General features: G+C 71.6%; 111 protein-coding genes and 1 tRNA gene (2 of these 112 cut by a window edge). 58 read left to right on the top strand and 54 right to left on the bottom strand.

The genetic code is table 11. The features are described 5' to 3' along the window. Window positions 1-898 carry the 3' portion of a helix-turn-helix transcriptional regulator gene (locus AC1MBW_RS06445; protein ID WP_480025865.1) on the top strand. The gene continues 152 nt to the left of window position 1, outside the view, so 898 of the gene's 1,050 nt are visible here — the last part of the coding sequence; its start codon lies off the left edge, out of view; the stop codon is at window positions 896-898. Between the two features lie 325 nt (window positions 899-1,223). Here AC1MBW_RS06445 and dcd read toward each other — a convergent pair whose 3' ends face one another. Further along, window positions 1,224-1,811: a dCTP deaminase gene (gene dcd / locus AC1MBW_RS06440; protein WP_043593858.1), complete on the bottom strand. Its 588-nt coding sequence runs from the start codon at window positions 1,809-1,811 to the stop codon at window positions 1,224-1,226. A gap of 49 nt (window positions 1,812-1,860) precedes the next feature. Here dcd and AC1MBW_RS06435 point away from each other — a divergent pair, with 49 nt between their 5' ends. Then, the gene (locus AC1MBW_RS06435; protein ID WP_043593860.1) at window positions 1,861-2,841 is read left to right on the top strand and encodes an NAD(P)H-quinone oxidoreductase; all 981 of its coding nucleotides are present in this window, start codon (window positions 1,861-1,863) and stop codon (window positions 2,839-2,841) included. 76 nt (window positions 2,842-2,917) lie between these two features. On the opposite strand, the gene AC1MBW_RS06430 is transcribed toward AC1MBW_RS06435, so the two are convergent. From AC1MBW_RS06430 to AC1MBW_RS06410, 5 genes are read right to left on the bottom strand one after another with little or no spacing between them, the layout of a single operon-like run. Then, window positions 2,918-3,523: a hypothetical protein gene (locus AC1MBW_RS06430; RefSeq protein WP_054145068.1), complete on the bottom strand. Its 606-nt coding sequence runs from the start codon at window positions 3,521-3,523 to the stop codon at window positions 2,918-2,920. Further along, window positions 3,520-4,110, bottom strand: a complete 591-nt coding sequence (locus tag AC1MBW_RS06425; RefSeq protein WP_480025864.1) for a hypothetical protein — start codon at window positions 4,108-4,110, stop codon at window positions 3,520-3,522. Before AC1MBW_RS06425 ends, AC1MBW_RS06430 begins: the two co-directional genes overlap by 4 nt. Further along, the gene (locus AC1MBW_RS06420) at window positions 4,107-4,514 is read right to left on the bottom strand and encodes a hypothetical protein (RefSeq protein WP_480025863.1); all 408 of its coding nucleotides are present in this window, start codon (window positions 4,512-4,514) and stop codon (window positions 4,107-4,109) included. Before AC1MBW_RS06420 ends, AC1MBW_RS06425 begins: the two co-directional genes overlap by 4 nt. Then, the gene (locus AC1MBW_RS06415; RefSeq protein ID WP_480025862.1) at window positions 4,511-4,702 is read right to left on the bottom strand and encodes a DUF2273 domain-containing protein; all 192 of its coding nucleotides are present in this window, start codon (window positions 4,700-4,702) and stop codon (window positions 4,511-4,513) included. Before AC1MBW_RS06415 ends, AC1MBW_RS06420 begins: the two co-directional genes overlap by 4 nt. Further along, on the bottom strand, window positions 4,699-5,229 hold the full coding sequence (locus AC1MBW_RS06410; RefSeq protein ID WP_480025861.1) for an Asp23/Gls24 family envelope stress response protein: 531 nt from the start codon (window positions 5,227-5,229) through the stop codon (window positions 4,699-4,701). The genes AC1MBW_RS06415 and AC1MBW_RS06410 overlap by 4 nt, the downstream gene beginning before the upstream one ends. 242 nt (window positions 5,230-5,471) lie before the next feature. On the opposite strand from AC1MBW_RS06410, the gene AC1MBW_RS06405 reads away from it, so the two are divergent. From AC1MBW_RS06405 to AC1MBW_RS06360, 10 genes are all read left to right on the top strand, one after another. Continuing rightward, a complete protein-coding gene (locus AC1MBW_RS06405) occupies window positions 5,472-6,026 on the top strand; it encodes an RNA polymerase sigma factor (protein ID WP_480025860.1) in 555 nt (184 codons plus the stop codon). Next, window positions 6,023-6,736 carry an Asp23/Gls24 family envelope stress response protein gene (locus AC1MBW_RS06400; protein ID WP_480025859.1) on the top strand — a complete coding sequence of 238 codons (714 nt, stop codon included), beginning with the start codon at window positions 6,023-6,025 and terminating at the stop codon, window positions 6,734-6,736. Before AC1MBW_RS06405 ends, AC1MBW_RS06400 begins: the two co-directional genes overlap by 4 nt. Beyond that, window positions 6,733-7,245, top strand: coding sequence for a hypothetical protein (locus AC1MBW_RS06395; protein ID WP_480025858.1), 513 nt, complete (start codon window positions 6,733-6,735; stop codon window positions 7,243-7,245). The genes AC1MBW_RS06400 and AC1MBW_RS06395 overlap by 4 nt, the downstream gene beginning before the upstream one ends. Before the next feature lie 201 nt (window positions 7,246-7,446). Further along, window positions 7,447-7,517 (top strand) — tRNA-Gly (locus AC1MBW_RS06390). Window positions 7,518-7,557: 40 nt separating this feature from the next. Next, entirely contained in the window at window positions 7,558-7,932 is a 375-nt protein-coding gene (locus AC1MBW_RS06385) for a PH domain-containing protein (RefSeq protein WP_054145075.1), read from the top strand. Window positions 7,933-8,144: 212 nt separating this feature from the next. Next, window positions 8,145-8,480, top strand: coding sequence for a hypothetical protein (locus AC1MBW_RS06380; RefSeq protein WP_480025857.1), 336 nt, complete (start codon window positions 8,145-8,147; stop codon window positions 8,478-8,480). 1 nt (window position 8,481) lies between these two features. Further along, the gene (locus tag AC1MBW_RS06375) at window positions 8,482-9,075 is read left to right on the top strand and encodes a hypothetical protein (RefSeq protein ID WP_480025856.1); all 594 of its coding nucleotides are present in this window, start codon (window positions 8,482-8,484) and stop codon (window positions 9,073-9,075) included. Beyond that, the gene (locus tag AC1MBW_RS06370) at window positions 9,072-9,233 is read left to right on the top strand and encodes a hypothetical protein (RefSeq protein WP_480025855.1); all 162 of its coding nucleotides are present in this window, start codon (window positions 9,072-9,074) and stop codon (window positions 9,231-9,233) included. Before AC1MBW_RS06375 ends, AC1MBW_RS06370 begins: the two co-directional genes overlap by 4 nt. A 126-nt stretch (window positions 9,234-9,359) precedes the next feature. Then, window positions 9,360-9,815 carry an Hsp20/alpha crystallin family protein gene (locus AC1MBW_RS06365; protein ID WP_071255858.1) on the top strand — a complete coding sequence of 152 codons (456 nt, stop codon included), beginning with the start codon at window positions 9,360-9,362 and terminating at the stop codon, window positions 9,813-9,815. 268 nt (window positions 9,816-10,083) lie between these two features. After that, window positions 10,084-10,539 (top strand): SRPBCC family protein, encoded by a 456-nt coding sequence (locus AC1MBW_RS06360; RefSeq protein ID WP_056044418.1) that lies wholly within the window; start codon window positions 10,084-10,086, stop codon window positions 10,537-10,539. A gap of 287 nt (window positions 10,540-10,826) precedes the next feature. Here the strand turns inward: AC1MBW_RS06360 and glsA are convergent, their stop codons facing one another. Beyond that, a complete protein-coding gene (gene glsA / locus AC1MBW_RS06355; protein WP_480025854.1) occupies window positions 10,827-11,810 on the bottom strand; it encodes a glutaminase A in 984 nt (327 codons plus the stop codon). Window positions 11,811-11,999: 189 nt separating this feature from the next. Here glsA and AC1MBW_RS06350 point away from each other — a divergent pair, with 189 nt between their 5' ends. Beyond that, window positions 12,000-12,284 (top strand): hypothetical protein, encoded by a 285-nt coding sequence (locus AC1MBW_RS06350; RefSeq protein WP_480025853.1) that lies wholly within the window; start codon window positions 12,000-12,002, stop codon window positions 12,282-12,284. A 117-nt stretch (window positions 12,285-12,401) separates the two neighbouring features. On the opposite strand, the gene AC1MBW_RS06345 is transcribed toward AC1MBW_RS06350, so the two are convergent. The 6 genes from AC1MBW_RS06345 to AC1MBW_RS06320 form a co-directional block, all read right to left on the bottom strand. Then, the gene (locus AC1MBW_RS06345; RefSeq protein WP_480025852.1) at window positions 12,402-13,421 is read right to left on the bottom strand and encodes a DUF418 domain-containing protein; all 1,020 of its coding nucleotides are present in this window, start codon (window positions 13,419-13,421) and stop codon (window positions 12,402-12,404) included. A gap of 80 nt (window positions 13,422-13,501) precedes the next feature. Further along, window positions 13,502-13,819 (bottom strand): hypothetical protein, encoded by a 318-nt coding sequence (locus AC1MBW_RS06340; RefSeq protein ID WP_480025851.1) that lies wholly within the window; start codon window positions 13,817-13,819, stop codon window positions 13,502-13,504. 56 nt (window positions 13,820-13,875) lie between these two features. Beyond that, window positions 13,876-14,961, bottom strand: a complete 1,086-nt coding sequence (locus AC1MBW_RS06335; RefSeq protein WP_480025850.1) for an ABC transporter ATP-binding protein — start codon at window positions 14,959-14,961, stop codon at window positions 13,876-13,878. Continuing rightward, window positions 14,958-15,827, bottom strand: coding sequence for an ABC transporter permease subunit (locus AC1MBW_RS06330; protein WP_480025849.1), 870 nt, complete (start codon window positions 15,825-15,827; stop codon window positions 14,958-14,960). The genes AC1MBW_RS06335 and AC1MBW_RS06330 overlap by 4 nt, the downstream gene beginning before the upstream one ends. Then, window positions 15,824-16,804, bottom strand: a complete 981-nt coding sequence (locus tag AC1MBW_RS06325) for an ABC transporter permease (protein WP_480025848.1) — start codon at window positions 16,802-16,804, stop codon at window positions 15,824-15,826. Before AC1MBW_RS06325 ends, AC1MBW_RS06330 begins: the two co-directional genes overlap by 4 nt. Continuing rightward, window positions 16,804-17,940: an ABC transporter substrate-binding protein gene (locus AC1MBW_RS06320; protein ID WP_480025847.1), complete on the bottom strand. Its 1,137-nt coding sequence runs from the start codon at window positions 17,938-17,940 to the stop codon at window positions 16,804-16,806. Before AC1MBW_RS06320 ends, AC1MBW_RS06325 begins: the two co-directional genes overlap by 1 nt. A 158-nt stretch (window positions 17,941-18,098) precedes the next feature. Between AC1MBW_RS06320 and AC1MBW_RS06315 the strand changes: the two genes are divergently transcribed. Continuing rightward, window positions 18,099-18,743, top strand: coding sequence for an NYN domain-containing protein (locus tag AC1MBW_RS06315; RefSeq protein ID WP_480025846.1), 645 nt, complete (start codon window positions 18,099-18,101; stop codon window positions 18,741-18,743). A gap of 203 nt (window positions 18,744-18,946) precedes the next feature. Here AC1MBW_RS06315 and bla read toward each other — a convergent pair whose 3' ends face one another. Both bla and AC1MBW_RS06305 read right to left on the bottom strand, forming a co-directional pair. Beyond that, complete coding sequence (bla, locus tag AC1MBW_RS06310; RefSeq protein WP_480025845.1) at window positions 18,947-19,900, bottom strand: class A beta-lactamase; 954 nt, start codon at window positions 19,898-19,900, stop codon at window positions 18,947-18,949. 71 nt (window positions 19,901-19,971) lie between these two features. After that, window positions 19,972-20,451, bottom strand: a complete 480-nt coding sequence (locus AC1MBW_RS06305) for a hypothetical protein (protein ID WP_480025844.1) — start codon at window positions 20,449-20,451, stop codon at window positions 19,972-19,974. Between the two features lie 128 nt (window positions 20,452-20,579). Here AC1MBW_RS06305 and AC1MBW_RS06300 point away from each other — a divergent pair, with 128 nt between their 5' ends. The 3 genes from AC1MBW_RS06300 (at window position 20,580) to AC1MBW_RS06290 (ending at window position 24,771) form a co-directional block, all read left to right on the top strand. Then, entirely contained in the window at window positions 20,580-21,545 is a 966-nt protein-coding gene (locus AC1MBW_RS06300; protein WP_480025843.1) for an ABC transporter ATP-binding protein, read from the top strand. 80 nt (window positions 21,546-21,625) lie between these two features. Further along, on the top strand, window positions 21,626-22,609 hold the full coding sequence (locus AC1MBW_RS06295; protein WP_480026082.1) for an ABC transporter substrate-binding protein: 984 nt from the start codon (window positions 21,626-21,628) through the stop codon (window positions 22,607-22,609). Between the two features lie 8 nt (window positions 22,610-22,617). Further along, a complete protein-coding gene (locus tag AC1MBW_RS06290; protein ID WP_480025842.1) occupies window positions 22,618-24,771 on the top strand; it encodes an iron ABC transporter permease in 2,154 nt (717 codons plus the stop codon). 126 nt (window positions 24,772-24,897) lie between these two features. On the opposite strand, the gene AC1MBW_RS06285 is transcribed toward AC1MBW_RS06290, so the two are convergent. From AC1MBW_RS06285 to AC1MBW_RS06270, 4 genes are all read right to left on the bottom strand, one after another. Further along, the gene (locus AC1MBW_RS06285) at window positions 24,898-25,332 is read right to left on the bottom strand and encodes a DUF2809 domain-containing protein (protein ID WP_480025841.1); all 435 of its coding nucleotides are present in this window, start codon (window positions 25,330-25,332) and stop codon (window positions 24,898-24,900) included. 38 nt (window positions 25,333-25,370) lie between these two features. Next, window positions 25,371-26,672, bottom strand: coding sequence for a hypothetical protein (locus AC1MBW_RS06280; protein WP_480025840.1), 1,302 nt, complete (start codon window positions 26,670-26,672; stop codon window positions 25,371-25,373). A gap of 162 nt (window positions 26,673-26,834) precedes the next feature. After that, window positions 26,835-28,448 carry a GMC family oxidoreductase gene (locus AC1MBW_RS06275; RefSeq protein WP_480025839.1) on the bottom strand — a complete coding sequence of 538 codons (1,614 nt, stop codon included), beginning with the start codon at window positions 28,446-28,448 and terminating at the stop codon, window positions 26,835-26,837. Beyond that, on the bottom strand, window positions 28,445-29,818 hold the full coding sequence (locus AC1MBW_RS06270) for an alpha/beta hydrolase (RefSeq protein WP_480025838.1): 1,374 nt from the start codon (window positions 29,816-29,818) through the stop codon (window positions 28,445-28,447). Before AC1MBW_RS06270 ends, AC1MBW_RS06275 begins: the two co-directional genes overlap by 4 nt. A 240-nt stretch (window positions 29,819-30,058) precedes the next feature. Here AC1MBW_RS06270 and AC1MBW_RS06265 point away from each other — a divergent pair, with 240 nt between their 5' ends. Both AC1MBW_RS06265 and AC1MBW_RS06260 read left to right on the top strand, forming a co-directional pair. After that, entirely contained in the window at window positions 30,059-30,211 is a 153-nt protein-coding gene (locus AC1MBW_RS06265; protein WP_156155479.1) for a hypothetical protein, read from the top strand. 68 nt (window positions 30,212-30,279) lie between these two features. Continuing rightward, complete coding sequence (locus AC1MBW_RS06260; RefSeq protein WP_480025837.1) at window positions 30,280-30,576, top strand: ribonuclease E inhibitor RraB; 297 nt, start codon at window positions 30,280-30,282, stop codon at window positions 30,574-30,576. Window positions 30,577-30,680: 104 nt separating this feature from the next. Here AC1MBW_RS06260 and AC1MBW_RS06255 read toward each other — a convergent pair whose 3' ends face one another. The 4 genes from AC1MBW_RS06255 to AC1MBW_RS06240 all read right to left on the bottom strand — a co-directional run bounded on the left by AC1MBW_RS06255 (window position 30,681) and on the right by AC1MBW_RS06240 (window position 34,620). After that, complete coding sequence (locus AC1MBW_RS06255; protein ID WP_480025836.1) at window positions 30,681-31,514, bottom strand: SDR family NAD(P)-dependent oxidoreductase; 834 nt, start codon at window positions 31,512-31,514, stop codon at window positions 30,681-30,683. 42 nt (window positions 31,515-31,556) lie between these two features. Next, on the bottom strand, window positions 31,557-32,387 hold the full coding sequence (locus tag AC1MBW_RS06250) for an ABC transporter ATP-binding protein (protein ID WP_054145949.1): 831 nt from the start codon (window positions 32,385-32,387) through the stop codon (window positions 31,557-31,559). Between the two features lie 77 nt (window positions 32,388-32,464). Beyond that, window positions 32,465-33,562, bottom strand: coding sequence for a FecCD family ABC transporter permease (locus AC1MBW_RS06245; RefSeq protein ID WP_480025835.1), 1,098 nt, complete (start codon window positions 33,560-33,562; stop codon window positions 32,465-32,467). Next, a complete protein-coding gene (locus AC1MBW_RS06240; protein ID WP_480025834.1) occupies window positions 33,559-34,620 on the bottom strand; it encodes a FecCD family ABC transporter permease in 1,062 nt (353 codons plus the stop codon). Before AC1MBW_RS06240 ends, AC1MBW_RS06245 begins: the two co-directional genes overlap by 4 nt. A gap of 122 nt (window positions 34,621-34,742) precedes the next feature. Here AC1MBW_RS06240 and AC1MBW_RS06235 point away from each other — a divergent pair, with 122 nt between their 5' ends. The 4 genes from AC1MBW_RS06235 (at window position 34,743) to AC1MBW_RS06220 (ending at window position 38,552) form a co-directional block, all read left to right on the top strand. Beyond that, the gene (locus AC1MBW_RS06235; protein WP_480025833.1) at window positions 34,743-35,738 is read left to right on the top strand and encodes an iron-siderophore ABC transporter substrate-binding protein; all 996 of its coding nucleotides are present in this window, start codon (window positions 34,743-34,745) and stop codon (window positions 35,736-35,738) included. A gap of 98 nt (window positions 35,739-35,836) precedes the next feature. Continuing rightward, a complete protein-coding gene (locus AC1MBW_RS06230; protein WP_054145935.1) occupies window positions 35,837-36,196 on the top strand; it encodes a hypothetical protein in 360 nt (119 codons plus the stop codon). A 70-nt stretch (window positions 36,197-36,266) separates the two neighbouring features. Then, entirely contained in the window at window positions 36,267-37,625 is a 1,359-nt protein-coding gene (locus AC1MBW_RS06225) for an alpha-amylase family glycosyl hydrolase (RefSeq protein WP_480025832.1), read from the top strand. A gap of 105 nt (window positions 37,626-37,730) precedes the next feature. Then, window positions 37,731-38,552, top strand: coding sequence for a hypothetical protein (locus AC1MBW_RS06220; protein ID WP_480025831.1), 822 nt, complete (start codon window positions 37,731-37,733; stop codon window positions 38,550-38,552). Between the two features lie 124 nt (window positions 38,553-38,676). Here the strand turns inward: AC1MBW_RS06220 and rlmC are convergent, their stop codons facing one another. Next, window positions 38,677-39,846, bottom strand: coding sequence for a 23S rRNA (uracil(747)-C(5))-methyltransferase RlmC (rlmC, locus tag AC1MBW_RS06215; RefSeq protein WP_480025830.1), 1,170 nt, complete (start codon window positions 39,844-39,846; stop codon window positions 38,677-38,679). 61 nt (window positions 39,847-39,907) lie between these two features. Continuing rightward, entirely contained in the window at window positions 39,908-40,633 is a 726-nt protein-coding gene (locus AC1MBW_RS06210; RefSeq protein ID WP_480025829.1) for a TSUP family transporter, read from the bottom strand. Window positions 40,634-40,779: 146 nt separating this feature from the next. Between AC1MBW_RS06210 and AC1MBW_RS06205 the strand changes: the two genes are divergently transcribed. After that, complete coding sequence (locus AC1MBW_RS06205) at window positions 40,780-41,091, top strand: hypothetical protein (RefSeq protein WP_480025828.1); 312 nt, start codon at window positions 40,780-40,782, stop codon at window positions 41,089-41,091. 128 nt (window positions 41,092-41,219) lie between these two features. Here AC1MBW_RS06205 and AC1MBW_RS06200 read toward each other — a convergent pair whose 3' ends face one another. From AC1MBW_RS06200 to AC1MBW_RS06185, 4 genes are all read right to left on the bottom strand, one after another. Next, window positions 41,220-41,918, bottom strand: a complete 699-nt coding sequence (locus AC1MBW_RS06200) for a hypothetical protein (protein ID WP_480025827.1) — start codon at window positions 41,916-41,918, stop codon at window positions 41,220-41,222. Window positions 41,919-42,119: 201 nt separating this feature from the next. After that, window positions 42,120-42,827, bottom strand: coding sequence for a response regulator (locus AC1MBW_RS06195; protein WP_480025826.1), 708 nt, complete (start codon window positions 42,825-42,827; stop codon window positions 42,120-42,122). After that, the gene (locus AC1MBW_RS06190; RefSeq protein WP_480025825.1) at window positions 42,824-44,230 is read right to left on the bottom strand and encodes a sensor histidine kinase; all 1,407 of its coding nucleotides are present in this window, start codon (window positions 44,228-44,230) and stop codon (window positions 42,824-42,826) included. Before AC1MBW_RS06190 ends, AC1MBW_RS06195 begins: the two co-directional genes overlap by 4 nt. A gap of 92 nt (window positions 44,231-44,322) precedes the next feature. Further along, complete coding sequence (locus tag AC1MBW_RS06185) at window positions 44,323-46,422, bottom strand: serine hydrolase domain-containing protein (RefSeq protein WP_480025824.1); 2,100 nt, start codon at window positions 46,420-46,422, stop codon at window positions 44,323-44,325. 135 nt (window positions 46,423-46,557) lie between these two features. Between AC1MBW_RS06185 and AC1MBW_RS06180 the strand changes: the two genes are divergently transcribed. Further along, entirely contained in the window at window positions 46,558-46,938 is a 381-nt protein-coding gene (locus AC1MBW_RS06180) for a hypothetical protein (protein ID WP_480025823.1), read from the top strand. Window positions 46,939-47,270: 332 nt separating this feature from the next. Here the strand turns inward: AC1MBW_RS06180 and AC1MBW_RS06175 are convergent, their stop codons facing one another. Both AC1MBW_RS06175 and AC1MBW_RS06170 read right to left on the bottom strand, forming a co-directional pair. Then, the gene (locus AC1MBW_RS06175; protein ID WP_054145927.1) at window positions 47,271-47,975 is read right to left on the bottom strand and encodes a hypothetical protein; all 705 of its coding nucleotides are present in this window, start codon (window positions 47,973-47,975) and stop codon (window positions 47,271-47,273) included. Between the two features lie 259 nt (window positions 47,976-48,234). Beyond that, on the bottom strand, window positions 48,235-49,071 hold the full coding sequence (locus AC1MBW_RS06170) for an alpha/beta fold hydrolase (protein ID WP_480025822.1): 837 nt from the start codon (window positions 49,069-49,071) through the stop codon (window positions 48,235-48,237). A gap of 174 nt (window positions 49,072-49,245) precedes the next feature. Between AC1MBW_RS06170 and AC1MBW_RS06165 the strand changes: the two genes are divergently transcribed. The 3 genes from AC1MBW_RS06165 to AC1MBW_RS06155 all read left to right on the top strand — a co-directional run bounded on the left by AC1MBW_RS06165 (window position 49,246) and on the right by AC1MBW_RS06155 (window position 52,525). Then, entirely contained in the window at window positions 49,246-49,473 is a 228-nt protein-coding gene (locus AC1MBW_RS06165; RefSeq protein ID WP_054145925.1) for a heavy-metal-associated domain-containing protein, read from the top strand. Then, window positions 49,470-51,959, top strand: a complete 2,490-nt coding sequence (locus AC1MBW_RS06160; protein WP_480025821.1) for a heavy metal translocating P-type ATPase — start codon at window positions 49,470-49,472, stop codon at window positions 51,957-51,959. Before AC1MBW_RS06165 ends, AC1MBW_RS06160 begins: the two co-directional genes overlap by 4 nt. A gap of 293 nt (window positions 51,960-52,252) precedes the next feature. Then, on the top strand, window positions 52,253-52,525 hold the full coding sequence (locus tag AC1MBW_RS06155; protein WP_480025820.1) for a zinc-ribbon domain-containing protein: 273 nt from the start codon (window positions 52,253-52,255) through the stop codon (window positions 52,523-52,525). Window positions 52,526-52,646: 121 nt separating this feature from the next. Here the strand turns inward: AC1MBW_RS06155 and AC1MBW_RS06150 are convergent, their stop codons facing one another. After that, window positions 52,647-52,883 carry a hypothetical protein gene (locus AC1MBW_RS06150; protein ID WP_480025819.1) on the bottom strand — a complete coding sequence of 79 codons (237 nt, stop codon included), beginning with the start codon at window positions 52,881-52,883 and terminating at the stop codon, window positions 52,647-52,649. Between the two features lie 209 nt (window positions 52,884-53,092). On the opposite strand from AC1MBW_RS06150, the gene AC1MBW_RS06145 reads away from it, so the two are divergent. Beyond that, window positions 53,093-54,331 carry an ROK family protein gene (locus AC1MBW_RS06145; RefSeq protein WP_480025818.1) on the top strand — a complete coding sequence of 413 codons (1,239 nt, stop codon included), beginning with the start codon at window positions 53,093-53,095 and terminating at the stop codon, window positions 54,329-54,331. Between the two features lie 151 nt (window positions 54,332-54,482). Here the strand turns inward: AC1MBW_RS06145 and AC1MBW_RS06140 are convergent, their stop codons facing one another. Continuing rightward, the gene (locus AC1MBW_RS06140) at window positions 54,483-56,795 is read right to left on the bottom strand and encodes an alpha-galactosidase (protein WP_480026081.1); all 2,313 of its coding nucleotides are present in this window, start codon (window positions 56,793-56,795) and stop codon (window positions 54,483-54,485) included. A 135-nt stretch (window positions 56,796-56,930) separates the two neighbouring features. Next, entirely contained in the window at window positions 56,931-57,413 is a 483-nt protein-coding gene (locus AC1MBW_RS06135) for a BLUF domain-containing protein (protein ID WP_054147572.1), read from the bottom strand. 920 nt (window positions 57,414-58,333) lie between these two features. On the opposite strand from AC1MBW_RS06135, the gene AC1MBW_RS06130 reads away from it, so the two are divergent. Then, entirely contained in the window at window positions 58,334-59,038 is a 705-nt protein-coding gene (locus AC1MBW_RS06130; protein ID WP_480026080.1) for an AzlC family ABC transporter permease, read from the top strand. Continuing rightward, window positions 59,035-59,346: an AzlD domain-containing protein gene (locus tag AC1MBW_RS06125; protein ID WP_054145123.1), complete on the top strand. Its 312-nt coding sequence runs from the start codon at window positions 59,035-59,037 to the stop codon at window positions 59,344-59,346. The genes AC1MBW_RS06130 and AC1MBW_RS06125 overlap by 4 nt, the downstream gene beginning before the upstream one ends. A gap of 149 nt (window positions 59,347-59,495) precedes the next feature. On the opposite strand, the gene AC1MBW_RS06120 is transcribed toward AC1MBW_RS06125, so the two are convergent. After that, window positions 59,496-60,890: an MFS transporter gene (locus AC1MBW_RS06120; RefSeq protein ID WP_480025817.1), complete on the bottom strand. Its 1,395-nt coding sequence runs from the start codon at window positions 60,888-60,890 to the stop codon at window positions 59,496-59,498. Between the two features lie 16 nt (window positions 60,891-60,906). Beyond that, window positions 60,907-62,124, bottom strand: coding sequence for an MFS transporter (locus AC1MBW_RS06115; protein ID WP_480025816.1), 1,218 nt, complete (start codon window positions 62,122-62,124; stop codon window positions 60,907-60,909). A gap of 46 nt (window positions 62,125-62,170) precedes the next feature. Here AC1MBW_RS06115 and AC1MBW_RS06110 point away from each other — a divergent pair, with 46 nt between their 5' ends. From AC1MBW_RS06110 to AC1MBW_RS06095, 4 genes are all read left to right on the top strand, one after another. Next, the gene (locus tag AC1MBW_RS06110; protein ID WP_480025815.1) at window positions 62,171-62,755 is read left to right on the top strand and encodes a sugar O-acetyltransferase; all 585 of its coding nucleotides are present in this window, start codon (window positions 62,171-62,173) and stop codon (window positions 62,753-62,755) included. A 2-nt stretch (window positions 62,756-62,757) separates the two neighbouring features. Beyond that, the gene (locus tag AC1MBW_RS06105; RefSeq protein WP_054145127.1) at window positions 62,758-63,312 is read left to right on the top strand and encodes a TetR/AcrR family transcriptional regulator; all 555 of its coding nucleotides are present in this window, start codon (window positions 62,758-62,760) and stop codon (window positions 63,310-63,312) included. A 207-nt stretch (window positions 63,313-63,519) separates the two neighbouring features. Beyond that, window positions 63,520-63,960, top strand: a complete 441-nt coding sequence (locus AC1MBW_RS06100; RefSeq protein WP_480025814.1) for a hypothetical protein — start codon at window positions 63,520-63,522, stop codon at window positions 63,958-63,960. Between the two features lie 97 nt (window positions 63,961-64,057). Further along, on the top strand, window positions 64,058-65,017 hold the full coding sequence (locus tag AC1MBW_RS06095; protein WP_054145129.1) for a helix-turn-helix transcriptional regulator: 960 nt from the start codon (window positions 64,058-64,060) through the stop codon (window positions 65,015-65,017). Between the two features lie 180 nt (window positions 65,018-65,197). Here the strand turns inward: AC1MBW_RS06095 and AC1MBW_RS06090 are convergent, their stop codons facing one another. Then, on the bottom strand, window positions 65,198-66,469 hold the full coding sequence (locus AC1MBW_RS06090; RefSeq protein WP_480025813.1) for a polysaccharide pyruvyl transferase family protein: 1,272 nt from the start codon (window positions 66,467-66,469) through the stop codon (window positions 65,198-65,200). Between the two features lie 208 nt (window positions 66,470-66,677). On the opposite strand from AC1MBW_RS06090, the gene AC1MBW_RS06085 reads away from it, so the two are divergent. Further along, on the top strand, window positions 66,678-68,945 hold the full coding sequence (locus tag AC1MBW_RS06085; RefSeq protein WP_480025812.1) for a glycosyltransferase: 2,268 nt from the start codon (window positions 66,678-66,680) through the stop codon (window positions 68,943-68,945). Next, the gene (locus tag AC1MBW_RS06080; RefSeq protein ID WP_480025811.1) at window positions 68,942-70,390 is read left to right on the top strand and encodes a nucleotide disphospho-sugar-binding domain-containing protein; all 1,449 of its coding nucleotides are present in this window, start codon (window positions 68,942-68,944) and stop codon (window positions 70,388-70,390) included. Before AC1MBW_RS06085 ends, AC1MBW_RS06080 begins: the two co-directional genes overlap by 4 nt. Window positions 70,391-70,401: 11 nt before the next feature. Here the strand turns inward: AC1MBW_RS06080 and AC1MBW_RS06075 are convergent, their stop codons facing one another. Both AC1MBW_RS06075 and AC1MBW_RS06070 read right to left on the bottom strand, forming a co-directional pair. Next, window positions 70,402-71,058, bottom strand: coding sequence for a hypothetical protein (locus tag AC1MBW_RS06075; protein WP_480025810.1), 657 nt, complete (start codon window positions 71,056-71,058; stop codon window positions 70,402-70,404). 215 nt (window positions 71,059-71,273) lie between these two features. Then, window positions 71,274-72,587 carry an ROK family protein gene (locus AC1MBW_RS06070; protein ID WP_480025809.1) on the bottom strand — a complete coding sequence of 438 codons (1,314 nt, stop codon included), beginning with the start codon at window positions 72,585-72,587 and terminating at the stop codon, window positions 71,274-71,276. 161 nt (window positions 72,588-72,748) lie between these two features. Here AC1MBW_RS06070 and AC1MBW_RS06065 point away from each other — a divergent pair, with 161 nt between their 5' ends. The 4 genes from AC1MBW_RS06065 to AC1MBW_RS06050 all read left to right on the top strand — a co-directional run bounded on the left by AC1MBW_RS06065 (window position 72,749) and on the right by AC1MBW_RS06050 (window position 77,775). After that, complete coding sequence (locus AC1MBW_RS06065; RefSeq protein WP_480025808.1) at window positions 72,749-74,035, top strand: ABC transporter substrate-binding protein; 1,287 nt, start codon at window positions 72,749-72,751, stop codon at window positions 74,033-74,035. 107 nt (window positions 74,036-74,142) lie between these two features. Further along, on the top strand, window positions 74,143-75,081 hold the full coding sequence (locus AC1MBW_RS06060; protein WP_480026079.1) for a carbohydrate ABC transporter permease: 939 nt from the start codon (window positions 74,143-74,145) through the stop codon (window positions 75,079-75,081). After that, on the top strand, window positions 75,081-76,007 hold the full coding sequence (locus AC1MBW_RS06055) for a carbohydrate ABC transporter permease (protein WP_054145132.1): 927 nt from the start codon (window positions 75,081-75,083) through the stop codon (window positions 76,005-76,007). Before AC1MBW_RS06060 ends, AC1MBW_RS06055 begins: the two co-directional genes overlap by 1 nt. Window positions 76,008-76,083: 76 nt before the next feature. After that, the gene (locus AC1MBW_RS06050) at window positions 76,084-77,775 is read left to right on the top strand and encodes a glycoside hydrolase family 13 protein (protein ID WP_480025807.1); all 1,692 of its coding nucleotides are present in this window, start codon (window positions 76,084-76,086) and stop codon (window positions 77,773-77,775) included. Window positions 77,776-77,800: 25 nt separating this feature from the next. Here AC1MBW_RS06050 and AC1MBW_RS06045 read toward each other — a convergent pair whose 3' ends face one another. Further along, window positions 77,801-78,187, bottom strand: a complete 387-nt coding sequence (locus AC1MBW_RS06045) for a PLD nuclease N-terminal domain-containing protein (RefSeq protein WP_043596920.1) — start codon at window positions 78,185-78,187, stop codon at window positions 77,801-77,803. A 295-nt stretch (window positions 78,188-78,482) separates the two neighbouring features. Here AC1MBW_RS06045 and AC1MBW_RS06040 point away from each other — a divergent pair, with 295 nt between their 5' ends. After that, entirely contained in the window at window positions 78,483-79,706 is a 1,224-nt protein-coding gene (locus AC1MBW_RS06040) for a M23 family metallopeptidase (protein ID WP_480025806.1), read from the top strand. A gap of 69 nt (window positions 79,707-79,775) precedes the next feature. On the opposite strand, the gene AC1MBW_RS06035 is transcribed toward AC1MBW_RS06040, so the two are convergent. Together AC1MBW_RS06035 and AC1MBW_RS06030 are read right to left on the bottom strand one after the other, a co-directional pair. Then, window positions 79,776-80,906 (bottom strand): adenosine deaminase, encoded by a 1,131-nt coding sequence (locus AC1MBW_RS06035; RefSeq protein ID WP_480025805.1) that lies wholly within the window; start codon window positions 80,904-80,906, stop codon window positions 79,776-79,778. 236 nt (window positions 80,907-81,142) lie between these two features. Beyond that, window positions 81,143-81,829, bottom strand: a complete 687-nt coding sequence (locus AC1MBW_RS06030; RefSeq protein ID WP_480025804.1) for a CG0192-related protein — start codon at window positions 81,827-81,829, stop codon at window positions 81,143-81,145. Window positions 81,830-81,963: 134 nt separating this feature from the next. Between AC1MBW_RS06030 and AC1MBW_RS06025 the strand changes: the two genes are divergently transcribed. After that, window positions 81,964-83,007, top strand: coding sequence for an NAD(P)-dependent alcohol dehydrogenase (locus AC1MBW_RS06025; RefSeq protein WP_480025803.1), 1,044 nt, complete (start codon window positions 81,964-81,966; stop codon window positions 83,005-83,007). A 144-nt stretch (window positions 83,008-83,151) separates the two neighbouring features. On the opposite strand, the gene AC1MBW_RS06020 is transcribed toward AC1MBW_RS06025, so the two are convergent. Next, window positions 83,152-83,442, bottom strand: coding sequence for a hypothetical protein (locus tag AC1MBW_RS06020; RefSeq protein ID WP_054145137.1), 291 nt, complete (start codon window positions 83,440-83,442; stop codon window positions 83,152-83,154). A 268-nt stretch (window positions 83,443-83,710) separates the two neighbouring features. On the opposite strand from AC1MBW_RS06020, the gene AC1MBW_RS06015 reads away from it, so the two are divergent. Together AC1MBW_RS06015 and AC1MBW_RS06010 are read left to right on the top strand one after the other, a co-directional pair. Then, window positions 83,711-84,346, top strand: coding sequence for a TetR/AcrR family transcriptional regulator (locus tag AC1MBW_RS06015; RefSeq protein WP_480025802.1), 636 nt, complete (start codon window positions 83,711-83,713; stop codon window positions 84,344-84,346). A 2-nt stretch (window positions 84,347-84,348) separates the two neighbouring features. Then, window positions 84,349-85,677: a PP2C family protein-serine/threonine phosphatase gene (locus tag AC1MBW_RS06010; RefSeq protein WP_480025801.1), complete on the top strand. Its 1,329-nt coding sequence runs from the start codon at window positions 84,349-84,351 to the stop codon at window positions 85,675-85,677. 267 nt (window positions 85,678-85,944) lie between these two features. Here AC1MBW_RS06010 and AC1MBW_RS06005 read toward each other — a convergent pair whose 3' ends face one another. Beyond that, the gene (locus tag AC1MBW_RS06005; RefSeq protein WP_480025800.1) at window positions 85,945-87,246 is read right to left on the bottom strand and encodes a hypothetical protein; all 1,302 of its coding nucleotides are present in this window, start codon (window positions 87,244-87,246) and stop codon (window positions 85,945-85,947) included. A 436-nt stretch (window positions 87,247-87,682) separates the two neighbouring features. Here AC1MBW_RS06005 and AC1MBW_RS06000 point away from each other — a divergent pair, with 436 nt between their 5' ends. Both AC1MBW_RS06000 and AC1MBW_RS05995 read left to right on the top strand, forming a co-directional pair. Continuing rightward, entirely contained in the window at window positions 87,683-90,079 is a 2,397-nt protein-coding gene (locus AC1MBW_RS06000; protein WP_152970202.1) for a hypothetical protein, read from the top strand. A gap of 629 nt (window positions 90,080-90,708) precedes the next feature. Continuing rightward, the gene (locus AC1MBW_RS05995; protein WP_480025799.1) at window positions 90,709-91,278 is read left to right on the top strand and encodes a recombinase family protein; all 570 of its coding nucleotides are present in this window, start codon (window positions 90,709-90,711) and stop codon (window positions 91,276-91,278) included. Between the two features lie 233 nt (window positions 91,279-91,511). Here the strand turns inward: AC1MBW_RS05995 and AC1MBW_RS05990 are convergent, their stop codons facing one another. From AC1MBW_RS05990 to AC1MBW_RS05980, 3 genes are read right to left on the bottom strand one after another with little or no spacing between them, the layout of a single operon-like run. Then, window positions 91,512-93,548: an ATP-binding protein gene (locus AC1MBW_RS05990; protein ID WP_480025798.1), complete on the bottom strand. Its 2,037-nt coding sequence runs from the start codon at window positions 93,546-93,548 to the stop codon at window positions 91,512-91,514. Further along, window positions 93,545-94,030 (bottom strand): hypothetical protein, encoded by a 486-nt coding sequence (locus AC1MBW_RS05985; protein ID WP_480025797.1) that lies wholly within the window; start codon window positions 94,028-94,030, stop codon window positions 93,545-93,547. Before AC1MBW_RS05985 ends, AC1MBW_RS05990 begins: the two co-directional genes overlap by 4 nt. Then, window positions 94,023-94,967, bottom strand: coding sequence for a hypothetical protein (locus AC1MBW_RS05980; protein ID WP_480025796.1), 945 nt, complete (start codon window positions 94,965-94,967; stop codon window positions 94,023-94,025). The genes AC1MBW_RS05985 and AC1MBW_RS05980 overlap by 8 nt, the downstream gene beginning before the upstream one ends. Before the next feature lie 181 nt (window positions 94,968-95,148). Between AC1MBW_RS05980 and AC1MBW_RS05975 the strand changes: the two genes are divergently transcribed. Then, entirely contained in the window at window positions 95,149-95,577 is a 429-nt protein-coding gene (locus AC1MBW_RS05975; protein WP_480025795.1) for a hypothetical protein, read from the top strand. Between the two features lie 258 nt (window positions 95,578-95,835). Here the strand turns inward: AC1MBW_RS05975 and AC1MBW_RS05970 are convergent, their stop codons facing one another. The 3 genes from AC1MBW_RS05970 to AC1MBW_RS05960 all read right to left on the bottom strand — a co-directional run bounded on the left by AC1MBW_RS05970 (window position 95,836) and on the right by AC1MBW_RS05960 (window position 97,779). Further along, complete coding sequence (locus AC1MBW_RS05970) at window positions 95,836-96,240, bottom strand: hypothetical protein (protein ID WP_054145850.1); 405 nt, start codon at window positions 96,238-96,240, stop codon at window positions 95,836-95,838. A gap of 119 nt (window positions 96,241-96,359) precedes the next feature. After that, window positions 96,360-97,319 (bottom strand): proline dehydrogenase family protein, encoded by a 960-nt coding sequence (locus AC1MBW_RS05965; RefSeq protein WP_054145851.1) that lies wholly within the window; start codon window positions 97,317-97,319, stop codon window positions 96,360-96,362. Between the two features lie 112 nt (window positions 97,320-97,431). Next, a complete protein-coding gene (locus tag AC1MBW_RS05960; RefSeq protein ID WP_480025794.1) occupies window positions 97,432-97,779 on the bottom strand; it encodes a DUF6578 domain-containing protein in 348 nt (115 codons plus the stop codon). 442 nt (window positions 97,780-98,221) lie between these two features. Between AC1MBW_RS05960 and AC1MBW_RS05955 the strand changes: the two genes are divergently transcribed. Continuing rightward, window positions 98,222-98,722 carry a GNAT family N-acetyltransferase gene (locus tag AC1MBW_RS05955; protein WP_480025793.1) on the top strand — a complete coding sequence of 167 codons (501 nt, stop codon included), beginning with the start codon at window positions 98,222-98,224 and terminating at the stop codon, window positions 98,720-98,722. Between the two features lie 96 nt (window positions 98,723-98,818). Here the strand turns inward: AC1MBW_RS05955 and AC1MBW_RS05950 are convergent, their stop codons facing one another. After that, the gene (locus AC1MBW_RS05950) at window positions 98,819-99,799 is read right to left on the bottom strand and encodes an alpha/beta hydrolase (protein ID WP_480025792.1); all 981 of its coding nucleotides are present in this window, start codon (window positions 99,797-99,799) and stop codon (window positions 98,819-98,821) included. Further along, complete coding sequence (locus tag AC1MBW_RS05945; RefSeq protein ID WP_480025791.1) at window positions 99,792-101,315, bottom strand: MFS transporter; 1,524 nt, start codon at window positions 101,313-101,315, stop codon at window positions 99,792-99,794. Before AC1MBW_RS05945 ends, AC1MBW_RS05950 begins: the two co-directional genes overlap by 8 nt. 390 nt (window positions 101,316-101,705) lie before the next feature. Here AC1MBW_RS05945 and AC1MBW_RS05940 point away from each other — a divergent pair, with 390 nt between their 5' ends. The 9 genes from AC1MBW_RS05940 (at window position 101,706) to AC1MBW_RS05900 (ending at window position 111,000) form a co-directional block, all read left to right on the top strand. Further along, on the top strand, window positions 101,706-102,401 hold the full coding sequence (locus AC1MBW_RS05940) for a hypothetical protein (protein ID WP_480025790.1): 696 nt from the start codon (window positions 101,706-101,708) through the stop codon (window positions 102,399-102,401). Window positions 102,402-102,481: 80 nt separating this feature from the next. Further along, entirely contained in the window at window positions 102,482-102,913 is a 432-nt protein-coding gene (locus AC1MBW_RS05935) for a hypothetical protein (RefSeq protein ID WP_480025789.1), read from the top strand. A gap of 196 nt (window positions 102,914-103,109) precedes the next feature. Further along, on the top strand, window positions 103,110-103,250 hold the full coding sequence (locus tag AC1MBW_RS05930) for a hypothetical protein (RefSeq protein ID WP_161805496.1): 141 nt from the start codon (window positions 103,110-103,112) through the stop codon (window positions 103,248-103,250). Then, complete coding sequence (gene kdpF, locus AC1MBW_RS05925; RefSeq protein ID WP_071257733.1) at window positions 103,247-103,336, top strand: K(+)-transporting ATPase subunit F; 90 nt, start codon at window positions 103,247-103,249, stop codon at window positions 103,334-103,336. The genes AC1MBW_RS05930 and kdpF overlap by 4 nt, the downstream gene beginning before the upstream one ends. Next, complete coding sequence (gene kdpA / locus AC1MBW_RS05920) at window positions 103,336-105,009, top strand: potassium-transporting ATPase subunit KdpA (protein ID WP_480025788.1); 1,674 nt, start codon at window positions 103,336-103,338, stop codon at window positions 105,007-105,009. Before kdpF ends, kdpA begins: the two co-directional genes overlap by 1 nt. Window positions 105,010-105,011: 2 nt before the next feature. Then, complete coding sequence (gene kdpB, locus AC1MBW_RS05915) at window positions 105,012-107,171, top strand: potassium-transporting ATPase subunit KdpB (protein ID WP_480025787.1); 2,160 nt, start codon at window positions 105,012-105,014, stop codon at window positions 107,169-107,171. Window positions 107,172-107,202: 31 nt separating this feature from the next. Next, window positions 107,203-107,808: a potassium-transporting ATPase subunit KdpC gene (gene kdpC / locus AC1MBW_RS05910; RefSeq protein WP_480025786.1), complete on the top strand. Its 606-nt coding sequence runs from the start codon at window positions 107,203-107,205 to the stop codon at window positions 107,806-107,808. 4 nt (window positions 107,809-107,812) lie between these two features. Next, entirely contained in the window at window positions 107,813-110,314 is a 2,502-nt protein-coding gene (locus AC1MBW_RS05905; RefSeq protein WP_480025785.1) for a DUF4118 domain-containing protein, read from the top strand. Next, entirely contained in the window at window positions 110,311-111,000 is a 690-nt protein-coding gene (locus AC1MBW_RS05900) for a response regulator transcription factor (RefSeq protein ID WP_480025784.1), read from the top strand. The genes AC1MBW_RS05905 and AC1MBW_RS05900 overlap by 4 nt, the downstream gene beginning before the upstream one ends. On the opposite strand, the gene AC1MBW_RS05895 is transcribed toward AC1MBW_RS05900, so the two are convergent. Together AC1MBW_RS05895 and AC1MBW_RS05890 are read right to left on the bottom strand one after the other, a co-directional pair. After that, window positions 110,967-111,125 (bottom strand): hypothetical protein, encoded by a 159-nt coding sequence (locus AC1MBW_RS05895; protein ID WP_480025783.1) that lies wholly within the window; start codon window positions 111,123-111,125, stop codon window positions 110,967-110,969. The two genes, AC1MBW_RS05900 and AC1MBW_RS05895, sit on opposite strands and share 34 nt — an antisense overlap. Further along, window positions 111,122-111,567, bottom strand: partial view of a DUF6611 family protein gene (locus AC1MBW_RS05890; RefSeq protein ID WP_480025782.1) — the 3' portion only. Its footprint extends 91 nt past the window's final position; only the last 446 of its 537 coding nucleotides appear in the window; the start codon falls outside the window, past its right edge; it ends in the stop codon at window positions 111,122-111,124. The genes AC1MBW_RS05895 and AC1MBW_RS05890 overlap by 4 nt, the downstream gene beginning before the upstream one ends.

The following is a 111,567-nucleotide window of genomic DNA, read 5'->3' as shown; positions in this document are numbered from 1 at the left end:
CCGCAAGAACTACAAGATCACCCGCCTCGAGGGCAGCGGCCCCGAGCCGTTCGTCTACAGCCGGGCCGTGTCGGGCGAGACACGGTTCGCGCTGTGCCGCTTCGAGTACCGACGCGGCCGACTGGTGACCGAGAGCGAGCCCGCGGGGTTCCTCGTCGCCGGCGGGGTGATGGCGGGCCGTTTGTCGCTGCGGACGCGGGACCACGAGATCCGGGTCGATCCCGGTGCTCCGTTCGCGTTCCCGTCGCACGAGGCGAAGACCATGGACTCGGTCGACCTCGTGCTCGGTCAGGTGCTGCTCGATCGCGTCGCCGTCGAACGTGAGCTGGGCGCCATGCGGCTGGCCGCCCCGGGGGGACTCCGCTCGACGGCCACCGAGGCGGTGTCGGCCTCGATGGCCCGCTACTGGTCCGAACTCGTGACCCACGTCCACGAGAACGTCATCCGCAACGACGCGGCCATGGCGAGCTCCCTCGTGCGGGGTTCGGCGTTCCGGTCGCTCGTCGCGGCCTTCCTCGAGACGTTCGAGACGAACGTCGTCGGTGCGGGCGGCGACGACGGCCACACGCCCTTGCCGTCGACCGTGCGGCGGGCACGGGAGTTCATCGAGCAGCACGCCCACGACGACATCGGCGTCGTCGAGATCGCCGAGGCGGCACGGGTGACGCCGCGGGCCCTGCAGCTGGCCTTCCGTCGCCACCTCGACTCGACGCCCATGGCCGAGCTGCGCCGGGCACGGCTGCGCGGGGCGCACGGCGACCTCGTCATGGCCGATCCGACCCTCGGGCACACGGTCGCGGGCGTGGCGCTCAGCTGGGGTTTCGCCCACGCGGGCCGCTTCGCGGCCCAGTACACGGCCGAGTTCGGACGGTCACCCCGGGACACCCTCGAGGGTTGACGGATGAGATTTTCACCTGCACTTCGCAAGCTGAGCATCCGTTTCGTTTTCCGGACAGGGCCGGGTTTGCCTGGCGCGCGCAGGGTCGCAGAATGACAAAGCCTCGCGGTGACAGGTTCAGGACCGCGAGTCACAGCGCACGAGATCGACGTCGGGTTTCTCTCGTGTCGCCGGGGTGCGGAGGGAGTCGGGTTCCTTCCGCACCCCCTTCTCGTCCCTGGGAGGCGTCGAGCGTCGAGGACGCGATCCGCGCCTCCTGAACTTCCCACGACCGCGGCACGAGCCCGCGGCTGCACGAGCCCGCGGGGGCACGAGCCCGCGGCGGTCAGTCGCGCGCGGAGACGTCCGTGTGCACGAAGCCCCGGAACGACCGGCTGGCGGTCGGGCCGCGCTGGCCCTGGTAGCGCGAGCCGTACTCGGACGACCCGTAGGGGTGCTCGGCCGGCGAGCTGAGCTTGAAGAAGCAGAGCTGGCCGATCTTCATGCCGGGCCAGAGCTTGATCGGCAGGGTCGCGACGTTCGACAGCTCGAGCGTCACGTGGCCGCCGAAGCCGGGATCGATGAAGCCGGCGGTCGAGTGCGTCAGCAGGCCGAGGCGCCCGAGCGAGCTCTTGCCCTCGAGGCGGGCCGCGACGTCGTCGGGCAGGGTGACGAACTCGTAGGTGCTGCCCAGCACGAACTCGCCCGGGTGCAGGATGAACGGCTCGTCGGCCTTCGCCTCGACCAGGCGGGTCAACTCGGGCTGCTCGTCGGCCGGGTCGATGAACGGGTACTTGTGGTTGTCGAAGAGGCGGAAGAACCGGTCGAGCCGCACGTCGATGCTCGACGGCTGGATCAGCGTCGGGTCGTAGGGGTCGAGGCCGATTCGCCCGGCGTCGAGTTCGAGCTTGATGTCGCGGTCGGAGAGCAGCACGCGACAAGCCTAGTCAGCGCGTGCCGGGCCGCGGGGGGAGGATGGACGCATGCGTGCCATCACCGTCCCCGTGCCCGGAGGGCCCTCCGCCCTCGTCGTCTCCGAGGTGGCCGAGCCGGTGCCCGGCCCCCGCGAGGTCGTCATCGACGTCGCCGCCGCGGGCGTCAACCGCGCCGACGTCAACCAGCGTGAGGGGCACTACCCGTCGCCCGCCGGGGCGCCGTCCTGGCCCGGGCTCGAGGTCAGCGGCACCGTCGTCGCGACCGGCGAGCACGTCACGGCGGCGGCCGTCGGCGACTACGTCGTGGCCCTGCTGCCGGGCGGTGGCTACGCCGACCGCGTGCAGGTCGACGAGGGACTCGTGCTGCCCCTGCCCCGGGGCGTCGACCTCGTCGAGGCGGCCGGCCTGCCCGAGGCCGTCGCCACCGTCTGGTCGAACGTGTTCATGAGCGCCGGGCTGAAGCCGGGTGAGACCCTGCTCGTGCACGGGGGCGCCAGCGGCGTCGGCTCGATCGCGATCCAGATGGCCGTGGCGCTCGGTTCGACCGTCTACGCCACCGCCGGGTCCGCCGACAAGACGTCGTTCTGCGAACAGCTCGGCGCCACCCGCGGCATCGACTACAAGACCGAGGACTTCGTCGCGGTCGTCGACGAGCTCACCGAGGGCCGCGGCGTCGACGTCGTGCTCGACCTGGTCGGCGGTGACTACATCGCCCGCGACGTCGAGGCGCTCGCCGTGAACGGCCGCGTCATGGTGATCGCGGTGCAGGGCGGCGCGTCGGCCACGATCGACCTGTCGCGCCTGATGGCGAAGCGCGGACGGGTCTGGGCGACCACGCTGCGTGCCCGCCCGCTCGACGAACGCCGCGCCATCATGGCCGAGGTGCGCGAGCACGTCTGGCCGCTGGTCGAGGCCGGTTCGGTGCGACCGGTGCTCGACAGCGTCTACCCGCTCGAGTTCGTCGCCACGGCACACAAGCGCATGGAGTCCGGCGGGCACAGCGGCAAGATCCTGCTCGCCGTCCGCTGAGGCCGAGCCGGATCGAGGAGGCGCGGGTCGCGGAGCTGAGGAGGCGCGGGTCGCCGCCCCGAGGAGGCGCGGGTCGTCAGGAGACGCGGCTGTCGGACCCCTTGCGCATCGCCGAGGCTCCGGTGATCTCGACGAGCACGGGCACGGTCTCGCCCAGCACGCGGTCGAGCCCGCGGGCGACGTCGGACGCCGCGGCGACCACGGGGGCCGGGGACGACCCCGCCGTCAGGCGCACGCGCACCTTGAGGGCCGGTCGGCCCGTGACCGTCCACGCCGAGACGCCGACCGCGGCCACGTCGCGTCGGCCGCGCAGTGCGTCGGTGATCGCGGTGTCGGCGAACGAGCTCGACACGGCGATCGAGCCGGCCGGGTCGTCGTGGACGACCACGCTGTCGGTGCGACCGTGCCCGTGGGCGGAGATCGCGACGACGAAGACGATCACCAGCAGCAGGCAGAGCAGGGCGAGGGCCAGCGGCAGCCAACTGCCGCCCGTCCCACCGGTCGGGTCGATCGGCGTCGTCGCCACCGCGTCGTCGACGGCCGACGACGCGGGCGACAGCAGGTCGCGCAGGGCGCCGCCGCCGGGCAGGGCGACGATCACGAGGAACACGCCGACGGCCAGGGTGACGAGCCCGACGACGAACAGGAAGAGGCGGTTCGCGAACCGGTTGCTGGAGGTCATGCGCCGAGCCGTCCCTGATCGGTGGTGCGGACCCGGGCCGACAGGGCCGGGCGGTAGGCGACGGACTCGAGCTCGGCACGGGCCGCGGCGTCGACCGCGGCGTCGTCGACGGCGAGGCCCGAGGACGGCGTGAGGTCGATCTGAGCCCGGCGTCTCGAGACCCAGGCCGAGACCTGCTGCTCGGACAGGCGACCCGACGTGCGGGCGGTCCGGGCGAGGGACGACGCGATGACGCGGTCGTCGACCACGACCGCCACGCGGGCGTCGTCGATGGTGTGGCGTCCGCGGCGGCCGGCCGTGACGGCGAGGGCGACGAGGACGAGCCCGACGAGCGCTGCGACGACACCGGCGCCGAGCACGAGGCCCGAGGTCCCGCCGCCGTCGACGGACGAGGTCAGCGTCGCGAGGACGTCGACCGGGGAGAAGAGCAGAGCCGGTCGCCCGAGCGCGGCGTAGACGGCCTCGACGCCGACGTACCCGACGACGAGTGTCAGCAGCACGAGCACGACGATGGTGCTGCCCGAGCGTGACGAGTGCAGCTCGCGCCGCAGGACGCGGCGGTACAGGCCGGGGTCGATCTCGCTCACGAGGTGTGCCCCGTCCGCTCGAGGCGGCTGCCGCTGACCGTCACGTCCACGCGGGACACGGTCCGCCCCGCGAGGTCGGAGACCCGGCGGGTCAGGGTGGACTGCAGGTCGCGCACGACGGCGACGACCCCGCCCTCGGGCATCGTCATGGCCTCGGAGAGCATGGGCACGCGCACCGGCGTCGAGACGCGCAGGGCGAGGTGCCCGGCATCGTCCGCCGCCTCGACGCGGACGTCGGCCCGACGGACGCGCAGGGTCTCGGCCACGACGGCCGTGGCCACCTTCTGCAGCACCTTGCCGGGGATGCTGACGTGCCCGGAGACGACGGGGCCCGAACCGCGGACGTCGTCGGAGGCGGCCGGCGTGCGCTCGACGGTGGAGGAGGCGCTGGCGGCGGCGGTCATGACGACGAGCGCCGTCCGCGCAGGGCGTCGAGCAGGCCCTTGACGTCGGTCTGGCCCGAGATCACGCGTCCGACGAGCGCCCCGACCGCGATGAAGACCGCGACGAGGACGAGACCCCAGAAGCCGAAGGCCAGGGCCGAGACGGCGAGCACGGCACCGACGGCCATGCCCGTGGTGGTGGCGGTCACGAGACGCGGCTCTCGCGGGTGGAGTCCGAGTCGGCGTCGTCGTCGCCGGGGATGTGGACGTCGTCGATCGCGACGTTCACCTCGGCGACCTCCATGCCCACGAGCTGCTCGATCGTCCGGGCCACGGCGGCGCGCACCTGCTCGGCGACCGTGTGCATGGGGGCCGGGTACTCGACGACGATCGTGACGTCGGCGGCGACCTGGGTCTCGCCCACCTCGACGCGCACGCCCTGACCGAGGTCGGTCGTGCCGATGACGTCGCGCAGGGCGCCGAACGCCCGGGCCGTGCCGCCACCGAGGGCGAAGACGCCGGGCACCTCGCGGGCGGCGATGCCGGCGACCTTGGCGACGACGCCGTCGGCGACGACCGTCGTGCCGGGCGTGACGGCAGACGAGGAGGCGCTGGTCGTCGGGGTCGTGCCGGGTGCCTTGTCGACGCGGCTGGGGGCGGTGCCGCCGGGGACGGTGCTGCCGGGGACGGTGCTGCCGGGGACGGTGCTCTTCGGGGTCTTGTCGGTGGGGGCCATCGGTGTCTCCTTCTGCTCGGACGATGCGTGACGGGTCGGCGTCACCCTTCGGTCTTACCCGACGAGCCACCCGACGAGTCCGGGAACGGGCATCCCGTTCGCGCTGATTCCGGTGTATCCAGGGATGAGACGCGTTCCGGGGTCCGAACGTCACGGAATCCGTCGTCATTCATCCACGGGTCGCGACCCGCGCCTCCTCGTCACGGGGAGCCCGGGCGGACGCAGCAGCAGAGGGGGCGGACATGGCGGCGGACCTGGCCGAGGCCTCCGACGCGGTGCTCGCGTCGCGCGCCGCCGAGGGCGACGAGCGGGCCTTCGAGGTGCTGCTCCGGCGGCATCTCGGGCTGATGACGGCGTACGCCACCCGGCTGACCGGCTCACGGGCCGACGCGACCGACGCCGTGCAAGAGGCGTCCATCACCATCTGGCGCGAGCTGCCCACCCTGCAGACGCCCGCCGCGGCCAAGGGCTGGATGATGCGCATCGTGTCGCGGAAGGCCTTCGACCTGATCCGGTCGCGACGCCTCACCGACGACGTCGACGACCTCGAGCTGGCCTCGGCGACGCCCACGACCGATCCGGAACGCCTGGCGTCGTCGAACGACGCCATGGAGGCGCTGCGTGCGGCGCTGGCTCGACTGCCTGCCTCCCAACGGCAGGTGTGGGCGCTCCGCGAGGTCGGCGGCGAGTCGTACACCGAGATCGCCGAACGGACCGGCAGCACCGTGACCGCGGTCCGGGGGCAGCTCGCCCGGGCCCGAGAGACCCTGACCCGCGAGATGGAGGCCTGGCGATGAGTGACCGTCCCCACGGCACCGACCACGCCCACGAAGACCCGACCCCGCCCGACGTTCCCGTCGACCTGGGCGAGGCCGTCGAGGGCGACCCGACGTCGGGCGAGCCCGTCGCGGCCGACCCGGTGCCCGGTGAGCCCGTCGAGGGGGCCGACGACGCCGTCTCGCCCGAACGCCTCGTCGACTACCTCGACGCCGGTCGGCAGCCCTACGACCCCGAGATCGAGGAGTCGCCCGAGGCCCGGGCCCAGCTCGCCGCCCTCGAGCGCCTCCGCGCGATGGGAGCCCGGCTGCTCGAGTCGGATGCCGCGGCGACGCCGGCACCGGACCCGAGCTGGATCTCGGGCGTCATGGACCGCGTGCGCCTCGAGTCGCGGGCCGGGCGGCAGATCCCGCTCGCCTCGATCGACGAGCGTTCCACCCTGCACATCACCGAGGGCGCCGTGCGGGCGCTCATCCGCGAGGCCGGTGACGGCGTCGACGGTGCCATGGTCATCTCGTGCACCATCCACGGCGACGTCAGCGTGCCCGGGGCACTCGTCCGGGTCGAGGTCGTCGTCAGCGGCCTGTTCGGCGAACCGCTGCCCGCGCTCGCCGAGGCGGTCCAGGCGGCGGTGTCGTCGAGTCTCTCCCGTCAGACCGAACTGACCCTCGAGAGCGTGGACGTCGTCGTCGACGACGTCCACCTGCAGAGCGAAGGAGGCGCGGCATGAGTGACGACGGCGGCCTGCGGGCCCGCATCAGCCCGGCCGACCTGTCCCTGCTCGCGGCCGAGCTCGGCGAGATCGCCGCGTCGGTCGACGGCGTCGTGCACGTCCGGGCCCGGCCCGGCTTCGGGAGCGTCGTGCGGTCGGCCCTGCAGGGGTTGAGCACCGTCGTCGGGGGCGGAGGGGTCGTGGGTTCCACCGTGCAGAGCGACGCCTCGGCCGCGGCCGAGGCGGGTGCGTCGGCCGCGTCCGACGTCTCGGACGCCGAGCGTGCCGACCCGGCCTCGGCCGAGGCCGCCGCGGCCGCCGCGCCCGGGCGGCCCGTGCCGCTCGTCGGCATCGCCGTGGCCGACCTCGAGACCCGCATCACCCTCGACATCGCGGTCGACGAGAGCGGCTCCGGACCGCTCGTGGCCCGTGCGGTCGCCCAGGCGCTGCTCGACCGGGTGAGCGGGGAGCCCGTTCCGCCGGCCTCGGTCGACCTGCGCATCGTCTCGGTCGCGACCGGGGCCTGAGCGCGCCTCCTGCTCTCGACTGCCGCCGTCGAACCACCGAAGCGCTGTCGAACCACCGGTTCGCGTGGTTCGACGGCACATGGATGGTGCGATCCGGCCGCCAGCCCGTGGCTGGAATCCGGTGAGACCCGACCAGACCCGACCCGACGGCACGGGAGGTGCGGGCCGCTATAGTGGTCTGACGCGCCTTCGAGGCGCCGCGCGAGTGTAGTTCAATGGTAGAACTTCAGCTTCCCAAGCTGATAGCGCGGGTTCGATTCCCGTCACTCGCTCCGACTGTGGCTGCGGCACCTGCTTCGGTAGGGTCGCCGCATGATTGACTTTTCCTCAAGCTCAGTTTTCAAACTGAGCCACATCGACCCCGCCGAGATCCAGCCGCAGATCGCGGGGCTGCTGCTCGAGGGCGAGGCCTTGCTCGTAGCCGCCAAGACGGTCCGAGATTTCGTCGTCTTCACGGACAAACGCATCATCGCGGTCAATGTCCAGGGCATCACCGGCAAGAAGCGGGACTTCAGCTCTCTTCCTTACTCCAAGGTGCAGGCCTTCTCTGTCGAGACGGCAGGAACGCTGGACCTCGACGCCGAACTCGAGTTGTGGTTCAGCGGTCTGGGCAAGGTCCGATTCGAATTCCGGGGGTCGTTCGACGTCACCTATCTCGGACGCCTCATCGCCAGCAAGATCCTCTGACGACGCGGACCCATTGCCACCGCTGTCGGTCAACCGGGGGGTGGGGTGCAGATCCTGCTTCCCACCAGCGTGCAGGAACTCTCGAACATCGGCCTTTCCGTCGAGGTCACAAGGAATGGGGCGTCCGTGAAGAGAAGGAACTCGCCTTCGAGGAGCGTCGGCGCAACGGTGACTCACCCCGTGCGGCGACGAGCCACCGAGGGGCCCAGGGCATGACGACGCTCGAGGCCACGCTCGCCACGATCGAGGCCGAGGGGCTCGACAGGTTCGCCTACGTGATCGGAGACGATCACGGGAGTTCGGCGGACGCCCTGGTCCTGACCCGACGAGACGGCGTCTGGACCTCGTTCTCGACCAACGAACGTGCCGGTGTCGAGGAGAGCAGCGTTCGCACGTACGAGGAACTCTCCGACGCTCTGGACGACTTCCTGCGTCTCATGAGGCTGAGGGCCGACGAGGACGTGCTCATGTCGCGCATCAGGGAGAAGAACAGGCTCGCCCACGGGACGTGGCGGGCGTCACGAGACGACCGACCGGAAAGGGCATGACATGGCGACGATCGAATCGGTGCACGCCGTCATGGCGGCAGAGGGACTCGACGACCTGGCTCACGTCATCGACGGTGACCACGCGAACAGCACGGACTGCCTCGTCGTCACCCGACGCGACGATGCCTGGGTGACCTTCTCCACCGACGAGCGCGCGGCGGTCGTCGACGGGAGCGTGCGGACCTACCCGAGCGAGTCCGAGGCCCTCGACGACTTCCTCGTCCTCCTCCGAACGAAAGGGCTCATCCGCGACCTGCAACGGGAGCGCGACCTCGAGCGCGTCGAACGCGCGCCGATGAGCCTCGAGTCGCTGCCTGCGCAGATGGAGGCGGAGGGCTTGGATCGCGTCCATGTCGCTCTCGGTGACGTGTACCTCAGGCGCCTGGACTGTCTCGCCGTGGCGCGACGCGACGGTGTGTGGAGCACCTTCTTCATCGACGAACGAGCGGCCGTGGAGGAAGCGAGCCTGCACACGTTCCCCGACGAGGACTCGGCCGTGGCCGACTTCCTCGACCGCCTGAGGTCGCAGCATCGCGAGCTCGAGATCCAGGACGAACTCCGAGACCGACGCCGACGAGCAGGAGAACCGTCATGACGATGGAGCGAGGCCTCGTCGAGGAGCAGAGCATCCGCACCCACGACGACGTCGAGCCAGCCGCAGTCGACTTCCTCCGGTTGCTGCGCAACCTGGCCCGCATCGAGGAGATCGACGCGCACATGGCGGCGCGCCGGCAGGTGCAGCGTCCTCAGTGATCTCTCGGCAGCGTTCAAGCTGGGTTTGAGGTACGAAACGCTGGTCAGAGGTACATTCGTCCCGTCAACGAGCCGGGGCCACGGGGTCCCGGGTCACACCGATCAACCGAAAGGGGACTCTTCATCATGGCCATGTCTTTCGATCCTTTCACCGAGCTCGACCGTCTCACCGGCGCCCTCACGGGCATGCGACAGGGGCCCAGGGTCATGCCGGTCGACCTCTACCGCGACGGCGACCGCTACGTGCTCAACGCCGACATGCCGGGCATCGACCCGGGGTCGGTCGACGTGGACGTGGACGGCCAGCTGCTGACCATCCGGGCCAACCGCACGCCCGACACCCGCGACGGCGTCAAGTGGCTCGCGCAAGAGCGACCGCACGGCTCGTACCTCCGCCAGTTCAGCGTGGGTGAGGGCATCGACTCGAGTCGCATCACGGCCCACTACGACAACGGCGTGCTGTCGCTCGTCATCCCGGTCAGCGAGAGGGCGAAGCCGCGCAAGATCGAGGTCGTCTCGGGCCAGGCGCACGAGACCGTCGACGCGATCGACGCGTCACCGGCTCGCGACACGGCGAGCTGATCCTCCCGGCGGTCACGCCGTCGACCCAGACCACCCCGTCACGATCCGTCGTGGCGGGGTGGTCCCGTTCCGGCGGCACCGGCGCTCGACCGCTGCGGGCGGGCACGCGAGTACTGTGCGGTGCCCGGGTCGGCGGTGTCACCCGTCACCTGACCGTTGCCTCCGCACGTGGGCGAAGCCGACCCGCGCCTCCTACCGTTCACCGCAGGGCACGACGCCGACTCGGCGCCGCCCATGAATTCTGAACACCGTCAGCAAGGAGTGCACCATGGCACAGGCCATCGAGACCATCGACGTCAACGTCCCCGTCAGCGTCGCCTACAACCAGTGGACCCAGTTCGAGTCGTTCCCGAAGTTCCTCGACGAGGTCGAGTCGATCACCCAGACCACCCCCACCCTCACGGTGTGGAAGGTCAAGGTCGGACCGGTCGAGAAGACCTTCGAGGCCGAGATCACCGAGCAGCACCCCGACGAGCGCGTCGCCTGGAACAGCACGGGCGGCGAGGTCGACCACGCCGGCGTCATCACGTTCCACAAGCTGAGCGACGACGTGACGCGCCTCACGGTGCAGATCGACTGGACCCCCGAGGGTTTCCTCGAGAAGGTCGGCAACACGCTCGGCGCGGACAACCACGCCATCAAGAAGGACCTCAAGAACTTCAAGGAGTTCATCGAGCGCGAGGGCAACGTCGACGGCGCCTGGCGCGGAGACGTCCAGGCCTGAGCCCAGGCTCGCCTCGCCCCTCCGGGGTGTGCAAATCGCGACAACTCGCCGGTCATCCGGGTACTACGCCACGATGTGGCGGCGTGTCGGACGGCAGTTGTCGCGATTTGCACGTCCGGGGGCGTGCGCGCGGTCGGGTTCGGCCCGGCAGGGCAGGAGGCGCAGGCCGGCAGGAGGCGCGCGCCGGCAGGGCAGGAGGCGCGGGCCGGCAGGAGGCGCGCGCCGGCAGGGCAGGAGGCGCGGGCCGGCAGGAGGCGCGGCTCGGCCGGGCAGGCCCGTCGCGCCGGTCAGCCGCCGAAGCCGAACGAGTGCAGGTCGTGTTCCTCGCTCAGCCGGCGGCTCACCTCGGCACCGCGGACGCTCGTCCCCTGCTCGTCGATCGGCGGGCTGAACACGGCCGCCCCGAGTCGGTTCGGCGCCGACAGGACGATCGCGCCCGAGACGCTCGACTTCGCCGGCACGCCGACGCCGCGCATCCAGCGGCCCGACCCGTCGTAGACGCCGCAGGTCGCCATGACCGACACCACGTCGCGGGCGACCCGCGCGTCGACCACCTGCTCGCCCGTCACCGGGTTGCGACCGCCGAACGCGAGCGTCGCGCCCATGACGGCCAAGGCCTCCGTGTCGACGAGCACCGAGCAGGACCGGGCGTAGAGCGCGACCGCGTCGTCCGCTGAGCTGTCGAGCGTACCCTCCGACCGCATCAGGTGCGCCAGCGCGTGGTTGCGGTCGCCGTGCAACTGCTCGGACTCGCTGACCTCGCGGTCGTAGTCGAGCTCGCGCCCCGCGAAGGCTCCGAGGCCCGCCAGGATGCGCGCCGTGCGCTGGTCGCAGGTGTCGCCGTCGACCAGGTCGGCCGTGAGCAGGGCTCCGGCGTTGACCATCGGGTTCGGCGGTCGCCCGGTGCCGCCCTCGAGCTTGATCGCGTCGAACGCCTCGCCGGTCGGCTCGATGCCGACCGCGTCGAGCGCCGCTCCGCCGGTGTCGGCGAGGGCGAGTGCGAAGAGGAACGGCTTGACCGCCGACTGGATCGAGAACGCGTGACCCGAGTCGCCGGCCGCGACCACCTCGCCGGTGGGCCGCACCACGGCGACCCCGAACAGCTCGGGGTCGGCCTCGGCGAGCTGGGGGATGCTGTCGTCCACCGCGCCTCCTCGGGTCGACAGGACGGAGGCGCGCAGGGCCTCGAGGGACGCGGCGTCGGACGACGGGGGGTCGGACGATGCGGTGGGCGACGACGCGGTGTGGGACGACGGGGTGGGGGACGGCATCGCTCCACCCTGACAGGCGGGGGCCCGTGCGTCCGGGCTCGTGCCGAGTCGCCCACGAACGGGACGGGGTACGCGCCGGGGGACGAGAAGCACGCGATGCCCCCGGCGTCAACCCCGCCCGTTGTCAGGTCGCGTGTCTACCGTGCACCTCGTCGGACCGCATCGGGGCGGGCCGCGAGAGAGGCGACGATGCTCATCGAGGGTGGCGGAGGCCGGTCGGGCACGGCCTGGCCGGGGCGTGGTCCCCTCGCGAGCGCGCTCGATCTGAGGCTCGACGTGGTCGGGCGCGGCCGGTGGCGGGTCGTCGACGTGCGCCGGTCGGAGCGGGGTGCCCTCGTGGTCCTCGGCGCGGTCGCCCAGACGGAGGCGGGCTACGAGCTCACCCTCGCCGCAGCCCCCGGGCGTCGCTGGTGGTGCACCGACCTCTCGAGTGCCCTCGACACCGTCGTGCGCGCTTCGTGGAGCCTCCGCTAGGCGTCTCGGGTCGAAGGGTCGACGGGTCGAGTGGTCCCGGATCGTGGTCCGGGGGTGCGTGGAGGACGATTCGCGACCACTCGACCACCGGACCCGGGGAGGCGCGGGTCGCGTCGGTCAGGACGCCCGGCGCACCAGCGCGGCCGGACGCCACCAGGTGACGGTCCGCCAGGCCCACTCGACCGGTCCGTAGACGAACCGCGTGAGCCAGAGGCGACTGAGCACGGACTGCACGGCGATGAGCCCGACGCTGAGGGCCACCCCCGGCACGACGCTCGCCATGTGCCCGAAGTCGACCACGAGGGCGAGGCCCGCCACGACGATCGCGGCGACGACGTAGTTGGTCAGCGCCATGCGGCCCAGCGGCTCGAACACGGCGGCGATGACACGGCGGGCGGGGGTCCGCCAGAGCAGGGCGAGAGCGGTGGCGTAGGCGACGGCCATGACCAGCCCGGCGATGCCGCCCGGCGTCGAGAAACGGGGGTCGCCCGGGGTCGTGGCCTGCCAGAGCAGGGCCGGCACCGTGAGCACGGCCGCCCCGGCGAAGACCAGCGCGACGCCGCGCCCGGCCGACTCGAGCACGCGGGGCAGTCCGTACGCCGCGGCGCCCGCACCGAGCAGCATCAGGCCGGGGGTCGAGACGAGGCCGCCACCGGTCAGGGCGTAGGCCGCCACGGTCAGCGCGGCACCGAGCGCCAGGGTCGCCCAGCGCGGGGCGAACAGGACGATCGGCAGCATGACGAGGCCGACGACGCCGTACTCGAGCAGCACGTTCCCGGGGTAGACGAGCATGAGCAGCCCGCCGATCGCGACGAGACCGACCAGGCGGCGCACCATGACGAGCCCGGCTCGGGGCGAGCGCGACCGGGCGCCGGCGAGCACGAACCACAGGCTCATGCCGAAGAGGAACACGAAGATGGGCACGAACCGGGTCTGGACCGTGAGGTACAGCAGGTCGCGCGTCGGGTCGTCGACCGGACCGGCGTTCTCGATCGCCAGGTCGATGCCGAGGCGGGTGATGTCGAGCGTGTTGACCAGCAGGATGCCGAACAGGGCGAAGCCGCGCAGCGAGTCGACGAACCTCCAGCGGGTGCCGGGGGTGGGCGGGGAGTCGACGGCGGGCGCAGCAGAGGTCATGTGCCCAGCCAAGCCGACCCGCGCCTCCTGGTCGTCCCTCGCGGGGATGGCCGGCCTCCGTCTGAAGTATCAGATATGAGCTAGATGAGCTTCCACTCGGCGCGGTACTCGTCGCAGGTGAGCCGGTCGAGATCCGCCTCGATGTCGACCTTCGACTCGTCGGCGCCGGTGAGGCCCTGAGGCGGGAGCCGATGGATCTCGCGACCGGTCGACCGCTCACGCACCACGACGTCGAAGCCCGGCCACTCACCCTCGAACGAGCCGAGGAAGAACGCGGTGACGACCGAGACGAGCCACCGCCCGGCGACGAGCAGCCGCGGTCGCCGGGTGGTGACGATCTCGACCTGCCACACCGAGGAGGCGCGGGGCGCGTCGTCGGGGCCGGTCACCGGGGGCATGCCCCGAGGCTAGCGGCGGGGTCGGACGTGCCGCCTCCGTCGCCCGGCTGACCGCGTCAGGAGGCGCGGGTCGTCACGGCCACGCGGGCGGGCGTGAACGAGACGCGCACCGGCGCCCCCGGCTCGCGTCGTTCGTCGGCCCGGTGGTCGAGCACCAGCAGGGTCTCGCGGTCCACGCGCACGCGGGTGCGGCACACGGCCCCCAGGAACGACACCGACTCGACGACGCCCGCGAGGCCGCCCTGCTCGACGAACGACACGTCCTCGGGCCGCACGTAGGCCCAGACCGGTCCCTCGGCCGGCGTGCCCACGACCGGCACCTCGGGACAGCCCGCCAGGCGGACGAGCGCGCCGATGACCTCGCCCGACACCCGGTTGCTCGTCCCGACGAACTCGGCGACGAACGCCGTCGCGGGAGCCGAGTAGAGCTCCTCCGGGGTGCCCACCTGCTCGATCGACCCGGCGCGCATGACGGCGACGCGGTCGGCCACGGCCAGGGCCTCCTCCTGGTCGTGCGTGACGAACAGGGTCGTGATCGACAGTTCGCGCTGGATGCGGCGGATCTCGTCGCGCAGCTGCACCCGCACCTTCGCGTCGAGGGCGCTGAGCGGCTCGTCGAGCAGCAGCACCCGCGGTCGCGTGACCAGGGCCCGGGCCAGGGCGACGCGCTGCTGCTGGCCGCCCGAGAGCTGGTGGGCGTACCGCTCGCCGAGGTCGCCGAGCCCGACCAGGTCGAGCATCTCGCCCGCGCGGGCGGCCCGGGCGGCCTTGTCGACGCGACGCATGCGCAGCCCGAACTCGACGTTCTGCCGCACGGTCAGGTGGGGGAACAACGAGTACGCCTGGAACACCATGCCGACGTCGCGGCGGTGCGTCGGGACGCCGACCACGTCGTGGCCGTCGATCGTGATGCGGCCGCCCGTGACGTCCTCGAGCCCGGCGAGGCTGCGCAGCGCGGTGGTCTTGCCGCAGCCCGACGGGCCCAGCACGGCGACGAGCTCGCCGGGCTGCAGCTCGAGGTCGAGCCCGGTCAGGGCCCGGTGCCCCGCGAACTGCTTCGTGACGTCGTGGAACGCCACGGCGGCACCCGCACTGGCGCGGGTCGGACTCGTGACGGAGGGGCGGGGGAGCGTGGCGGTCACGAGAGGGCCTTCCGGGTGGGGATCGGGCGGGCGGCCCCGAGGGCTCCGACCCGGCCGATCACGAGCAGCAGCACGAAGGCGAAGGCCAGCGAGATCAGGGCGAGGATCACGGCGGCGTAGGGGTCGGAACGCGACACCTGCACCAGGGCGGTCTGCAGGTTCACGCGGTTGAGCAGCGAGGCGATGGTGAACTCTCCGAGCACCACGGCCACGGTGATGAACGCCGCCGCGAGCAGGCCCCGGCGCAGGCTCGGCACGACGACGAGGGCCATCGTGCGCGGCCAGCTCGAGCCGAGCGTGCGCGCGGCCTCGGTCAGCGTGCGGAGGTCGGTGGCCGCCAGGTCGGACTGGACCGCGCGGTAGGCGTAAGGCAGCACCGTGACGCCGTAGGCGAGGGCCAGCGTCCAGGCGCCCGAGCCTGCCACCCGCGACACGACCGAGTAGACCGGTGCGAGGCCGACCACGAGCACGATCGCCGGCACCGTGATCGGCACGAGGCAGACGAACTCCAGCGGCCGCACGAGGCGCGGGTAGCGCAGGTGCACGAGCACCATCGCCGGCACCAGCAGCACGAGCACGAGCAGTGCCGCGACGACGGCGAGCAGCAGCGAGTTCGTGACTCCCTCGACGAGGTTGCGGTACATCCGCTCGTTCTCGGGGTCGACGATCGCCAGCCAGTGGTCCAGGTCGTGGCCCGTGCCGTCGGCGCTGCGCAGCGAGAACGCGACCATCGCCGCGATCGGCACCGCGAAGAGGGCTCCCACGACGACCAGGGCGGTGCGGCGCGCGACCGTGCCCGCGCCTCCTGCGCTCGTCGACCGCGGAGCGCTCGTCGACTGCGGCGCGCTCGTGGACCGCGCGCTCATCGCTGCCACCGCTCGGTGCGGCGCTGCAGCAGCGAGTAGCCGGTCATCAGCACGGCCATGACGACGACCATGCCGAGCGCGAGCGCGCCGGCGACGTTCTCGCGGCCGAGCACGGTCTCGCTGATGAGAGCGGCGCGGATCTGCAACGGCACGATCTGCGCGCCCTGGCTGATCAGGGCGGCGGCGGTCGCGTACGACGAGAAGGCGTTGGCGAAGAGCAGCAGCAGGCTGCCGACGAACGCCGGGGCGAGCACCGGGACGACCACGCGGACGAGGTGCTGCCACCGGGTGCCGCCGAGCGTGGCGACGGCCTCGCTCCACTGCGGGCGGAGGCCGCTGACGGCGGGCATGAAGGTGATCACCATCAGGGGTACCTGGAAGTAGAGGTAGGGCAGCAGCAGCCCGGGCACCTGGTAGAACCAGACCCCGTCGGCGTAGAGGTCGACGCCGGCGACGTCGATCAGCAGCCGCGTGACGACGCCCTGGATGCCGATCGTCGCGATGAAGGCGAACGCCAGCATGACGCCGCCGAACTGGGCGAGCACGCTCGACGCGGCGTCGATCGCGCTGCGGACGGCTCCGTCGGGGCGCAGCGAGGTGAGGCCCCAGCAGACGACGGCTCCGACGACGGCCCCGGCCACCGCGGTGACGGCCGAGACCGCGGCCGAGCTGGCGAAGGCCCGCGCGATCAGCGGGTCGCCGAGCGCCGCGAGGTTGTCGAGCGTGGGAGCGCCGTCGCCGTCGACGAAGCCCGTCCCGAGGGCGAGCAGGCACGGCACGATCAGGAAGAGGAGCACCCAGACGGCGAACGGGGTCAGCCCCCACCACGCCGCCGGACGGCGCCGACCCCGCGAGGGGTCGACGCCGTCGGAGGACGAGGACGAGGAGGCGCGGGTCGACAGGCCGCCGCCGCCCCCTTCGTGCGCCGACCGCACGTCGGCGGTCGTGTCCGCCGCGCGGGTCGACGTCGTCACCATCAGCCGATCGCCGTGGCCCAGGTGTCGGCCAGGACCTTCGAGGCGGCCTCGGTCTGCTCGGCCGTGAACTGCACGGTGTCGGCGGGCTGCTCGCCGACCTTCTCGAGGGCGTCCTGGTCGACGGTGCCGGCCTCGGTCATCGCCGCGAGGCGGACGGGGTAGGCGCCGGCCGCGAGGTACAGGTTCTGCGCGTCGTCGCTCATGACGTACTCCTGCCACAGGCGGGCTGCGGCGGGGTGCGGTGCGTCGACGTTGATCGCCTGGTTGTAGTAGCTGCCGAGCGCGGTGCCGGGCAGCACGGCCGTCTTCCAGTCGCGTCCGCCGGCGTCGGCCGCGGCGGCCAGGTTGTTGTAGCTCCAGTCGAAGACGACCGGGGTCTCGCCCGAGGCGATGGTCGCCGGGGTCGGGTCGGTGGGCAGGAAGTTGCCCGCGTCGGAGAGCTTCGAGAACCAGTCGACGCCCGTGCTGACGTCGTCGGCGCTGCCGCCGGACTGCAGCGCGGCCCACTCGACGGCCGCGGCGGCGGCACCGGCTTGGGTCGGGTCCCCGTTGATCGCGACCTTGCCCTCGTAGTCGCCACCGAGGAGGTCGTCGAGGCTCTCGGGGGCGGGCACGGCGTCGGCGTCGTAGCCGACCGACATCAGGCCCGTGTAGTCGTAGACCCACTTCCCGTCGGCGTCCTTGTGGTCGTCGGCGATGTCGTCCCAGGTCGACACCTTGTAGGGCGCGAACTGGTCGAGGTTGGCGAGGGCGACGGCCGAGCCGAGGTCGAAGACGTCGGGTGCGGTGTCCTGACCCTTCAGGTTCTGCGCGGCGGTGATCTCCTCGGCGCTCGAGACGTCGGGGCTGTCCGAGTTGACGGTGATGTCGTACTTCTCCTCGAACCCGTCGATGATCTTCCCGTAGTTCGCCCAGGTGTCGGGCAGGGCGATGACGTTGAGCTCGCCCTCGGCCTGGGCGGCGCTGACGAGGGCGTCCATGCCGCCGAAGGCCTCGGCGCTGGTGGCGGTGGCGGCGTCGGTGCCGTTCGCCGCGCCTCCTGCACTGTCGGCGTCGGCGCTCGCCGAGCAGCCGGTCAGGGCGAGGGCGGCGATGCTGAGGGTCGCTGCCGAGACGAGCAGGCGCTTGTCGATCATGCGGTGTGGGTCCTTCGGGTGCGGGGCCGGGGTTCGCCGGGGACGGCGACGGGGGACCGGGCGGCCCGCTGGGCACGCTAAGGAGGCGCGGCGACGTCCCGGGGGAGGCCGCGTGAACGCGGGGCGAACAGGTGGTGGCGGGGTGTGCGGCGGACGGTGTGCCCAACCAACTCGCGGACGAGCTGCGGATCGATGGCCCTGGGGGCACACCCGCGCCGTTCGGGCTCGTCCACTGGCTCGATCTCGCGACTCTGGCCGCGCGTCTTTTCCCACACAGGGACGTCGTGGGGGTCAAGTACTTCACGGCCAAGCTCAAACCGTTGACGAACAACCCCGGGATCGGCCAGAGGCAACAGATCTACTGGGAGGCCTTGCGAACGACGCGTGTCGAGATCATCGAGGGTTCGTTCCAGTTCAACAAGCAGTTCCTGCCCCTGCACCCCGAGCAGTTGGATGCCGGTGGCCGGGTGGTCACGGTCAGAGTGAAGCGGCCCGAAGAGAAGGGCAGCGATGTGGCGCTGGCCTCACATCTCTTGGTGGATGCGTTCGAGGGACGCGCCGACTCGTACGCCGTTGTGACGAACGACTCGGATCTCGTCCCTCCGGTCCACATGCTCAGTCAGAGGGGTGTCGCCGTGGCCCTTGTGTCTGTGGTGGGCTCGCAGTACAACAAGGCGTTCAGTGCAGCTGGCCTCGAATCGGTCCGGCAGATCCGCCGAGGCAGTCTTGCTGCTTCGCAGTTCCCTGCAGCGATCACGACCGGTACCGGACGGACGATCCGCAAGCCCAAGACGTGGTCTTAAAAAGTGCAGGCCCCCGATTTCTCGGGGGCCGCGCTCGGTAGTCGAAACATCCGAGTGGTTACGCATCGACTCTAGCCCGAGACGCCCGAGCTGTCCATGGCGTTCACACCGACGGTGCCGCAGGAGCGCACATCGAGAGTTCGCCCGTCCGGATGAGTCATCACCGACCACCTGCCCCCGCCCCCGACGCCTCCGGGGCCGCGTCAGCGGGCGGCGGCCGCGGCGGCGAGGGCGATGCGGGCGGCCTCGGCGACCAGGGCGTCGTCGTAGGTCGCGGCCGGGTCGTTGCGCGTGGTGAGGACCGAGATCACCACGGGGTCGCCCGACGGGGGGACCACGATCGCGACGTCGTTGCGGATGCCGCCCGCGCCTCCGGACTTGTCGGCGATCTGCCAGCCGTCAGGGGCGCCGGCGCGGATCAGGGTGTCGCCGGTCGCGTTGCCCGACATCCACTCGAGCAGGGTGGCGCGGTCGTCGGCGGCGAGCCAGTCGCCGTCCGAGATGCGGGCGAGGGTGGCGGTGAAGGCGGCGGGCGTGGTCGTGTCAGCCGTGCTGTCCGGTGTGAGCGTGTTGAGCTCGGGTTCGCCGTGGACGACGTCGGTCACGTCGTCGCCCTGCGCGGCGAGGGCGGCGTCCAGCCCGGTCGGGCCGCCGAGCTCGGTGAGCACGAGGTTCAGCGCCGTGTTGTCGCTCTGCCGCACGGCCGCCTCGGCGAGCTGCCGCAGCGGGAGCCCGTCGGCGACGTGCTGACCGGTCAGCGGCGAGTAGCCGGCGGCGTCGACCTCGGCCTGGGTCCAGGTGACGACGCGGTCGAGGTCGGCGTCGTCGGTCGCGTCGAGCAGGGCCGCCGCGGCGAACGCCTTGAGGCTCGACGCGTAGCCGAAGCGCTCGTCGGCACGGTGGTCGAGGGTCGCGCCCGAGCCGGTGTCGAGCACGGAGAGCCCGACGCGCGCGTCGTACCGGGTCTCGAGGTCGGCCAGTGCGGACTCGACCTCGGGGGTCGCGAGGTCGGGCGCGGCGACCGGGCTGGGCAAGGGCACCGGGGTGGCGGTCGGGCTCGGGGCGGGGGCCGACGCCCCGGGCGTCGAGCAGGCGGCGAGGCCGAGGCCCAGGGTGGCGGCGATCGCGAGGGAGGCCGAGAGGGCGCGGGAGGACATGCGGCTCGTTTCGTCGTCGGGCGGAGGAGCGGTCACCACGATAGGCGAGACCTCTGTCGGCCCCGCGGGCGTCACGACACGACGGGATGTCCCTCCACACCTTCCGAGCGGTGGTGCTTCCAGTGCCGGTGCAGCCGGAGCAGCGCCCTGGTCGGCTCGGCCGACACCAGCGGCGCGAACGGCCCCGACACCCAGAACGCCGTCAGGGGAGTGGCGCGCCAGGGCAGACGAGGGCTCGTCCAGGCGATCCAGGGCAGGGTGCCCACCGATTCCGGCCCGGGCATCCGGCGGACGGCGTCGAGCGGGATGCGTCGGTTGCGGAAGAGTCCTCGGACGACGAACGCCTGCGGCTCGCATGAGACGCCGAGCGAGAGAGAGCGCATCACGAGGACTGCTCCCGCGACGAGACCGACCGCGGCGATGGCGACCACGAAGCCGACGTCCGCAGGGCCCTCGTATCCCGAGGCTCCTGCGAGGACCCCGAAGCCGGCGACGATGACGCCGAGAAGGGTGTTGCTGTATCGGATGAAGCGCGAGGCGGGGACGAACACCGCTGAATCCTGTCCCGTCGAGCGCCTCACCCGGAAGCCCCGCTCCGGGGGGACCGGGAGGCGCGGGTCGGCTCGACGTCGAGAGGCCGGGTTGCGGCTACGGGGTGAGGTTAGGCTAACCTAAGCACGTGACCACCGACCTGCCCCTCGCGGCCACCGCATCCTCCTCGGCCGCCCTCCGCGCCGACGACGTCTCGGTCGCCTACGACGGCGTCGACGTCGTCCGCGGGGCCCGCCTCGAGCTGCGGCCCGGCTGCGTCACCGCCCTCGTCGGCCCGAACGGCAGCGGCAAGTCGACCCTGTTGCGCACCCTCGCCCGACTGCAGAAGCCGCGCACGGGCTCGCTGACCCTCGCCGCGCCTCCTGAAGGGGGCGAGTGGTCCGAGAACGTCGTTCGCGCCTCGGGGAAGGACGATTCGCGACCACTCGACCGGCCCGACGCGCGCGAGAACACGGGCACGGGCACGGGCGAGGACGTCGACGCGTTCGAGCTGTCGTTGCGGCAGTTCGCGCAGCGCGTCGCGTTGCTGACGCAGGGGCGCCCGACCCCCGGCGGCCTCAGCGTGCGCGACGTCGTCGAGTTCGGCCGCTACCCGCACCGCGGCCGCTGGGGACGCTCCGACCCCGACGGCCCGGCCGCCGTCGACCGGGCTCTCGAGCTCACCGGCGTGGCCGACCTCGCCGACCGCGGCGTGGACCAGCTATCGGGCGGGCAGCTGCAGCGCGTCTGGCTCGCCAGCTGCCTCGCGCAGGACACGGGGGTGCTGCTGCTCGACGAGCCCACCACCTACCTCGACCTGCGCTACCAGGTCGAACTGCTCGACCTGGTCCGTGACCTGGCCGACTCGGGCCGCATCGCGGTCGGAGTCGTCCTGCACGACCTCGACCAGGCCGCCGCGCTCGCCGACCGCATCGTCGTGCTGAGCGAGGGCCGCATCGTCGCCGAGGGCGACCCCGGGGACGTGCTGACACCGCGCCTCCTGACCGACGTCTGGGGCATCCGCATCGACGTCGACACCGACCCCACCACCGGCCACCTGCGCACCCGCGCGATCGGCCGACACCACACCCGGGCCGAGACGCCCGTCCGATGAGAGAGACACCACCCGTGACCCAGCGCCCCCAGACGACGCCCCGCCACACCCCGAGCTCCGGCGGGCCCGCCCGCCGCCCCGTGCGCCGACTGCTGACGGTCACCGCCGTCGCGGCCGCCGCGGCCCTGACCCTGGCCGGCTGCGGCACCACCGAGTCGGCCGATGCCGGTTCGACCTCGGGCAGCGGTGAGCAGATCACCCTGACCGACGGCACGGGGGCCGAGATCACCCTCGACGGCCCGGCGTCCAAGGTCGTCGGCACCGAGTGGAACGTCGTCGAGGACCTCGTCGCCCTCGGCGTCGAGCCCGTGGGCGTCGCCGACGTCAAGGGATACAACGAGTGGGACGCGGCCGTGCCGCTGACCAACGAGCCGACCGACATCGGCACCCGCGGCGAGCCGAGCCTCGACACCGTCGCGTCACTCGCGCCCGACCTGATCGTCGCGACCGATGGCCTCAGCGCCGACGCCGTCGAGCAGCTGAAGGAGATCGCTCCCGTGCTGCAGGTCACCTCGGCCGACGCCTCGCGCCAGATCGAGCACAGCATGGACAACCTCGACCTCATCGCCAAGGCGACCGGCACCGAGGACAAGGCGACCGAGGTGAAGAAGGAGTTCACCGACGCCGTCGAGTCGGGCAAGCAGGCCCTCGCCGACGCCGGCCTCGCCGGCACGCCGTTCGCCTTCGCCGACGGGTACGTCGACGCCGGCCAGGTCAGCATCCGGCCCTACGCCAAGGGCTCGCTCGTCGCCGACGTCACCGAAGAGCTGGGTCTGACCAACGCCTGGACCGTCGAGGGCGACGAGGCGTACGGCCTCGCCACGACCGACGTCGAAGGCCTCACGCAGCTGCCCGCCGACGTGCAGTTCCTCTACATCGACAACACGGCCGCCGGTGCCGACGACCCGTTCGCGGTGTCGCTCGCCTCGAACGCCGTCTGGACGTCGCTGCCGTTCGTGCAGTCCGGTGACGTGCACCGCCTCGACGACGGCATCTGGATGTTCGGTGGCCCGGCCGCGATGACCGCCTACGTCGACTCGCTGGTGTCGACGCTGACGAAGTAACCGGCACCGTGAGCACGACCGTCACCCCCACCGACCCCGCGCCGTCCCGGCTCGACGAGCCCGCCGCCGGGCCCGACGAGCGGGCGCTGCGCGCGGCACGAGCCCAGGAGGCGCGGCTCGCCGCCCCCCGTCGGCTCACGCTCGGGTCGGTGGGTGTGACGGTCGCGCTGGTCGCCGTCGTCGTGGTGCTCGCCCTCGTGGACGTCACGCAGGGCACCGCCGACGTCGGCGCCCGGCAGGTCTGGCAGGCGCTGACCGGCACCGCGACGGCCGGCGACGCGTCCGTGGTGGTGGCCTCGCGCCTCCCGCGGATGGTCGCCGGCCTGCTGGTCGGCGTCGCCCTCGGCGCCGCGGGTGCGGCCCTGCAGCAGATGAGCCGCAACGTGCTCGCCTCGCCCGACACCCTCGCCGTGAACGCCGGGGCCTACGTCGCGCTCGCGCTCGCCGCCGTCACCGGGCTGAGCCTGCCCCTGCTCGCGTCGTCCGGCGTCGCTTTCGTCGGTGGGCTGCTCGCCGCGGGGCTCGTGCTCGCCGTGTCCGGGCTCGGAGCGGGCACCGTGCGGCTCGTGCTCGCCGGCAGCGCCCTCGCCCTCGGCCTCGCCTCGGTGACGAGTGCCCTCCTGCTGCTCTTCCCGCAGCAGACCGCCGGGCTCTACGCCTGGGGCCAGGGCAGCATCTCGCAGAACGGCTTCGACGGCGTCGTGCAGCTCGCCCCGGTGATCGTCGTCGGGCTGCTGGTGCTCGTCGCGATGAACCTCCGCGTGGACGCCCTCGCCCTCGGGGACGACGCCGCCCGCAGCGTCGGCGTCGACGTCCGCACCACCCGCGTGGTGACCGTCCTCGCGGCCGTGCTGCTCTCGGCCGCCGCCGTCACCCTCGCGGGGCCGATCGGCTTCGTCGGTCTCTGCGCCCCCGCCCTCGTCCGGCTGCTGCGTCGGGCCGTGCCCGCCGTCCGCCGCTTCCTCGTCTTCCTGCCCCTCGCGGCCCTGGCCGGCGCCGCCCTCGTGCTCGGCGCCGACGTGCTGCTGCGCGCCCTGGTCGGTGCCGAGACGTCGGTGCAGGTGCCGACCGGCGTGGTGACCTCGCTGCTCGGGGCGGTCGTCCTCGTCGTGCTGGCCTTCCGCGCCCGCGACCACGGCGGCGTCACCCCGACCGACCGGCACCCCGTCGTCTCGCGCCTGCGCTTCGTGGTCGTCCTCGTGGTCGTGCTCGCCGCCCTCGTCGCCGTCGTGCTCGGCTCGGTGCTGCTCGGCGACGCCAAGCTGTTGCTCGGCGACGTCGCCAACTGGGTGGCCGGCCGGTCCGGCCGCGTCGTCACCTACGTGCTCGACACGCGCGTGCCGCGGGTCGCGGCCGCCCTGGCGGCGGGTGCGGCGTTGGCCCTCGCCGGCACGCTCGTGCAGGCCGTCACCCGCAACCCGCTCGCCGAGCCGGGCATCCTCGGCGTGACGGGCGGAGCCGGCCTCGGGGCCGTGCTGCTCGTCACCACCGTGCCGCTCGCGACGGGCTGGGGAATCGCGGGTGGGGCGTTCGCCGGAGCCGTCGCCGCGGCCGTGGTCGTGTTCGGCCTCGCCTCGCGCGGAGGCTTCCCGCAGAACCGGCTCGTGCTGATCGGCATCGGCGTCTCGACGGCGACGGCGGCCGCGATCAGCCTGCTGATCGTACTCACGGACCCGTTCAACGGCGCGAAGGCGCTCACCTGGCTGTCCGGCTCGACCTACGGCCGCACGCTCGACGACGCCCTACCGGTGTCGCTGGTGCTCGTGGCCGCTCTCGTCGTGGTCGTGCTGCTGCGTCGTCGCCTCGACCTGCTCGGGGTGGACGACGACACCCCGCGCCTCCTCGGGGTCTCGTTGTCGCGGTCGCGGCTGGTCTTCCTGGCGCTGGCGGTGCTGCTCACGGCGACGGCCGTGGCCGCCGTCGGCGTGGTCGGATTCGTCGGGCTCGTCGCCCCGCACGCCGCGCGTTCGCTGGTCGGACGGCGGCACGCGCGGGTGCTGCCCGTGGCCGTGCTGCTCGGTGCCGTGCTGGTCTGCGCCGCGGACGTGCTCGGCCGCACGCTGATCGCCCCGGCGCAGCTCGGCGCCGGCCTGCTGACCGCCGTCATCGGCACGCCGTACTTCGTCTGGCTGCTCTGGCGCGGGCGGGCCTCGGCTAGCTGAGGCCCCGGCACTGGCTCTGGCGCGGGCCCTGGCTCTCGCGCCGGTCGAGTGGGCAGAAGACGTCCTTCGCGTCTCGACGAAGGACACTCCGCGCCCACTCGACCCGCGCCTCCGGGGCTGAGGGGGTCAGGAGGCGCGGCGCAGCATCCGGAGCAGCACCAGTCCCGAGACCCCACCGGCGAGGTACCCGAGCAGGTCGGTCGTCGCGAACGTCGAGCCGAGCACCCACGCCGCGGGCGGGAACGCCTCCGAGACGGCGGCGGGCAGCCCGGTCAGCTGCAGCAGCTCGACCCCGACCGAGGCCGCCGTGGCGACACCGGACACGATGACGGCGGGCAGGCGCGGGGCGACGAGCGCGAGCAGCAGGGCGAGCAGCACGGTGTAGAGGGCCGAGCCGAGCAGGTCGCCGGTCAACCCGGGCACGGCGAGCTTCGCGACGACGCCGAGCACGACCGTCGTGGCCGCCGCGACCGCCGTGACGGTTGTCGCGGTCCGCAGCCGTCGCGCACGCCCCGGGCGCGCGTCCCGCGGGTCGAGTGGTCGCGAACCGTCCTTCGTCACAGCGCGAGGGACGCTTCGCGACCACTCGACGGGCGGCGTCACGAGAGGCACCCGGTCTGGACGCCGAACGACAAGCCGTCGGCCGTGCCGCGGATGCTCGCCGACTCGATGCCGTCGGGACGGCCGGGTGGCGCGGACCAGTAGTCGCGGCCCATCGCCCGACCGGCCTGGTGGAACCCGTCGGCCGACCACCCGTCGGCGACCGCGTCGAACGGGACCTGCGCGTCGTCGTAGACGGTGAACACGGGCACGAGCACCGACCCGACCACTCGCGTGCCGAACTCGGTCTCGCACAGTTCGCGTCTGGTCTCGACCTCGGCCGGCACGCCCGTCGCCGCCACGGATGCCTCGACGTAGGCGCGCACGGCGGCCTCCTGCTCGGGCAGGTCGGCGAGCGGTCCGGGGTTGACGTAGGGACGCTCACCGACGTCGCCCGGCTCGGGCTCCGGACCGTCGTCGGGTTCGGGTGCGCCGAGGGGCAGGCCGACCCAGCCGGTCACCGGGGTGGCCGCGTCCGGCCGCTGCACCGAGAAGCCCGTGCGGCGGGCGACCCCGGAGTCGGCCTGCTCGTCGACCGCACCCCGCAGGGTGGTGACCACGACGTCGGGGGCGTAGGTCGAGACGCGCAGCGACGGTCGCGTGCTCGCCGTGGCGTCGCCGGGGACGAAGGCGAGTTCGGTCACGCCGTCGAGGGCGAGGACGGCGTCGATCGTCGCGAGCATCGTCGGCGCCGGTGAGGTCGGGGTCAGGGCCACGGACGGAGCGACGGACGTCGTGGTCGCGGCCTGGCCGAGCCGCACCGTGAAGGGCGGGTCGGCCGTGCCGAGGTGGGGCTGGACGGCGTCCGCGGCGTCGGCGAACGATCGCCCGGATGCGACGACCCCCGTGAAGGCGTACCGCGTCGTGTCGATCGAGGCGAGGGCGCTCTCGACGCGCAGGGCACCGGCCAGCGCGACGCGGGTCTCCGACGTCGGGTCGACGGTGACCGCGGCGAGACCCGGGCCGGCGGGGACGTCGAGGTCGATGCCGAGGACGGCGCCCGTGACGCCGTCACCCACCGCACCGTCGACGAGGGCGGCGACCGCGAGGTCGGGGTCGTCGGCCACGACGTCGACGTAGGCGTCCCAGGTGAACGGGTCGTCCTTCGCGTCGCGCTGCTGCAGTCGGGTCTCGACCGAGGCGACGCCGTCGACGGCCGTGATCCGGTCGGCGAGCTCGGCCAGGGACTCCTCGGACCCCTCGGGCGGTGGTTCGGCGAAGAAGCACGACGTGAGGCCGCACGCGACGACGACGGTCGCCAGCGATGCCGCGATCGCCCGGTGCAGCGTTCGTGAGGCCATCTCTCGAGCGTACGAACCGGCCCGACGGGCCGCGTCCTCCTCGGGGACCACACCGTGCGCCGGGAGGACCATCCCGTCAGCCCACCGACGGACGTCCCCCGACGACGCGACCCGCGCCTCCTGGGCTGGGAGGCTCAGGAGGCGCGGGTCGCGTCGGGCGGGTCAGGCCGCGTCGACGACGCGCGAGACGTCCGCGCCGACGCGCTCGCCGGCGACCGTGCCCGAGAGCCCGGCGCTCGCCAGGAAGCGGTCGGCGGTGCGCAGGCCGAGCGCCATGATCGTCAGCGCGGGGTTGGCGACGACGGCGCTCGGGAAGACCGAGTTGTCGGCGATCCAGAGGTTGGGCACGTCGAAGCTGCGTCCGTCGGGGTCGACCACGGCCGTCGCCGGGTCGGTGCCCATGCGGCAGGTGCCGATCGTGTGCGCCGTGCGGGCCAGGACGCGGATGTCGCGCCCGCCGGCCGCCTCGACGATGGCCGTCATGGTCTCGACGGCGTGGTCGTCGATCGCCTTCTCGTTCTCGCCGGGCGTGAACGTGACGACGACCTTGGGCATGCCGAACTCGTCGACCTCGTCGGACAGCGTCAACCGGTTCTGCTCGCTCGGCAGGCACTCGGCGTTGATGCCGACGCCCGCCATGAAGCGGTAGTCGTCGAGCGCCTTCACGAGGTCGGGGCCCCACAGGCCGGCGCCGCGGGCCAGGGTCGTGGCCAGCGTCAGGGGCATCGCGCCGAGGCTCTGGATCAGGTAGCCGCCGACGAAGTCGACGCCCTCGGGGCGCATCGTGTCTTCGGTGATGATCGACGACGGGTACCCGCGGTAGCCGCGCATCTCGGTGTCGAAGGTGCCCCAGACCTGCGTGGCGCCGTGGGCCATGAAGTTGCGGCCGACCTGGTCGCTGCTGTTCGCGATGCCGGCGTGGAGCAGCAGGCGCGGGGTCTCGACACCGCCCGCGCAGAGGAAGAGCGCGGCGGTGCGCTGACGGTGCTCGACACCGTCGCGGACGTAGACCACGGCCGACACCTCGCCGGCCTCGTCGAGCTCGATGCCCGTGACCATGGACTCGGGGCGGATCTCGGCCCCGTTCGCGACGGCCATCGGCAGGTAGCTCGTGTCCATGCTGACCTTGGCGCCGCTGCGGCACCCCTGGTGGCAGCTGCCGCAGCCGACGCACGCCGGGCGGGTGCCGACGTGCTCCTGGCGCCAGTCACGGCTGACCAGGGCGGCGGGGGCGTCGGTCGCCCGGATGCCCAGGGCCTCGCAGCCGCGGATCATCATGTCGCTCGACGCGTTGCGCGCGGGCGGCGGCATCAGGTACGAACGCGACGGGTCCCACGGGTAGTCGGCCGGGCCGGAGACGCCGACGAAGTGCTCGACCTCTTCGATGTAGTCGATCAGCTCGGCGTGGTCGACCGGCCAGTCCTCGCCCTTGCCGGTCAGCGACTTCAGCTTCAGGTCGCGCTCGTCGGGGCGGGGCGTGAACGCGCCCCAGTGCAGGGTGGAGCCGCCGACGCCCTTGCCGCTGTTGTTCTGGCCGAACGCGGTCGGGGTCTCGCCGCCGCTGAGGCGCTCGTCCATCCAGTTGATCTGGACGGCCTCGATCTCGTCCTGCGTGTACTCGTCGGGCTCGAAGTTGCGGCCCGCCTCGAGGGCGACGACCTTCAAGCCCTGCAGGGCGAGCTTCGCCAGGATCGGGGCACCACCGGCTCCGGTGCCGATGACGACCGCGTCGACGACCTCGGACTCGTCGTAGGTGCGTTGTCCGTCGAGCTTCATCGGGTGACCTCCATGGCTGGTTCCCAGCCTTCTCGTTGGCCGGCGCCGAGCCGGCTGAATCCTTGCAGGGCGCGACCGGCACGGCCGTTCGCGAAACCGTCGAAGCCGATGCGTTCCATCGTCGCGGGGTGGGCGAGCCAGGCCTTGACCAGGTCGACGCGGCAGTCCTCGAACCACGCGGTCAGCTGCTCCGCCGAGAAGGAGTCCGTCGCGGGTGCCTCGCCCGCGACGATGGCCGTGAGGTGCGCGTCTTGCTGCTCGGGCGTCAGGTCGCTGAAGTCGGCCAGGGCGTCGAGGCCCAGCGCGTAGGCCTCGGGGTCGGTCGGCAGGTCGGCGTTGCGCCAACCGTCGCCCTGGCCCGCGGCCAGCTGGGCGTCGACCCGGGCGGCGAGGTCGATCGAGTGGTCGGGGTCGTCCTGCGGCACGACGCGGGCGGCGACGGCGCGCAGCGTGGTCAGCTGGGCCTCGGTCAGCACCTGCGGCGCGTAGCGCGGGTCGTCGGCGACGGCTCGCTTCGCGAGGATGCCGCGGGTGTTCGAGGCGGTGCGGCTCGACGCGATGACGCGGGCGAAGTCGTCCGACAACACCGGAGTCCGCCCGGCGTCGTCGCGCCAGAAGTCGACGACGGCCGAAGCGACCTCGGCCGGACGCTCGAGCGGCAGCAGGTGGCCGGCCCCGTCGAGGGTCAGGTGCGTGGCGCGCGGGTAGACGGAGCCGTTGAGGCGACGCTGGGCGTCCTCGCCGAGCGGCCCGTCGGCGCCGCCGGCCACGATCAGGGCGGGCAGGTCGAGGGTGCCGACCTCGGCCGACCAGTCCTCGCGGCTGCCGCGGTCGAACCAGGCCGTCCACGCCTCGGGGGAGGTGCGGTGCAGGTCGGCGAGGGCCTGGTCGTCGAGCGCCGTGGGCAAGGGTGAGCCCACGTTGTCGTCGACGAAGGCGCGGGTCGTGTCGGCGTCGAGCGGGCCGTCGGCGGCCGCGGCGATCATCTGCTCGCGGTTCTGCTCGTCCATGGGTTCGGGAGACGGGGGCGAGGCCGCGAGCAGCACCACCCCGGCGAGGCCGAAGAGCCCGCCCTGGCCGGCGAGCGTGCGGGCCGCGACGATCGAGGCGATCTTGCCGCCCATGCTGTGGCCGACGAGCAGCCAGCGGGTGGCGCCGTGTCGGCGGATCTGCCGGGTGACCTGACGGACCATGTCGTCGACGGTCACGCCGTCGGCGGTGGTGGCGTCGCCGAAGCCGGGCAGGTCGAGGGCGACCACCTCGAAGTCGTCGCCGAGTGCGTCGGTGACGGGGCCGTACTCGAGTCGGCTCATGCCGAGGGCGTGCAGGCAGAACAGGGTCGGGCGGGTGGTGGTCGTGTCGCTGGTCACTCGGACTCCTCGGAGAAGACGTGGTGCCGGGCGACGTCCCCCGTCGCGCCGACGACCTCGACGCTACGTCCGGCCGCCGACATCGGGCCGAATGAGGGCGTGCGGTCCGTGCCGGTGGTACGACTGACTGCCCGAGGACGATGGTCGGGACGCTGGGAGGCGTACCCCGAGGAGGCGCGGGCGGCGGATGCTCAGGAGTCGCGCCTTGTGCGGGCCCCGCCACCCCGGGAGGATGGACGGATGGAAACTGTCATCATCGCCCTCATGGTCATCGGGTCGATCGTCGTCATCTTCGGCATCGTCTTCTTCTTGGTCGCGGCGGTGCTGCCCTCCCGTGCGCCGCGTGCCGACCGTCGCGGCCGCGGCGGACGCCCCGCCGCCCGCACCCGCTGATCGGGGCCCGGGGCGCGACGACGGACACGGGACTCGTCGTCCACCTCCAGCGCTGCGCGGCCCAGCTGGTGACCCGCCACGAGCTCCGCGACCGGTTCGACCTCGCGCGGACGGTCACGCACTCCGCAGGCTTCCCGCGCCGCGCGGCTGCCGAACGGGCAGCAGGCGAGCTGCGCAGCTCGGGCTACGACGCCACGGTCACCCGGCACGGTCTGCTGGGGGCCGATCTGCGGGCCAGCCGTGAGGACGCGCTCGACGACGACCGCGCCGTGACCTTCACCCGCGAGGTGTTCGACGTCGTGCAGCGAGCCGGCGGTCGGTACGACGGCTGGAGCGCCGAGGTCGTCGCCGAAGCCCAGGCCTGAGCCGGCTGCCCCGCCTGTGCCCCGGGTCGAACCACCGATGTGGTGTCGAACCGCCGATGTCCGTGGTTCGACACCACATCGGTGGTTCGACCTCGCTTCCCGCTCTACGGGACGATCGCGTCGACGTAACCGCCGTCGACCCGCAGCGCCCCGCCCGTCGTCGCCGAGGCGAAGCGCGAGCTGAGGTAGACCACCATGTTCGCGATCTCCTCCGGCTCGATCAGGCGCTGGATCAGCGACTGCGGCCGGTGCCTCAGCATGAACTCGTGCTGGGCCTCGTCCCAGGGCAGGTCGTCGCCGACCAGCTCGCGCACGAACTCCTCGACGCCACCCGTGTGCGTCGGCCCGGCGATGACGCTGTTGACCGTCACGCCCGAGCCCGCCGCCGCCTTCGCGAAGCCCCGCGACACCCCGAGCAGCGCCGTCTTCGACACTCCGTAATGGATCATCTCGACCGGCGTCACGATCGCCGAGTCGCTCGCGATGTACTGCACCCTGCCCCAGCCGTGCTCCATCATGCCGGGCAGGTAGGCCCGCGTCAGCCGCACGGCCGAGAGCACGTTCGTCTCGAAGTAGCGCCGCCACTCGTCGTCGTCGATGCTCAACGCGTCGGCCGAGCCGAAGACGCCGAGGTTGTTCACCAGCACGTCGACCTCGGGGAAGGCCGCGACCGCCGCCCGGGCGCCCGCCTCGGTGGCCAGGTCGGCCGCGAGCGTGACGACCCGCGCCTCCTGGGCTTCGTGGTCGAGGGCCGCGAAGGCGGCGTCCTCGGCCAACGATGCGAGGAGGCGCGCTCGGGCCGCCCCCGTGGTCTCGGTCGAGCGTCCGTTCACGATGACGCGGGCCCCGGCGGCGGCGAGCCCCCGGGCGATCGCGAAGCCGATGCCCTGGGTCGATCCGGTGACGAGTGCGGTGGTGCCGTCGAGTTCGATCTTCATGGGTCCATCCTGCTCGCCGGCACCCCGGGTGCCTACCCGACCTCAGCGGCGGCGCGGCACGACCATGGGCGAACCGGTCACGGGATCCGGCACGACGACGCAGGGCAGGTCGAACACGTCGGTCACGAGCTGCTCGGTCAGCACCTCGGCCGGGGTGCCCGTCGCCACCACGTCGCCGTCGGCCATCACGATCAGGTCGGTCGCGTACCGCGCGGCCTGGTTGAGGTCGTGCAGCACCGCGACCACGGTCGTGCCCTGCCCGTGCAGCCGGGCGAACAGGTCGAGCAGGTCGTACTGGTGGGCGATGTCGAGGTAGGTCGTCGGCTCGTCGAGCAGCAGCACCGGGGTCTGCTGCGCGAGCGCCATCGCCACCCACACCCGCTGCCGCTGCCCGCCCGACAGTTCGTCGACGGGCACGTCGACCAGCTCGGTGAGGTCGGTCTCGGCCAGGGCCGCGTCGACGGCCTCGCGGTCGGTGCCGGTCCACTGCCGGAAGAGCCCCTGGTGCGGGTAGCGGCCGCGCGCGACGAGCTCGGCGACCGTGATGCCGTCGGGTGCGGTCGAGGTCTGCGGCAGCAGGCCGACGATGCGGGCCACCTCTTTCGCCGGCACGCCCGCGAGCTCGCGTCCGTCGAGCAGGACCGACCCCGACCGGGGCTTCAGGAGGCGCGCGAAGGCCCTCAGCAGGGTCGACTTCCCGCAGGCGTTCGGCCCGACGATGACCGTGAACGAGCCGTCGCGCACGTCGGCGTCGACGGCCTCGCTCACCGTGCGCCGGTCGTAGGCGAGGTGCGCTCCGCGGGCGACGAGGCGGGAGGAGCGGCTCCCGTCGGAGGCGCGGGCGGCGCCGGTCCCGTCGGGCGCACGGGTCACGTCGGGCGCACGGGTCACGTCGGGCGCACCGGGCGCACCGGTCACGTCGGGGGAGGGCGGGCGGGTGGCGTCGGCGTTCACGCGGACCTCCTGGATTCCGAGACGAGCAGCGTGATCAGGTAGACCCCGCCGATCACGAGGGTGACGAGGCCGACCGGCACCGGGTTGGCGGCCACGTGCTGGGCGACCAGGTCGGCGACGAGCAGCAGCACCCCGCCGACGAGCCCACCCGCGACGAGCGGCACCCCGGCCGAGCGCACCAGGCGGCGGGCGAGCTGCGGCGCGGCCAGGGCCACGAACGCGATCGGCCCGGTGCTGGCGGTCACGACGGCGGTCAGCGCGATGCCGACGACGACCAGCGCCAGGCGCGACCGTTCGGCGCTGAGGCCGTGCGACCGGGCGGCGTCGTCGCCGAGCTCGAGCTGACGCAGCGGCCGGGACAACCCCGTCACGAGCGGGGTCAGCACGACGAGCAGCACCAGCGCCGGGACGAGCTGCTGCCAGCCGACCAGCGCGAGCGAGCCCGCCCCCCAGAACGACGCGGTCAGCGCGACCTCGTTCTGGGCGCGCAGCAGGAGCCAGCTGTTGACGGAGTGCAGCAGGGCCGTGACACCGATGCCCACGATGATGAGCCGCAGTCCGTGCACGCCGCGGCGGTAGGCGAGCACGTAGACGACCAGGGCGGTGACGAGCCCGCCGATCAGGGCGCCGGCGGCCGTGCCGATCGTCGAGGCCGCCCCCGACACGATGACGACGATCGCCCCGGTGTAGGCGCCGGTCGAGAAGCCGATCACGTCGGGCGAGCCCAGCGGGTTGCGGGTCAGCGACTGGAAGATCGCGCCCGAGACGCCGAGCGCGGCGCCGAAGACGAGGGCCGCGAGGACGCGCGGCAGCCGCCAGTTCAGCACGATGGTCGACGCGAACCCGTCGCCGCCGAACAGGGCCCGCACGACCTCGGGCGGGCTGAGCGGGTAGTCGCCGATGCCGAGGGCGACGACCGCGACGACGACGGCCACCACGACCAGCACCAGCGTCGCCGTGCGTCGACGCCCGCCGGTCGAGCGCCACGAGCGCAGGAGGCGCGGGCCGACACCCGAGGACCCCGGCGTCGTCCGTGACCCCGACGTCGTCCCCCTGCCCGAAGTCGAGTGCGTGCCCTCGTCCGCCCGCGTCATGCGCCGCCCACCCGTCGGCGTCGGGCGATCGCGATGAGCACCGGTGCCCCGATCGCAGCCGTGACGAGCCCGGCGGCCAGCTCGCCCGGGGGAGCGACCACGCGACCGAGCACGTCCGCGAGGAGCAGCAACACGGGCCCGAGCACGGCCGAGAGCGCGGTGATCCAGGGTTGGCTGGGGCCGACGACGCCGCGGGCGGCGTGCGCGACCATGAGCCCCACGAACGCGACGGGCCCGACCACCGCGGTCGCGCCTCCGGCCAGCAGGGTGACGACGACCAACGAGACGACGCGGACGGCGGGCACCGAGACGCCGACCGACGCGGCGTGCTCGTCGCCGAGCGCGACGGCGTCGAGCGGGCGCGAGGCGATCAGGGCGACGACGACCCCGGCCGCGACGAAGGGCAGCACGGTGACCACGGGCTCCCAGCCGCGGTCGGCGAGCGAGCCGACCTCCCACGCGCGGACGGCGTCGAAGCGGCGGGGATCGGCCAGCACGATCGACGAGGTGATGCCCGCGAGCACCGACCCGAGCGCGAGGCCGGCGAGGGTCAGGCGGGCGGGACCACCGCCTCCTCGTCCGGCGCCGCCGATCAGCGCGACGGCGACCGTCGCGACACCGGCGCCGACGAACGAGAACCAGACCCAGCCGCTCGCCGAGGTGACCCCGGCGAAGCCGACCGCGAGGGCGACGGCGAAGGCGCTGCCCGAGGTGACGCCGAGGATGCCGGGGTCGGCCAGCGGGTTGCGCGTCACGGCCTGCACGACGGCGCCGGCGACCCCGAGCCCGGCCCCGGCCACGATCGCGGCGACCGTGCGCGGCAGCCGGAGGTCGAGAACGACCGTGGCGTCGGCCGTGTCGCGGCTCGCGGCGCCGGTGAGGATGCGCAGCACCTCGTCGAGGGCGACCGGCCGCGCGCCGACGGCGAGGCCCAGCACGACGGCGAGGGCCAGCAGGGCCAGGGCGGCCACGAGGGCGAGGAGGCGCGTGCGGGTGCGCCGGGAGCCTCGCGTCGGTCGCGGGGCGCGGCCGACCGTGAGCGCTCGGGGCATCGCCATGATGATTAGCTTAGGCTACCCTCACTTGGAGTCCTGCCGGGCGGCGTCCGCCGCGACACCCGGCACCCGACCTCCCGCCCGACACCACGTCTCCGCACCGACGTCACAGCCCTGAGGAACACATGCGCAAGTCACTCTCGATCGCCGCCGCCGTCGCGGTCGCCACCCTCGCCCTGGCCGGCTGCTCGGCCGACACCGACTCCGACGACGCCGCCGGCGGAGCCTCGGGCGGGTCGGGAGCGTTCCCCGTCTCGATCGACACGAAGTTCGGCGAGGTCACCGTCGAGAAGAAGCCGACGCGCGTCGTCGCGTTGGGCTGGGGCGACGCCGAGGCGGCGCTCGCGCTGGGCGTGCAGCCCGTCGGGGCGTCGGACTGGCTGGCCTTCGGCGACGAGGCCGACGGCGTCGGCCCCTGGGCGCAGGGTCTCTACGACCAGGCCCCCGAGATCATCGGCACCCTGGAGCCCTCGTACGAGGCGATCGCGGCCCTCGAGCCCGACGTGATCCTCGACACGAAGAGCTCGGGCGACCAGGAGCGCTACGACCGCCTCTCGAGCATCGCCCCGACGGTCGGCGTGCCCGAGGGCGGCGACAGCTACCTGACCGACTTCGACGACCAGATGGAGCTCGTGTCGAAGGCGCTGGGCGAAGAGGCGAAGGGCGAGCAGCTCGTCGACGAGAACGAGAAGGCCGTCGAGGCCGTCGCCGCCGCCCACCCCGAGTGGGAGGGCAAGACGATCACCGCCGCCACGAAGACCAGCGAGGGCTGGGGCGCCTACGTCGAGGACAGCGAGCGGGTCGACCAACTCGAGGCGCTCGGCTTCGAGCAGAACCCCGCCATCTCGGCGTTGAAGCCGAACGCCGGCGGCTTCTCGGTGTCGATCTCGAGCGAGCAGCTCGACCAGATCGACGCCGACGTCATCGTGGCGTTCCCGATCTACATCGACACGACGGAGATCACCGACGACCCGCAGTGGAAGGCCCTGTCGGCGGTGCAGGAGGGCCACGCGGTCGTCATCGACGGTGACGTCGCCGCCGCGTACTCGCTCGGTTCGGCCCTGTCGCGCCAGTACGCGCTGGAGAAGCTGGTGCCGCTGCTCGAGGGCGCCACGAAGTAGTCGCCGCGCCCCCTCCGCGCTGCGCCGATCCGGCCCGCACACCCCTTCCGAGCCGGGGCGTGCGGGCCGGATCGCTGCAGAGGGTGAAAGATGTTCTGGTGACCCACGAGCTGCACGACCTGATGACCCCCGAGAAGAACGTCCAACGCATCATGTGGACCGGCACGATCTGGTTCGTCGCCGCGGTCGGCAGCGTGGCGGTGGCCCTGGGGTTGCTGCTCTCGTCCGGCTGGCGTCCGGCGGTGCTCTCGGCCGGTGTGGCCACCCTGTTCTGGGTCGGTGCCGCGCTCGTCGCCCTGAGCGTCGGCCTGATCGGCTGGTCGGGCTGCCCGATCCTCGAGGTCGACGTCCCCACGGCCGACCGCAACAAGACCCGCACGATGCAGGCCGGCACGATGCTCTTCATCGTCGGCGGTGCCGCCGCGCTGCTCGCCGTCCTCCTCGGCCCCGCGAGCTGAGCCCTGCGAGCTGAGCCCTGCGAGTCGAGCGGGGGACACCTCACGAGCGCCCGTCACTAGGGTGGCGCGAATGAGCGAACACGAGCCCACGACGACGGCCACCGCCGTGCCGGGCCCCGACTGGACCGAGCACGTCGTGTGGTGGCACGTGTACCCCCTGGGATTCGTCGGGGCGGACACGACGGGAGCGGACCGCTCGCCGGCACCGCGCCTCCTCGATCTCGTGCCGTGGCTCGACCACCTGCTGGCGCTCGGCGCCAACGGGCTCGCCCTCGGGCCGGTCTTCGCGTCGTCGACCCACGGCTACGACACGATCGACTGGTTCACGGTCGACCCGCGCCTCGGCACCGAGGCCGACCTCGTCACGCTGATCGAGGCCGCCCACGCGAAGGGCGTCAAGGTCATGCTCGACGGCGTCTTCAACCACGTCGGCCCCGAGTTCCCCGCGCTGGTCGAGGCCCGTCGTGACCCCGACTCCCGCGAGGCCTCGCTGTTCCGACGCGAGGCCGACGGCAGCCTGGGCACCTTCGAGGGTCACGACGGGCTGATCGCCCTCGACCACTCGTCGCCCGAGGTGGCCCGCACGGTGACCGACGTGCTGACCTACTGGGCCGACCGCGGAGCCGACGCCTGGCGCCTCGACGCCGCCTACTCGGTGCCCTCGGAGTTCTGGGCGGCCGTGCTGCCCCCGCTGCGTGAGCGGCACCCCGACGTGTACGTCGTCGGCGAGGTGCTGCACGGGGACTACGCGGCGGCCGTCCGCGACGGAGGCCTCGACTCGGTCACCCAGTACGAACTGTGGCAGGGCGTCTGGCACGCCCTGGCCGAGGTCAACCTGTTCGAGCTCGAGTGGGCGCTGCAGCGTCACGACGGGTTCCTCGACGACTTCGTGCCGCTGACCTTCGTCGGCAACCACGACGTCACGCGCATCGCCAGCCAGATCGACGACGAGCGCCACCACGACCACGCGATCGTCCTGCTCTTCACCCTCGGCGGCACGCCCTCGGTCTACTACGGCGACGAGTTCGGCCTGCGGGCCGTCAAGGAGGCGCGGGTCGGCGGCGACGACGCCGTGCGCCCCGCGTTCCCCTCGACGCCTGCCGAGACCCCGGGTGCCGGCGTGCCGGGCGCCCTCCCCGAGGTCCTCGCCCTGCACCAGGAACTCATCGGCGTGCGACGTCGGCACCCGTGGCTGCACACCGCCCGCAGCCGCACCGTGTCGGTCGCGAACGAGTCGCTCGTGCTCGAGGTGACGGCGGCCGGCCCCGGCTCGGGCGGGTCGCTGATCGTCGCGCTCAACCTCGGCGACGACGAGCTGCGCGTGGCGGACCCCGCCCCGGGCGAGTGGCTGGCCGGCCGGGACGCCGGCCTCGACGGCGACGTGCTGTCGGTGGGGCCGCACGGCTGGGCGGTCGTCGCGCGCGCCTGACCCGGCCCGCGCCTCCTGGGGCCGCCGGTCGAGGCCGTCCGCCGCTCGTGGGCATCCCCTGGGAGTCGCGACGCGCCCGCCCGAGCCCTCGCTACCGTGCCACGCATGGCAAAGACACGAGAGCTACTCATGACCTCGACCCTCGCCGTCGGTGCGCTGGTCGCCGCCACCGGGTGCACCTCCGACCCCGCCGTCACGGCTCCGACCGCGGCGGCCACGGGCTCGCCGAGTGCCACCGCGACCGCCACCGTCCCGGCCGACGCGCAGCAGGCCTCGGCCGAGCAGGCGATCGTCGTCCGCTACCTCGAGGCGATCGCCGACGGTGACACGGCGGCCGCCTGGGCTCTGCTCAGCCCCGAGGCGCAGCAGTTCTACGGCACCGAGCAGACCTTCGCCTCGTCCTCGCCGAGCGACGGGACGGTGACACCCGACGAGGCGGCCGTCCTGAGCGATGCCGACCTCGCCTCCGCCGAGGGCCCCGAGGGCGCCTTCACCCTGGTGAGCGCCACGACCGACGACCTCGCCGACGCCTGGGTCGTGCGCGAGACCTCCGACGGCCTCCGCGTCGACGACGCGGGCGTGCCGCCGACCGGCGACTCCCTCTACGAGTGGACCAACCCGGCCGCCGGGGCCGAGGACCAGACCGCAGGAGGCGCGGCGTACGACACCACGGCCCCCGCGTCGATCTCGTTCGCCAGCCCGCAGAGCCAGGACCAGACCGAGCCGAGCGTCGTCGGCTACCCCGACACCCTGTGGGTGTTCCTCGACGGGCAGCAGCTGCCGTCGGTCGAGGCCGTCTCGGCCGGTTCGGGCAAGCGCTTCACGACCGAGATCGGCGAGTCGAGCGGGGCCGGGCGCGGTCTGACCGTCGTCTGGCAGACGGGGGCCGAGTCGCTCGGCTGGCGCAGCAGCACCGTCGTGCTCTGAGGCGCGCGCCGTGGACCCGTCCGGCGATGAACCCCGTTCCGTGCGATGAACCACGAATGAACGTGGTTCATCGCACGGAACGGGGTTCTCGGTGCGAGTCGCGGCGCCGTGGAGCCGCGGCAGGTCAGCGGCGACGCAGCAGCGCCATCGCCTCGAGGTGCGGCGTCTGCGGGAACATGTCGAACACCCGCGTGGCGACCACGTCGAACGACGGCATGGCGTCGAGGTCGCTCGCCAGGGTGACGGGGTTGCAGCTCGAGTAGACGACGTGCTCGACGTCCGACCCCTCGAGCCAGCCGGCCAGCGTCGCGCCGATGCCGCGTCGCGGCGGGTTGACGATCACGAGCTCGGGAGGCGTGGTGTCGGCCGCCGACTCCGCGGTCGTCGCGAACCGGGTCGCGTCGTCCGCCGCGAAGCGCACGTGCTCGAGTCCTGCGCGACGGGCGCTGCCCCGGGCGCTGGCCACCGCCTCCTCGCTGGTCTCGATGCCGACGACCTCGCGGTGCGCGTGCCGACTCGTCCGGCCGGCGCCCGGGCGCGCGACGTGCAGGGCGAACCCGCCGACGCCGCAGTAGAGGTCCCACACCGAGGCCGGGTCGATCGCGTCGACCCACTCGGCGGCCTGCGCGTAGAGCCCGGCCGCGATCGCCGTGTTCGTCTGGAAGAAGCTCTGGGGCCGTAGCTCGAGGTCGACCGCGCCGAGCCGCATGGTGAGCGTCTCGCGGTCGGTGAGCACGATCTCGTCCGCGCCCTCGAGCACGGCCTTGTGCTCGGGCAACAGGTTGACCGACACGACCGCGACCTGCGGCAGGGCCTCGAGCAGCCAGGGCAGCTCGGCCCGCAGCCGCGGCAGGGCCTGCTCGCTGCGCAGCACGAAGCGCACCATCAGCTCGCCCGAGGGCGACTCGGTCACGTGGACGTACTTCGCCTCGCCGCGGCGTTTCGGCACGTCGTAGGGCAGGAGGCGCGCCCGGGTCACGAACGCCGCCAGCGTCGGCAGCACCTCCTGGATGCCCACCGTGTGCAGCCCGCACCCGCGCAGGTCGACACCCTGCCCGCGCCCGTCGAGGATGCCGAGCGTCGGCTCGTCGATCGTGCCGCCGACGACCATCTTCGCCTTGTTGCGGAACCCCGACTCGGGGCTGGTCAGCGTCGGCAGCCAGGCCGCGGGGGCATGTCGCTCGCCGAGGAGGTCGCGGACGCGCGCCTCCTTCTCGGCGACCTGCACCGGGTAGGGGCGGTCGAGGAGCGTGCACGAACGGCACAGTCCCGCGTCGAAGTAGTCGCACTGCATGGCGGGCCGAGTCTAGGCGAGGGGCGCCGGGTGGCGACCCGCGCCTCCTCGGCGGGGTGGGTCAGAGCTGGGTGATGCCGCGGACGAGGGCGAGGGCGCTGCCGACGGCGGCGAGCGTCAAGACGAGGATGCGGCCGACCCGGGCGGGCACGACCTTGCTGAGGTGGTGTCCGACGAACGCGCCGACGAACAGCAGGCCGAGGGCTCCCGCCCACACGGGGACCGGCTCGGAGGGGATGCCCTTCGTCAGCACCGAGGTCAGGTTGACCGCCAGCAGGAACACCTGGCCCGTGCCGACGAACACCTCGCGCGGCCAGCGGTCGCTCGTCGCGTGCACCGTCAACGCCGGGCCGCCGACGCCGGCGGTCACGTTCATGAAGCCGCCCAGCGCCCCGGCGGCGACGGCGCCGACCCGGCCGGGCAGGAGGCGCGCGCGGTTCGAGAACGCCATCACCAGCACTCCGACCAGGGCCAGGGCGCCCACCGCGATGGTCAGCGGACCGGTCGGGGCGGTCTGCACGACCCACGCGCCGATCGGGATCGTCACGAGCGCGGGCAGGACGAGGAGGGCCGCCGTCCGCCACCGCACCGTGCGCCAGGTGCTCGCCAGCACGACCAGCGCGAGCACGGCGGCGAGGGCGTTGCCGACCGAGACGCCGGCCTCGGGGCCGAGCACAACCACGAGGAGGGGCGCGGCGGTGAGCGCGAAGCCGATGCCCGCCATGCGCTGCGTCAGGGCGCCGACCACGATGGCCGCGGCGGCGAGGGCGAGCGTCAGCGGGGTCACGCCGCCACGCTACCGGGCGTGGGTGCGGGGGCGCGGCGCTGTGTGCAAGCAACGGGGCACGACGCCAGGCGATGGGCACAGCGCCAGGACTGGTCGTGGTGCGGTGTCCATCTCGTGGTGCAGTGCGGCGTCAGTAGGGTGGCGGCATGACCGACTCGTCGAAGACCGTCCAGCTGCGCCGTTACGAACTCGTCGAGGGGGTGCTGGACGACTTCGTCGCGTGGTTCACCTCGACGCTGATCCCGGCGCGCCTGTCCGAGGGGTTCGAGATCGAGTTCGCCTACGCCGACCGTGACGCCAACGAGTTCGTCTGGGCCGTCAGCACGCCCGGCGACGCGGCCCGATTCGCCGAGGTGGAGGCCGCCTACCTGCAGTCCGAGGCGCGTGCGGCCGCGTTCGCCGGCCAGCCCGTGCGCGTCACAGCGCAGCACGCCACGCTCGTCGAGCCCGTCGCCTAGCCCGCTCCGCCTCCACGACACCGCCGAGTGGACAGGACGCCGCCGAACGCCGCGGTGTCTCGTCCACTCGGCGGTTTCCTGCCGGCGGGGCGATCGTCGGTGCGGCGACGGCCCCGGGGCAGGCCCGACTAGAGGGCGTCGACGAACATCTGGGTCGCGAGCGGCACGTTCGTGGCGTTCGACGACGGGTCCCACCCGACGATCGCGACGGCGTCGCCGCCGACCCGGGCGGTCCGGCCGACCAGGGTGAAGCTGCCGCCGCCGACGGTGCCCGTGACGCGCCAGCCGAGCGACTCGTCGGTGCCCGTGAGGGTCGGTTCGGTGGTCTCGACCGTGGTCTGCACGGGCTGGCCCTGCATCGTGAAGAGGGCGGTGCCGTCCGCGCAGCGGGTCAGGGCGTCGGACGCCTCGGCGACCAGGGCCGAGGCCGCGTCGTCGTCACCCGTGCTGGCGACGACGGCGGTCATCGAGCGGTCGTTGCTCGTGCCGAACTCCAGCGCACCGTCGGGGGCGGTGTCGTCCCAGCCGACGCCGAACGGGGCGAGGCAGCTCGGGTCGCTCGCGGTCAGCCCCGGGTAGACCGAGTCGAGCAGCTGATCGGTCGTGTCGAACTCGTCGGGCACGAACTGGATGCCCGTGAACACGGACGCCAGCTCGGCGTCCGAGAGGGCGGCCGAGGACGCCTCGGCGGTCGCCGTGGCCGACGGGCTCGCCGTGGTGGCGGCGCTCGGCGTCGTGGTCGGCTCGTCGCCGGCACCCCCTGAGCACCCGGTCAGCAGCACCGCGAGAGCGGCGGCTCCGACGGGCAACGTGATCCTGATCGACATGTCGTCCCCTCCGTCCGGGCACCCCCGTGGCCCCGCGACGCCCCGAGGCTATCAGCGGGCCGTGGCACCAGGACGGCCCGCGCGTCGAGCCGGGACGACCGGGTGTCGCACCCCGGACCGAACGACGCACCGCCGAGATGGGCGGTGCGACGTTCGGACGGTGGTGCGACGAGGGCGGCCGACGGACGGAGGCCCCGGGCCTCAGGGCAGCAGGCCCGAGCGGTAGGCCCAGACGACGGTCTGCAGCCGGTCGCGGGTGCCGAGCTTGGTCGTGATGCGGGTGAGGTGCGACTTGACCGTGCTCGTCTCGACGACCAAGCGCTCGCCGATCTCGTCGTTCGAGAGCCCCTCGCCGAGCAGGCGGACGAGCTCGCGCTCGCGCTCCGTCAGGACGTCGGGCGACGGTTCGACCGCCGACGTCCGCCGGCGTCGCGTGAACTCGGCGATCACCCGCCGCGTGGTGGCGCCGTCGATCGCCGCGCGACCCGAGGCCAGTGCCCGGACCGCACCGACGAACTCGTCGGGCTCGACGTCCTTCAGCACGAACCCGCTCGCGCCCGCCTCGAGGGCGCCGAAGACGTACTCGTCGAGGTCGAAGGTCGTGGCGACGAGGACCGCCGGGGCGCTCGCCGACCCGACCCGCGCCTCCTGCCCGTCGACGGAGGCCACCCCGGCATCACCGGGCCCGACGCGGGCGTCGACGATGGCCCGCGTCGCCTCGATCCCGTCGCCGCCGGGCATGCGCACGTCCATCACGACGACGTCGGGGCGGGTGCGTCGAACGACCTCGACCGCCTCGCGCCCGCCGGACGCCTCGCCGACGACCTCGATGCCGCCCGCCGTCTCGAGCACGACCCGGAAACCGGTGCGCACGATCGCCTGGTCGTCGACCAGCACGACCCGGATCATTCCGCGCCCCCGCCAGAGGGCCCCGCGCCGGGTCCGGGTGTCGCAGCGGGTGTCACGGTGGGCGCCGACGGCCCGTCGTCGGCCACGGCCTCGACCGGCAGCTCGAGCCGCACCCGCCACCGACCCTCGGCGGTCGCCCCGGTGTCGAGCCGTCCACCGACCAGGTCGGCCCGCTCGCGCATGCCGACCAGCCCGAAGCCGCCGCCCCCCGACGTGTCACGGACGACGGGCAGGTCGTTCTCGACGACGATCACGAGGGACCCGGCCGTGGCGCGCAGGCGCAGCTCGACCGGCGCCCCCGGCGCGTGCCGACGGGCGTTGACCAGCGCCTCTTGCACCGTGCGGTAGGCCGTCACGTCGGCGAGCGGGGCCAGCGACGGCAGCGTGCCGTCGACGTGCGAGTCGACGACCGCCCCGGAGGCGCGGGCCTGGTCGACGAGGTCGCCCACGTCCCCGAGGCCGGGCACGGGGACGGTGCCGCTCGGCCCGTCGCCGGTCTCACGGAGGATGCCGACGATCGACCGCAGCGCGTCGAGCGTCTCGCGGCCCTGGGCGCGGACGCTGCGCAGGGACTCCTTGGCGCGCTCGGGGTCGCCGTCGACGAGGCGTTCGGCGGCACCCGCCTGAACGACGAGCCCGGTGAGGTGGTGGGCGGCGACGTCGTGCAGTTCCCGGGCCATGCGGGTGCGCTCGGCGGCGACCGCGGCACGGGTGAGCGTCGCCTGGTGCTCGACGCTCTCGGCCGCGCGGGCCCGGGCGTCGCGGTCGTGTGCACGGCGCAGGGCCACCCACGAGCCGACGGCGGCGCTCACGCCGTTGATCAGCACCGCACTGGCGACGAGGGCGAGCGCCTCGACGACGACGCCGACCTCGCCGAGCCCGCCGGGGGCACCGAGCTGGTCCTTGACGAGGGCCGAGGCGCCGACGGCGGCACCCACGGCCTCGATGCCGACGGCGGCGAGCACCACTCCGACGACGGCCCGGGTGGGCCGCAGGGTGGCGATCGTGTACGCCGTGACGACCGGGGCGGCCGTCCACAGGGCGAACCCGGTCGGCAGGACCGCGAGCAGGGCGGCCTGGAGGACGGCGACCGCGAGCAGGGCCGTGACGGGTCGGACGCGCCGGAGCGCCAGGGGGACGTGCTGGACGAGCGCCAGCATGATCACGGCGACGACCTGGGCGGTCGGGATGCTGCGGTTCGCGCCGTAGAACTCGCCCGCCGCGAGCAGCGTCGCGAGGAAGGCGATCGTGACGAGCGCCCACACTCCGGCGAGGGCGACGTCGCGACCGAGCACCGTGTGCACGCCGAGCCGGTCGAGGACGCGGCGCACCGTGTCGACCCCGGGGCCGGGCCGGTCGACGACCACCGCCGCGGTGGGCGAGGTGTCAGGGTGCGTGGTCACGGTCCGAGCATGCCAGGTGCCGCGGCCCTCCCGGCCCCGGGCCGACGACGGCTGTGCACCGTCGGCCCGGGTGTCGCGCTGGGGGCGGGCCATCAGAAGCTCACGCTCGGGGCGATGAGGCGGAAGCCGAAGGCGAAGCCGGCGAGCACGACGAGCGACACGAGGACGAGCACGCGTCCGGTCACCACGGCCCAGCCGCGACGGTCGCGCACGGCCCCCCAGGCGACCAGGGCGGCCGGCACGATCGCGACGACGCCGAGCAGCTGCAGCCCCTGCAGCACGCGCAGGGTCACGGCCGACACCTCGGCGAACGACATGGCCTGCACCGCGACGGCGGTCCAGCCGACGAGGGCCAGCAGCGTCGACGCCTGCCCCAGACGGGACAGCAGCAGGGTGCGGTCGCGGCGGCGGGGGGTGGCGGCGATCGTCCCGGCCGTCGTGCCGGCGCGGAGGTCGCGACGTCGGCGTCCGACCCCGGCCAGGGCGGTGGCCGGCCAGACGATCATCGACGCGAGCAGCACCACGACGGCCAGGAGCACGCTCGGCAGCACGGCCGAGGCCGCCTGCCAGGGCTGCGCCCGCAGCATGGTGAAGGAGGCGCCCCACGAGATCGCCTCGACCGTCGCGTCCCCGTCGGTGCCGGCGGTCCGCGTCGCGAGCAGGGCGTCTCCGCCGACTTCGCGCCACAGGTCGGTCCCGACCTTCTCGTAGACGCCGGTGGTGACGCCGAGCGGCTTCGGGGTGACGGCGACCGTGCCGTCCGAGCGGGGCACGACCGTGGTCTGACCACTCAGGGCGAGCAGGGCGCCGGGGTTGGTGACGGGGGAGCGCGACGAGAGGTACGTGCCGGCCAGGTCGGCCGCGACGGGCCCGTCGTCCGGGGCCGCGCCGGAGCCGGTGCCCGAGGCGGACGAATCGGCGGTAGCCGCGTCACGCAGGTAGCGGTCGGCGAAGCCCTGCAGCACCGTGGTGCGCAGGTCGAGGGACGCCGTGGCCGAGCGTCCGCTGCCGTTCATGCTGAGGAAGATGCCGGTGTCGTGCTCGGGGAACATCCGCATCGCCGAGTGGAAGACCTGCGTGTCGCCGTCGTGACCGAAGGCGGCCAGACCGGGCGTGCTGTCGTCGAAGAACGCGAGGTCCATGCGCTGGCCGGCGACGAGCGTGCCGAGGTCGTCGGCGTCGAGGGCGGGGCGGTGCATCTCGGCGAGCGTGTCGGGCTGCAGCAGCGCCTGGTCGTCGGGCAGGTCGCCGAGCTGGGCGAGCATGAAGCGGGCCATGTCGGTCGCCGTGGCCGACATCGCACCGGCGGGCGCCGCGTTGACGACCTCGGTGGCGACGGCGGGCTTGGAGTCGTCGGGGTAGCCGTGCGCCAGGCGGGCGTCGAGGTCGTCGGGCAGAGGCTGGGCGAACGACGACGAGGTCATGCCGGCCCGGTCGAAGACGTCCTGCTGCAGCAGCTCGGCGAACGGGACGCCGCTGACGCGCTCGGCGACGTAACCGGCCAGGGTGGCTCCGTAGTTGGAGTACGCCGGCGTCGTCCCGGGCACGAAGACCTGGGCCGGGGGCGCCTCGCTGACGGCCTCGCGCAGCGTCTTCTCGCTGCCGGGGGTGCCGATCAGCCCGGCGATGACCTCCTCGAAGCCGGCCGTGTGGGTGAGCAGGTGCCGCAGGGTGACGGCACCCTTCGGGGTGTCGAGGTCGAAGTCGAGGTACTGCTGCACGTCGGCGTCGAGGTCGAGGTCGCCCTTCTCGACGAGCTGCATGATCGCCGTCGCCGAGACCACCTTCGACACCGAGCCGACGCGGAACAGCGTGCGCTCGGGGTCGACGGCCTCGGCGGGCGTGTCGCCGGTGCCGGTGTCGGCCATGCCGTAGCCGCGGGCGGTGAGCAGCTTCCCGTCGGCGACGACCGACACGGTCGCCCCGGGGATGCCGGTGGTCTGCAGTGCCGAGCCGACGGCACCGTCGAGCCACGAGTCGACGTCGTCCTGCGTGAGGGAGTGCCCGCCGGGCTGGTGCCGCGGCGGTGCAGGAGGCGCGGGGTCGGCGGTCGCGCCCGTCGCCCCGGACGCGCACCCGGCGAGCGTCACGCCCAGGGCGACGACGGCCGCGGCGGCGAGGGTCTTTCGGACGAGGAGGCGCGGGTGGCGCCGTCGGGACGGAGGGGCTTCTCGAGTCGGTGTCGTGATCATGTCTCTACGCTCGCGGCTGCGCCGCCGCGACACCGGGTGCAGGAGTCGGGACCTCGCGTACGACTTTCGTCGTACGCCGTCCCCGCCCGGCCCCCGCCGGGCCCGGCGTCGGTGGTCGCGCCTACGGTCACCGACATGGGCGTGCAGACGAAGTTCGAGAACGCGCGGGCGGCACTGCGCAAACCGCCGGCCGAGCACCCGTGCGCGATCCCGCCGATCCCGGGCGGGCAAGGGTTGTGGCTGATCCGGCAGGGCGAGGCGGCTCCGCTCGGCTTCGTGCGCCAGCGGCCGGTCACGGGCGGCTTCGCGTTCGACGTCTACGCCCACTGCCGCGACGAGGGCGGGCGTCGGCCGTGGTTGCACACGGCGTCGTCGCTGAACTCGGCCGTCGCGTGGACGCTGCAGCACGACGCCGACGTCCGTGCGCTCATCGCCCGCAGCACGGCCGAGCCCGACCCGTGGCCGCCCGGCGCGCCTCCCGAGCCTGCAGCCCGCCACCCCCGCCGCGCCTCGTGATCACGCGGCCGCACCCCGCGACCCGCACGCGCGGCGCCCGCACCCGAAGAACCCCGTTCCGTGCGATGAACCACGAAGCTTCGTGGTTCATGGCATGGAACGGGGTTCGTGACGGCCGGGCCGGGCCACGTCGCCCGATGCGGTCGGGTGGGCGGGCACCCAGGGGGTGATCCGGTACGTAGCGGATCAGCCGACACGGAAAAACCCCGCCCCGTGCGTGAGCACGAGGCGGGGTCCACCGGGATCGCCGACCCCGTCGAGCAGGACGGGGCCGGTGCGTCGTCACGGAGACGACCCGGGGATCGGGCCGGCGGCAGCCGGCCCGACGGGTGCTACTCCGTGGCGGCGGTGATCTTCGCGACGCCGACGAGCATCTCGTCCTGGACGGCGTCGGTCTTGAAGGTCTGGTTCAGCAGCGCGGCGGCGTCGGGGCTGATGTGGACGGTGGTGCCCTCGAGGACGGCGTTGGCGCCTTCCATCTGGATGGGCTTGAGGGTGCCGCCCCAGAGGTTGAACAGGTAGGCGTCCTCGGCGGCGACGGTGCCGTTGGCGGTGACGGTGCCGTAGAGCTTCGACTCGCCCGGGTCGATGCGGAAGTCGGTGAGTTCGACGACGGTGCCGTCGGCCGAGGTCAGCGACAGGCCGGAGCCGTCGTGGTCGATCTCACCCTGGACGTAGGGACGGACGTCGCTGTCGGGGCCGTAGTAGTCGACGTTGCCGCCGGTGATGGGGAACGAGAACGTTCCGTCGGTGAAGGTCGCGGTGCCGACGACGCCGGGGGTCAGGCCGAGCGAGGTGATCGCGTCGACGAAGGACTGGTCGACGGCGACCTGGGTGTCGACACCGTTGCTGAGGTCGGCGATCGACGCGGCGGGCGTCGACGCGGCCGACGGCTCGGACGAGGACGACGACGTCGACGAGGTGTCCGTCGCGGTGCCCGAGTTGGACGAGCAGGCGGCGAGGGAGAAGATCAGGGCGCCGGAGGCGGCGATGCCGAAGGCGGCTTTCGTGATGCGCTTGCGAGTGAAGGCGTTCATGGTGAAGCTCCTTGTCTGTTGGTCCCGGTGGGGATGTACAGGGTTCGCCACCGGGCGCGGAAAGGATTGGACCCGTTCCACTTCGTTACCCGCCCGTGACCTTCACCCCTGAACGGGGGGCGAGGGTGCACGACGGGTCGAGTCGGACGCGCAGGAGGTTCCGAACCGGACGCGCAGGAGGCGCGGTGCCGGTCTCGGGGACCGGCACCGCGCCTCCTGGGGTCGCGTCGCGAGCGGCTGCAGCCGCCCGGGGTGGTGCCTACTTCTTGAGGAACTCCAGCACGACGCGGTTGAACTCGTCGGCGTCGCTGACGTTGGCGCCGTGCGGTGCGCCGGCGATCACGTGCAGCTCGGACCCGGCGACGGCCGCGTGCGTCCGTGCACCCGATCCCTCGTAGGGCACGGTCGCGTCGCCGTCGCCGTGGATGACCAGCGTCGGCACGGTGACCTTGGTCAGGTCGTCACGGAAGTCGGTGTTGGCGAACGAGGCCATGGCCTCGAGCGCCGCGGTCTTGTCCGCCTGCTTCGCGAGTCGCAGGGCGTCCTGGCGGTCGGCCTCGGACACCTTGAGCACGCCGTCGACCGAGAAGAAGCCGGTCGTGAAGTCCTCGTAGAACGCGTCCTCGTCCTTGGTCAGGCCGGCCGTCATGTCGGCGGCGGCCTCCTTGGTGAGGGGGCCGTCGGGGTTGTCGTCGGTCTTCATCAGGTACGGCGGCACGGCCGAGGCGAAGACGACGCTGTGCAGGCGCTCGGTGCCGTACTTGCTGAAGTAGCGCGCGACCTCGCCGCCGCCCATCGAGAAGCCGACGAGCGTGACGTCGTCGAGGTCGAGCTCGGTGAGGACGGTGTGCAGGTCCTCGGTCAGGTGGTCGTAGTCGTAGCCCGTCTTGGGCTTGTCGCTGCGTCCGAAGCCGCGGCGGTCGTAGGTGACGACGCGGTAGCCGGCGTCGGCGAACGCGGGGACCTGCTTGCTCCAGGACTCGCCCGAGAGGGGCCAGCCGTGGATCAGGACGACGGTGCGGCCCGTGCCGCCGGTGTCGTCGACGTGGAGGTTCGTGTCCTTGAAGAGGCCGTGGTGTGCGGTGATCTCGGTCATGGTCGGGTGCCTTCTCTCTCCCGCCGTCCTGGCGGGTCCGCCTTCGTTCGTAGTCCGCCACCCCGGACGCCGCCTCGACGCGGAGGCATCTCGGAGGTGGGGGACAAGAGCGGACACCCCTGGCACCGATACCCCTAGGGGGTATAACCTGGGGGCCGATCGAGAGGACCGAGCATGACCGACACCACCATCACCACCCTGCAGGTCGACGGCATGACCTGCGAGCACTGCGTCGCGAGCGTCACGGAAGAGCTCTCCGAGGTCGACGGCGTCGACTCGGTCGAGGTCGACCTCAACCCGGGGGGCGCGTCCACCGTCTCGGTCCAGGCCGACGCCACCGTCGAGCACGACCAGCTGCGGGCCGCCGTCGAAGAGGCCGGCTACCAGCTCTCCGCACGATGACCACCGCAGGAGGCGCGGGCCGGCCGGGCGGGAGCGTCCCGCGGGGCACCGTCCCGCCTGCCGCCCGGCGGCCCGGTGCCGTGCAGCCCGGCGCGGTGCAGTCGGACGCTGTGCCGCTCGACGCCGTGCAGCTGGACATCACCGGCATGACGTGCGCCTCCTGCGCGAACCGCATCGAGCGCAAGCTCAACAAGCTCCCCGGCGTCGAGGCGTCGGTCAACTACGCGACCGAGAAGGCGCACGTGCGGGTCGTGGCCGGTGCGGCCGGTGACGCGCGCGACGGCGACCCCGTCGCGCCCGACGTCGACGCGCTCATCGCCACGGTGGCCGCCGCGGGGTACGGGGCCACCGTGCCCGTGCCTCCTGCGTCCTCGACCGCCGCATCCGACGGCTCGTCCGACGCGTCGCCGGACGCCCGGGCCGCGGAGGTCGACGCCCTCCGCCGCCGCACCCTCGTCAGCGCCGCCCTCGCCCTGCCCGTCGTCGTGCTCTCGATGGTGCCGGCCCTGCAGTTCGCGAACTGGCAGTGGCTCGCGCTGACCCTGGCCGCACCGGTCGCCGTCTGGGGCGCCTGGCCCTTCCACCGCGCCGCCGCGGTGAACGCCCGCCACGGTGCCGCGACCATGGACACCCTCGTCAGCGTCGGCGTGATCGCCGCCTTCGCCTGGTCGCTCTGGGCGCTCTTCTTCGGCGACGCCGGGCGACCCGGCATGCACATGTCGTTCAGCCTGGTGGCGACCCACGGCGGCCCGACCGAGCTCTACCTCGAGGTCGCCGCGGCCGTGACGGTGTTCATCCTGCTCGGGCGCTGGCTCGAGGCCCGCGCCAAGCGCCGCTCGGGCGAGGCCCTGCGCGCCCTGCTCGAGCTCGGCGCCAAGGAGGCCACCGTGCTGCGCGACGGTCAGGAGGCACGGGTCGCCACCGCGGGCCTGGTGCCCGGCGACCTCGTGGTCGTCCGTCCGGGCGAGGCGATCGCCAGCGACGCCCTCGTGCGCGAGGGCACCTCGGCGGTCGACCTGAGCATGCTCACCGGCGAGTCGGTGCCGGTCGAGGTGGGCCCGGGCGACCGCGTGGTCGGTGCGACCCTCAACGTCGGCGGGCGCCTGCTCGTCGAGATCACCCGTGTCGGGGCCGACACCGAGCTCGCGCGCCTGGGGCGTCTCGTCGAGGAGGCGCAGAGCGGCAAGGCCGAGGTGCAGCGGCTGGCGGACCGGGTGTCGGCCGTGTTCGTGCCGGTCGTCATCGGGCTGGCCGTGTTGACCTTCGTCGGTTGGCTCGCGTTCGGCGGGCTGGTCGACGGGGCCGGTTCCGGGGGCGGTTCCGGGGCCGGCGGTTCCGGTGACTTCTTCACCGGGTCGCTGCAGACCGCGTTCACCGCCGCCGTCGCCACGCTGATCATCGCCTGCCCGTGCGCGCTGGGGCTCGCGACGCCGACCGCACTGCTCGTCGGCACGGGTCGCGGCTCGCAGCTCGGCATCGTGATCCGCGGGCCGCAGGTGCTCGAGCGCACCCGCACGGTCGACACGATCGTCCTCGACAAGACCGGGACGGTCACGACGGGGCGCATGAGCGTCCGCGAGGTGGTCGTGGAGGCCGTCGTGGGCGATGCCCGGTCCGTCGAGGTCGACGACGTCCTGGCCCGGGCCGCCGCCGTCGAGTCCGGCTCGGAGCACCCGATCGCCCGGGCGATCGAGGCCGAGGCCGCCCGACGCGGGGTCGTCGTCCCGTCCGTCGAGCAGTTCGTCGCCCACGCCGGGGCCGGCGTGCAGGCCCTCGTCGACGGCACGCTCGTGCTGGTCGGCCGCCCCGGGTGGTTGGCCGACGAGTGGTCGGTCACCGCGCCTCCTGACCTCGAGACGGCGTTCGCCGCGGCCGAGGCGACCGGAGCGACCCCCGTCGCCGTCGCCTGGGACGGTCGCGTTCGCGGTGTCGTCACCGTCGCCGACACCGTGAAGCCCGGCGCGCGTGAGGCCGTCGAGCGGTTCCGCGGGCTGGGCCTGACGCCCGTGCTGCTGACCGGCGACAACGCGGGCGCGGCCCGGCACGTCGCGGCGCAGGTCGGCATCGCCGCGGCGGACGTGATCGCGCAGGCGACCCCGCAGCAGAAGGTGGAGGCGGTGGCCCGGTTGCAGGCGGACGGTCGCGTCGTCGCCATGGTCGGCGACGGCGTCAACGACGCGGCGGCCCTCGCGACGGCCGACCTCGGCATCGCCCTGGGGACGGGCACGGACGCGGCGATCGCGGCCGGAGACCTGACCGTCGTCAGCGGCGAGCTCGCCGGGGTGGCCGACGCCATCCGGTTGTCGCGGGCGACCCTCGGCACGATCAAGGGCAACCTGTTCTGGGCCTTCGCCTACAACGTCGCGGCGATCCCGGTCGCGATGCTCGGACTGCTCAACCCCGTGCTGGCCGGCGCGGCGATGGCGGCGTCGTCGGTGTTCGTCGTGACGAACAGCCTGCGCCTGCGGCGGTTCCGCGCCGGGTGAGGTGGGGCGGGCACATGCCGCACCGTTTTCTGAACATCGCACCGCCTGTTTCGGCGGTGCGATGTTCATTCCGTGGTGCGATCACCCACAGGCTGCCTGCGCCGGAACGACCCCCGGGCATGGCGAAGCCCGAGACCGCACAACCGATCTCGGGCTTCGATGTGCTCTCCGTGAAGAGAACCAGGGACCCACCAGAGATCCCGCTTCATCTGATCGGAAGTGTGATCCCATGACGATCGACGTGCACACGTCGGCGTCACAGGTGGGGCCCCGGTCCCGCCTAGGGTGAGCGCATGATCATCTTCGGCACCAAGGGCACGAGCGCCCTGCTGGGCGTCCTCTTCTTCGTCTGCCGGGTCTGCGGCAACGAGGCCGCGCAGCGTCTGGTCAAGCACCGTCGGTGGTTCACGCTGTTCTTCATCCCGGTGATCCCGTACTCGACGAAGCACGTCTACACCTGCGCCTACTGCGGCGCGGGCACCGAGCTCGACGCCGAGGCGGCCGCTCGGTTCCAGGCCGACGCCGAGTACGCGGCGGCATCCCGCGGCGGCCGACCGCAGGACTGACCGACCGCTCGGCAGCACACAGCCGAACACCACCGACGGGACAGGACACCGCGGTGTTCCGGGGTGTTCTGTCCCGTCGACGGTGCTCCGGCACGGGAAGCGCAGGAGGCGCGGCGCGCGGTCAGGGGAGCGCGCGGTACCAGCCGGCCACGCGGGCACGGAGGCCGACGGGGTGGGACCGGCGCCGCGCCTCCTCGGGGGCGTCGGCGACGACCGGGGCGAAGCCGACGGTCGAGCACGAGGTGCAGACGAGCACGTGGCGGTGCACCGAGAGGGCCGTGCCGTAGAACGGGTTGGGCTCGCGACGGGTCGGCGCGGCGCACAGCGTGCAGAGGGGCAGTTCGCGCGTTTCGTCCATGAGGGTCACCACGATTCATGTTCGGCCACGAGGGGGTGGTCGGTTGTCCCCCAATTCGGGTGGCGGGGTACGCAGCCCCGTCCGGGACGGGCTCGACCCCGCACGACACGGCCCCGACCTGGCCCGACCGGTCCCGACCCGACCCACCCGGCCCACCGGCCCCCGAGGTCACGACCAGGAGGCGCGGGTCGGCTGCATAGGATCGTCGCGTGACGGACTCCCACGATCTCGGGCACGGCACCCTCGGGCCCGCCGGTCTCGGGCACGTCGGCGCCGGCTGGTCGCCGCTGGCCGGGAGCGCCCAGGCCGTGGTGCTCGACATCCTCGTGCACGGGGCCCGCCCGCGGACCGAGCTCGCCACCCGGCTCGGCCTGTCGGGCCCGAGCCTCACGCGCATCACCAAGCCCCTGCTCGAGAGCGGGCTGCTGGTCGAGCGACCCTCCCTCGCGCCGTCCGGCTCGGGTCGGCCCTCGGTCCCGCTCGACCTCGACCCGGATGCGCACCACTTCGTCGGCGTCAAGCTGACCCGCGACCGCCTCTTCGTCGTCGTGACCGACCAGCGGGGCCGGGTGCTGGGGGAGCACGACGAACCCCTGCCCGACCCGTCGCCCGCGGCGGTCGTGGGCCAGGTCACGGCGGTCGTGGCCGCGGCCCGAGCCCGGGACGATCGCATCCGCGCGGTCGGCGTGACCGTCGGCGGACAGGTCGTCGACCGTGCGCACGTGCGGCACGCACCGTTCCTCGGCTGGGACGACGTGCCCCTCGCCGACCTGCTGACCGCCCCGATCGGCCTGCCGACCTGGGTCGAGAACGACGTGCGCGCGCTGACCCAGGCCGAGCACTGGTTCGGCGAGGGACGCGGGCTGCGGTCGTTCGCCCTCGTCACTATCGGCGCGGGCGTGGGGCTCGGCCTCGTCGCCGCGGGCGAGGTGCTCGGCGGGGCGCACTCGTCGGCGGGGAGCATCGGACACCAGCGGATCGTGGTGCCGGTGCCGGTGCCGGTGCCGGTGCCCGTGCCCGCCCCTACCGACGCGTCGGCCCCGACCTGCGACCTCGGCCACCACGACTGCGCCGGGGCGTTCCTCACGGTCGCCGCGGTCGAGGCCGCCGCCGCCCGGGCCCTCGGCCGCCCGGTCGCCTACGACGACCTGCTCGCCCTCGCCGCCGACGGACACGAGGAGGCGCGGGTCGTCGTCGACACCGCCGCCGACGTCCTGGGGCAGCTGATCGCGGGCGTCCTGAACGTGCTCGATCCCGAGGTGGTCCTGCTGTCGGGTGAGGGCGTGCGGCTCGCGACCGTCGGCGGTGCCGCGGTCGACGCCGCCATCGAGCGCGGCGTGCATCCGACGGCTCCGCCGCCGCGACTACTCGTCCAGGAGTTCCACTTCGACGAGTGGGCCCGCGGCGCCGCCGCCGTCGCGACCCAGATGCACGCGCTCGGTCGCTGACGCGGCCCTCTCCCCGGAAGGCGGCCCGCGCCTCCTCGCCCTCGAGCCCGACCCTCGATGAACCCGGTTTCGAACGATGAACCCCGAAGCTTTCGGGTTCATCGTTCGAAACCGGGTTCATGGCCGCCCCGGCACCGGGAGCCGCCCGCCCTCAGTCCTCGGCGGTGACCCGCAGCAGCACGACGCGCTCGGGGAAGGACGACGGCGCCTGCAGTCCGGCGACCGCCAGTGCGCGCCCGTCGAGCACGATCCCCGGGTACGCGCCGCCCTCGTCCGCGGCACCCCACCACGGCGGCGGTGTCAGGCCCTGGTCCGGCGCCCCGGCGGTCACGGGCGCCACGCGGTACCGCCGCTCGGGGTCGAGCCCGGGCAACAGCACGCGGCCGAGCGGTGCGACGTCCGATCGTCCGACGTAGGCGAGGAAGAACAGTGCCTCACTCGCGTCGGCGGCGACCGACCCGTAGACCAGCAGTGACGGGTCGGCCCCGTCGACCCGCACGACGTCGCCCGTGTGCATCAGCCGGCGGTGCTGCTTGTAGAGGGCGATCCACGCGGCGAGGTCGCGGTTCTCGGCGTCGGTCGCCCGGGCGAGGTCCCACTCGATGCCGAGGTGGCCGAACAGGGCGGTGCCGGCCCGGAACGACAGCTCGTGCCAGCGGCCGGTCGAGTGGCTGACGCCCGAGGCGATGTGCGAGCCGAGCAGCTCGGGTGGCAGCAGCTGCATCGTCCAGCGGTTCATCTGCTGCCGGTCGAGCGGGTCGATGCAGTCGCTGACCCAGACGCGGTCGGTGCGCTCGAGCACGCCGAGGTCGACGCGGGCGCCGCCGGACGAGCACGACTCGATCTCGAGCCCGGGGAACCTCGCCTTGAGCTCGTCCATCAGCCGGTACGCCGCGAGGGTCTGCGCGTGGACGCCCGCCGCGCCGGTCGGCCAGGTGCCGGCGTCGACGAGGTCGCGGTTGTGGTCCCACTTCAGGTAGGCGATGTCGTACTCGGTGAGGATCGCCGTCATCTGGCCGAGCACGTGGTCGAACGCCCCCGGGATGCCGAGGTTCAGCACCTGCTGGTCGCGCGACCGCGGGGGCAGGCGGTCGCCGGTCTGCAGGAGCCACTCGGGGTGCTCCCGAGCGAGGTCGCTGTCCTCGTTGACCATCTCGGGCTCGAACCAGAGGCCGAACTCCATGCCGAGGCCCGTGACGTGGTCGATCAGCGGCGAGAGGCCGTCGGGCCAGACGTCGGTGTCGACCACCCAGTCGCCGAGGCCGGCGTGGTCGTCCCGTCGCCCCCGGAACCACCCGTCGTCGAGCACGTACCGTTCGACGCCGAGGGCGGCGGCCCGGTCGGCCAGGTCGCGGAGGCGGGCGAGGTCGTGGTCGAAGTAGACGGCCTCCCAGACGTTGATCGTCATCGGGCGCGGGCGGGTCGGGTGCTGCTCACGGGAGCGCAGCCACCGGTGGAACCGTCGGGCCTGGTCGTCGAGGCCGTCGCCGTACGAGCCGAAGACCCACGGGCTGCGGTACGACTCGCCCACCTCGAGCCGCAGCTCGCCCGGCAGCAGCAGCTCGCCGCCGCCCAGCATCTGCGCGCCGGTCGACAGGCGTTCGGCGTAGTGCCGGTGGTTGCCGCTGAACCCGACGTGCAGGCCCCAGACCTCGCCCGAGCCCGCGCCGAAGCCGAAGCCGGGCACGCCGACGCTCAGCACGGTGGCGGCGTCGGGGCCGGTGCGGCCCTTGCGTCCCTCGCGCTCGTGCACGCCGACGACGAGCTCGCGGCGCTGCGGCGTGCGCTCCTTGCCCCAGCGGCCCGCGAAGTCGAGGACCTCGCGGGCCCGCGGCGGCACCGGCAGGGCCAGGTGCAGGTCGGTCAGCGTGTAGACGTCGGCGGCCGTGCTCGCGGCACCGGCGGCCGTGCTCGTCGTCCGCTCGTCGCCGGAGGCACCCCGGCCCCCGCGTCGCCCGCCCCCGCCCCCGCGTCGCCCGGCGACGTTCGTCAGCTCGGCCCGGGTGCGGACGAGTCCGCTCGCCGTCAGCTCGATCTCGAGCACGAGTGCGAGTCCGGCCACGTCGTCGTGCGCTTCGACCGTGACGACGGTGGCTCCCGCGTCGACCAGCCCGGGACCCGAGGAGGCGCGGGTCGCCTCCGCCTCGCCCGTCACGTCGAGCGTGTCGACCGTGAACCGCGGCGACCAGTCGGCGCCGTCCGAGCGGTGGCCGCCGATCCCGGGCTTGCCCGACCAGCCGGCGTGGTGCTCGGGCAGGATCGCCAGTCGCACCGGCTCGTCCATCAGGTTGTTGACGTACGGCGGCACCGCGGCGGCCGCGAGCGACCGCACGTCGTCGAGCGTCGGCCGACCGAGCGCGGCGCCCCAGTGCACGACCGCCGGAAGGCGCCCCTGGGTGACGTCGAGCAGCAGGCTCACGCCGGCAGCGCTCAGGTGGACGAACGCGTCGGGTGCTTCGGGCACCTCGGACGGCGCGACGAGGCTGGGCGACGGGGTGGGGTGCGACACGGATGCTCCTGACGGCGGCAGATACTTTCGTCTGGGAAGTATCTCGGACGTCGCGCGGGCATCACAACCCCGTCGAGGTCTCGCCCGGTCTCAGGAGGCGCGGGGCGAGAAGAGCTCGTCGGTCACGTCGGTCGGCTGGTCGCGGAACCAGCGCAGCAAGGTGCGGACCTTGTGCGACGACGACGGGGACAGGTTGCTGAAGCCGTCGCGGCCGACGGCCTTCCCGTCCGTCCCGGGGCCGAAGACGTCGGCGTAGCCCGGGATCACCGCGGCGAGGTCGTCCGTGACGGCTTGGTACCCCATGGTCCAGGCGGGGAACAGCCGGTCCTCGACGCGTTCGTCGACGATCGTGTGCACGGCCGTGTGTCGGGGGTCGCGGGCGATGACCGCGAGGCGCTCTCGGACCGCCTCGTCGGGCCCTTCGAGCACCTGGATGAAACGCCCCTCGCGGTGCAGCAGCATGCCGGTGATGCCCAGGCGGGCGTTGTTCGACCGGCTGGTCATCAGCAGGTTGGCCAGGTCGTCGTCGGTGAAGGGGTACGACGATCGACTCACGTAGACGGTGGACAGCACGGGCGGGCCTCCTCGGGTTCAGGGCTCGACCGAGTCTGCACGTCGTCCGGCCCCGCCGCCCTCCCCAGTTCTGGGCGCTGACACACCTGGCCCTGCCTGGCCCTGCCTGGCCCTGCCCGGCCCTGCCCCGCCTCTCCCTGCCTTGCCTCCCTGCCTGCCTTGCCCCGCCCGCACAGTGTGCAAATCGCGACGAGACGTCGGCGATCGGCCCCTGCGGGCGTCCGCCAGCGGCGTGTCGAGCTCGGTTGGTCGGGTTCGGTACGCGGGGAGGCGCGGGTCAGGTCGGGTTCGGCACATGAGATGGGTCGGGTCGCGTTCCTCGATCGGGCAGGTGCGGGTTCGGTACCTGAGGAGGCGCGGGTCGGGCACGCGAGGAGGCGCGGGTCCGATGCGGGTCCGGTACGTGAGGAGGCGCGGGTCGGGCGCGCGGGGAGGTGAGGGTCCGATGCGGGTCCGGTACGTGAGGAGGCGCGGGTTGGGCACGCGAGGAGGCGCGGGTCCGCTGCGGGTTCGGTACGTGAGGAGGCGCGGGTCCGATGCGGGTCCGGCACGCGGGGACGTGCGGGCCAGGTCGGGTTCGGCACGCGGGGCGGGCACGCGGGCAGGCTGATCCGGTACGTACCGGATCAGCTTCGGTGCGGAGTCTCCCGGGCCCCCTCCGCCGGGTCGCACCACCGATGTGTCGTCGAACCGTCCGTGTGCGTGGTTCGACGACACATCGGTGGTGCGACCCGCCCCGTGGCCCCGTTCGGCCGCCCTACGCTGGAGCCGTGCCGCCGACCCCCGAGCCCGAACCGCTCCGCGGGGACCGGGAAGCAGCCGAGCCAGCCACCTCGACCCCGGCCGCCACCCCGCCAGCCGCCCCGACCCCACCAACGACCCCGACCCCACCCCCGACCCCGTGGCGCCGTTCGCCCGGCATCCGCGTCGGGGCGTCGATCGCCGTCGCGACCGGTCTCTACGGCGTCTCGTTCGGGGCGCTCGCCGTGGCCTCGGGTCTGACCACCGCGCAGACCTGCGTCCTGAGCCTGTTGCTGTTCTCCGGCGGTTCGCAGTTCGCCTTCGTCGGCGTCGTCGCCGGAGGAGGCGCGGGTTCGGCAGCCGCGTCCGCCGCGGCCCTGCTCGGCATCCGCAACGCGGTCTACGGCATGCAGCTCAACGCCCTGCTGCACCCGCGCGGCTGGCGTCGGCTGGTCGCCGCGCACGTCACCATCGACGAGTCGCTCGCCACGAGCACCGGTCAGACCGATCCCGTCGAGCAGCGCCGCGGCTTCTGGGTCGCAGGGGTCGGGGTCTTCGTGCTCTGGAACCTCTTCACCCTCGTCGGCGCGCTCGCCGGGGACGCGATGGGCGACCCGCGCGACTGGGGACTCGACGGGGCAGCTGTCGCGGCGTTCCTCGCGTTGCTGTGGCCGCGCCTCCGTTCCCGTGACGCGGCCGCGGTCGCGGTCGCGTGTGCGGTGGTGACCGTCGTCGCGGTCCCGTTCGTGCCTCCGGGGGTGCCGATCCTGGTGGCGGCCGTCGTGGCCGCGGCCCTCGGTTGGCGGGGTGCGCGAGCGCGTCCCGACGCGGCGTCGGCCGCGGCCCCGGGCACCGACCCCACGAGCCGAGGAGGCGCGGCGTGAGCACCTGGGTCTGGATCGCCGTCGCCTGCGTGGTCGCCTACGCCACCAAGCTGCTCGGGTACCTCGTTCCCCGCCGCTGGCTGACGAACCCTCGCGTGGCGCGGGTCGCGGGCACGCTCACGATCGGGCTGCTGGCGTCGCTGACCGTGGCCAACGCCGTCGCCACCGGCCAGCAGCTCGTGGTCGACGCCCGGCTCGGGGCGCTGGTCGCGGCGGCGGTGGCCCTGCTGCTGCGGGCGCCGTTCCTCGTCGTGGTGATCGTCGGGGCCGCCGCCGCCGCGGGCCTGCGCCTGCTCGGCCTGCCCTGACCGGCCGCGTCGCCGCCGACCCGTCGGCCGAACGTCGCCCCGTGAAGGGCGTGTGTCACGAGGCCGCACCACGTTCGCGTCGTCGAACCACCCCGGAGCACGGTTCGACGACGCCACGGTGGTGCGACCTCGATCCGGCCCGTACCGGATCAGCTGCCGCGCGGTGCCGACCCCCGGGCCCGGCGCCCCTCGAGCACCCCGCCGAGCAGCACCACGGCCACCCCGACCACGGGCACGAGCAGCAGTCCGTACCGCAGCCCGACCGAGTCCGCGACGAACCCGACGACGGGCGGCGACGCCAGGAACCCCAGCCGCAGCAGCCAGCTGACCAGCGTCAGCCCCGTGCCGGCCCGGAAACCGGGCAGGTTGTCCGCCGCGTGCATCGCCGCCGGGATCAACGTCGCGACGCCGAACCCCGCCGCCGCGAAGCCGACGATCGTGCCGACCACCGAGGGGAACGCCAGCGCGACGCCCATGCCCACGGCGACGAACACGCCTCCGGTCCGGGCGACGGCCTTCTGTCCGAAGCGGTCGACCATGCCGTCGCCGAGCAGGCGCCCGACGAACTGGGCGCCCTGCAGCGACACGAAGCCCAGGGCGGCGACCGTCACGCCGGCCCCGAGCGACCCCAGGTAGAGCGCCGCCCAGGTGCTGCCCGCGTCCTCGACCACGGCGCCCGACGACGCGATGACGACGAGGGCCAGCAGCACGCCCCACTTCGCGACGAACCCGGGTGAGACCCGGCGGCCGTCACGAGCCGAGGAGGCGCGGGTCGCGTCGTCCACGGAGCCCGCCCCGGTCGTCGAGCCGGCCCGCGCCTCCTGCGCTCGGACGTCGGGGCCGCCCGCCGCGGGCGCGACGCCCGGCCCCGCGCCCGCCGCCACGTCGGCGTCGGACTCGACCACCGCGTCGGACGTCTCGGGCGAGCCCTCGGCCGGCTCGGGCCCGGCCAACAGCAGCGGGTACGACACCAGCGCCACGACGGCGAAGACCAGCGCCGAGGCCCCGAGGTGCCAGACGACGGGGATGTCGAGCCCCGCCGCCGCACCGCCCATCAGACCGCCGAGGACGGCGCCGATGCTCCACACGGCGTGGAACGAGTTGAGGATCGAGCGGCGGTAGCGGTACTGCACGCGCAGTCCGTGCGAGTTCTGCGAGACGTCGACGACGGCGTCCAGGGCGCCGGCGAGCAGGAAGCCCGCCGCCAGCAGCCCGCCGACCGGGGCGATGCCGGCCAGCAGCACGGCGACCCCGGTGATCACCGTGCCGATCACGGCGACCCGTGACGACCGGAAGCGACGGATCAGCCACCCGGCGCCGAGCCCCGCGACGAGCGCGCCGACCGGGAACGCCGCGACGGCCAGGCCGAAGTCGGCGTTCGACAGGTCGAGGCCGTCCTTGATGGCGGGGTAGCGCGGCAGGATGTTCGCGAACAGCGCGCCGTTGGTGAAGAAGAGCAGGGCGACGCCGAGTCGGGCTCGGCGGTCCTCGCGCGTCGGCACGGTGCGGGCCGGTGCGGCGGGAGAGGTCGTCGGTGACGTCATGGTGTACGAACGTACACTAAGGCCGGGCGGCGGCGGACCGCTCACGGGGACGCGCTGCCGAGGTGATCAGCGAGGCACCCGCGACCACGACCAGCACGACGATCATCGCGCTGCGGAGGCCCACGTGCTCGCCGACGAAACCGAGCAGCGGCGGCCCGACCAGGAACGCCACGTAGGCCATCGTCGCGACGGCTCCGACCGCCGTGGTGGGGTCGTCGCTGTCGGCTGCGGCCGAGACGGTCACCGGGAAGCCCAGGGCGGCACCGAGGCCCCAGAGCACCACGGCGACGCCCGCGACGACGACCGAGTCCGCGAAGACGACGAGGGCGATGCCGACCGCCGAGACGAGGGCGCTGGCGCGCAGCACGGTCGCGTGGCCGAAGCGGGCGAGCAGCGGTTCGCCGAGGAAGCGTCCGACCGTCATCGCCGCCGCGAACGCCGTGAAGACGACCGTCCCGGTGGTCGCCGAGACCCCGTGGCCGTCGACGAAGAGCAACGGCAGCCAGTCGTTGGCCGACCCTTCGGCCAGTGCGAGTGCCAGCACGATCAGTCCGATCAGCACGAGCCGGCGGTCGCGCCAGACCGCCAGCGACCCGGCGACCCGGGCCCGCACCCCGGAGGCGCGCTCGGCCCGCTCGTCGGAGCGTCCGGTCGTCCGCGGCACGATCGGCACCGCCCAGACCAGCGCGGCGCCGCCCGCGAGCGCGACTCCGAGCAGGTGCCACTGGACGGGCACGTGCGTCGCCGTCAGCAGGATGCCGAGGCCGGCCCCCGCGACCGTGCCGAGGCTGAAGCAGCCGTGGAGCACGGGCAGCACCGACCGGCCCGAGGCGGTCTCGATCGCGGCGCCCTCGATGTTGACGGCGATCTCGGCCAGGCCGACTCCCGCACCGACCAGGGCGAGGCCGACGAAGACGCCGGGAGTGATCGAGAGCGACGCGGCCAGGCCGACGAGGGCCACGCCGGCGACCAGCGAGCTGCCGCCGATCGCCACGGCACGGTGGGCTCCGTGCCGCCGCACGATCGGCGCGGAGGACAGGATGCCGCCCATCGACCCGATCGACAGGCCGAAGATGACGAGGCCCATCTCGCCCGTGCTCGCCTGCAGCAGGTCGCGGATGGCCGGGGTCCGCACGACCCACGAGGCGAGCGAGACGCCGACGACCGCCATGAACACGAACACCGCCGCCCGGCGTCGGGCGAGCTCGGGGCTGAACGGCGGTCGGTTCGTCATGCGTCCAGTGTGTACGTTCGTACGCTCGTCGTCTAGGGTGGCGGTCATGACGACCATCGACCATTTCGCCGGCGATCCGCGGACGAACCACGAGCGCATGCTCGCGGGCGACCTCTACGTCTCGGACGATCCCGAGATCGCGCAGCAGCAGCAGCGCGCCGTCACGCTGCAGGCCCGGTTCGCCGCGGCCTTCGCCGACGACGTCGAAGCCGCGCAGGCCGTCGCCCGCGAGCTGTTCGGCAGCCTGCACGAGACGGCGCACGTGCGGCCTCCGGTGTACGTCGACTACGGCACCTTCATCACGATCGGCGCCGGCACCTTCGTCAACTACGGCCTGACCGCGCTCGACGTGGCCCCGATCACGATCGGGGCCGACTGCCAGATCGGCCCGAACGTGCAGTTGCTGACGCCGACGCACCCGGTCGAGCCGCAGCCTCGTCGCGACAAGCTCGAGGCCGCGAAGCCGATCACGCTCGGCGACAACGTCTGGCTCGGCGGCGGTGCGATCGTGCTGCCCGGGGTGACGATCGGCGACAACAGCGTGATCGGCGCCGGGGCGGTGGTGACGAAGGACGTCCCCGCGAACGTCGTCGCGGTCGGCAACCCGGCCCGCGTGGTGAGGAGCATCTAGTCGTGGGGACCGTCCGCCGCACCGAGCCCGACCGTCGTGACCGCCTGATCGACGTGACGCTCGACGTCGTGGCCGAGGTCGGCGTCGCCGGCGCCTCGCATCGCAAGATCGCCGCGCGTGCCGACGTGCCCCTCGGGTCGATGACGTACCACTTCGACGGCATGGACGAGCTGCTGCACGAGGCGTTCTCGCGCTTCGCCGAGACGATCATCGTGCGCTTCGAGGGGCGGCTCGGGGCCGCGACCACCCGCGACGAGGCCAAGGAGGCGGTGGTCGCCTTGGTCCACGACGACCTGACCGGCCCGGCCGCGGTCCGCGACCAGGTGCTCAGCTACGAGCTCTACACGCTGGCCGCCCGCGAGCCGCGCTTCCGTGAGATCACCCGCGAGTGGATGCGCCGGAGCCGGGTCGAGCTCGAGCGGCACTTCGACCCGGACACCGCGCGGCAGGTCGACGCCCTGATCGAGGGGCTCTCGATCCACCGTGCCCTCGACCCGTCTCCGCCGAGTCGTGCCCTGACCCGCGAGGCCGTGGAGCGCATCACGCGCGTGTCCTGACCGTCGCGACCCGCGCCTCCTGCCCGTCGCCGTCGGCGCCTCCTGCCCGGGCGATCGTCATGGCCACAAACCGAACTGAGGTCCCGTCGAGGTGCGGCTGGCATTGCTAGGCGCTCTAATGGAACAGGTGCAGAAGCTGCACGGCGGTGAGAAGGTACGCACCGGATCGGGACGAGAGTCGAGAAACCAGTGGACGCAGAGAGCGACATGTCGCGCCGCGTAACCGGTCCAGAGACCTCGACGGCCCCCGACACCGCGTTCGGCGACTTCAACGTCGCCAGCGACTTCGGCGAGATCGGTGACGCGGCCCGCACTCCGGCCGCCGACCTCTTCTTCGGTGACTTCGCGCCTCCGCTCGACCCCGACCTGGTCTTCGAGTGCTCGGCGTCGATGAACGGCGAGCACGGTGCGGTCTCGCTCTACGAGGACCGCGTCATCGTCGAGAGCCCCGACGAGCCCGACGGCGAGGCCGTGTTCTCGACCGACACGGTGCGGGCCTGGTGGCTGGTCGAGGGCGAGACGTTCTTCGCTCTCGTCGTCGAGGCCGACGTGCTGCACCGCACGCGACTGCCCTCGGGCTTCAAGGCCGTGCTCGCGGCGGCCTTCACGAAGGCCTTCGGTCCGGCGTCCAGCCCGACCGGCGCGTGACCGCAGAGCCCTTTCGCCCGCGTCCGAACAGCAGCACGGTGACGATTCCCCCGTCAAGGGCCTCTTTCAGCATCCTCGGCATGGCAGGATCACTCTGATGGAACCCGAACAGACCCTGCCCCCGGTGCGTTCCGAGATGGGCGGCCGCGACATGGATCAAGCGCGCGCGCTGTTCGAGGACACCTACAACGGCGCCGGGTTCCGCACCGACACCCGACAGGAGTCGTTCGCGTACCGGTACACGACGGCCGGCGACGAGGACATGACGTTGCGGTCGGCGATGTTCCTCGGCGACATCCGGGGGGCCATCCAGCCCGAGCGCGAGTACGTCGTCGCCTGGATCACCGCGGGCGAGGGCCGGGTCGACGTCGGGGCCGAAGAGGCCGCGTTCGAGATCGGCCGCCCGCTGATGTTCCCGACGGGCAAGGCCTTCGAGTTCGAGGTCCGCGAGTACCGCCAGAACCTCGTGCACTTCGACGCCGCCTACCTCGAGCGCATGGCCGCCGAGCACGAGGGTGCGCTCGCCGGGCCGCTGCAGTTCGACCACACCGCCGTGCCCGACCTGGCGAACCTGCGTCGGTGGCAGGCCACGATCACCAACGCCGCCAAGACCATCCTCGGCGGCGAGTCGACCGAGCTGCTGCGCTCCGAGCTGAAGCGCGAGTCGGCGATCGCGCTGCTCGACACGTTCTCGCACCGGTCGATCGACCTGCCGCCGGCCCTGCTCGTGCCGCGCAACGCCCGCCTCCGCGAGGCCGTCGAGTACCTGCACACGCACTCGCACCTGCCGGTCAACATGACCCAGCTCGCCGAGACCGTGCACCTCACGCCGCGCGGACTGCAGCAGGCGTTCAGCCGCCAGCTCGGCGTGACGCCCACCGAGTACCTCCGCACCATCCGGCTCGACCACGTGCAGGCCGAGCTGAAGGAGCTCTCTCCGGGAGAGGCCACCGTCGGCGCCGTCGCGCAGCGCTGGGGCTTCACGCACCTGAGCCGCTTCACGGCGTCGTACGTCCAGCGTTTCGGCGAGTACCCCAGCGCGACCCTGCAGGGCTGACCCCGCGCGGGCGGGCCGCGCCCACCAGTCCGCCAGCCACCACGCCAGGAGGTGGACACGGCACCGCGAGAAAGCCTGGCGCGGTGACCACGTCCTGGTGCTGTGACCACAACCCGGCGGCGTGCGCGAGAGGCGGCGCAGTCCCTAGGAGGCGCGGGTCACCACCCCAGGCGGGGCGCCTCAGCTGCGCAGCGCTCCGGCGACCCGGTCCCACCAGGCGGACGACGCCGCGCGGGTCCCGTCCAGGCGATCGGCCCACGCCGAGCGCACCGTGTCACGCCCGGCCCACGCCGCCCGCGCGACCGCGTCGGCCTCGCCCGCGAGCAGCTGCGCGGCCGAGACGACGCTCGTCTGTCCGAAGTTGCCGAGCGCCCCGGTCAGCTTGATCGTCGTGTAGTCGTCGACCGCGAGCCCGACCGTCGGCACACCGCCCGCGACGGCGAACACGGCCGGGTGGTAGCGGCTGGTCAGGTGCAGGGCCGCACCTCGGGCGAAGCGGGCTGCGGCGGGGGAGTCGGTCGTGGGTTCGACCCGCGCGGGCACGGTCAGCTGGTCGAGCACGGCCCGGTGCAGCAGCGAGTCGCCGCGCTCCTCGGTCGGGTCGAGCGACGCCCAGTGCGCGAGGAAGACGACCTCGAGCCCCGCCTCGCCCGCCACCCGGTCGAGCAGCCGGGCGACGGCCGTGGCGAAGGCCGTGCGGTCGGTGTCGCCCACGTGGGCGGACAGGCTCACGGCCAGGTACGGCGCCGGTGCGCCCGCCGCTCCCACGGTGCCGGCCACGTCCGGGGCGCCGGCCGCTCCCGAGGGGGCGGCACCCCCGGCAGGAGGCGCGGCGTCGAACCCGAGGAAGCTCGCGTCGTCCACCGTCCCCACGGTCGTGGCGGGGTCGACGCCGAGCGTCCGCACCAGCTCGAGCGACGCGCCCTCGCGCAGCCCGACGAGCGCGGCGGCGTCGAGCAGCTCGGTGACGAGCTCGCGGTCCTCGCCCTCGAGCACCGGCCCGATGGTCTGCCCGCTGACGACGAGCGGCTTGCCGAAGCGTCGGGCGACGAGCCCGAGCGTGTTCCGCTCGTAGACGTGCATGGGCCAGAGCGAGGCCATGTTGCCGCCGCCGGCGACGAGCACGCCGTCGGCCTCGCGGACGGCCTCGATGACCTGCCAGGCCGGGTCGTCCTGGGGGAGGTGGCCCGCGCCTCCGTCGATCGCCGACAGCACGCGGGCGCGACGTTCGCGCTGGCCGAGCCGGCCGCCGGTCGTCGCGGGGTGGAAGCCGATCGCGGGCACCGCGTCGACGCCGTACCGCTCGGTGGTCTCGGCCGGGTTCGACGAGACGCCGGTGATCGTGGCGCCGCGGGCGCGCAGCTGCACGGTCGCCTCGTGGAACATCGCCTCGTCGCCGATGTGGACCATGCCGTCGAGCACGCCGACGTCTCCGATGGTGACGATTCGCACGGGTGGGACCTCTCGCTGCGGGACTCGGCAGCGGGATCGATGCCGCCCACGACGGTACCGGACCCCTGCGTCGCCGAGCACACCGTCCCGCCACCGGCCGGCCACCGGGCGGCGATAGGCTCCACCAGGCCCGGGGCTCCCGGGCCGCCCCGGTGCGCCGCGCGCCGGGCACCGCACCGCCACCCCGCCGCACCCGAGAGGCACCGCCATGGGCATCCAGACCTCGCTCGACGCGATCCACGAGGCCGACCGCCTGGTCGACTCGATGCGCCTCGCCGACGACCTCGCGCTCGACGCCGCGCGCACCGGCGGGGCCCGGACGATCCGCGTGCTGCGCGGTGCCCTCGGCAGCAGCGACCAGCTCGTCGCCATCGCGGCGACGAACGCCCTCGCGCAGGTCTTCGACGAGCAGGCCGACGTCGTGCTGAGCGACCTGCTGTCGAGCGACCGCACCTTCCTCCGTGAGCACGCTGCCTCGGCGCTCAGCCAGCGGCTGCCCCGCTACGACACGGTCGGTCGGCTGATCGGGCTCGTCGTCGCCGGAGGCTTCACCGGCATGGTCGCCCAGCGCACGCTCGAGCAGTGGTCGTCGGCCGCCCCCGCCGTCGTCGGGGTCGCCCTAGAGGGTGCCCTCATCGGCGTGCACGAGCCCGACGCCCGGTACCGCCTGGTCGAGACGCTGGGCCTCGTGCGGGCCCGCATCGCCTCGCGTCCGCTGCTGACCATCGCCCGCGACCGGGGCGAGGACGAGCACGTCCGCGTCGCCGCCGTCTCGGCCCTCGGCCAGCGTCGCGGCGACCAGGCCGTCGCGGCCGTCGTGCACGAGCTCGCCCGCCACGACGGCTACCTCGGCGACGTCGCGCGCCTCTCGGCGATCGACCTCTCGGCCCCCGACGAGGTGCCCGACGGCGACCGGGTGCGCGACCGCGGACTCGACGACGGACCCGACGCCGCCCACCCGGCCGGGCGCGACGGCCTCACGATCGCCCAGCTCTTCCTGCACGCCGACATCGACGCCGGCCTCACCCACGCCGGCAGCGGCGACAACGGAGGCATCGCGACGCTCCTCGTCCGACTCGGCGACGCGCTCGCCGCGGGCGGCGTGCTCCCCGCAGGAGGCGCGGCGCACGTCCTCGACGACCCCCGGGTCGCCCGGGTGGTCACCCTGTCGCGCGGGTCGGCGGACGCGGCGGTCGCGAGCGTCCACGACCTGGCGACCCGCGCCTCCGGACACGTCTACGGGCGCGTGCCGCTGCTCAGCGACCCCGTCTCGTCGGCGACCGCGTGGCCGCTGCGGGTCGCGGCCCGGCGCGGCATCCGGCGGGTGCTGCGCGCCGCGGGCGGCGTCGACCTGCTGCACCTGCGGATGGCCGACGTGGGCAGCCTCGCGGCGGCCGACGTCGCCCGCGAGCTCGACATCCCCGTCGTGTTCACGGTCGCCCCCGACCCTCACGCCGTCATCCAGTCGCTCGACCTGTCGGGTGCGCTGACCCGCGAGACGTTCGGCGACGTCGACGAGGTCGAGCACTTCTGGTTCCGCACGCGGCTCGTGCAGCAGCTCGCCTCGAACGCGTCGCACACCGTGCTGTTCCCCCGGCCCGAGCTCGAGCGCGACATGCGCGAGCTGGTCGGCATCGACGTCACCTCGCATCCCGAGCGCCACACGATCGTGCCCGAGGGCATCGACCTCGACGTGGTCGACCGCTCGGTCGCCGAGGCCGCCGAGCACGCCGCGGGACTGCCCGCCACCCCGCCCCTCGCCGAGCTGCGCGCACTGCTCGAGACCCTGCCGCCCGAGCGCCGCGGCCTGCCGCTGCTGGTGAGCGTCGGACGACTGCACCGGGTCAAGGGCATGGCGACGATCGTCGAGGCGTGGGCCGGGTCCGGCGTGGACGGCGACACCGCGTCGCTGCGCGACCGGGCGAACCTGCTGCTGATCGGCGGCGATCTCGAGCACCCGAGCGCCGACGAGCGCGAACAGCTCGACCTGATCGACGCGATCGTCCCCGCGGACCGGCACCGCGCCTCCGGACTGCTGCTGCCCGGCCACCGGCCGAACGACACGGTCGCCCGCTGGGTCGCCGCGGCCCGCTTCGGCCTGCCCGGGCTCGCGGCGCCGCGCGGCGTCTACGTCTGCGGCAGCCTGAAAGAGGAGTTCGGCATCGCCCTGCTCGAGGCGATGGGTTCGGGTCTGCTCGTCGTCGCGCCGCAGGGCGGCGGACCCTCGACCTACGTCCGCCAGGGCGACACCGGCTGGCTCACCCGCACCTGGGACGTCGACGCCCTGCGCCAGGCGATGGGCGAAGCGCTCACCGCGGCCTCGGTCGAGACGACGGAGGCGCGCGCGGCCCGGTCGCGCGACACCGTCGAGCGGTCCTTCACGATCCAGGCCATGGCGCGGTCGCTGTCGGGTGTCTACGACACGGTGCACCACGACGAACTCGAACAGCGCGAGTGGAGCGTGAGCGCACGATGACCCTGCTCGTCATCAGCCCGGACTACGCGTCGCACCTGCTGCCGCTCGCGACCCTGGCCACCGAGTGGCGCGACCGGGGCGAGCGCGTCGTCGTCGCGACCGGCCCGGCCACCGCCGCCATCGTCGAGTCGTTCGGCTTCGAGCGCGTGCACCTGCAACTCGGGCGCGGCTCGAACCCCGGGGTGATCCGCGCCGAGGAGCAGGTGGCCGAAGAGGACGCGTCGCTGCGCGGCTTCTTCGACGCCACCCGGCTCGGCATGGTCGAGACGCTCTCGTACCAGGCGCGCGAACGCCTCACCGACCTCATGTGGCAGCCGGTCGCGACGGCCCGCGCCGTGCTCGACGTGGTCGCTGCCGTGGAGCCCGACCAGATCGTCGTGGACCACCTCGCGTTCAGCGCCCGGCTCGCGCTCGTCGCCGGGGGCGTGCCCTTCGCCGACGTCGTGCTGGGTCACCCGACCGCGCTGCCCGTGGGCGACGAGGTCTACGGGTGCCCGCCCGAGTGGCCCGCGGCGTTCGGCGTGGGTGCTGCACGGCCCGTCGGCGATGCAGGACGCACCACCGATGTGGTGTCGAACCACCCACATGCGTGGTTCGACAGCCCGTCGGTGGTGCGACCCGGGCCCGGGGCTGGGGCCGGGTCCACGCCCGAGGGCGTCGCGGGGCTGCGCGAGCTCTGCGAGCGGGTCGACGCCTCGTTCACGGCCGAGTGGAACGCCGCGCTGGCCGAGCTCGCTCCGCACCTGCCGCCGTCGACGAGCGCGTTCGGCGAGCACGGCGACCTGCTGCTCTACAACTACCCCGGAGAACTCGCCGACCCCGAGCGTGAGCACCTGCTGCCGCCGCACGTCTGGCTCGGCTCGGCCGTCCGCGCCGAGCCGGTGGACGCCGAGGTCGCCGCTTGGCTGGCCGAAGGCGCCGCACCCGCACCCGCCACCCCGTTCGTCTACGTCAGCTTCGGCAGCTTCCTGTCGGTGCGGTCGGACGTGCTCGGGCGCGTGGCCGAGGCCCTGCGGCGCGTCGGGGTGCGGGCCGCGATCGCGCTCGGCTCGGGTGACCGGGCCGACCTCGGTGAGGTGCCGGCCGACTGGCTGGTGCGGGAGTTCCTGCCGCAGGTGACCCTGCTCGACGCGGCGACCGCGGCCGTCACGCACGGGGGCAACAACAGCGTGACCGAGGCGATGACCGCGGGCGTGCCCGTCGTCGTCCTGCCGTTCTCGACCGACCAGTTCGCGGGGGCCGCGGCCCTCGAGCGCACCGGGGTGGGCGTCGCGCTCGCCCCGAACACGGCGACCGTCGACGACCTGGCGGAGGCGCTGCGGCACGTGCTCGACCTGCCGACGCGCGACCCCGGTGCGGCCGGGCGCCTGGCCGGTCTGGCGGCCTCCCTGCACGAGACGCCCGGACGGGCACGAGCCCACGCGGCACTCACCGGACGCGGCTGACCGACCCGGCCCTACCCGCCGAAGACGACCGCGCGCATCGCGTCGGCGCCGACCGACGCGTCGCGGTACCGCTGCATCAGCGCGGCGTTGGCGTCGTACTGCGGCCCCTCGCGCACCTCGGCCTGGTGGTGCAGGGCGAAGACCATGCCCTCGTGTCGGCGTGGGGCCTCGCCGAGCAGGGTGGTGTGGGCGAGGTACCAGGCGGCGTCCTCGAAGCCCCAACCGCGGAAGCGTTCGTCCTGCCCGCCGTGACTGCGCCACGAGGAGGCGCGGGTCACGTAGACCCCCGAGCAGGCCCCGCGCACGAGCTCGAAGTCGCACCGCTCGAGGGGGGTGCCCGCGGCCGCCTGCGCGGTGCCGTCGCGTCCCAGCCAGTGGTACTCGGTGTAGGGGAGGTGCACCCGGCCGCTCGTGCGGGCCGCCTCGATCGCCGCGAGCAGGGGCTCGCGTTGCGGCAGGGTGTCGGCGTCGCCGATCACGGCGACCTCGTCGTCGGCCAGGCCGGCCACGCCCAGGTTGCGGCACTGGGCGAGGTTGAACACCGGGTCGGGCGAGTCGATCGTGCGGATCTCGGCCTCGGGCAGGGCCTCGGCGTACCAGTCGCGCACGACCTCGAACGCCGCGATGCGACTGGGTTGCGGACGCCAGGGGAGCACGACGGTGACCATCCCGCGAGCCTAGCGGCGGCCCGGCACCCGCCCCGCCGGGCCGCCGGGCCGCACGTCGAGATGAACCCCGTTCCGTGCCATGAACCACGAACGTTCGTGGTTCATCGCACGGAACGGGGTTCGACGCACCCGGTTTCGAACCATGAACCTGATTGCTTCCGGGTGCATCGTTCGAAACCGGGTTCATCGCCGTCCGAGCCCGAGCCGAGCAGGCCTCAGGAGGCGCGGGTCGCGTCCGCCGCACCCGGCAGCGTCAGCTCGAGTGCGTGGCCGCGCACATGCGCCAGGGCACGCTCGACGGCGCCCGTGGTCACCACCGCGTCGCCCAGCGTCGAGGCGACGACCTCGGGCGCGGCCCGGTGCGTGAACCGGCTGAGCCACGGCGTCGTCCGCTCGAGCAGCAGGCCGATCGAGGGTGCCACGGCCCCGGCGACGACGATGCGGTCGACGTCGAGCATGCCGCTGAGAACGGCGCAGACGCGTCCGAACCGTTCGGCCATGCGCTCCACCAGGCGCAGTGCGGCCGGGTCGCCCGCGTCGGCGGCGGCGAGCACGGCCGCCGCGTCGAGCCGGTCGAGCGGCACCGCCCACAACGGAGACGACTCGGGCACCGTGCCGAGTGCCCGGGCGGCCCGGGCCCAGTCCCGCAGCACGGCGCCGATGCCGTCCGCCGAACCGACGCCGTCGACCAGGTCGAGGAGGCGCATCTCGCCCGCGGCACCGCGGTTGCCCCGCACGAGGGCTCCGTCGAGCACGAACCCGGCGCCGAAGCGCTCGCCGGCCAGCAGGGTCACGAACGAGGGCCCGGCCCCGCCGTCGCCGGCGCCCGCGTCGCCAGCCGCGCCCGCGTCGCCAGCGGCGCCCGCGGCACCGGCGTGCCGCACGCCGCCGACCTCGCGCGCCGCGGCCTCGGCGACCGCCGCGAGGTTCGCGTCGTTCTCGACGACGACGGCCCAGCCGCGCGGCGCGAACAGGCCGACGTAGTCCGGGTTCATCAGCTCCCAGAAGTCGGCGCCGGCCTCGACCGGTGACCGGCCCTCGGCGTCGGTGGGGGCCGGGACGCCGACGGTCACGGCGAGCACGTCGTCGTCGGCGAGCGAGGCCGAGGCGAGGGCGTCGTCGACCAGGGCCGACACGATGCGTCGGCGGTCGTCGGCCGAGCCGCAGGGGTCGATGCGGCGGACGGCCCGCGCGAGCACGTCGCCCCGCAGGTCGGCCACGACGGCGGTGAGCTGGTGTTGGCCGGCGTCGACCCCGACGACGTGTCCGGCGGAACGGGCCAGGGCGTAGCGCCGCGCGGGGCGGCCCTTGCGGTACTCGCCGGTCGAGCGGGCGTCGGCGAGCGAGACCATCCAGCCGTGGGCGATGAGGTCGTCGCAGACCCCGAGCACGGTCGACCGGGTCAGTCCGGTGAGGGCGATCAGGTCGCTCGCCGTGACGGCGTCGACGGACCACGCGTGCCGCAGCACCTCGGCCGCGTTCATGCGGCGCAGCAGGCTCGGCGACGACACCCCGGTGCTCAGCGCCACCCGCGCCTCCTCGTGCTGTGGCCGGTGTCTCGCGACACGGCGGATCTTTTCGACGACGACCCATGGTGCCACGCCCCGAATTGATCTAGGGTCTAAATCTACACACCAGATCAACTCGGTCCCGACGCTGTCGTCGGGGTCGCGACCCGGGAGACGACGACGTGCCCACACCCCCACTGCCCTCCGGTGCCGGCCTCAGCCGACGCACCCTCCTCGGCGGGATCGGTGCCGCCGGGGCGGCGCTCCTCCTCGCAGGCTGCGCTCCGTCCGGCTCGGGCCGCGGGCGCACCGAGATAACCTTCTACGCGACCAAGCCCGAGGCGATCCCGTACTTCTCCGACCTGGTCTCGCGGTTCAACGAGTCCCAGTCGGCGGTCCGGGTGATCCACGACTCGACCTCGGGCATCTCGGCCGGCTTCGTCCGGGGCAACCCGCCCGACGTCGCGGCCTTCACGTACAACCTCGAGATGGCCCGCTTCATGGAGCGCGGGGCGCTGAGCGACCTGGGCGACCTGCCCGAGGCGGCGACCATCCGCCCCGAGGTGCAGAGCCTCGTCGACCAGTACGCGACCTACCCCGGTCGCACGAGCGTGCTGCCGTACTCGATCACCGCGGCGTCGGTGATCTACGACCAGCAGATCTTCGCCGACCTGGGCGTCGAGGTGCCGACCACGTGGGACGAGTTCCTCGCCGCGTGCGACACCTTCACGGCGGCCGGCGTCACGCCGATCTACAGCACCTTCCGCGAACCGTGGACCGTCGCGCAGGGCCTGTTCGACTACACGACCGGCGGCTCGCTCGACGTCGCGGCCTTCTACGAGAAGATGAACGCCGAGGGCACGAGCGTCGGCCAGGGCGGCTCGGTCTCGTTCGAGAAGGACTTCCGCGAGCCCGTCGAGCGCATGGTGCAGCTCGGCCGCCTGTCGAACGCCAACCGCAACAGCCGCGGCTACGGCGACGGCAACCTCGCCATGGCCCAGGGTGAGGCGGCGATGCTCATGCAGGGGCCGTGGGCACTCGGTGAGATCACGAAGGCGAACCCCGAGGCGAAGGTCGGCACGTTCCCCCTGCCGATGACCGACGACCCCGCCGACCGCAAGGTGCGGGTCAACCTCGACCTGGCCCTGTGGGTGCCCGAGCAGTCGCGCAAGCAGGACGCCGCCCGCGAGTTCCTGACCTACCTCATGCAGCCCGAGATCCAGGACGCCTACAACCGCGACTTCCTGGCGTTCGGCACCACGAGGTCGGCCCCCGCCGTGACCGACGAGCGCATCGTCGGCATGCAGAGCTACTACGACGACGCGCGGTTCTACCAGGGGGCCTCCAAGGCGATCCCGCTGACGATCCCCGCCGAGAACTACGTGCAGGGCATCGTCACGGGCGCCAGCGTCGAGGGCACCCTGCGCACCATGGACGCCGACTGGCGCCGTCTGGCGCTCCGCGCATGAGCGCGCTCGACGGCGCGGGCCTCACCACGGGCCGCACCACAGGCCTCACCACGGGCCGCACCGCGGGCTTCGCCACCCCGACCACCGCCCGAGTCGAAGGAGACCCGATGGCCACCACCACCCCCACGGCCGCGCGAGGTGCCCGCACCTCGCTGACCGGCAGCACGGTCGGCAACCCCCGGCGTCGCGGCAGGCGCGTCGACCCGGTCTTCTACGTCTTCCTCGTGCCGACGCTCGTCCTGTTCTCGCTGGCGATCACCCTGCCGGCCGTGATGGGCGTGTTCTACAGCTTCACGAACTCGATCGGCTTCGGCGAGTTCGACATGGTCGGCGTCACGAACTACCTCGCGATGGCGACCGACCCGGCGATCCTCGGCTCGTACGGCTTCACGATGGGCTTCGCGCTGGTCACGGTGATCGCCGTCAACGTCGTCGCGCTGCTGCTGGCGATCGGCCTGACCTCGCAGATCAAGGCCAAGACCGCGCTGCGGGCCGTGTTCGTGATCCCGATGGTCATCTCGGGCATCATCATCGCGTTCGTCTTCCAGTTCCTCTTCTCGAACTCGTTGCCCGCCCTCGGCGCCTCGCTCGGCATCCCGGGGCTGCAGGACAGCATCCTCGCGAACGCCGACACCGCCTGGATCGGCATCGTCGTCGTGACCGCGTGGCAGGCGATCCCGAGCACGTTGCTGATCTACATCGCGGGCCTGCTCACCATCCCCGGCGAGGTGTACGAGGCGAGCAGCCTCGACGGCGCGTCGGGCTGGAAGCAGCTGCGGTCGATCACGCTGCCGCTCATCGCGGGTTACGTCCTGATCAACACGATCATCGGCTTCAAGAACTTCCTGAACTCGTACGACATCATCGTCGGCCTGACGAACGGCGGCCCCGGCACGTCGACGCGCAGCATCGCGATGACGATCTTCACGGGCTTCACCGGTGGCGACTACGCCTATCAGATGGCCAACGCGACCATCTTCTTCGTGATCGCCGTCGCGATCGCGCTCGTCCAACTCCGGATCACCCGCGGAAAGGCGGCCGTCTGATGGCGAACACCGCACTCGTCACCCCGGCCGCGTCGCCGGCCCCCACCCCAGGAGGCGCGGGTCGCGACGCCGACGCCGTCACCCGTCGTCGACGCGGTCGCGTCGGTCGGGAACGCCCGAACCGTCTCGTCACCGCGCTGCTCGTGCTCGGGACGATCACCGTGCTGATCCCGATCTACGTCACGATCACGATGTCGCTCAAGACGACGGCGCAGGCCGTCGACGGCAACGCGTTCAGCCTGCCGGCACCGATCGACTTCTCGAACTTCGCGACCGCCTGGCAGCTGACCGACTTCCCGCGGGCGTTCGGCATCTCGACCCTCGTCACGGCGGCGACCGTCGTCGGCACGGTGGTGCTCGCGTCGATGGCGTCGTACGCGATCTCGCGCAACTGGGACCGCAAGCTGTTCCGCTTCTCGTTCTTCTACCTGCTCGCCGCGATGTTCCTGCCGTTCCCGGTGGTCGCGTTGTCGCAGATCAAGCTGACCGGCATCGTCGGCCTCGACAACCCCGCCGGCGTCGCCCTGCTGCACGTCATGTTCCAGCTGTCGTTCTCGATCCTGCTGTTCACGGCGTTCCTGCGGTCGTTGCCCGAAGAGCTCGAAGAGAGCGCGCGGCTCGACGGCGCCACCACGTGGCAGGTTTTCTGGCGCCTGGTCTTCCCGCTGCTCGCCCCGATGAGCGCCACGGTCGGCATCTTCGCCTTCCTGGCCTCGTGGAACGACTTCGCGATGCCGTCGTTGATCACCGCCGACCCGTCACTGCAGACCCTGCCCGTGTTGCAACAGATCTTCCAGACGCAGTTCAGCAACAACTACAACGTCGCCTTCGCCTCGTACCTCATGGCGATGGCTCCCGCGATCGTCGTCTACCTCTTCACCCAGCGTTGGGTGATGGCGGGCGTGACGCAGGGCGCGATCAAGTAGACGTCCGTCGGGGGCGCGACCCGCGCCTCCTGACCCCCCAGGCAACCCACCACCACCGAGAGGACCCCGCTCCACGATGACCGACACGCTCCGCACCGCACCCTCGACCGAGCTGCTGACCGACGACCCGACCTGGTGGCGCCAGGCGGCGGTCTACCAGATCTACCCCCGCAGCTTCGCCGACTCGAACGGCGACGGCATCGGCGACCTGCCCGGCATCACGGCGGCGGTGCCCTACCTGCAGCAGTTGGGCGTCGACGCGGTCTGGCTCAGCCCGTTCTATCCGTCGGCGCTCGCCGACGGCGGCTACGACGTCGACGACTACCGCGACGTCGACCCCAAGATCGGCACCCTCGCGCAGTTCGACGAGATGATCGACGCGCTGCACACGGCAGGCATCCGTGTGATCGCCGATCTCGTGCCGAACCACTCGTCCGACCGGCACGTCTGGTTCCAGGAGGCGCTGGCCGCCCCCGCGGGATCGCCCGCCCGGGCGCGCTACATCTTCCGCGACGGCCTCGGCGAGACCGGCGAGCTGCCGCCCTCGGACTGGACGTCGATCTTCGGCGGCCCGGCCTGGACCCGTGTCGCCGACGGCCAGTGGTACCTGCACTCGTTCGCGAGCGAGCAGCCCGACTGGGACTGGGACAACCCGGAGGTGCGCGAGGACTTCCTGACCACGCTGCGCTTCTGGTCGGACCGCGGTGTCGACGGCTTCCGCGTCGACGTGGCGCACGGGCTGGCGAAGAGCCTGCCCGAGGTGCTGCCGTCCACGGCCGAGCTCGAGGCGCTGCCGAAGGCCGACGGCGACCACCCGCTGTGGGACCGCGACGAGGTGCACGAGATCTACGCGACGTGGCGCGAGGTGTTCGACGAGTACGACCCGCCGCGCATCGCCGTGGCCGAGGCCTGGGTCGAGCCGTCGCGTCGTGCCCGCTACGCCAGCGCCGAGGGGCTGGGCCAGGCGTTCAACTTCGACCTGCTCGAGGCCGACTTCGACGCCACGCAGTTCCACGACATCATCACCTACAACCTCGACGCCGCCGAGGCGTCGGGCTCGTCGACGACGTGGGTGTTCTCGAACCACGACGTCGTCCGCCACGCGACCCGCTACGGCCTGCCCGCCCTCGACGGTCGCGACGTCAAGCAGGGGGCCGAGTGGCTGCTCTCGGGCGGCACCTCGCCCGAGGTCGACGTCGAGACCGGCCTGCGTCGGGCCCGTGCGGCGTCGCTGTTCATGCTCGGTCTGCCCGGGTCGGCCTACGTCTACCAGGGTGAGGAGCTCGGGCTGCCCGAGGTCGCCGACATCCCCGCCGACGAGCGTCAGGACCCGTCGTTCTTCCGCAACCCCGGCGTCGACATCGGCCGTGACGGCTGCCGCGTGCCGCTGCCGTGGACCCGGTCGGGCTCGTCGTTCGGCTTCGGCCCGGGCGACGCCCACCTGCCGCAGCCGAGCTGGTTCGGCGAGTACTCGGTCGAGGCCGAGGAGGCCGACGCGACGTCGACGCTCGCGCTCTACCGTGCGGCCCTCGCCGCGCGGCGGGACCTGCAGACCGACGAGACGCTCGAGTGGTTGCCGGTCGAGGGCCGCGACGACGTGTTGCACTTCGTGCGGCCCGGCGGGTGGCACGTGGTGTGCGTGTTCGGCACCGAGCCCGTCGACCTGGCCGGGCTCGGGCTGGGCTCGGGCGAGGTGCTGGTGGCGAGCGGGCCGCTGACCGACGCCGGGCGGCTGCCGGGCGAGACGGCGGCCTGGGTGCGCGCCTGAGGCCGGTCGGGAGGCGCGGTGTCGGTCAGGCGGGGACGTCGTCGCCGGCCGTCGACCGGCGCTGCTCGACCTCGGCCTCGAGCTTCGCCAGGCGGGCCAGCCGTTCGTAGTGCTCGGCCTCGCGGTCGAGGTCGGCGAGCTGCTGCTCGGTGCTGCGGACGCGGTGGTCGAGCGTGCGGGCCGCGGCCTCGTGGTACCGGCTCTGGTCGCGCGGGCCGATCTGCTCGACGCGTCGGCCGTACTCGCGGCCGGCGGCGAACCAGACGATGCTGCCGATAAGCGGCAGGAACAGCACGATCATGATCCAGAGGCCCTTGGGCAGGTGGCGCACGTCGCCTTCGGGGCGCGTGACGATGTCGACGAGCGCCCCCACGATGAGCAGCAGGGGCAGGGCAGCCAGGACGAAGGTCACGGCCCGAGGGTAGGGGGTGCCTGCCGTCGGACGGAAGCCCCGCGAGGTGGGGTGACCGGGGCCCGCTCGTCGCGCATCCTGGGCGTGACGCGCCCGTCGGACGGGCGGTGGCGTCACCGGCATCACGGCGAGCGACCCCGGTCAGGAGGCGCGGTGCCGGCCGGCCACGAAGGGTACAGCTCCTGAAAATTCGCCGTCACCCCTGGCCTGAGGGCTCCTCGGATCGTAAGGTGGATCGGTCCGCCCGAACGAGGAGAACCGTGAGTCGATGCGCCGTCCGTCCCAGGAAGCGCTCATGACCGACCCCTCGAACACCCCCGAGTCCGCGACGGCGGCCGCTGATCAGACTCCGCGCACCGAGCAGCCGTTGACCCGCCGCGAGGCCCGCGCCCTCGAGCGTGCCGCTGCTGCCGCCGGTGCTGCTCCGGCGGCTGCCGCTGGCGCGCCCGCTGCTGCAGTTCCCGAGCCGTCGTCCTCCGTGCCTCCTGCCGACCCTGCGATGAACCCGGTTTCGAACGATGCACCCACGAGCAACCGGGTTCATGGTTCGGAAGTAGGTGCAACGGCACCCGAGGGTGTGGCGGCCGACCCCTCGACGGCTGATCCCGCGACGGCCGACCCCGTGGCGGCCGACCCCGCGACGCGCGTCGCTCGTCGTTCGCGTCCCTCGGTGCCGGCCCTCCTGCGTCATACCCGTGACGGCGGCCGCCCGGGCCAGAGCCCGCGGGGCACGTCCGGCCGGCCGCGGCTGCGCGCCGTCGCGTCGCGCGTCCGCGCGGCGACCTTGCCCGTGCTCGGCGTCTGCGCCGTCATGCTCTTCTTCACCTCGAACCTCACCCCGGCCTCGGCCAGCGACCTGGGCGGGTCGAACATCCCGACCGCCGGTGCCGCTCCGATGCCGACGCAGACCCTCGCGGCGTCACTCGTCGTGCTGACCGTGTCCGACCGCGACGCCTTCGGGGTCACCGACGCACCGCCGCCGCCTCCGCCACCCGAGCCCGAGCCCGTCGTCACCTCGAAGAACCTCGCGGGGTCGACGAACTCGAACCGCGCCTCCTCGGGGGCCGGCACCATCGTCAACTCGGGTACCGGCGACATCCGCTGGCCGTTCCCGGGTTCGGTCGTCCTCAGCTCGGGCTTCGGGCCGCGCTCGGCACCGTGCGCCGCGTGCTCGAGCATACACATGGGCCTCGACATGACGCCCGGTGGCGGGACCCCGATCGGCGCCGCGGCGTCGGGTGTGGTGCGGACCTCGGGCATGCACGGCCAGTTCGGTCAGTACGCCGTGATCGACCACGTGATCGACGGCCAGCGGGTCAGCACCCTGTACGCGCACATGCAGATCGGGTCGAGCCCGCTCGTCGCCGGTCAGACGGTCCAGGTCGGCGAGCTGGTCGGCAAGGTCGGCCGCAGCGGAGTCGCGACCGGCGAGCACCTGCACTTCGAGGTGCTGCTGGGCGGCTCGACCCAGGTCGACCCCAAGGCCTGGCTCGACGCAAACGCCGGTCGCACGCTCTAGTCCTCAGCGCCGGACCGACCGGCACGAACTGGCCGGCCTCCGCGTGCAGCAGCACCGGCCGCCCGGGCGTCAGGCCGTGCGACGTGCCTCGCGCCAGGCCCGCACCTCGGCGGTCAGCTCGGCCTTGCGGGCCGCGTCGGCGAACGACGCCTCGACCGAGTTCGTCGCCAGCAGGGCCAGCGCGTCGTCGTCCAGCCCGAGCACGTCGCGCAGCGCCTGGTAGTTGTCGCCCACGTAGCCGCCGAAGTAGGCGGGGTCGTCGCTGTTGACCGTGACGAGCAGCCCGGCCTCGAGCATGCGCGGCAACGGGTGCTCGGCCAGGTCGGACACGACCGCGAGCCGCAGGTTCGACAAGGGGCAGACCGTGAGCGGCACCCGGTCGGCGACCAGTCGTGCGACGAGGGCGTCGTCCTCGAGGCTGCGCACCCCGTGGTCGACGCGTTCGACGTGCAGCAGGTCGAGGGCGTCGGTGACGTACGACGGCGGTCCCTCTTCGCCGGCGTGGGCGACGACGTGCAGCCCGAGCGCGCGGGCGCGGTCGAAGACGCGGGCGAACGCGGCCGGCGGGAACCCCACCTCGGACGAGTCGAGCCCCACCCCGATCAGGTCGGAGGCGCGGTGCGCGACGGACTCGAGCGTCGCGGCCGCGTCGCCCGCCGGCAGGTGTCGCAGGAAGCAGAGGATGAGCCCGCCCGTGATGCCGAACCGCTCGCGGGCCTCGCCGAGCGCCTGCGTGAGCCCGTCGATCACCTCGTCGACGTCGACGTCGCGGGAGGTGTGCGCCTGGGGGTCGAAGAACATCTCGACGTGACGCAGCCCCTGGGCGTGGGCGCGTTCGAGGTAGGCCCAGGCGAGGTCGCGGAAGTCCTGGGCGGTCTGCAGCACGGCCGTGCACGCGTAGTACAGGTCGAGGAACTCCTGCAGCGAGCCGAACGAGTACGCGGCACGGAGCTCGTCCACCGAGGCGAAGGGCAGGTCGACGTCGTTGCGGTCGGCGAGGGCGAAGACGAGTTCGGGTTCGAGCGTGCCCTCGACGTGCAGGTGCAACTCGGCCGTCGGCGGCGTCGCGAGCACGGTGCCCGAGAGGGCCGGACCCGAGAGGGGCGAGCCCGAGAGGTCGCTGCTCGTCAGGGTCGTGCCCCGGAGGGGCGTGCCGGGCGCGGGGGCCGCGGTCGTCGGAGAGGTGTCGATCGCCGTCATCGGGCCACCGTAGCGGCAGCGTGCCTCCCGACGAAGCTCCGTGCACGATCGTTCACCGTCCCGTCACCCGGCGAACGCCTGGGGACGAGACGACGGGGTTCAGGGACGAGACGACGAGGCTCTGGACGAGACCAGGAGGCGCGGGCCGGCTCCTCGAGGACGCCACCCGCGCCTCCTGCTCGGACGTCGAGGAGGCGCGGCGCGCGACGACCGCGCCCCGCGCCTCCTGCAGGTGGCTACGCCGTGAGCACGACGGCGAGCGTCTCGGGCTGGTCGTGCCCGGTCCACGTGCCGGTGAGCACCTCGACGCCGTGGTCGCCGGTGTGGCCGCCGGTCGAGGCGAGGGCGCCGGCGTCGTGTCGGCCGAGCACGCGGGCGACGACGATGCGGACCGCCGCGCCGGTGACGACCGTGCGGCCCTCGACCTGGTCGACGGTGAGGCGGTCGACGTCGGGCACGGGGGTGCCCGGGCTGCCGCTGCCGACGACGGTCGAGTTCGGCTCGCGGACCTGCCGTTCGCCGTCGACCTCGAACCAGGCCTCGGCCTGCGTGCCGCCGGTCAGCACGGCCGTCGCGAGGGCCGCGGCCCAGACCGGGTCGGCCGTGCCGTCGTAGACCCAGCGCGTGCCGAGCACCGAGTGCTCCGTCGTCCCGACGAGGTGCGCCTCCGCTCCGGCCAGGGGAGCGTCGCGGTAGGTGAGGGGCACCTGCAGCTGCACGCCGTCGGCCGTGGCGACGATGATCGTCTCGACGCCGACCTCGCCCGCCGGGTCGTCGAAGCGGAAGGCCGCGACGCTGCGCAGGCCCTCGTCGTCGGCGCCCTCGGACCGGGGCGGGCCCTCGAACCACGGCTGGGTGGGCACCCAGGCGTCGAGCAGGTCGATCTTGGAGGGGCTCATTCCGGCCCGGTGCAGGTGTGCCATGCCGTCGATCGTAGGGCCGACCGCCGTCACCGCCATCCCGCCCCGCACCGCCCACCGCCGCCGCGCGCACGGGCCCCCGGAGCCAAGACGACACCTGTCGTCCGGAATCCAGCCCCCGGGCGTAGCCTGCGCCCATGAAGGCACTCCAGTACACCCAGGTCGGTCAGCACCCCGAAGTCGTCGAGATCGAGAAGCCGTCGCCCGGCCCCGGGCAGGTGCTGCTCAAGGTCACGGCGGCGGGCGTCTGCCATTCCGACGAGTACGTCATGAACCTCAGTGAAGAGGACTACACGGCGCAGGGCTACCCGCTGCCGCTCACGCTCGGGCACGAGGGGGCCGGCGTCGTGGCCGAGCTCGGTGAGGGCGTCGAGCACCTGCAGGTCGGCGACGCGGTCGCCGTCTACGGTCCGTGGGGCTGTGGCCGCTGCCACCAGTGCGCCCAGGGCAAGGAGAACTACTGCGTCAACGCCGCCGCCGAGGGCATCAAGCCCCCCGGGCTCGGCGCTCCCGGGTCGATGGCCGAGTACATGATCGTCGACGACCCCCGCCACCTCGTGCCGCTCGGCGACCTCGACCCGGTCGAGAACGTGTCGCTCACCGACGCCGGCCTCACGCCGTACCACGCGATCAAGACCTCGCTGCCGAAGCTCGGCGCCGGCACCTACGCCGTCGTCATCGGCACCGGAGGCCTCGGGCACGTCGGCATCCAGATCCTGCGGGCGCTCTCGGGAGCGCAGATCATCGCGCTCGACGTCACCGACGAGAAGCTCGAACTGGCGAAGCACGTCGGTGCGCACCACACGGTGATCAGCGACGAGCACGCCGCGGACGCCATCCGCGAGATCACCGGAGGCCTCGGCGTCCAGGCCGTCTTCGACTTCGTCGGGGCGGGGCCGACCATGGCCACGGCGGTCGCGGTCGCCGCGGCGGACGCGGACGTGACCATCGTCGGCATCGGGGGCGGCACCGTCGAGCTCGGATTCGGCACGGTCGCCTTCGACGTCGCCGTGCGCATCCCCTACTGGGGCAGCCGCAGCGAGCTGATCGAGGTCCTCGACCTCGCCCGTGCCGGTCAGATCGAGGTCGCCACGCAGCGCTACTCGCTCGACGACGGCCCGAAGGCCTACGAGGCGCTCGCCGCCGGCACCGTCCGCGGACGCGCCGTCATCGTCCCGTAGCGACCCACCCCCAGGAGGCGCGGTGTCGGACGTCCGGCACCGCGCCTCCTGCGGTCTCCCGTCCTCGACGACGTCCGTGCCCTCGGTTGGTCGCGGTCAGGGGAGCCGGCGTCCGGTGGGGGTCGTCGCCCCGTCGCGGCGGGGCTATCTCGTGTGGAGGTGTGAGGTGAGCGCGGCCTGCCAGGACGGGCCGTAGGTCTGTTCGCCGGCGGCGGTCATGATCGCGAACCGGCCTCGGGAGTAGTGCAGACGGCCGTGGGCGACGTGCTCGGACCCGATGGCCTCGTGGATGGACCAGGCGTTCTCGGCCAGGAACGTGAGGGACACGGGGAACCGTGCCTCGTCGAGCGAGACGACGAGCGGGCCGTCCGTCGGGGTCGTCGGGAGGCGCAACGACGGGCGCGAGGGACGGGTGGCGGTCGTGGACTGGAGCATGAGGGTCCTGTTCGTCTCTGGCCGGCGCAGGTGCCGGCATGGCAGAAGGGGGCCCGGCGTGCTCTCGCTCGCCGGGCCCGGTGGAACCCACTGACCCGAATCAGTCGCTTCCGGAGGTGTGCCGGGCGTCGAAGACAGGCCTTCGGCCGTGCCACCCCGTCCGCACGAACCCGATCGCCGTGCTGCACCTACATGCTGAGAACGCTGGTTCTCTGGACGTGTCCCAAGTTAGCGGAACGGTCGTTCTCTCGTCAACTATGCTGGCCGTGTGGATCCTGAGAACTCGCGCCCGGAGCGCCAGGCGGTCGTCGTGGCGGCCGACGAGCTGTTCTACGCCCGCGGCATCCAGGCCGTCGGGATGGACGCGGTGAAGGTCGCCGCGGGGGTGTCCCTGAAGCGGCTCTACGGGCTCTTCGCCTCGAAGGAGGACCTCGTGCTCGCGGTGCTGGCGCACCGGCACGGGATGTGGACCGAGGGCGTCGAGGGTGCCGTCGGTCGGGTCGAGGCGCCTCGGGACCGGTTGCTCGCGATGTACGACTACCTCACCGAGTGGTTCGACTCGGACTCGTTCCGCGGGTGCGGGTTCATCAACGCGTTCGGTGAGCTGGGAGCCGTCTCACCCGCGGTGGCCGACGCGGCGCGTGAGCACAAGGCGTCGTTCCAGGGCTACGTCGGCGAGCTCGTGCGCGACGCCGGGTACGTACCCGAGTTGGCGGCGCAGTTGGCGATCCTGGCCGAGGGTGCCCAGACGACGGCGGCGATCAGCGGCACGAGTGAAGGGGCCCTCCACGCTCGCCGGGCAGCGGAGGTCCTCATCGACGCCTCGCCGACGATGCGGGTGTCAGCCCCGCGTTCTGGGGCGATCCGATCCCCCTCCGAGGGCCCCATCCGGCCTAGCCTGTAAAAGTGAGCGTTGAACACGACCGGCCCGAGGATGCGCGAGACACGCGTCCCAGCGTCTGGGGAGACAGGGGTCTCCTCGGAAAGGTCCTGTCGGCCTCGTCGCGACGTCACGTTCCCCTGCTGAAGCAGTTCTTCGTGTTCTTCTTCGTGCTGCTGGCTGCCGGCCTGAGCTCGGTCGTGCCCTGGTTGCTCGTCACGGATGCCCCGTCGATGTGGGCGGGGGTCGTCGCGGCGCTGTTCGGCGTCGGCTTCGCCGCGGCTGCGTCGTCCCAGCCGCGACTGCTCCGGTGGGAGATCGTCATCCCCGCGGTCGATTTCGTCGCCGTGGGTCTCCTCCGCTTCGGAACGGGCGACGGTCGGTCGATCTTCTTGCCGATCATCTTGTTGGCGATCGTGTGGATCGCGGTCTGGCCGGGTCGGCTGAACATCGTCTGGCTGCTGATCGGCTCGACCGTGACACTGCTCTTGCCGTTCGCTCTCGACCCCACCGGGCGCGAACCCAGCGAAATCATCCGGTTGGTCTTCGCGTTGGCGATCTACGCCACGATCGGTCTCGCCATCAACGAACTGGCCCGGCAGGCGAGCCTCAAGGTGGACATCTCGCGTGCCCAGCAGCACGCCGTCGAACGAGAGATCGAGAGGGCCGCGACCGTCCAGCAGTCCCTCCTGCCCCCGACGACGAGCATCCTCCCCGACATGTTCACCGTGCAGGGAACCTGCATCCCCGCACGGACCGTCGGTGGTGACTTCTACGACTGGTACCCCACCCCGGACGGCATCGCCCTGACGGTCGGAGACGTGATGGGCAAGGGCGTCGGGGCAGGGATGATCGCCGCCGCCGTACGATCCGTGATCCGGAGCTCGAGCGATGACGCCGACCCCGCCGTGGCTCTCCGCCGGGCCACCACCGGCCTGGCGGCGGGGGACGGCGGCGCCGACGTCCGATTCACGACCTGCTTCCATGCCCGCATCACCCCCACGGGAACGATCCGGTGGGCGGATGCCGGACACGGGCTGGCTTTCATCCGACGCGCCGACGGCGAGGTCGAGCACCTGCAGGCGTCCGACCTTCCGGTCGGACTCGGCGACGAGTGGACCTCGCACACCCAGCAACTCGAGGCAGGGGACACCCTGGTCTGCGTCAGCGACGGCGTCCTCGACCTCTTCGACGACGACCTCGTCGCCATCAGGCGCTTCACGGAGCTCCTCGCCTCGACGGGCATCCCGTCGGAGATCATCCGTAAGCTCATGGAACTGACGAACGCCGAGGACCAAGCCGACGACGTCACGGTCATCGCTGCGTCGTTCGACCCCGTACTCATCACTGCCTAACGACGGATATCGGCAAAGGCACGGCGACTTTGCAGCGGGGCCTGACCACCTCGTGCCGTTGTCGTCTGCCCGTTAGACGGTCGTTCACCGGGATGTCCCGGGAAGGCGAATTTGGTGTCGCGGAAGGCGGTGATCAGCGGGCCGGAATGAGTTGTCATGCACGTGGAGGTCTTCCGGGTGCGCCCGTAACTGGTGCACGGGCAAGGCCCGTACGTCTGGATGTACGGGCCTTGCTTGGCATTGGTGGTGTGTCAGCGATGGTGGTTGTTAGGCGAGCATGCGGGTGATGGCTGCGACCATTTTTTCTTCGACGCCGTCCGGTGCGGTGGAGGAGGTCTTGCGGAGGAAGTGGCCGAAGTGGTTGTAGACGCTCATAGAGCCGCCGGCGATGCCGGGGGAGTCGCTGTCGATTCCGGCTTCGTAGCCGTCTCGTGCGAGGAGTTCGTTGCTTGGGATGTAGGCGGGAACTTCGTTGGCATAGCCGCTGAACCAGAGGTTGTTTGATCCGCCGTTGCGGGCTCTGAAGTACACGGCGTAGCCCGAGACGATTTCGCCCCCGGTGAAGACCATCTTCAGTCCTAAGGTGCCGGTGAATTTCCACACCTGGAGGGGAAGGTCAATGGTGGTGGCGAAGGAGCGGTTGGTCGCTGCGGCAGACATGCGTTGGGCGTGTCGGCGGGCGTATCCGATGGTGCCCGGGGCTGCGGCGCGGCGGTCGTAGGCCGCTTTGACTGCTGCAAGGTTTGCTGAGGTGACGGTGATGTCCAGGGGGAGGGTGACGCGTTCGTACTGGCTGGCGATTCCTCCTGTGATGGTGCGGCCTGGTTGTCCGATCGCGTCTCGGACTGTGGTTCCGAGATCACTTCCGAAGCTGTCAGAGACGGCGACCGAGCCGGTGGTGTGTGGGTTTTGGTCCCCAGCTGGGCCGAGGATGAATTGTGCGAAGACGCCTGGCCCGAAAGCTTCGATCTCTTTGATGGCTTCTGCGGGGTAGTCGGGATCGAACAGTGTTTGTGAACCGGCGGCGACGGGGTGGGCGCCGTAGCTGAACAGCACGGCTCGAGGCTTTCCGTCGGTTCCTCGTGCAACGAGAACGGGGACGTCCCGTTCGACGTAGGAGAGGCCGGCTCGGTTTCGGGAGAAGTCTTCGTCGACGACCTGGTAGTCCAAGGTGACGGTGCTGCGGGTGCTCGCCAGGGTCGTGGCGACGAGGTCGGCAAGAGTTTGCGCGAGCTGATCGGCGTACTGCTGGACCTGAGCGGTGTTGGTCAGGTTGTAGGAAATGTACGGATCAAGCTTTTCTGGCAGGACTGGTCCGTTGTGGGTGTGGGTCGCGGTGAGGACGAAGTCCGCGCTCGCGACTCCGAGTTGGATGACTTTGCTACGGATTACCTGGTGCAGTGCTGCGCCGAAGGCTAGGACGTCGGCGGTGACGATCACATTCGGGGTGCCGCTGTCCCAAAGGACCGTGCACCGGGCCCGGAGAGGTTCGTTGGTTCCTTGGGAAAGGCGGGGTGTGTCGGTGCCGTATCCGGCCATGGGGTAACCGGCTGCTGGGGTGATGTCCACTGACCCCGTCGACACCTGGTACTGAGATGTCGTCGCCGCTGAAGCGGAGGCGGCGTGGACAGTTGTCAGGGCTGCGGCGGTGGCGGAGGCGGCTAGAAAGCCCCGTCTACTTAGAGTCATATCTGGAAGATAGAGGTGCGACGGGTCGCGCCGCTACCGGGCTTCTGTGCGACGGCGTGCCCCTAGCTCGCCCTGCACATCCCGGCCTGACGACCATGCCGCTGGCGACACGCCGGGCGCCCACAAACCGTTCTGGTACCCCAGACCAGATAGATCGGTTCCCAGGTGATCTAGGCGTGAAAGCGTCCCAGCAACTTTTTCGTCCCCCATTCCGCGCTGCCGCTTCAGGGGACGCTCTGGCCGTGCTCTTGGGGGTTTATCAGGTTCTCTACGATCGCGGTATGCGGCCGGGTGGGCTGCGGAACAGGGGATCTTCATGCAGTTCGTTTCTGACTCGAGAAGGGCAACGGCGCGGCTTGTCGCCGTGGTGGCTGCAGTGCTGCTCGCTCTGGTCGCATCGGTGCTCGTCGCCCCTGGGGCGCAGGCGATGACTGACACCGGCGATGGAGGCGTGTTCGTTCCGACTACTGGGCGAATCCTCGACACGGCCAACAACATTGGCTACAACACCCCGATGACGGCAGGGGAGTGGCGCACGATCAAGGTCGCAGGTCTTGCCGGGGTGCCGGCTGACGGATCCGCCGGCGCTGTCTCCGTGATCGCGACGGTTGCCGAGATGCCGGGTCAGGGTCAACTCACCGGCCGGCCCAACGCGCAGACCCCCAGCACCCTGATGACCATCTACGCCGGTGGGGGGCTCGGGAACACTTCGAACTCCGCGATCCTTGCCCTGAACAGTGACGGCACGATCCAGGTCCAGACCGAGACCAAGGCCCGCCTGATTCTTGATGTGCAGGGGTACTACACCTCGAACAAGGACGGCACCACCGCCGGCGGACTCGTCACCGTCCCCGGCGCCCGCATCGCGGACACCCGCTCCGGCCTTGGCGTTGCCAAGGCCCAGCTGAAATCCGGTGACACGACGACCGTCCAGGTCACCGGTACCGCGGGGGTTCCGAAGGGTGCGTCGGCAGTCGTGGTGAACCTGATCGCGATCAACACCTCGACTGTGAACGGGTTCCTTACTCCTTATGCCGCCGGGACCACGCGGCCGAAGAACTCGCTGAACTACGGCTCGGGGAACGTGCCGACTTCGATCACGGCGCAGGTGCCGTTGTCGGCTGACGGGAAGATGACTGTCTACAACCAGAGCAGCACCGTCGACCTGGTCGTCGACGTCCAGGGGTACTTCACCGCCGCCGGTAACACCGGCGCGATGTTCACCCCCGGGACCGGACGCCTGTACGACACTCGCACAGGCAGCAACACCATCATCGGCAACGGCGAAACCCGCTCCATCCAGGCCGCCGGCGGCCACACCCCCGCCGCCGGTTCTGGGATCACGGCGGTCGTGATCACCCTGACCGCGCTTCACGCTGCCAACAGCTCCGGTGGTGCCACCGTCTGGGCCGAGGGCGCAGCCCGTCCCGGGACGACGTCGATCAACTTCACCCCGAACTCGATCCGGTCCAACACGATCACCGTGCCCGTCTCGGCGTCCGGGAAGATCAACCTGAACAACGTCGGCGACCCCACCCACTACGTCCTCGACGTCCAAGGCTGGTACGCCGATCCTCTCGCGCCAACGATTTCGTGTCCTGCTTACTCGCGCGGTTCTTGGTCTACCTCACTGCCAAGTCAGCCCGCTTCGTGCACCGTTTCCGTAAAGTCCGGGATCGGCGGCGCCCAGCTCAGCGTTTTGGTCGACGGGCAAGAGCAGAACCGCATCTCCGTCGGAGATAACGGAGCAGCTACCCTCTCGGCGACTGTCCCGCCGCAAGCTGGTTGGCACAAGATCACTGCCTACCTGCTGAGTGCGGATGAAGCTATCTGGAGCACGAGTGCTTACGAATTTGGCTTCTTCGACCGAGTTCCGAGTGCCTTGCTGTCTTCAATTCAGATGGCTTCACCGACGTCCTTTAGCGGTTTGTCACAGGTCTTGCCTTCCACGACGAGCTCGAGCGCGGTCGTCACTGCGGGCTCTGACTCCGTCTCAATTCCTGCAGATTCATCAGGTGCAGTGCAGCTGGTTACGGAGTCGGGGGCAGAGGAATCGATCAAGAAAAACGTTGCGGTAAATCTTCCATTCGGCAGCCAAGCGAAGGCGGCGATTGTGGAAGGCCCGGGTGTCGTCTCGTATCCCAACGGCAACGGTACGAGCACGGTTCCAATCGCATCCGCAGACGGGTCCGTGCAAGTGCTCACGGTGATCTCGAGCGCTACGGCACCTCACACGTTCGCGTACCCCGTCACGCTGCCCGAGAACTCTTCAATCGCCCTGAACGAAAGTGGCGGTGTTTCAATCATTCTTACCGATGGCACAGAACTCAGCGGCTTCGACGCTCCCTGGGCCATTGACGCTAAGGGTGCTTCTGTTCCGACCCGTTTCGAGCTATCCGGAACAACCCTCACACAGGTAGTTGAGCCAACGAGCAGCACTGCGTATCCAGTCGTGGCCGACCCGAGATACACGAACACGACCTACTACTGGACTCGAAGCCAAGTCGAGCAGATGTGGAAAGCTATGGGTCAGGTGGACACCTTCTGCAAGTATTTCCCTCTGAAATACATTCCGGGACTTTCGTGCCAAGTGACAGATGCGATGAAAAACGCCATCACCCAGGCTCATTACCAGGGCAAACGCATCTCAGCTGCCTTCTATAACTGCGGTCAGAACTACTGCAGCTATTGGCGATACTACGTAATTAGATAAAATAGGAGATTTGATATGCTGATACGAATTTCTTCAGCAACGGCTAAAGTCGGGGTAGTTGTGGCAGGAGCCGTCCTTACTTTCTTCGTAGGACTTGGGGTGGCCTCGTTCATGGCGGAAGGTGGGGTGTTTCTGCTGGTAGCCGGTTTGACTCTTGCTCTTGTTGTCTTCTGCGGGCGTGTATTCCGGGCAGAGACGGAACCTGTTTCGCCGGCTCGGCCCACATGGAAATTATCGGGCGGAGCGACGTCGAGCGCAGTGCTCGGAGTGCTCTTCCTTGCGTACGCCGCGTCCTTCACGATTTCGGAAAGAGGGTCCGGTCCCGCCTGGATATCGATTGCGGGAGTCGCGATCTACGGCCTTCTGGCGATCGCCTATTTCCACTCCAGTGTCCGGCAGAGCCGACGTCTGCAGAAGAAGTAGCCGTCTAGAAAAGAGGAGTCTTTAGAAAGGCTCCTCTTTTCTTTTGCGGGAGAGTTTTGAGGTGCCCGTTAGGCGGTCGTTCATCGGGACACCTTGGCGGGCCTGCTTTGGCCGGCCGAGGTCAAGTGGCACCTGGCCTGCGGATTCGCGTATGCCTGTCCCGCAAAAATGCCCGGTGATGGGGGTCTAAACGCTACAGTCATCGGATGCTCATCGGCTACGCCCGTGTCTCGACCTCGGGACAGGATCTCGCAGCACAACGTGACGGTCTCGCAGCACTCGGTGTTCACGAGAATCACGTGCATGTTGACCACGGGTTATCGGGAACGACTCGAGCGCGACCGGGCCTTCGTGAGGCTTGGGCGGCGTGCCGGGCCGGCGACGTGCTGGTGGTGACGAAGCTCGATCGACTCGCCCGGTCCCTGCGGGACGCGACAGACATCGCCGATGAGCTGACGAAGAAGGGTGTCGCCTTGAACCTCGGGGGAGCGGTCTACGACCCCACCGACCCCGTCGGCCGGCTCCTGTTCAACGTCCTCGGCATGGTCGCCGAGTTCGAAGCCGACCTCATCCGTGCCCGCACCCGGGAGGGCATGGCGATCGCCAAGGCCGCGGGCAAGCTCCGCGGCCGAAAGCCCAAGCTGACCCCATCGCAGGAGAAGCACCTGGTGCAGCTGCACCGCACCGGCGCCCACACGACCAGCGAGATCGCCGATCTGTTCGGCGTGGCCCCCTCGACCGTTTACCGCGCGATCCGGCGCGGAGCGCTGCCGTGAAGAACCTAGTGCGACGAAGCAAGCCCATGTCGGAACAACGACGCCCAAACACCACCCGACAGCCACCGGCCACCCCGCGCCCCGGAGCACCCGGTAGACAGAACCAGCCGACACCGGGATATCTGCGACTCAATTTCGATCCGCCAGTACCCAGCACCCCACCCAGCGCTCGGCACCGTAGCCCTGTGCGGTGCGTACGTCGCGGAAGTCTGGCTCGTGAGTCGCGATTAGGCCTAAATCGCGAGGACGTGATCTTTCTCGGCAATTATCCTGTTGACGGCCAGGCCATTCAAAGAGCTTTCCAAGTCGACCCTCGCCGCGCTGCTAGCGACTATGACCTGATAGTCGCCCCCGATCTCCGCCAGTTCGCTGTACAGAGCGGAGACGCTACCGAGTGCCGCCTCCTGCTGCCTGGGCTCATCCATGATCAGAGTGCCGAGGTGGTGGGTTAGCGGTCTTGACGCGCAAACTCGCGAAAGGGCCGCATAAAACGCCCACTTGGCGCGGATCGTGTCCGACGCGGACAACCCGTGGTTGATGTCAAAGGTCAGTTCGAAGCCGTCGTGCTCCGGGAGCAATGTCGTATCGCTAATCGACAGTTCATCGACGGGAAGGCTGCTGAATCCGAAGTTCTCTAGAGACTTCCGGAATTCGCGGCCGAAAAGGCGAATTGTTCGCGAGTCTTCTGTGTCGGGTCCCTCACGGCGAAGGGCACGCAGGTTCAACTCAACGACAGCCAGGTCCCCCAGGGCACGTGTCAACGCTTCGGCGATGCCTTCCACGGATGCGAGACCAGTTTCCATTGCGTTGATCGCATTTTCGAGCACCAGAACCGCTCGAACCTGCGCAATGCTGGGCGCGTTAGTGGGGCCAACTAACTCATCGCGGAGTGCGCGGATCTGGAGCCGACTTTCGAGCAGGCGAGCCGATTCGACGCCTATTCGAGCTTCAATGGCTGTCACTCTGTTGGCTGCGGCAGCGAGAAGACTCTCGACTGTGTTTCGCTCAGAAAGGACCAGCTTTGTGTTAGCTGCCAGATCAAGTACCAGTCCGGTGGCCACGTGCGCGGAATCGAGGCTTTGAGCACATGTGGGGCAGTGAGCTGCCGAGACGGACGGTAGCTCCAAGTCACTACCTAGCCGCTCGAGCTTGGCAATATCGAGGAGTCGGTTCCTATCTGCATTGAGCTCTGCGAGTCGATCAGTCAAAACACTGTGCTCAGATTGGGTGGCTTCCAAGAGCTCTTGGAGTTGCCGGACCCGAGCGCCTATTTTCGCAACCTGTCGTTGTGCAGCCTGGAGGTCTTGCTGAGCGGCAGAAGTGCGTTGGCCAGCCGGCACGATGGATAGCTCTTGTAGTCGAGCAAGTCGGAGTTTCTCCAATTCGATGTACCCTTCGACGGCAACCCAACCGTCCCCCATTTCGACCTCGAAAAGTTCTCTTCCAGGTCCTTCAAGCAAGGCGCCGTCACGGTGACGAGCCTGGATTGGGCTTGATAGCCGCCAATCATTTTTTGCCAGCTCGCTTGTGAGGCTTGTCTCGTACGACTGGACCAAGCTTTGTAGGCGCGCTAGTGACTGCCTCTGGCGCTCGATTTGTTTCGTCCGCTCTAGGGACTCGAGGCCAAGAACGAACTCGGCCGCCCGGCGATAGGCAGATTGGATCTGGAAGTTGGTCGGAATTCTTGGCGCCAGTCCAGACCATCCGTACTTCTGCTCGACGTAAAACATCGGAAAAAGAACTTCGAGGTAAAGCGGCGATTCGCTCCCACTGAAGGACGGAACCTGGGGGAGATTCCAGCCAATGAATTGAGCGAGTTGCGTGTGAAAGCCCATCTCCCGCACCGCCGCACCTGACTCTCGAACGTACCGGTCTTCTCGCGTTGCCTCTCCTAACTCGGCCTCTGTAGGGGCCGACCACGTCTGAATGAGATGCAGTTGGTGGTCAAGACTGCGCGCCCATCTTCTTGTCTGGAGGTACTCGTTTCGGTCGTTCCGTAGAACCAAAGTCACGGACGATTCGACCACTGCCTGGCGGTGTCCGTCCAAGTCAATCGAAGAGGTCATCGCTTCGCCGAGGGGAGAGAGATGGGACGTAGAGAATGACCCCTCAAGTCCCAGGCCGTACACCAGGCTCTGAACAAGGGTCGACTTACCCCAGGAATTTGGAGCCTCGACGACATTCAAACCAGAGCTAAAACGTGTCTCGTATGAAGCCGAGCTACTGGCGGTCACCACATCGAGTCGGACCGAGACGTACTGCATCGTCATGAAAAAGTTCCCCCAAGAGTCTTCGACATAGTCGCCGTGCTGATGGGCTTGAGTTGACGCAGGATTTCTTCCGCCTCTCCTACAGACCCACTTTGTTCGGCAAATTCTTTAAGCAGCTGCACTCCGATTGAGGTCAGCTTTTGTCGCCCAGAGGGCTCTTGAGAGACCATCTGCTCGACCTGCATGATGCGAAGGAGCTGGAGGAGATCAGGTACGTAACCGCGAAACGTTCTCGACGGTGGAGAATTCCACTCACGCACGAACGCCGCGGCATTTGCGGCGTCTCCCAGAGCCCAAACCAGCGTGTGCATCTGCTCGACAGTGGCCGACTTTCCCCTGCACATGTCCAGGGCCGTGAGTGCAAGCAGCGTTTGCCACTGGTGACGGCGGCTACCTGCTAGGGGTAATGGAACGAATCGAAGAAGGGCACCCCGTTGCGGCTCATTTTCAGGTGCGTTGATTGCCTCGAGCTCCTCAGACAACAGAGGCCTCAGAAACAGGATCTAGATACAGAGGGCACTGCAGCCACCAGCTCGCAACGAAGTAGCGGGCAAGCAATTCAGCAAGGCTTGGTTGAAGACCCGCCGCCTCCGCGATGAGTCTCGTCGCAAGGTCAGTTCGTATGGTCCGAACTACTACAAGCTGCTTCGATTCGGTCTCTATTAGGGCTGTCGCAAGGCCCTCGAAGACAATTCCCGCGCAGTCGTTCACTGCTTTGAACGTGCTTGGGGCATCCCTCGCGAGGCGTTCCATTTCAGTCGTTCCACGGAAATATGCGCTCAAGGTTTCGCTGGCGTATTCACCGAGGCGCGCTGCATTTCGTCCTAAGGCCGGATCGACGGCGAGCTTTTCATACAGAACGTCCTCGAATGAATTGTCTAAGTCGGCGGGGGAACCTGAGTCGGCGTCCGAAACAATTCCCAAGACTCCCAAACTGACTGAGGCCAATGACGCCAGTTCTCTTGCGAAAAGGCGGTCGGTGTGGACGGAAATGCGAATGTCGTTCTGGCACCAGTCGTGTTCGGCAGCAACTTCTCGGAGTGATTGGCTCCGAACATGAGCATGCTCTAGCAGTGATTTGTCGTCGAAAGAGGGCGTGAGGAGAACCCATTCCCGGATGGTGTTTCCTGCGCCGATAAGCTTTCCCGTTTTAGAAGACCGGTCGATGAGCTTTTGCGTATCGGTCGTGATCTTGCGCTTCTGGCCAGCTGTTTGGTCAGCAATTGTGAGTGGGTTTTGAGGGGCGTAACACTGGTAGGCAGTGCCATCCGCAGCCACGTATGCTTCCAGACCGCCGTCGCCGTTGGTTCGATCGGGGATGAGCTGAACTTGAACGCCGTAGTGCATGGTCAGAAGTTCTTCGCAGTGAGTCTGCCACTCTGCGGGGTCCCATTGACGAGGACCTGTTGTTGTTGCCACAGGCGCAGGCTAACTCATGACGAGCTGTCGTCTTTGGAACGTGGGCTCCTAAGCGATCATGTTGCTCGGGCTGGTGCCCGATAGCCGATCGCTGGCCGGGCCCTCGCAGTGGGGCGTCGCGACGAAGTGCGCTTCATGCCATCCTTCGACCGTGCGCCCTCGATCGCTCTCCCTAGTCGTCGTGACCCTCTGTGCTGTCAGCCTCGTCGGGTGCTCCGAGGACGATCCCGGTGAGCAGGCCGGGGATATCGCTCTGTGGCTTGACCAGGCGCCTTCAGCGGTGCAGGACGACGGCGACGAGCTGGCCGTCTTGGCATCGCTTGTCGAGCAGGGCGAGGAAGCAGGCGGCGACGAGATCTCGGCGACCTTCAAGGAGCCCGTGACGATCAGGCGAGTCGAACTTGAGTGTTTCGGCGACGGACTTGTCGAGGGGCTGTTCGGTCTGACGTCGGCTGCGGGTGCGGTCGACACGACGTCCGCCCGTGCGAGCTGCGCCGAGGGCGTGCTCGAGCTGGACATCCCGGAGTCGTCCCGCGAGGGCGTGACGAAAGTCAGCTTCTCCTCGGTGGCGAGCACCGAGAAAGGCGCTTGGCGCGTCACCGTCCGATAGGGGATCGGGAAGTGAGACGCTTGGCCATGGCGTGGGGCAAGAGCACACTGAGGCGGTGATCTACTACATCGCACCTCTAGTGCTCGGGGCATCGTTCGTGGGGCTTTGTTTTGTTCTCCGAGCAGAGCAGCGGGCTCGCCGCCGCAAGTAGCCCCGTGGCGTAGCGCCCGATAGCCGATCGTCTGCCGGGTCCTTGCTGCACGCGGCCGTCCGTTTCTGAGCGGCTAATAGTGGGTTGAAGTAGCGAGCGTTGGTGGCTCAGGGGACGTACCAGTGGTCGGACCAGGTCTCGCTCTCGACAATGGGGTCGACGAGTTCGGCGCTGAAGGTTGTGCCGTGCCAGACGAACGTTCCTACCTTGAGCATTGCCAGGTCGTCGGGCTCAAGCGGCCAGGCGCTGCTGACGAATGTCCAGACCTCGGGGTCATCGGGATAGATGAGGCGAGTGTCTTCGGTGTAATCAATGGACAAGTCCCCGACGAGTCTCGGTGACCCCCAGCTGTGCTTCCACCAAGGGCCCTCCAGGTCCCACTCCCAGTAGGGGCTGACGGACAGCCATCCGACGATTTTCTCCGGGTACGTCGGGTGGGCCAAGCGGTAGAGCTCAGGGCCCGTGCCGGCTGGCAGTGGCAGTTCCGGTCGAGGTCCAGGCCAGAGAAGCATGGGCCGACTCTAGATGAGCGACGTCTTCTCGAATTGGGCCTGGCTGCCGCGCGTTGTGATGGTACCCGGTAGGGGATCGTGCACCGGGCTGCGGCGAGACGGATTCGTCAGGGCCTGCGTCAAAGCCTTCCGGTGATGTCGAGGTCCGCTAGAGCGTCGAGGACGCGCTCGGGGTGTTCGGCCATCCGGTTCAGGACGTAGAGCCACCATTCGGGGCCGTAGACGACGTACTCGCGGGTGGTGTATCCGTCGTGACGCAAGGAGTCGAGCAGTTCGGTGCCGAGGCCCTGCAGCATCTCGAACTCGACGTGCTCGGCCATGAGGTCGGTGCCCAGCGTGTCGCGCAACGACGAGACCAGAAGCGGGTCGTGGGTGGCGAGATTCACTCGGTGTCCCGAGCCCACCAGGCGTCTCGCGGCCTCGAGGTAGGCCGTGGTCATGGGCTCGCTGTCTCGGGCGTAGGCGACGTCGGCGGATTCGAGGAACGCGCCCTTGACGAGGCGGATGGGCCCGGGGCGCTGGATGAGCCGGTCGAGATCCACGGGGGTGCGGTGGAGACGGGCCTGGAGGGTGACGCCGGTCTCGGGGAACTCGTCGGCGATCTGCTCCGTGATGGCGAGGACGAGATCCGTGCGGTCGGACCCCTCGGCGGAGATCATGATCGACGTGCCCGCCTCGCGGGCTGCGCGGGCGATGGCGCGGCCGTTCCGCAAACCGACCTCGGGCGACACGACGGCACCCACATGTGACAGGTCGAAGGAGATCGTCGCCCGTCCGGGAACCTGCCCGAGACGATGGGCCAGATCGACGAACTCGTCGGTCTGCTGATCGGCGACGGCCTCGTCCCGGATCGACTCGCCGACGAGTTCGACGCTGCCGAGGTGGCCACGGGACGTGTTCGCCTCGAGCAGCGCCACTGCCGCGTCGACGTCCGAGCCGGCGGTGTAGCGGCGGGCGATCTTCGCCGCCATGGTCGCCAGTGCGGGGTTCGCGAGCGTGCGTGCTTTGAGGTCTTCGTCGAGGGCGAAGGCCCGGAGGGTGTCGGCCGCGCGTCGCAGGGTGTTGTCGCTCGTGGTCATCAGAAGAACCTAGCGAATCTCTCTCAACGCAGACGCCCGGGGAGCCTCGGTCGAATCCGGTCCTGATCGGAGATGAACCGTCTTCCATCCGAGACGCCCGTGAGGGGATGGTCTACCGCTTCACCACGATGAGGAAGTGGTTGCTTTCCTCCTCGACGAGCTCACCTGTCCAAGGAGACTCGAGGTGTCCGTCGTCTTCGTCGTCGAAGCCTCGCAGCGCTGCCCCGCTGGGGAGTCGGAGGATCGGCGTCGTCGAACCGTCGTCGGCGAGGACGAGGATGTCGACGACCCGCCCGCGGACGTGGGTTTCAGGGCGGGAGTCGTGGTGGGTCTCGATCAACCGCACCTGTCCGCCGGCGTCTTGGAGTCGGCTGCAGCCCAGGTCGACCATGTCGTTGCGCTCGATGGCGTCACCGCAGCACTCGTGCTCCCAGTCGCCGATCTCGACCGTGACGTTCATGGGTGCTCCTCGAAGGGTTTTCGCTTGGTGGTCAGCGATGTCGTGCCCGGTTGTGACCATGGGGCGGTCATCCCCATCCGCTGTTCCAACCCTCGGGGCCGGCTGCTTCCATGAGACGCTCGTGTTCTCCAGGATCGTCGAGCCGCCAGCCGTAGGGGGACACTCCCCGTCCCAGGGCGAAGATCGAGGATCGCGTCGTCGAGGTAGGTCAGTGCGGGGCCGCTTGACCGGTAGTGCCGCAAGACCTTCCGCAGGGCGACCTCGATCTCCTGGTCCTTCAGCACGCCCACATGATGGCAGGGCGAAGTCTCATCCCACGTGTCCCGTCACGGTGTTCCGGCGGCAGCCGTGCTGGAAGCATCCCCATGGCCGAGGGCGCATCGGGCGGGGCGATAGACTGTGGGCGACAGAACCTCCACCGACCCGGTGGAGGTTTTCTCGTATGACCACTCCTGCTTCCCTCACGATCGCCACCGCCGACGAGCGGCATCGCCCCGAGCTCGAACAGCTCTGGACGATGTTCCGCCACGAGATGTCCGCGTTCACCGGCACGCTTCCTGACGAACGCGGCCGCTTTCGACAGGAACGACTCGACGCCGGTCTCTCAGAACCGGGCTGGTCGGCCCACGTCTTCCGCCTGGGACCACACCCGGTCGGGTTGGCGGTCCTGCGCGGATTGGACGCCGAAGAGCGCGTGATCAGTAGCTTCTTCGTCGCGCACGGCGCTCGGCGCTCTCAGGTCGGGCGGGTCGCTGTGACAGAACTGACATCAGCGCACCCTGGAAGGTGGGCCGTTGCCTACCAAGAACGCAACGACGTCGCAGCGAGGTTCTGGCGCACGGTCGCCAGCGGAATCGACCCACAGTGCAGTGAGGAACAGCACGACGTCCCCGGCCGCCCGGACTTGCCGGCCGACTCCTGGGTCCGATTCAGTGTCCTGTAGCCGATCATCCATCGGTCTCGCAGTCGGCGGCCATGAGCCGAGTCCTCCAGGGGCAGGCCCGGAGCGGGCGATTCACACGCCCGCCCCGGGATGCCGTCAGGGCGTGGGGTCGAGGAGGCGCCCGGTCCAGTCGCGCAGGGCGGTGACGGCCCGGCGCGACAGGGTCGCTCCCGGCATCATGCTCGACGACCCGTGGAACGCCCCCGGCCACACGTGCAGCTCCGCCTGCACGCCGGCCGCCCAGAGCGCACTGGCGTAGGCGACGGTCTCGTCACGGAACACCTCGGCGCTGCCGCAGTCGACGTACGCCGGCGGCAGGCCCGAGAGGTCGGTCGCTCGGCCCGGTGCCGCGTAGATCGACACGTCGTCACCGCCGCGACGGTCGCCGAGGTAGGCGTCCCAGCCGAACCGGGTCATCTCGCGGTCGGCGACGCCCACCCCGTCGAACTGACGGGCGGACACGGTCGCGTCGCGGTCGTCGAGCATCGGACTGACGAGCACCTGCCCGACGACGGCCGGCCCCTGCCGATCGCGGGCGAGGAGCGCCGTGCCCGCCGCGAGCCCGGCCCCGGCGCTCTGGCCGACCAGGACGATGCGATCCGGGTCGACGCCGAGCTCGTCGGCGTGCTCGGCGACCCAGACGAGGCCGGAGTAGCAGTCCTCGACCGGGTACGGGTCGGGGTGCTCCGGGGCGAGACGGTAGTCGGGGCTGACCAGGACGACGTCGTGCACGAGCAACCAGTCGTCGTACGAGTCGAGGTTGCCGAGGTGGTGGCCGAACATCATGCCGCCGCCGTGGATCGCGAAGGCGCAGGCCGCCGTCCCGGTGCGGCCGATGCGCTGGACGACCGCGAGGGCGATCGGGTCGCCGAGGTGCCCGGGGACGATGATGCTGCGCCTCTCGAGGCCGCGGGCCTGCAATCCTTCGTCGAGCTGCGCCTCCTTCATGTCCAGCTGTCGCATCTGCGGCAGCATCGCGGTCTCGAGGCGGAAGCGGCCGCGGGCGTCCATCGCCTCCAGGAAGGGCACGAACTCGGGGTCGAACGGCGGGCGGGGCAGGGCGGTGGTGTCAGGCATGAGAGGGCTCCTGGGTGGTGGGGGTGAGAGTGGTCGAGGGGGCAGGTCCAGTGGTGCCGGGGGAGGGGGCGGCGGTTCGTGCCCGGAGCATCCCGACCACGACGAGCACGGCGGCGACGGCGGCGAGGCCGATCCCGGCGACGGTGAGGGCGTCCTCGAAGGCCGCGAGTCGCGGGGCCGTCCACGGCAAGGTCGTGATGCTGCCGGTGACGAACGCCGCGACGATCGTGCCCGCGGCGGCGACCGCGGCTCCTCCCGCGAGCTCGCTCGAGGTGTCGACCAAGGCCGCGCCGACCGAGGTGCGGTCGGCGGGGAGGCCCGTGAGCACGGAGGCTCCGGCCACGACGCCGACGACGCGCATGCCGGCGGCGACGAGCACGAGAGCGACGAGCACCCAGACGTACCCCTGACGGCTCAGGGCGCCGAAGACGACGAGGCCGGACACGACCGCGGCGGCGCTGACCCACGCGGCCCGGCCGAGGCCGACCCGCTGCACGAACGGCCCCACGAGGCGGCCCCCGGCCAGGAGCACGACGACCTGCGGCAGTGTGCCGACGGCGGCGAGGGCCGGCGGCCAGCCCCAGGCGAACTGCAGCTGCAGCGTCACGAGGTACGACAGCCCGGCGACGGCGAGGCCCGACGCGGCCTTGAACGCGAGGCCGCTCGACACCAGGGGGCGGGCGAGCAGGTGCAGGTCGACCACCGGGTGCCGCGCCGTCCGCAGGCGACCGACGAACCCGGCGCCGCACGCGACGGTCAGCACGACGGCGGCCCACCCCCACGAGGAGGCGCTGGCCGGCCCGACGAGGACGGTCGGCGTCACGAGCAGCCCGGTCACGGTCGCGGTGCCCAGCAGCGCGCCGCCCACGTCGACGGGGTCCGGCCGCAGCCCCGCGGCGTCGTCCCGAGCGACACCGCACCGGATGCCGACGAACGCCAGCACGGCGATCGGCACGTCGGCCAGCAGCAGCACCTGCCACGGAGCGACGGCGAGCACGAACCCGCCGACGGTCGGGCCGACGGCGAGGCCGACGAGCCCCGCGGTCGAGATCACCGTCAGGGCTCGGACGCGCAGACCCTCGTCGTCGAACAGCCGGAACGCCAGCGCCATCGACCCGGGGGTGGTCATCGCCGCGGCGACGCCCGTCAGCACGCGGACGGTGACGAGCTGCTCGGTGGTCGTGACCGCCACGGTGGCGAGGCTCGCCACGGCGAGCAGCGCGAGGCCCGCGAGCATGACGCGGCGGCGCCCCACCCGGTCGGCGACGGCGCCGAAGAGCAGCATGAGCCCGCCGAAGGAGACCGCGTAGGCGCCCGACACCCACTGCAGGCCCGTCGTCGAGGAGCCCAGCTCGCGGCCGATCGTCGGCAGGGCGACGTTCAGCACCGAGGTGTCGAGCATCTCGAACAGGAACACCGCGGACAGCCCGGCCAGGGCGATCCACGCGTCGGACAGCCGGGGAGGCGCGTCGCCGGCGCGCAGCCGACCGCGGGTGAGAGAGGTACTGGGGGACACGGGGCGCACTCCTTCTGGGAAGAAGTGGCGACTCGTTCGATGCCGCGTGTAGGTGCGTCGCAGAGCGCGACGCCTTTTACCTCAGTGATGTGGACGATACACCGACTACGGCTGAAGGAGAACTCCAGCAGTTCTGCCGCTCATGCAGGTGCCCGACAGGAGAGTCGAGCCCACACCGGCCCCCCTGTGGTTCGGGTCGATGAACACGTCACAGAGCCAGCCGAAGGTGACTGTGTCGCGCGGCGTCACGTGGGGGAAAGGTCCGATCGGGAACAGGTGGCCCGCCGGGGTCGGGGCTGTCGACCGCCGAGGACGAGAGGGGGTTCGCTCCGGCTGATTTGGCTCGGGCTGGCGTGCCAGGGATGCTTGCAGGACAACCGAGGGAGTTTCATGATGGCGCGTTTCCGTTCTCTGCCCCTGCCGGCTCTTCTCGTGGTCTTGTTCGTGGTCACAGGAGCCTTGTGGTTCGGGATCGGTGTGATCGTCATGCCCGGTGACCAGCCTGTTCTCGTGCGACTGATCGGGACGATCTTCTACGCGGGAGCGATGACCGCGGTCTTCGGCTTCATGATCGCTCGAGCACGGCGTCTCGCTGGCGGAGTCACCGATCTGGCCGAGATGCGGGCAGCTTTCAGGGCCGGCAGCGTTCCTCCTGATGCAGATCCGGTCAGGTGGGTTCCGACCTTCGAGAAGTGGGAGCGTGATTACCGGTTGAATCGGTGGTTCGGGCCCGTCACGTTCATCGCCTTCGCGGCGCTGACTGCTTGGTTGGCCCTGTCCGAGGGGCCCGTCTGGTGGCTCGTCACGGTGTTCTTCGTCGCCGCCATGATCTGGTCGACGGTCGATTCCTGGAGAGGGTTGGCGAAGGTGACCGTGATGCTCGATGAGCTTCGTAGTCGCCCGCCCGGGTGGTTCGCCGAGGTTGACGCGAGAGCGCTCAGGCCGACCGACTCGGTGAACGACGTGGATCATCGTGGTGATGCTCCCCGGGCCGAGCACCGGCCTGAACCCGTCCGCCTCCGTCCGCTCGATCGCCTCCTGCGTGGCTTCCCGTGGCATGACCGAAGTCAGCGACCGCATCATTAGCTCATAACCCGCGTCCGCCCCGCAGGGGATACCCAGCGGGCCGACCGGCGGTAGCTCGTGGGACTCGCGAGCCCCCTATGGTGACCGGCACGCTCGACGACCTGCTCTCCTCCGATCCGCAGCGCATCTGGCAGGCATCGTGGGAGGTCATCAGGACGCGCGACACCGTGCTGCTCGAGAGCCTCCGGGCTGCGCTCCCGGCGATCCGGCGGGCGACGGCGGACGTCGAGCTCGGCGGGATGATCCGGCCCAACCGTGACGCCCTCGATCACGCCCTCAGGAAGGTGCGGGACTACCGCAGCTGGCGATGCTGGTGCGACGACTACCCGCGACTCCTCGCCTTCGACCCCGACCGAGAAGAGGAACGCGGGCATGCGAGGGTCCTCGGCCGAGACCTCTCTGGGTGGCCGGCGACCTATGAGTGCGAATGCGCCGTCTGCGGCAGGCGGTTCAGTGTCGAAGAGGGCGAGCACCACGCGCTCTGGTGGAGATGGACCGCGCAGAGGGCCTGAGGTGGGAGATGTCGGCGAGCCACATCTAGTGTGCCTCGGCATCGTCGATCACGGTGCCGTCCCGAGGGGTCTCTCGCTCGTCCCGACGGCCGAAGCCTCGGCGGGCGTGTGGTGTCCGTGAGGAAGACGGCGTTCGGCGTAGGGAAGTCGTAAGGGCCCGCGATCGGCGGTGTGGCGAGGTGTCTACTGACTCGCTGTGCCCACCACGGGCATCGGGCCGCCCGGCCCGTCGTTCGTTCCTCTTGGAGTCGTAGTGCTCGACATCGTGTACGTGCTCGCCGTCATCGCTGTGTTCGCAGTGGTGTCCCTCGTCGCGAAGGGGGTCGAGAAGCTGTGATCGTCTTCAGCATCGGGGCCGCCGTCCTCGCCGTGGCCGCCCTGGCGTACCTCGTGTACGCCCTCGTGAAGCCCGAGCGCTTCTGATGGACGCGCTGTTCGGCATCCTCCAGATCCTCACGGTCGTCGTCGTCCTCGTCGTCGTGTACCGCCCCCTCGGCGACCACATGGCGCGGATGTTCACGACGGCGAAGGACGCCCGCGTCGAGCTCGGCTTCTACCGCCTCATCGGCGTCGACTCGACGTCGGAACAGACGTGGCCGGCCTACCTCCGAGGCGTCCTGACGTTCTCGGTGATCGGTGTCCTCTTCGTCTACGCGATCCAGCGCCTCCAGGCGTTCCTGCCGTACTCGCTCGGCTTCCCGGCCGTGCCCGAGGGGCTCTCGTTCAACACCGCCGCCTCCTTCGTGGCCAACACGAACTGGCAGTCCTACTCGCCCGACGTGACGATGGGCTATGCCGTCCAGGTGCTCGGCCTCGTCGTGCAGAACTTCGTCTCCGCGGCCGTCGGCATCGCCGTCGCCGTCGCCCTGATCCGCGGGCTCGCCCGGGCGAAGAGCGGCACGCTCGGCAACTTCTGGGTCGACCTGACCCGGTCGATCACGCGTCTGCTCCTTCCCCTCGCCGTCCTCTCGGCCGTCGTCCTCATCGCCGGTGGGGTGATCCAGAACGTCGCGGGCTTCACCGAGGTCACGACGCTCACCGGTGGCACCGCGACGATCCCCGGAGGCCCTACCGCCTCGCAGGAGGCGATCAAGCTGCTCGGCACGAACGGCGGCGGCTTCTTCAACGCCAACAGCGCGCACCCGTTCGAGAACCCGACCGCCTGGACGAACGTCTTCCAGGTCCTGCTCATGCTGGTCATCCCGTTCTCGTTGCCGCGCACCTTCGGCCGCATGGTCGGCTTCACGAAGCAGGGCGTCGCGATCGCCGCCGTCATGACGACGATCTTCGCTGTCTCGCTCACCGCCATGACCTGGTTCGAACTCCGCGGTGCCGGCACCGCCACCCAGCTCGCCGGCGGCGCGATGGAAGGCAAGGAGGCGCGGTTCGGCATCTGGGGATCGACCCTGTTCGGTTCCACCTCGACCCTGACGTCGACGGGTGCGGTCAACTCGATGCACGACTCGTACACCGCCCTCGGCGGCATGATGGCGATGCTGAACATGATGCTCGGCGAGATCGCCCCCGGCGGCGTGGGTTCCGGCCTCTACGGGATGCTCGTCCTCGCCGTGATCACCGTGTTCATCGCGGGTCTGCTCGTCGGCCGCACCCCGGAGTACCTCGGCAAGAAGATCGGGCCGCGCGAGATCAAGCTCGCCAGCCTCTACATCCTGGTCACGCCGACCCTCGTGCTCGCCTTCACGGCGCTCAGCTTCGCGATCCCCGCGGTGCGCGCCGACGTCGAGGGCACGTCGATCTGGAACCCGGGCCTGCACGGCTTCAGCGAGGTGCTCTACGCCTTCACCTCCGCCGCGAACAACAACGGCTCCGCCTTCGCGGGACTGACGGCGAACACACCGTGGTTCAACACCACCCTCGGCGTCGCGATGCTGCTCGGCCGGTTCCTCCCGATCGTGCTCGTGCTCGCCCTCGCCGGCTCCTTCGCCGCTCAGGACAAGGTCCCCGCCACCGCCGGGACCCTGCCCACCCACCGCCCGCAGTTCGTGGGCCTGCTCACCGGCGTCTCGGTGATCATCACCGCGCTGACCTATTTCCCCGTCCTCGCACTGGGACCGCTCGCCGAAGGGCTGAAGTGACCATGTCCATCACCACCGACACACCGACCACCGACCACGAGCGCGAGGGCGACCAGACCCCGACGAACCGAGGAGGCGCGTTCGGCGCAGCCCAGCTCGTCGCGGCCCTGCCCGGCGCGCTCCGCAAACTCGACCCGCGCGAGATGTGGCACAACCCCGTCATGTTCATCGTCGAGGTCGGCGCCGCCTACACGACGATCCTCGCGATCGCCGGCCTCGTCACCGGTCCCGAGACCTCGGGCGGCTCGCCCGTCCCCGGCTCGTTCACCTGGGCCATCGCCGTCTGGCTCTGGCTCACCGTCGTCTTCGCCAACCTCGCCGAGTCCGTCGCCGAGGGCCGCGGCAAGGCACAGGCCGAGACCTTGAAGGCGACCCGCACCAGCACCACCGCCCAGCGCGTGGTCTCGTACGACGCGACCTCCGACGCCGGTGCCGAGCGCGCCTCCTCGGAGTCGGTGTCCTCGGCCGACCTCACGCTCGGTGACACGGTGGTCGTGACCGCCGGCGAGCTGATCCCCGGCGACGGCGACATCGTCTGGGGCATCGCGAGCGTCGACGAGTCGGCCATCACGGGCGAGTCCGCCCCGGTGATCCGCGAGTCGGGCGGCGACCGCAGCGCCGTCACCGGCGGCACCCGCGTGCTCTCCGACCGCGTCGTCGTGCGCATCACGAGCAAGCCCGGCGAGACCTTCGTCGACCGCATGATCCGCCTCGTCGAGGGGGCCTCCCGCCAGAAGACCCCGAACGAGATCGCGCTGAACATCCTGCTCGCGAGCCTGTCGATCGTCTTCGTCGTCGTGACCCTGACGCTGAACCCCATCGCGGCCTACAGCGACGCGTCGGTGAGCATCCCCGTGCTCATCGCCCTGCTGGTCTGCCTCATCCCCACGACGATCGGTGCGCTCCTCAGCGCCATCGGCATCGCGGGCATGGACCGCCTGGTGCAGCGCAACGTGCTCGCCATGTCGGGCCGCGCGGTCGAGGCCGCCGGTGACGTCACCACGCTGCTGCTCGACAAGACCGGCACCATCACCTACGGCAACCGGCAGGCGGCCGAGTTCACGCCGCTCGACGGCATCGCCCGGGCCGAACTCGTCGACGCCGCCGCCCGGTCGTCGCTCAGCGACCCGACCCCCGAGGGCAAGTCGATCGTCGACCTCGCCCTGACGACGGGGTGGCACGACGCCGACGGTCAGCCGGGTGAGATCGTGCCCTTCACCGCCCAGACCCGCATGTCGGGCCTCGACCTGCCCGACGGCACGCAGATCCGCAAGGGTGCCGGCAACTCCGTCATCGCCTGGGTCGAGGAGGACCGCCGTCTCGCCAGCACCGAGCACGACGAACTGCAGACCCGCATCGACGAGATCTCGAACGCCGGAGGGACCCCCTTGGTCGTCGCGATCAAGACCCCGGCCTCGGAAGCCCGCGTCCTGGGCGTCGTGTACCTGAAGGACGTCGTCAAGACCGGCCTGCGCGAACGCTTCGCCGAACTGCGCAGCATGGGCATCCGCACGGTCATGATCACCGGCGACAACCCGCTGACCGCCAAGGCGATCGCGGCCGAGGCCGGAGTCGACGACTACCTCGCCGAGGCCACCCCGGAGGACAAGCTCGCCCTCATCCGCCGGGAGCAAGAAGGAGGCGCGCTCGTCGCGATGACCGGCGACGGCACCAACGACGCACCCGCGCTGGCACAGGCCGACGTCGGCGTCGCGATGAACACGGGCACCTCGGCCGCGAAGGAGGCCGGCAACATGGTCGACCTCGACAGCGACCCGACGAAGCTGATCGACATCGTCCGCATCGGCAAGCAGCTGCTCATCACCCGTGGCGCGCTCACGACGTTCTCGATCGCCAACGACATCGCGAAGTACTTCGCGATCATCCCGGCCATGTTCGCCGGGGTGTTCCCGGGGCTCGGGCTGCTGAACGTCATGCAGCTGTCCTCACCGGCGTCGGCGATCCTCTCGGCGATCGTCTTCAACGCCCTGGTGATCGTCGTGCTCATCCCGCTCGCCCTGCGGGGTGTGAAGTACCGCGCCGCGTCGGCGTCGTCGATCCTGTCGCGCAACCTCCTCGTCTACGGACTCGGCGGCGTCGTCGCCCCGTTCGTCGGCATCAAGATCATCGACCTGATCGTCAGCCTGCTCCCCGGCTTCTGAGCCGACGCAGACGACGAACGAGAGAGAGACCATGAACACCCGCACCCTGCTCCGCCAGTACGGTGTCGCCTTCCGCGCGATGCTCGTCTTCACCGTCGTCCTCGGTGTGGCCTACACGGCCGTCGTCACCGGGGTCGGCCAACTCGTCCTCGGCGGCGGGGCGGACGGTTCCGCCGTCCGCGTCGACGGCGAGACCGTCGGCTCGTCACTCATCGGGCAGTCCTTCACCGACGCCGACGGTGCCGCCCTGCCCGAGTGGTTCCAGTCGCGGCCCTCCGCGGCCGGTGACGGCTACGACGCCTCCGCCTCGAGCGGCAGCAACCACGGGCCCGAGAACGAGGACCTCATCGCGGCCGTCGAGGAGCGACGAGCGGCGATCGCCGAGAGCGACGGCGTCGCCCCGGAGGACGTCCCCGTCGACGCGCTCACCGCCTCCGCGTCCGGGCTCGACCCGCACATCAGCCCCGAGTACGCGCGCATCCAGGTCGAGCGGGTCGCCGCGGCACGCGACCTGCCGGTCGCGGACGTCGAGGCGCTCGTGGAGGAGCACACCCAGGGCCGCGACCTCGGCTACCTGGGCGAGCCCACCGTGAACGTGCTCGAACTCAACGCGGCCCTGGCCGGGACGGGACGCTGAGACCGTGAGACGGGGGCGGCTCCGGGTGCTGCTGGGCGCCGCCCCCGGCGTCGGCAAGACCTACACCATGCTCGAAGAGGGAGCACGGCTCGCCCGCGAGGGCAAGGACGTCGTCGTCGCCGTCGTCGAGACCCACGGCCGCGAGGCCACGGCGTCGATGCTCGGCGACCTCGAGATCGTCCCGCGGACGACGACCCTGCATCGCGGCGTCGAGCTGACGGAGATGGACGTCGACGCGGTCCTCGCGCGGAGGCCCGACCTCGCCCTCGTCGACGAGCTCGCCCACACCAACGCGCCGGGCTCCGTCCGGCAGAAACGGTGGCAGGACGTCCAGGTCCTCCTCGACGCGGGCATCGACGTCGTCTCGACCGTCAACGTGCAACACATCGAGTCCCTCAACGACGTGGTGGAGAAGATCACCGGGGCCGCCCAGCGCGAGACCGTCCCCGACAGCATGCTCCGGAGCGCCGACCAGATCGAGGTCGTCGACCTCGCCCCCCAGGCGCTCCGCGACCGTCTCGCCGAGGGGAACGTCTACCCGGCGGCGCGCATCGACGCCGCGTTGTCGAACTACTTCCGCCTCGGCAACCTGACGGCGTTGCGGGAGCTGGCGCTGCTGTGGCTGGCCGACGAGGTCGACAGCGCCCTCAAGGCCTACCGGGTCGAGAACGGCATCGACAGCAAATGGGAGGCGCGGGAGCGGGTCGTGGTCGCCCTCACCGGCGGGCCGGAGGGCGAGACCCTCATCCGTCGTGGTGCCCGCATCGCCGCCCGGTCGTCCGGGGGAGAGCTCGTCACCGTGCACGTCATCGCCCAGGACGGCCTCCGCGACGCGCACCCGGGTGCTCTCTCCGCGCAGCGCGCCCTGACGGAGAAACTCGGCGGCACCCACCACCAGGTCGTCGGTGGTGACGTCCCCGTCGCCCTGGTCCAGTTCGCGAAGGCGATGAACGCCTCCCAACTCGTCATCGGCGTCAGCCGCCGGAGCCGTGTCGCCGCCGCCCTGACGGGCCCGGGGATCGGTGCCACCGTCATCCGCGAATCGGGTGACATCGACGTGCACATCGTGACCCACTCCGCCGCCGGCGGCCGGTTCACCCTCCCCCGGGCAGGAGGCGCGCTGACGTTGCGGCGTCGGCTGCTGGGGGGCGGCCTCGCCGTGGTGCTCGGCCCGATCGTGACCTGGCTGCTCGTGATGTTCCGCAGCGACGAATCGCTCACGAGCGACGTGCTCGTCTACCAGCTGCTCGTCGTGGTCGTGGCGCTCGTCGGCGGGATCTGGCCGGCCCTCTTCGCGGCGGTGCTCTCGGGAGTGACGCTGGACTTCTTCTTCGTCGAGCCCTACGACAGCATCACCGTCGGTCGGCCGCTGCACCTCCTGACCCTCGTCCTCTACGTGGTCATCGCCCTGCTCGTCAGCTACGTGGTCGACCAGGCGGCACGCCGGTCCCGGGCGGCGGCGCGTGCCGTCGCCGAGTCCGAACTGCTCGCGGCCGTCGCCGGCGGCGTCATCCGGGGCCAGGACGCGCTCCACGCGCTCCTCTCCCGCACCCAGGACGCCTTCCGCCTGCGGACGGTCTCCGTCATCGACGTCGACGGTGACGTCGTCGACTCCCTCGGGGCACCCCGGGTCGGCGACGAGACGACGGTCGTCCCCGTCGGCACCCGCGCGCGCCTCGAGATGACGGGGCCACCCATGGCGGCGTCCGAGAGGCGCCTCCTCGCGGTCATCGCGGCCCAGGTCGAGACGGCCCTGGAACACAAGGCCCTGTCGGCGACGGCCGACTCCGCGGGGCCGCTGGCGCAGGTGGACCAGGTCCGCACGGCACTGCTCGCGGCCGTCGGACACGACCTGCGGCGGCCCTTGGCCTCGGCCACGGCGGCCGTGACGGGCCTTCGACAAGGCGACGTCGTCTGGGCGGACCGCGACCGCGACGAACTGCTCGCCACGGCCCACGAGAGCCTCGACGCGCTGTCGGCCCTCGTCACGAACCTCCTGGACGTCAGCCGCGTCCAGGCCGGAGCCCTCGCGGTGTCACGCCAGCCCGTCGACGTCGACGACGTCCTGTTCGCCTCCGTGGACGAACTCCGGGTCGAGCCCGGACGCGTCGAGCTCCAGGTCGGCGAGGACGTTCCGCAGGCCGACGCCGACCCGGTCCTCCTCCAACGCGTCCTGGTGAACCTGCTCGACAACGCCCTGAAGTACGCCCCCGCAGGGACGCCCGTGCGTCTCTCCAGCAGCAGCTTCGGGGACGCCGTGGAGATCCGCGTCGCCGATCAGGGGCCGGGGATCAGTCCCGAACGCCTGGACCTGGTCTTCGTTCCCTTCCAGCGCCTCGGAGACACCGACAACACCGCCGGCCTCGGGCTGGGACTCGCCATCTCCAAGGGCTTCACCGAGGGGATGGGGGGCGCCCTTCGAGCCGAGGAGACCCCGGGAGGCGGGCTCAGCATGGTCGTCTCCCTTCCTGTCGCGCAGGCGACGTCCGGGACGGACCACGCATGAAGATCCTCATCGCCGACGACGATCCGCAGCTCGTCCGGGCCCTCACGCTGACCCTCGGCGCGGTCGGCTACGACATCGCCACCGCCGCCGACGGAGCCGAGGCGCTCCGCGCCGTCGTCGAAGAACATCCCGACGTCGTCATGGTCGACCTCGGCATGCCACACGTCGACGGGCTCGGCGTGATCGAAGGCCTCCGCGGCTGGAGCAACATCCCGGTCCTCGTCGTCTCGGGCCGAACCGGCGCCGCCGACAAGGTCGAGGCGCTCGATGCCGGCGCCGACGACTACATCACCAAGCCGTTCGCCATGGACGAGCTGTTGGCCCGCCTCCGGGCGCTGACACGACGGACGACTCCGACCCCCGATCAACCGTCCGAGACGTTCGGGGGCATCCGGATCGACTTCGTCGCCAAGAGCGTCGTCCGCGAACCGGACGAGGCGATCCGCCTGACTCCCACCGAATGGCGCATCCTCGAGATCCTGGTCAGGAACCCCGGGCGACTCGTCACGCGGGAGGACATCCTCACCCGGATCTGGGGCCCGGCACACTCCAGCGACGGTGGGTACCTGCGGCTGTACGTCTCCCAACTCCGGAAGAAGCTCGAAGCGGTCCCGACCCAGCCTCGCTACCTCCAGACGGTGCAGGGCATGGGCTACCGCTTCATGCCCGACGAGCCGAGCAGCTGACCTCGGAGCCCGAGGTCGAGCACGTCGGGTTCCGAGAAATGGTCGACCTCCAGGGCGAAGGCGTCGAACTGCGGCCCCGTTCCGTGGAAACGGGTGACGACGGGGACCGACGTCGTCGACGTCATGGCCGGTCCGGATGCGTCGGCAACGCGGTGTAGACCTCGTCCCAGCGCGCGAGGTACCGCTCGAGCGAGAGGTGGCCTGCCGCCAGTTCCCGCTCGAGGGCGACGAGCCGCGCAGCCGTCGCGCGGACGCAGGCGGCGTCACCGAGCACGACCAGACCGCCCGGGGTGCACGTCGACGACGCCGTCAGTTCACGCACCGTGGCCCGGAGCCGTGCCGTCACGACGTCGAGGCACAGGAACCCGAGGCCGTAGACGGCCAGAGCGATCGAGGCCGCCACCGGAGCCGGGACCCGGGATGCCAGGACGAGGAGCGACGCGGCCGAGCAGATCGCCCCGGCGACGGGCCAGATCTGCCGGAGATGGAGGAGCCTCCTCTCGCGGAGGCTCGTTCCCGGTCGGAACACCCGGAGGGTGATCTGCTGCACGACCGTCGAGCGGGCGG

Source organism: Frigoribacterium sp. AP1, from assembly GCF_056680555.1.
The sequence above is the reverse complement of the archived record's forward strand: the minus strand, read 5'-3'. Positions and strand labels throughout refer to the sequence as shown.

Excerpts from the sequence above, each read along its gene's own strand:
- AC1MBW_RS06435 (WP_043593860.1), top strand. The coding sequence starts at position 1,861 with ATGCGTGCCATCACCGTCCCCGTGCCCGGAGGGCCCTCCGCCCTCGTC.
- AC1MBW_RS06430 (WP_054145068.1), bottom strand. The coding sequence starts at position 3,523 with ATGACCTCCAGCAACCGGTTCGCGAACCGCCTCTTCCTGTTCGTCGTC.
- AC1MBW_RS06420 (WP_480025863.1), bottom strand. The coding sequence starts at position 4,514 with ATGACCGCCGCCGCCAGCGCCTCCTCCACCGTCGAGCGCACGCCGGCC.
- AC1MBW_RS06410 (WP_480025861.1), bottom strand. The coding sequence starts at position 5,229 with ATGGCCCCCACCGACAAGACCCCGAAGAGCACCGTCCCCGGCAGCACC.
- AC1MBW_RS06405 (WP_480025860.1), top strand. The coding sequence starts at position 5,472 with ATGGCGGCGGACCTGGCCGAGGCCTCCGACGCGGTGCTCGCGTCGCGC.
- AC1MBW_RS06400 (WP_480025859.1), top strand. The coding sequence starts at position 6,023 with ATGAGTGACCGTCCCCACGGCACCGACCACGCCCACGAAGACCCGACC.
- AC1MBW_RS06395 (WP_480025858.1), top strand. The coding sequence starts at position 6,733 with ATGAGTGACGACGGCGGCCTGCGGGCCCGCATCAGCCCGGCCGACCTG.
- AC1MBW_RS06385 (WP_054145075.1), top strand. The coding sequence starts at position 7,558 with ATGATTGACTTTTCCTCAAGCTCAGTTTTCAAACTGAGCCACATCGAC.
- AC1MBW_RS06380 (WP_480025857.1), top strand. The coding sequence starts at position 8,145 with ATGACGACGCTCGAGGCCACGCTCGCCACGATCGAGGCCGAGGGGCTC.
- AC1MBW_RS06375 (WP_480025856.1), top strand. The coding sequence starts at position 8,482 with ATGGCGACGATCGAATCGGTGCACGCCGTCATGGCGGCAGAGGGACTC.
- AC1MBW_RS06370 (WP_480025855.1), top strand. The coding sequence starts at position 9,072 with ATGACGATGGAGCGAGGCCTCGTCGAGGAGCAGAGCATCCGCACCCAC.
- AC1MBW_RS06365 (WP_071255858.1), top strand. The coding sequence starts at position 9,360 with ATGGCCATGTCTTTCGATCCTTTCACCGAGCTCGACCGTCTCACCGGC.
- AC1MBW_RS06360 (WP_056044418.1), top strand. The coding sequence starts at position 10,084 with ATGGCACAGGCCATCGAGACCATCGACGTCAACGTCCCCGTCAGCGTC.
- glsA (WP_480025854.1), bottom strand. The coding sequence starts at position 11,810 with ATGCCGTCCCCCACCCCGTCGTCCCACACCGCGTCGTCGCCCACCGCA.
- AC1MBW_RS06350 (WP_480025853.1), top strand. The coding sequence starts at position 12,000 with ATGCTCATCGAGGGTGGCGGAGGCCGGTCGGGCACGGCCTGGCCGGGG.
- AC1MBW_RS06345 (WP_480025852.1), bottom strand. The coding sequence starts at position 13,421 with ATGACCTCTGCTGCGCCCGCCGTCGACTCCCCGCCCACCCCCGGCACC.
- AC1MBW_RS06340 (WP_480025851.1), bottom strand. The coding sequence starts at position 13,819 with ATGCCCCCGGTGACCGGCCCCGACGACGCGCCCCGCGCCTCCTCGGTG.
- AC1MBW_RS06330 (WP_480025849.1), bottom strand. The coding sequence starts at position 15,827 with ATGAGCGCGCGGTCCACGAGCGCGCCGCAGTCGACGAGCGCTCCGCGG.
- AC1MBW_RS06325 (WP_480025848.1), bottom strand. The coding sequence starts at position 16,804 with ATGGTGACGACGTCGACCCGCGCGGCGGACACGACCGCCGACGTGCGG.
- AC1MBW_RS06320 (WP_480025847.1), bottom strand. The coding sequence starts at position 17,940 with ATGATCGACAAGCGCCTGCTCGTCTCGGCAGCGACCCTCAGCATCGCC.
- bla (WP_480025845.1), bottom strand. The coding sequence starts at position 19,900 with ATGTCCTCCCGCGCCCTCTCGGCCTCCCTCGCGATCGCCGCCACCCTG.
- AC1MBW_RS06280 (WP_480025840.1), bottom strand. The coding sequence starts at position 26,672 with ATGGCCTCACGAACGCTGCACCGGGCGATCGCGGCATCGCTGGCGACC.
- AC1MBW_RS06275 (WP_480025839.1), bottom strand. The coding sequence starts at position 28,448 with ATGAAGCTCGACGGACAACGCACCTACGACGAGTCCGAGGTCGTCGAC.
- AC1MBW_RS06265 (WP_156155479.1), top strand. The coding sequence starts at position 30,059 with ATGGAAACTGTCATCATCGCCCTCATGGTCATCGGGTCGATCGTCGTC.
- AC1MBW_RS06255 (WP_480025836.1), bottom strand. The coding sequence starts at position 31,514 with ATGAAGATCGAACTCGACGGCACCACCGCACTCGTCACCGGATCGACC.
- AC1MBW_RS06245 (WP_480025835.1), bottom strand. The coding sequence starts at position 33,562 with ATGACGCGGGCGGACGAGGGCACGCACTCGACTTCGGGCAGGGGGACG.
- AC1MBW_RS06240 (WP_480025834.1), bottom strand. The coding sequence starts at position 34,620 with ATGGCGATGCCCCGAGCGCTCACGGTCGGCCGCGCCCCGCGACCGACG.
- AC1MBW_RS06235 (WP_480025833.1), top strand. The coding sequence starts at position 34,743 with ATGCGCAAGTCACTCTCGATCGCCGCCGCCGTCGCGGTCGCCACCCTC.
- AC1MBW_RS06225 (WP_480025832.1), top strand. The coding sequence starts at position 36,267 with ATGAGCGAACACGAGCCCACGACGACGGCCACCGCCGTGCCGGGCCCC.
- AC1MBW_RS06220 (WP_480025831.1), top strand. The coding sequence starts at position 37,731 with ATGGCAAAGACACGAGAGCTACTCATGACCTCGACCCTCGCCGTCGGT.
- rlmC (WP_480025830.1), bottom strand. The coding sequence starts at position 39,846 with ATGCAGTGCGACTACTTCGACGCGGGACTGTGCCGTTCGTGCACGCTC.
- AC1MBW_RS06205 (WP_480025828.1), top strand. The coding sequence starts at position 40,780 with ATGACCGACTCGTCGAAGACCGTCCAGCTGCGCCGTTACGAACTCGTC.
- AC1MBW_RS06200 (WP_480025827.1), bottom strand. The coding sequence starts at position 41,918 with ATGTCGATCAGGATCACGTTGCCCGTCGGAGCCGCCGCTCTCGCGGTG.
- AC1MBW_RS06195 (WP_480025826.1), bottom strand. The coding sequence starts at position 42,827 with ATGATCCGGGTCGTGCTGGTCGACGACCAGGCGATCGTGCGCACCGGT.
- AC1MBW_RS06185 (WP_480025824.1), bottom strand. The coding sequence starts at position 46,422 with ATGATCACGACACCGACTCGAGAAGCCCCTCCGTCCCGACGGCGCCAC.
- AC1MBW_RS06180 (WP_480025823.1), top strand. The coding sequence starts at position 46,558 with ATGGGCGTGCAGACGAAGTTCGAGAACGCGCGGGCGGCACTGCGCAAA.
- AC1MBW_RS06175 (WP_054145927.1), bottom strand. The coding sequence starts at position 47,975 with ATGAACGCCTTCACTCGCAAGCGCATCACGAAAGCCGCCTTCGGCATC.
- AC1MBW_RS06170 (WP_480025822.1), bottom strand. The coding sequence starts at position 49,071 with ATGACCGAGATCACCGCACACCACGGCCTCTTCAAGGACACGAACCTC.
- AC1MBW_RS06165 (WP_054145925.1), top strand. The coding sequence starts at position 49,246 with ATGACCGACACCACCATCACCACCCTGCAGGTCGACGGCATGACCTGC.
- AC1MBW_RS06160 (WP_480025821.1), top strand. The coding sequence starts at position 49,470 with ATGACCACCGCAGGAGGCGCGGGCCGGCCGGGCGGGAGCGTCCCGCGG.
- AC1MBW_RS06155 (WP_480025820.1), top strand. The coding sequence starts at position 52,253 with ATGATCATCTTCGGCACCAAGGGCACGAGCGCCCTGCTGGGCGTCCTC.
- AC1MBW_RS06150 (WP_480025819.1), bottom strand. The coding sequence starts at position 52,883 with ATGGACGAAACGCGCGAACTGCCCCTCTGCACGCTGTGCGCCGCGCCG.
- AC1MBW_RS06120 (WP_480025817.1), bottom strand. The coding sequence starts at position 60,890 with ATGACGTCACCGACGACCTCTCCCGCCGCACCGGCCCGCACCGTGCCG.
- AC1MBW_RS06115 (WP_480025816.1), bottom strand. The coding sequence starts at position 62,124 with ATGACGAACCGACCGCCGTTCAGCCCCGAGCTCGCCCGACGCCGGGCG.
- AC1MBW_RS06110 (WP_480025815.1), top strand. The coding sequence starts at position 62,171 with ATGACGACCATCGACCATTTCGCCGGCGATCCGCGGACGAACCACGAG.
- AC1MBW_RS06100 (WP_480025814.1), top strand. The coding sequence starts at position 63,520 with ATGTCGCGCCGCGTAACCGGTCCAGAGACCTCGACGGCCCCCGACACC.
- AC1MBW_RS06095 (WP_054145129.1), top strand. The coding sequence starts at position 64,058 with ATGGAACCCGAACAGACCCTGCCCCCGGTGCGTTCCGAGATGGGCGGC.
- AC1MBW_RS06085 (WP_480025812.1), top strand. The coding sequence starts at position 66,678 with ATGGGCATCCAGACCTCGCTCGACGCGATCCACGAGGCCGACCGCCTG.
- AC1MBW_RS06080 (WP_480025811.1), top strand. The coding sequence starts at position 68,942 with ATGACCCTGCTCGTCATCAGCCCGGACTACGCGTCGCACCTGCTGCCG.
- AC1MBW_RS06075 (WP_480025810.1), bottom strand. The coding sequence starts at position 71,058 with ATGGTCACCGTCGTGCTCCCCTGGCGTCCGCAACCCAGTCGCATCGCG.
- AC1MBW_RS06060 (WP_480026079.1), top strand. The coding sequence starts at position 74,143 with ATGGCCACCACCACCCCCACGGCCGCGCGAGGTGCCCGCACCTCGCTG.
- AC1MBW_RS06055 (WP_054145132.1), top strand. The coding sequence starts at position 75,081 with ATGGCGAACACCGCACTCGTCACCCCGGCCGCGTCGCCGGCCCCCACC.
- AC1MBW_RS06050 (WP_480025807.1), top strand. The coding sequence starts at position 76,084 with ATGACCGACACGCTCCGCACCGCACCCTCGACCGAGCTGCTGACCGAC.
- AC1MBW_RS06040 (WP_480025806.1), top strand. The coding sequence starts at position 78,483 with ATGACCGACCCCTCGAACACCCCCGAGTCCGCGACGGCGGCCGCTGAT.
- AC1MBW_RS06035 (WP_480025805.1), bottom strand. The coding sequence starts at position 80,906 with ATGACGGCGATCGACACCTCTCCGACGACCGCGGCCCCCGCGCCCGGC.
- AC1MBW_RS06030 (WP_480025804.1), bottom strand. The coding sequence starts at position 81,829 with ATGGCACACCTGCACCGGGCCGGAATGAGCCCCTCCAAGATCGACCTG.
- AC1MBW_RS06025 (WP_480025803.1), top strand. The coding sequence starts at position 81,964 with ATGAAGGCACTCCAGTACACCCAGGTCGGTCAGCACCCCGAAGTCGTC.
- AC1MBW_RS06020 (WP_054145137.1), bottom strand. The coding sequence starts at position 83,442 with ATGCTCCAGTCCACGACCGCCACCCGTCCCTCGCGCCCGTCGTTGCGC.
- AC1MBW_RS06000 (WP_152970202.1), top strand. The coding sequence starts at position 87,683 with ATGCAGTTCGTTTCTGACTCGAGAAGGGCAACGGCGCGGCTTGTCGCC.
- AC1MBW_RS05995 (WP_480025799.1), top strand. The coding sequence starts at position 90,709 with ATGCTCATCGGCTACGCCCGTGTCTCGACCTCGGGACAGGATCTCGCA.
- AC1MBW_RS05990 (WP_480025798.1), bottom strand. The coding sequence starts at position 93,548 with ATGACGATGCAGTACGTCTCGGTCCGACTCGATGTGGTGACCGCCAGT.
- AC1MBW_RS05970 (WP_054145850.1), bottom strand. The coding sequence starts at position 96,240 with ATGCTTCTCTGGCCTGGACCTCGACCGGAACTGCCACTGCCAGCCGGC.
- AC1MBW_RS05965 (WP_054145851.1), bottom strand. The coding sequence starts at position 97,319 with ATGACCACGAGCGACAACACCCTGCGACGCGCGGCCGACACCCTCCGG.
- AC1MBW_RS05960 (WP_480025794.1), bottom strand. The coding sequence starts at position 97,779 with ATGAACGTCACGGTCGAGATCGGCGACTGGGAGCACGAGTGCTGCGGT.
- AC1MBW_RS05955 (WP_480025793.1), top strand. The coding sequence starts at position 98,222 with ATGACCACTCCTGCTTCCCTCACGATCGCCACCGCCGACGAGCGGCAT.
- AC1MBW_RS05950 (WP_480025792.1), bottom strand. The coding sequence starts at position 99,799 with ATGCCTGACACCACCGCCCTGCCCCGCCCGCCGTTCGACCCCGAGTTC.
- AC1MBW_RS05940 (WP_480025790.1), top strand. The coding sequence starts at position 101,706 with ATGATGGCGCGTTTCCGTTCTCTGCCCCTGCCGGCTCTTCTCGTGGTC.
- kdpA (WP_480025788.1), top strand. The coding sequence starts at position 103,336 with ATGGACGCGCTGTTCGGCATCCTCCAGATCCTCACGGTCGTCGTCGTC.
- kdpB (WP_480025787.1), top strand. The coding sequence starts at position 105,012 with ATGTCCATCACCACCGACACACCGACCACCGACCACGAGCGCGAGGGC.
- kdpC (WP_480025786.1), top strand. The coding sequence starts at position 107,203 with ATGAACACCCGCACCCTGCTCCGCCAGTACGGTGTCGCCTTCCGCGCG.
- AC1MBW_RS05900 (WP_480025784.1), top strand. The coding sequence starts at position 110,311 with ATGAAGATCCTCATCGCCGACGACGATCCGCAGCTCGTCCGGGCCCTC.
- AC1MBW_RS05895 (WP_480025783.1), bottom strand. The coding sequence starts at position 111,125 with ATGACGTCGACGACGTCGGTCCCCGTCGTCACCCGTTTCCACGGAACG.